At 39.4% G+C, this 115343-nt stretch carries 62 protein-coding genes; 2 read left to right on the top strand and 60 right to left on the bottom strand.

What is annotated here, in order from left to right:
• Positions 1 to 292 precede the first annotated feature (292 nt).
• Positions 293 to 1099 (bottom strand): DNA-binding domain-containing protein, encoded by an 807-nt coding sequence (locus JIV24_RS07245; protein ID WP_200464364.1) that lies wholly within the window; start codon positions 1097 to 1099, stop codon positions 293 to 295.
• 2631 nt (positions 1100 to 3730) lie between these two features.
• Here JIV24_RS07245 and JIV24_RS07240 point away from each other — a divergent pair.
• The gene (locus JIV24_RS07240; protein WP_200464363.1) at positions 3731 to 4048 is read left to right on the top strand and encodes a cupin domain-containing protein; all 318 of its coding nucleotides are present in this window, start codon (positions 3731 to 3733) and stop codon (positions 4046 to 4048) included.
• A 252-nt stretch (positions 4049 to 4300) separates the two neighbouring features.
• Here the strand turns inward: JIV24_RS07240 and JIV24_RS07235 are convergent, their stop codons facing one another.
• The 31 genes from JIV24_RS07235 to galB form a co-directional block, all read right to left on the bottom strand.
• Complete coding sequence (locus JIV24_RS07235; protein ID WP_200464362.1) at positions 4301 to 5584, bottom strand: T9SS type A sorting domain-containing protein; 1284 nt, start codon at positions 5582 to 5584, stop codon at positions 4301 to 4303.
• A gap of 719 nt (positions 5585 to 6303) precedes the next feature.
• On the bottom strand, positions 6304 to 8622 hold the full coding sequence (locus JIV24_RS07230) for a glycoside hydrolase family 3 N-terminal domain-containing protein (RefSeq protein ID WP_200464361.1): 2319 nt from the start codon (positions 8620 to 8622) through the stop codon (positions 6304 to 6306).
• An 82-nt stretch (positions 8623 to 8704) separates the two neighbouring features.
• Positions 8705 to 9364: a fibronectin type III domain-containing protein gene (locus JIV24_RS07225; RefSeq protein WP_200464360.1), complete on the bottom strand. Its 660-nt coding sequence runs from the start codon at positions 9362 to 9364 to the stop codon at positions 8705 to 8707.
• Between the two features lie 21 nt (positions 9365 to 9385).
• A complete protein-coding gene (locus JIV24_RS07220; RefSeq protein WP_200464359.1) occupies positions 9386 to 12598 on the bottom strand; it encodes a cellulase family glycosylhydrolase in 3213 nt (1070 codons plus the stop codon).
• 147 nt (positions 12599 to 12745) lie between these two features.
• The gene (locus JIV24_RS07215; protein ID WP_200464358.1) at positions 12746 to 13921 is read right to left on the bottom strand and encodes a PKD domain-containing protein; all 1176 of its coding nucleotides are present in this window, start codon (positions 13919 to 13921) and stop codon (positions 12746 to 12748) included.
• Positions 13922 to 13947: 26 nt separating this feature from the next.
• Positions 13948 to 14928, bottom strand: a complete 981-nt coding sequence (locus JIV24_RS07210; RefSeq protein ID WP_200464357.1) for a hypothetical protein — start codon at positions 14926 to 14928, stop codon at positions 13948 to 13950.
• Between the two features lie 20 nt (positions 14929 to 14948).
• On the bottom strand, positions 14949 to 16472 hold the full coding sequence (locus JIV24_RS07205; protein ID WP_200464356.1) for a RagB/SusD family nutrient uptake outer membrane protein: 1524 nt from the start codon (positions 16470 to 16472) through the stop codon (positions 14949 to 14951).
• Between the two features lie 51 nt (positions 16473 to 16523).
• Entirely contained in the window at positions 16524 to 19595 is a 3072-nt protein-coding gene (locus tag JIV24_RS07200) for a SusC/RagA family TonB-linked outer membrane protein (RefSeq protein WP_200464355.1), read from the bottom strand.
• Between the two features lie 753 nt (positions 19596 to 20348).
• Complete coding sequence (locus JIV24_RS07195; RefSeq protein WP_200464354.1) at positions 20349 to 23018, bottom strand: two-component regulator propeller domain-containing protein; 2670 nt, start codon at positions 23016 to 23018, stop codon at positions 20349 to 20351.
• A gap of 392 nt (positions 23019 to 23410) precedes the next feature.
• The gene (locus JIV24_RS07190; RefSeq protein WP_200464353.1) at positions 23411 to 24706 is read right to left on the bottom strand and encodes a glycosyltransferase family 4 protein; all 1296 of its coding nucleotides are present in this window, start codon (positions 24704 to 24706) and stop codon (positions 23411 to 23413) included.
• 131 nt (positions 24707 to 24837) lie between these two features.
• Entirely contained in the window at positions 24838 to 24966 is a 129-nt protein-coding gene (locus tag JIV24_RS22630; RefSeq protein ID WP_262896389.1) for a hypothetical protein, read from the bottom strand.
• A gap of 140 nt (positions 24967 to 25106) precedes the next feature.
• The gene (locus JIV24_RS22770; RefSeq protein ID WP_200464352.1) at positions 25107 to 28229 is read right to left on the bottom strand and encodes an ABC transporter permease; all 3123 of its coding nucleotides are present in this window, start codon (positions 28227 to 28229) and stop codon (positions 25107 to 25109) included.
• Positions 28226 to 28897, bottom strand: a complete 672-nt coding sequence (locus JIV24_RS07180; RefSeq protein ID WP_200464351.1) for an ABC transporter ATP-binding protein — start codon at positions 28895 to 28897, stop codon at positions 28226 to 28228. The genes JIV24_RS22770 and JIV24_RS07180 overlap by 4 nt, the downstream gene beginning before the upstream one ends.
• A gap of 10 nt (positions 28898 to 28907) precedes the next feature.
• On the bottom strand, positions 28908 to 30101 hold the full coding sequence (locus JIV24_RS07175; RefSeq protein ID WP_200464350.1) for an outer membrane protein assembly factor BamB family protein: 1194 nt from the start codon (positions 30099 to 30101) through the stop codon (positions 28908 to 28910).
• Between the two features lie 10 nt (positions 30102 to 30111).
• Complete coding sequence (locus tag JIV24_RS07170; protein WP_200464349.1) at positions 30112 to 31080, bottom strand: 2Fe-2S iron-sulfur cluster-binding protein; 969 nt, start codon at positions 31078 to 31080, stop codon at positions 30112 to 30114.
• 35 nt (positions 31081 to 31115) lie between these two features.
• The gene (locus tag JIV24_RS07165; protein WP_200464348.1) at positions 31116 to 33518 is read right to left on the bottom strand and encodes an NAD(P)H-dependent oxidoreductase subunit E; all 2403 of its coding nucleotides are present in this window, start codon (positions 33516 to 33518) and stop codon (positions 31116 to 31118) included.
• A 1-nt stretch (position 33519) separates the two neighbouring features.
• Positions 33520 to 35457, bottom strand: coding sequence for an outer membrane protein assembly factor BamB family protein (locus tag JIV24_RS07160; RefSeq protein WP_200464347.1), 1938 nt, complete (start codon positions 35455 to 35457; stop codon positions 33520 to 33522).
• Positions 35438 to 36742: a 4Fe-4S binding protein gene (locus tag JIV24_RS07155; protein WP_200464346.1), complete on the bottom strand. Its 1305-nt coding sequence runs from the start codon at positions 36740 to 36742 to the stop codon at positions 35438 to 35440. The genes JIV24_RS07160 and JIV24_RS07155 overlap by 20 nt, the downstream gene beginning before the upstream one ends.
• Complete coding sequence (locus JIV24_RS07150) at positions 36743 to 37312, bottom strand: 4Fe-4S binding protein (protein ID WP_200464345.1); 570 nt, start codon at positions 37310 to 37312, stop codon at positions 36743 to 36745.
• Between the two features lie 229 nt (positions 37313 to 37541).
• Positions 37542 to 38465 carry an NHL repeat-containing protein gene (locus JIV24_RS07145; RefSeq protein ID WP_200464344.1) on the bottom strand — a complete coding sequence of 308 codons (924 nt, stop codon included), beginning with the start codon at positions 38463 to 38465 and terminating at the stop codon, positions 37542 to 37544.
• 54 nt (positions 38466 to 38519) lie between these two features.
• A complete protein-coding gene (locus JIV24_RS07140; protein WP_200464343.1) occupies positions 38520 to 39941 on the bottom strand; it encodes an outer membrane protein assembly factor BamB family protein in 1422 nt (473 codons plus the stop codon).
• Positions 39942 to 40079: 138 nt separating this feature from the next.
• Positions 40080 to 41279, bottom strand: coding sequence for an outer membrane protein assembly factor BamB family protein (locus JIV24_RS07135; protein WP_200464342.1), 1200 nt, complete (start codon positions 41277 to 41279; stop codon positions 40080 to 40082).
• A 164-nt stretch (positions 41280 to 41443) separates the two neighbouring features.
• On the bottom strand, positions 41444 to 43165 hold the full coding sequence (locus JIV24_RS07130) for a prenyltransferase/squalene oxidase repeat-containing protein (RefSeq protein ID WP_200464341.1): 1722 nt from the start codon (positions 43163 to 43165) through the stop codon (positions 41444 to 41446).
• A complete protein-coding gene (locus JIV24_RS07125) occupies positions 43152 to 44048 on the bottom strand; it encodes a prenyltransferase/squalene oxidase repeat-containing protein (RefSeq protein ID WP_200464340.1) in 897 nt (298 codons plus the stop codon). Before JIV24_RS07125 ends, JIV24_RS07130 begins: the two co-directional genes overlap by 14 nt.
• A 4-nt stretch (positions 44049 to 44052) precedes the next feature.
• Positions 44053 to 45612 (bottom strand): polyprenyl synthetase family protein, encoded by a 1560-nt coding sequence (locus tag JIV24_RS07120; RefSeq protein ID WP_234445739.1) that lies wholly within the window; start codon positions 45610 to 45612, stop codon positions 44053 to 44055.
• A gap of 13 nt (positions 45613 to 45625) precedes the next feature.
• Entirely contained in the window at positions 45626 to 46843 is a 1218-nt protein-coding gene (locus tag JIV24_RS07115; protein WP_200464338.1) for a radical SAM protein, read from the bottom strand.
• Entirely contained in the window at positions 46843 to 47541 is a 699-nt protein-coding gene (locus JIV24_RS07110) for an ATP-binding protein (protein WP_200464337.1), read from the bottom strand. The genes JIV24_RS07115 and JIV24_RS07110 overlap by 1 nt, the downstream gene beginning before the upstream one ends.
• A gap of 39 nt (positions 47542 to 47580) precedes the next feature.
• Positions 47581 to 48858: a PQQ-binding-like beta-propeller repeat protein gene (locus JIV24_RS07105; protein WP_200464336.1), complete on the bottom strand. Its 1278-nt coding sequence runs from the start codon at positions 48856 to 48858 to the stop codon at positions 47581 to 47583.
• Between the two features lie 939 nt (positions 48859 to 49797).
• Positions 49798 to 51240 carry a sulfatase gene (locus JIV24_RS07100; RefSeq protein WP_200464335.1) on the bottom strand — a complete coding sequence of 481 codons (1443 nt, stop codon included), beginning with the start codon at positions 51238 to 51240 and terminating at the stop codon, positions 49798 to 49800.
• 19 nt (positions 51241 to 51259) lie between these two features.
• The gene (locus JIV24_RS07095) at positions 51260 to 54400 is read right to left on the bottom strand and encodes a glycoside hydrolase family 2 TIM barrel-domain containing protein (protein WP_200464334.1); all 3141 of its coding nucleotides are present in this window, start codon (positions 54398 to 54400) and stop codon (positions 51260 to 51262) included.
• A gap of 48 nt (positions 54401 to 54448) precedes the next feature.
• On the bottom strand, positions 54449 to 56920 hold the full coding sequence (galB, locus tag JIV24_RS07090) for a beta-galactosidase GalB (protein WP_200464333.1): 2472 nt from the start codon (positions 56918 to 56920) through the stop codon (positions 54449 to 54451).
• Positions 56921 to 57449: 529 nt separating this feature from the next.
• On the opposite strand from galB, the gene JIV24_RS07085 reads away from it, so the two are divergent.
• Positions 57450 to 58889: a T9SS type A sorting domain-containing protein gene (locus JIV24_RS07085; RefSeq protein ID WP_200464332.1), complete on the top strand. Its 1440-nt coding sequence runs from the start codon at positions 57450 to 57452 to the stop codon at positions 58887 to 58889.
• A gap of 80 nt (positions 58890 to 58969) precedes the next feature.
• Here JIV24_RS07085 and JIV24_RS07080 read toward each other — a convergent pair whose 3' ends face one another.
• The 28 genes from JIV24_RS07080 to JIV24_RS06945 form a co-directional block, all read right to left on the bottom strand.
• Positions 58970 to 63007, bottom strand: coding sequence for a hybrid sensor histidine kinase/response regulator transcription factor (locus JIV24_RS07080; protein ID WP_200464331.1), 4038 nt, complete (start codon positions 63005 to 63007; stop codon positions 58970 to 58972).
• Between the two features lie 65 nt (positions 63008 to 63072).
• Complete coding sequence (locus tag JIV24_RS07075) at positions 63073 to 65400, bottom strand: T9SS type A sorting domain-containing protein (protein WP_200464330.1); 2328 nt, start codon at positions 65398 to 65400, stop codon at positions 63073 to 63075.
• A 202-nt stretch (positions 65401 to 65602) separates the two neighbouring features.
• On the bottom strand, positions 65603 to 66061 hold the full coding sequence (locus JIV24_RS07070; RefSeq protein WP_200464329.1) for a DUF4625 domain-containing protein: 459 nt from the start codon (positions 66059 to 66061) through the stop codon (positions 65603 to 65605).
• Positions 66062 to 66091: 30 nt separating this feature from the next.
• Entirely contained in the window at positions 66092 to 67486 is a 1395-nt protein-coding gene (locus tag JIV24_RS07065) for a sulfatase-like hydrolase/transferase (protein ID WP_200464328.1), read from the bottom strand.
• A 5-nt stretch (positions 67487 to 67491) separates the two neighbouring features.
• Positions 67492 to 70206 (bottom strand): sulfatase-like hydrolase/transferase, encoded by a 2715-nt coding sequence (locus JIV24_RS07060; protein WP_200464327.1) that lies wholly within the window; start codon positions 70204 to 70206, stop codon positions 67492 to 67494.
• 11 nt (positions 70207 to 70217) lie between these two features.
• Entirely contained in the window at positions 70218 to 72404 is a 2187-nt protein-coding gene (locus tag JIV24_RS07055) for a sulfatase-like hydrolase/transferase (protein WP_234445738.1), read from the bottom strand.
• Between the two features lie 88 nt (positions 72405 to 72492).
• A complete protein-coding gene (locus tag JIV24_RS07050; protein WP_200464325.1) occupies positions 72493 to 75747 on the bottom strand; it encodes a T9SS type A sorting domain-containing protein in 3255 nt (1084 codons plus the stop codon).
• 1 nt (position 75748) lies between these two features.
• Complete coding sequence (locus JIV24_RS07045; protein ID WP_200464324.1) at positions 75749 to 77482, bottom strand: family 43 glycosylhydrolase; 1734 nt, start codon at positions 77480 to 77482, stop codon at positions 75749 to 75751.
• 13 nt (positions 77483 to 77495) lie between these two features.
• The gene (locus JIV24_RS07040; RefSeq protein ID WP_200464323.1) at positions 77496 to 79571 is read right to left on the bottom strand and encodes a hypothetical protein; all 2076 of its coding nucleotides are present in this window, start codon (positions 79569 to 79571) and stop codon (positions 77496 to 77498) included.
• Between the two features lie 18 nt (positions 79572 to 79589).
• Positions 79590 to 81530 carry a T9SS type A sorting domain-containing protein gene (locus tag JIV24_RS07035; protein WP_200464322.1) on the bottom strand — a complete coding sequence of 647 codons (1941 nt, stop codon included), beginning with the start codon at positions 81528 to 81530 and terminating at the stop codon, positions 79590 to 79592.
• A gap of 322 nt (positions 81531 to 81852) precedes the next feature.
• Positions 81853 to 83766, bottom strand: a complete 1914-nt coding sequence (locus tag JIV24_RS07030) for a LamG-like jellyroll fold domain-containing protein (RefSeq protein WP_200464321.1) — start codon at positions 83764 to 83766, stop codon at positions 81853 to 81855.
• Positions 83767 to 83770: 4 nt separating this feature from the next.
• Entirely contained in the window at positions 83771 to 86179 is a 2409-nt protein-coding gene (locus JIV24_RS07025) for a glycoside hydrolase family 2 TIM barrel-domain containing protein (protein ID WP_200464320.1), read from the bottom strand.
• Positions 86180 to 86356: 177 nt separating this feature from the next.
• Positions 86357 to 87682, bottom strand: a complete 1326-nt coding sequence (locus JIV24_RS07020; protein WP_200464319.1) for a PQQ-binding-like beta-propeller repeat protein — start codon at positions 87680 to 87682, stop codon at positions 86357 to 86359.
• A 334-nt stretch (positions 87683 to 88016) separates the two neighbouring features.
• A complete protein-coding gene (locus tag JIV24_RS07015; protein WP_200464318.1) occupies positions 88017 to 89141 on the bottom strand; it encodes an aldose epimerase family protein in 1125 nt (374 codons plus the stop codon).
• A gap of 3 nt (positions 89142 to 89144) precedes the next feature.
• Positions 89145 to 90026 carry a sialate O-acetylesterase gene (locus JIV24_RS07010; protein ID WP_200464317.1) on the bottom strand — a complete coding sequence of 294 codons (882 nt, stop codon included), beginning with the start codon at positions 90024 to 90026 and terminating at the stop codon, positions 89145 to 89147.
• Entirely contained in the window at positions 90023 to 92119 is a 2097-nt protein-coding gene (locus JIV24_RS07005; RefSeq protein WP_200464316.1) for a hypothetical protein, read from the bottom strand. Before JIV24_RS07005 ends, JIV24_RS07010 begins: the two co-directional genes overlap by 4 nt.
• 512 nt (positions 92120 to 92631) lie before the next feature.
• Positions 92632 to 94119, bottom strand: coding sequence for a T9SS type A sorting domain-containing protein (locus JIV24_RS07000; RefSeq protein WP_234445737.1), 1488 nt, complete (start codon positions 94117 to 94119; stop codon positions 92632 to 92634).
• Between the two features lie 73 nt (positions 94120 to 94192).
• A complete protein-coding gene (locus tag JIV24_RS06995) occupies positions 94193 to 95335 on the bottom strand; it encodes a glycoside hydrolase family 43 protein (protein WP_200464314.1) in 1143 nt (380 codons plus the stop codon).
• A 478-nt stretch (positions 95336 to 95813) separates the two neighbouring features.
• On the bottom strand, positions 95814 to 98168 hold the full coding sequence (locus tag JIV24_RS06990) for a glycoside hydrolase family 95 protein (RefSeq protein WP_200464313.1): 2355 nt from the start codon (positions 98166 to 98168) through the stop codon (positions 95814 to 95816).
• 13 nt (positions 98169 to 98181) lie between these two features.
• Complete coding sequence (locus tag JIV24_RS06985; RefSeq protein ID WP_200464312.1) at positions 98182 to 100737, bottom strand: glycoside hydrolase family 2 protein; 2556 nt, start codon at positions 100735 to 100737, stop codon at positions 98182 to 98184.
• 11 nt (positions 100738 to 100748) lie between these two features.
• Positions 100749 to 102251 carry an alpha-L-fucosidase gene (locus tag JIV24_RS06980; RefSeq protein ID WP_200464311.1) on the bottom strand — a complete coding sequence of 501 codons (1503 nt, stop codon included), beginning with the start codon at positions 102249 to 102251 and terminating at the stop codon, positions 100749 to 100751.
• An 8-nt stretch (positions 102252 to 102259) separates the two neighbouring features.
• The gene (locus JIV24_RS06975) at positions 102260 to 102823 is read right to left on the bottom strand and encodes an RbsD/FucU domain-containing protein (RefSeq protein ID WP_200464310.1); all 564 of its coding nucleotides are present in this window, start codon (positions 102821 to 102823) and stop codon (positions 102260 to 102262) included.
• Between the two features lie 5 nt (positions 102824 to 102828).
• The gene (locus tag JIV24_RS06970; RefSeq protein ID WP_200464309.1) at positions 102829 to 104289 is read right to left on the bottom strand and encodes a sulfatase family protein; all 1461 of its coding nucleotides are present in this window, start codon (positions 104287 to 104289) and stop codon (positions 102829 to 102831) included.
• Positions 104290 to 104320: 31 nt separating this feature from the next.
• Complete coding sequence (locus tag JIV24_RS06965) at positions 104321 to 105874, bottom strand: hypothetical protein (protein WP_200464308.1); 1554 nt, start codon at positions 105872 to 105874, stop codon at positions 104321 to 104323.
• Between the two features lie 19 nt (positions 105875 to 105893).
• Positions 105894 to 107849, bottom strand: a complete 1956-nt coding sequence (locus tag JIV24_RS06960) for a sialate O-acetylesterase (protein WP_200464307.1) — start codon at positions 107847 to 107849, stop codon at positions 105894 to 105896.
• Positions 107850 to 107852: 3 nt separating this feature from the next.
• A complete protein-coding gene (locus tag JIV24_RS06955; protein ID WP_200464306.1) occupies positions 107853 to 110525 on the bottom strand; it encodes a GH116 family glycosyl-hydrolase in 2673 nt (890 codons plus the stop codon).
• 41 nt (positions 110526 to 110566) lie between these two features.
• Positions 110567 to 113155, bottom strand: a complete 2589-nt coding sequence (locus tag JIV24_RS06950; RefSeq protein WP_200464305.1) for a GH116 family glycosyl-hydrolase — start codon at positions 113153 to 113155, stop codon at positions 110567 to 110569.
• Between the two features lie 14 nt (positions 113156 to 113169).
• Complete coding sequence (locus tag JIV24_RS06945) at positions 113170 to 114672, bottom strand: GH39 family glycosyl hydrolase (RefSeq protein WP_234445736.1); 1503 nt, start codon at positions 114670 to 114672, stop codon at positions 113170 to 113172.
• Between the last annotated feature and the right edge of the window lie 671 nt (positions 114673 to 115343).

Here is a 115343-nt window from a genome sequence, read left to right as displayed (position 1 = left end):
ATTGTGTTGATGAATGGATAGCATCGTTTAGCAAGCAGATATATGCATCAGTGCGATGGCTTACCCGAAAGCGATGATGACATTTTTTCTACTCAAGCACCTTGTGCAGTACTGCCCAAATTGATTGGGCTATACCCACCAAGTTATTTGGGCTTATGCTTCCAATGTGTTTGGGGTAGTAAGTCCTAGCGGTTTGGGCTTATAAGGACAAGTGGTTTGGGTATCAACATGCATAATTAGGGGAATGACTAAAAAAAAGAGTCTGACTAATAGCCAGACTCTTTAGCATGTTCTATGCTGGAACTAAATCAAAAAGTAATCTTCCTTTTTTTAGTGTTTTTCCTTTGTGGAGAATAACTCTCACTTCCACCTGATAAATGCCACTTGCTAATCCTTCAGGCACAAACAATAGCAATTCCGAAGGTTTGTTTTTAATCACATTGGATACTTTTGTTTCAGTACCGTCATCGGCAATAAAAAAGATGCCTTGTTGTGAATCTTCTGTGTCAAACTTTAATAAGGAGCCTTTGATGGATGCCACTTGACCGGGCGTAAAGTCCTCATTAATGGTATTGCTCTTTAGGTTGATAAACTGTTGCAATACGGGTTGAGGTGAATTGATTTCCACCTTTTTAAGTTCAATTTTTCCAGACGCTTCAATAAGCCTTTTGCCAGGGTTAAGGTTTAACTTAACAGCATGACGGGCGACATCAAAACCATCTTCATCATTCATAAATACCCCCGAAATACTAGGTTGTACCTTAAACAAGCCCGTATTCAGATTATTACCTTTCTGTATTGCATCGGCAATGGCGTATTCATACTCTTCTATAACCGAAAGTGCTTCGGCCCTGGTAACGGTAGAGCCTTTACCAACCATTGATTCAACAATTTGTTCCACATTAATGGTGTCATTGTCGGTTGTGACTGCCATGCAGTCATTAGGATCATCAGTCAGATGATTTGGAACAAGTCCATAGCGTAAAGCCATAATAAATAAATTATAAATCCTATCTTGCAAAGCTCCGCCGGCCACATCGTCCAATCCGCGTCGCCAAACTAAGAGAGGTTGATGACCAGCCGGCGGTTTACTTTGCAAAATTTCAATAATAAAGCTAGCTCTATTTAATATTAGGTTAATATGACATCCGTCACCCAACTAACTGCTTTTGGTTAACAGCTTATTTCACTTGATAAATAACATAAATTACCTGATGAATGATAGTAATTCTTTGAAATCGCATGACTTTGACATAATATTGACGTTATAATGCAATGATTTGCAAGATATAAGTACACAAAGTTTAAAATCACTAAAGACGTACAATCTATAAATAAGGGGTCACTGTATAAGTTGCGGACTAAATGAATCTTTACATCAGCTAGTTCCATTGATGCTTTCACACGCTCTAATTCTTAAGCGCATCACACGCAAAGTAAGTAAACTCCTTTGCTGTTCTACTAGCTTATTCATTATTCACTCCATCACTGGCTCGTCAAATGAACAGGCCAACGCGCCATCCAAAAATCCAAATGAATTTCCAAGGGGACTGACCTCAGCAACATAGATGGGTACCTTTCAAGCGAAGTGAACGAAGAATTAAAAGCTGTTTGAAATCGATGATAATCGGTTGAGTTCTTTTAATTCAGAGAATGAGATTAGAAAGGTCATCGAGTGCTGCCGTCAGCGGACTCTTTGTATACTTTCTCGACTGTAGGAGAAAGTATAAGCCTTCGCGGCTTTAGCGAACGCCTTATCAGGCAGATTTTCTTTTAACATTGCTGTAAAAGAAACAATCCCGCTCATGATTTTTGTGGATTTTAAAACTAAAATCCTACAAAATCGATGTCGGGACTAGCCGGAAAGAATACCTCGCACTCTTTTCTCTTCTCAATAATTCTAATGAAGTAAGATGTTTTTCAAACATTAAGGCAAGCCCCTTCATTGAATTATTACAAGAAGAAATAATCCACTCCATCACTGGCCTTCCCTTTCCGACTGGCCCACGCGCCACCCAAGAACCCGTCGAATTTACAGGGGGCCTGACATCAGCAACGTAGATGGGTACCATTCAATCGAAATGAACGAAGAATTAAAAGCTGTTAGAGACCGATGATAATCGGTTGAGTTCTTTTAATTCAGTGAATAAGATTAGAAAGGTCATCGAGTGCTGCAGTCAGCAGGATTTTTCGTTAGTTTTTTTCCTGAAGAAAAAAGTAACTCGGGTTTGGGCGAAGCGCCAAGGTTAGTGTCTTACCAGACTGGTTGCCTTTTGTCATTGCCACAAAAGGCAGAAAAATTCTAGTCTGGCAAAATGTCCCTCGCGCTCAAACTAATTTCTATATATCTATTAAAAGTAAAGCCTTTTATCAAAGGCAAAAGCAAGCTCCTTTTAAGAAGTATCACGAAATTAGTTTTTCACTCCAGCACTGGCCTCCACTTTCCGGCACGGCCTACACGCCATCCAAAAATCCCAATGAATATCCAAGGGGACTGACATCAGCAACGTAAATGGGTACCTTTCAAGCGAAGTGAACGTAGAATTAAAAACTGTATATAATTACTGCTGTTTTATGAATAATACCTTCAACTCCCTGGTGCCGGGAAGGCATTCCCATTTTTTAGAAAAACGGGAAACAAAAACCTTATTGAAAGAGGTGATTGCTGCGCATCAGAGTTGGATTTATTGCTGCAGGCTTCCCTTCTCCTTTGTCGAAGCCACATTTGTTCATTTGTTTTTGTTTTTATGTATTCACGATTTCCACTTTGTTCCAATTCGCAATATCCACTCTTATCACTTCCTTTCAATGATTCGAAACCTTGTTTCGAGTGGTGAATGAAAAGACGATAATTTCCAAGGGTTCTGACATCGGCAACGTAGATGGGCACCTTTCAATCGAAGTGAGCGTAGAATTAAAAGCTGTTTGAGACCGATGATAATCGGGGGAGTTCTTTTAATTCAGTGAATAAGATTAGAAAGGTCATCGAGTGCTGCCGTCAGTGGGGTTTTTCGTTAGTTTTTCACCTGCTGGAAAAAATAACTCTGGTTTGGGCGAAGCGCCAATTATTACTTCCTTTTGCATTGCCCAAAAGGAACAATCCCGCTCATGATTTTTGTGGATTTTTATGCTAAAATCCTACAAAATCGATGTCGGGACTAGCCGGAAAGAATACCCTCCCGCTCTTTTCTCTTCTCAATAATTCTAATGAAGTAAGATGTTTTGCAAACATAAAGGCAAGCCCCTTCATTGAATTATTACAAGAAGAAATAATTCACTCCATCACTGGCCTTCCCTTTCCGACAGGCCAACGCACCACCCAAGAACCCATTGAGTTTACAGGAGGCCTGACATCAGCAACGCAACTTGGGCCCCACTTATTGAGTGGAAGAACGGAAGATTTGGAGCATGAATTGAGAATCATTAAATCTTCCCTGTAAGGAAATATTAGTGGGTAAGTGAGTGCTGCAGTCAGCGGACTCTTTGCGTCCTTTCTCGACTGCAGGAGAAAGGATGAGCCTGTCCGGCTTGAGGACAAAAATATAAGCAAACTAGGAAATGAAAATTCATCGTTTAAGCGAATGCCTTTTGTCATTGCAATCAATTAAAACCTATTATCGCCCCTGCCCCATTCATTTAATGAATCAACACAAGTTAACTCCCCGATTTGCACATCTAGACAATCAGAAAATATATAAAGTCTTCATGTATATTTACAAAAAAGTTCACTATGCACTACAAGTACTCAAACAAAACCAAGGTACTCGATAGCGAGATAACCACGGGGTATTTACTGGCCTCAACCAATCAAAATGATATTGTTGAATTACATATTGACGCAAGTGGTATTGTACCGGCCCATGCCCTACCTATTGATGTCACCTTTTATGTTAGTTCAGGAAGCGGAACACTTATCCTATCCAACGAAGAAATAATTGCTAATACCGGAGATATTATTCATGTCGACAAAGACCTGGAAAGAAGTTGGGAAAACAAGGGCAACGCATCCTTAAAGTTATTGGTCATAAAGCAAAAGGTATCAGATTGATAAAAGGAGTGAATTATCTGGAGCGAAATATAGAACAAAAAAAGTGTATCCAATAACAGGACTCGTTTACATTTGGACTTACGAATCATTGCAAGCCATTTTAAATCCCCATCCCCACCCCGAACGGTGTGGTACTTCCCCTTACTTTCAATAGCAAAGGGAAGAGCTGATTAACATGATGTTGAAAAATCGCATATAAAAAGGGGATAACTTCGCTTAGAAATTATCCCCTTTAACATCACTTATTGTTAATTATCTCTTAACCAACTTAGTAACTAAATCACCAACTTTTACAAAGTAAATACCATCCTGTAATTCAGCAACTGAGATAAGACCATTGCTTACCATTGCTTGTTTTACCAGCACACCATTGATACCATATACTTCAATAGTGCTTCCTTCTTCTGCACTAGTAATATTAAGTATATCCGTGGCCGGGTTAGGATAAATAGTCAAATTTTCTACATTCGCTTCAGCTATTGCTGTAGCAGATTTTAAATTAGGACCTTTAACATCATCAATAAAGTATGAATTCAAGTCACCATCGCCTCCTGCAGGATAAATAAAAACATGCTTATATTCAGCATCACTCAAGCCTGTAAATACATATGTTAATGTCTCCCAAGTATTTACCTGCGTTACATCTTGCCATATTTCAGCCTTATTAGGTGCATTATCAGAATCAGCATCATCAGCAATTTTTAATAAGAAACCTTTGATTGCAGGTGAATACGCTTTAATACTAAAAGCCGCTTTGCCACCAATAATCTCAATAGACTCATTGAGTTCAAAATGAATTCTATCCCAGTGATTCCAACCACTTGTTGTAGGTTTTACAAATTCAAACACTTGATTAGTTCCTCCTGCAGGATCATCTACAATGTTAAAGGTAGGTGCTGGTGCTCCCATCGTTTCCACAACTGCACAAACACTGGCACCATCAAAATCATTCAACAAATTAACAGGCACTGGGTCAGGTGTTGTTGCTGAACCAATAGGTCCAGTTATATTATCAAAATAAAATACCTCATCTGTTATGCCATTAGAACCGCCGTAGCCCGGAAGAAAAACAACATGAAGATATTCGTCATTTGCACTAGTAGTTGAAAAATCTAGACTAATCGATTCCCATCCGTTACCTAGGGTTGAGAAACCAACTTCAACATCACCACCACCATTTAAGGAAGATTCAAGCTTTAATAAACCACCAGTAGCCACAGTTGTATATACATCTAATGTTACAGTCTTGTTTGCTCCTGTTAAATCAATGTAATTATCTGCTAATATAATTTTCGCATGCTGCCAATCTTTCGGGCCATCTTGGTCCCATGCTACTGTAGGCCCGTTTTCAGTATATTTAAGTACCTGTCCATGACTTCCACCAACAGCAGGGTCACCAACAATTTCACCTTGTCCTCCATCTCCAAATATTAGATTATCACCATAGTCAGATTCAAAATCTAAGGGTAATGATTGTGCTAAAGTCATTCCGATAGATAGCATTAGAACAGTTAATAGAGTAAATAATTTTTTCATGTTGTTCATTTTAATTAGTTAATAAAAGGGTATAGTAATTGCAAATATTTGTCATTGTCATATTTGAACAATGCAATTACATTAACAACTCTTTACGATTTTAAACATTCATTATTTGGAAAACCAATATGTAAGCTCTATTTAATCTGTACAGTTGAATAAGCGTATTGCACAAACAATAGACAAACAACACTATAACGCTGTATACCTAATACTTACACAACTCACAAACACGTTAACTCATCATGTCTTATGAAGTATTATTATCAAGTAAATGAGATACTTTTTCGGCTTTTAAAGGGACAATCTAAAAGACTACGGGTTGATAGCGTCCATAATGGATAAACACATCAAAATCAAATGATAACAGGTGGCATTTCATCGTTCTGCATCCAACAAAGAAGATTATTTATCGTGTGTTTGATATTAATGTCGCAATAAAGTGCAGTTTAAGAAAGCCCAGTACAACGCATTGGGAAAGTTACAATGTTCACAACTTGGACTGTAAGTCTAACTTAAATTGACAATCAGCCAATTAGCTTATTCCTTTACATTGCACTCAGTTTGGCAGGAAGTGCTATTTTGATGGCACAGGCAATGGATAGATAATGATTAAAAATATAGAAACACCAACTCACTAATTTTTGAATATAAAAAAGGCAGGAAATAATGGTGTAAACCATCACTCCCTGCCTTGTGTAACTATTTGTGTATGTGTTCTATCTAAAAGGGTTGGCCCATTGGCCTCCCTGAGTAGCATGAATCATAAGCACTTCGCTTCCTACCTGTACTTTAAAATCACCTTCTTCAAGCACCCACTCTCCATTAAGATTAACAAAAGCCAGATCTGAAGCTTTTAACTCAAATTCAACGGTTTTCGTTTCCTGCACCTGTAGCTCTACCTTTTCAAAACCTCTTAATCGACGATTATCTGGCGTAATAGAGGCATATAAGTCTGAGCTAAAAAGCAATACTGCTTCCTTGCCTGCTCGTTGTCCCGTATTGGTAACATCAATGGAGAAGGTTAACACATCAGTAGCTGTAAAGTTGGTTTTATCAACCCTTAAATTACTATACTCAAATGTGGTGTAACTCAGTCCATGTCCAAAACCAAACTGTAAATCCTGCACCGCACCATAATTGTAGGCTCCTTCCATCTCCGTTCTGTTCTCAGCCGGCTTATAATCGTAATTCATCAGTGAATTAGGATGCTTTGGATAGGTATAAGGTAGCTTACCAGAAGGGTTAGTCACACCAAATAAAATATCAGCTGTTACCTCTCCACCAAATGTACCCGGCAGATAAGTATGCACAATGGCTCCTGCCAGAGGCTCAATATTAGGAATGGTACGCGGACGACCTTCATTTAGCACCAATACAATTGGTTTACCTGTTTTAGCCAATGCTTTTACTAAATCTTGCTGATTTTGCGATAATGAAAGATCATTTAAGTCACCTGGTTTCTCGGTATATGTATTTTCACCCACACAGGCTACAATAACATCTACGCCTTTTGCGGCCTTTACAGCTTCAGCAATATTTGTACTTTCTTCTTTCCAATAGGCGTCTTTCTTATATGATACACCTGCTGCATACACCACATTTTTAGCATGGCTCTTAATGGAGGTCAGGAAGGTATTCTTGTTATCGATAAACTGTTCGACTTTTTCGCCTTGCCACGAGAGTGTCCATCCACCTTGTAAGCTACGTAAGGAGTGTGCATTAGGACCCGTTACAAGGATTTTATGATTAGCAGATAATGGTAAAATATTGTCCTCATTCTTTAATAGAGTGATGGACTCTTCGGCTGTTAGGCGTGCATCAGCCTTAAACTCATCACTCGCAAACTTTTCATATTCCTGATAGTCAAACACCGGCTTTTCAAATAAGCCAAGACGATACTTTAAGCGCAAAATACGACGCACCGCATCATCCAGTCTGGACATAGATACCTCCCCTTCGTTAACCAACTCTACAAAGTGGCAGGTATAAGCAGTATCATAAGGCACCATGGCCATATCAATACCTGCATTAAAGGCAATTTTAATGGCTTCTTTATCACTTTTAGCAATACGATCGCGGGCATAAAGGTTATTAATATCTTGCCAGTCGGTTACTACCACACCATCAAAATTTAAATCCTGCTTAAGCATTTTCGTCACCAGATTATAACTGGCATGTACTGATTCACCATTGACAATACCTGAATTAACCATTACGGTTAAGGCACCAGCCTCAACGGCTCTTACAAATGGTTCGTAGTGCTTTTCGATTAGCTCCTGCAAAGGAATATTAGCAGGCGTTCGGTCCTTACCATTTACCGGTGTTCCGTAGCCTAAATAGTGCTTGAGACAAGCAGCAACATTGTATTGTCCAATTTCCTCTTTATTAGCTCCCTGGTAACCTGTTATCACCTCTTCACCCATTTCTGAAATCAGGTAAACATCTTCACCAAATGTTTCCCAGATACGTGGCCACGCCGCATTACGACCTAAATCCAATACCGGAGAAAAGTTCCAGGGCAGGTTTGATGCACGTGTTTCGTAAGCCGTATTCTGAGCTCCTTTGTGCACGAGCGCTCTGTTAAAAGTAGCTGCCTGACCAATTTGTTGTGGTAAGAATGTAGCTTTCTGTGTATAAGTAGTTCCGTGTATGGCATCGATACCATAGATAACAGGAATACCCGTTGTTTCAATTGCCATTTCCTGAATTCGACTCACAACAGCATGCCATTCTTTTAGACTTAATGGCGTATTGGAGGCTGTATTAAGGATGGAACCCGTTTTGCGATTGACTAATACGTCTTTTAGCATCACTTCGTCTAACTTAAACGGGAAATGACTGGAGTAAACATTCTCACCTTCTCCAATGACATCAAGTGTGAATTGAGCTGTTTGCCCCACTTTCTCTTCAACAGTCATTTGCGCTAATATCTTATCTATTTCCTGCTCATACGGCGAAGTCTGTTCTTCGGGCTGACAAGCTATAAAAGATAGGCATATGGCTATGACCGCAATTATAGTATTTATTCGTTTCATCTGTAAAAAATTAATTCTCAATAGACATGACTCTTGCCGCTGATGCAGCATGATATTTTCAATAATATTTAATTGCCTTTTTCTAATTCAGTGTTATGCTGATAGTGCTGCTTCTGGCTACCTGCCCTCTGCTATCCTTTGCTTCAACATACCAGCTCAGCTTGCCTGCAGTTATATTATGAGTAGAAGCGGTACCCGATATTTCGGCTTCCAGTAATGAAAATTCAGAAGCTTCGCCTTGTTGCACATATAAATCGTAAACAATAGTACCCACCCCATGTGTTGATTCATTCCAGCTAAATGCAATATCGCCTGCCAGGATGTTGGTCTTTGGTGCGATAACGACAGGTCGGGATGGTAACACGCCACTTTCGCCTTCACCGGTTGTTGAAAATGAAACAACCTCACTTTTAGTGCTATTTGCAGCATCATGTGCCTCTATTTGACAGTAATATATTGTGCCGAAAGCTAAATTTTCTGTAGGCGTGTAGCGAGTGTGTTGCAAATTGGCGCTTTCTACACTAAGCTGATTTTCTTCTGTTCCTAACCAAATGGTATATGTCAGCTCATCTTCTTCGGGGTCGCTTGCCTCCCAGGTAAACGAAGGTCTTAAAAGTTCGCAAGTGGTACCTTCGGCGGGATTAAGAATAACAGGTATATTGGGTGCCAGATTAGCATCTTCTGATTTTTCGCAAGCGAACAAAACCACCATTAAACCGAATATCATCAATTGTTTTTGCATAATTCTTTGTTTTAATGATTGTTATGATACAATAAAGCTGATCGTTTCTGAATAATAATCATTGACAACTTTTAAAAGGTAAGCCCCACTCTTGAGCTGACTTACGTTTAAAATCATTTGATTATTTAATGTCTTCTGTTGTTTGGCTATCAAACGTTGTCCATTAATTGAATAAACTTCCAGTGTATACTCCTGTTCATCATCAAAAATGGGACAATTGATATAAATAACACCCTCATTAACCGGGTTAGGATAAATATCAATCGCATCAATTGTGAAAGACAGCTCTGTATCTTGCGAACATTGATTACTGTCCATGATGTTAGCCGTATAGTTTCCGGCAGCCAGATTTTTTAAGCTTAGGCTTGATGACTGGCTCACATAGCTTTGACCATTTACTTCGATGGTATATGGCGCTTCTCCTCCTTCAATCTCAATAGCCACAGTACTACCTTTTAATATGGCTTTACTTTTTAAGGCATCAGCCTCCTTTAGCACCACTTTGTAATAACTATCGTAAAGATTAACAGATGTAGCAACAAGCTGATATTCCCCTGCTGCCAGGTCAGAGATTGTGTAGGGCACATCCTGGCTGATCGGATGCGTACTACCATCGTTTAATTCTATTGTAAGCGGTGCTACTTTACTAAGAATCGTCATATTCCCATCAGCTAATTGATAGCATGATGGGGATACATACGATATCTGAAAATTTGTAGCAGAGAATATTTCGTCAAGATCATCAGAGATAACAGCTCCAACTTGCTTAAATTCAAACCAGTTAAGATTATGCTCTTGTTGTTCGACCTTAAAACGTAAATGGTATTCACCCTTATTAAGTAACAGAGAGGTACCATTCTGTGTTTCCCATGTGCTCCAGCCACCGGTACTTCGCAATGAAATAGTCGCTACAGATTCAAATGTTTCACCATTGTCCTTACTGAGCCACATCGATACTTTTGGCGCATTATTCTCAGAGGCAATACGCATGCTTAAATCATAGTAAGCCGTATTTTGCACAGAGATCAGATAGTCGAGGTAATAGCCTTCGCGGGCATACGAGGAGTTCATACCTCCGCCTTCGTCGGAACAATTCTCAAACGTAAATCCATTATTATGCTTAAAATCTTCGGCTTCGATTTTACCAGGAACAGCATGGCGCATAGGCAAGTTATTAGCCACAGGCATATCACTAAAACTTCCAAGGGCTTGTGTCCCTGATACAACACTTGTACCACTGTAAGTCAGGGATAATTCATCAAAATAGGTAAACCTGGACGCTGTGGTCAAGGCCAATATTTTAGGATTATGAGCACTCACCTGCACATCACTTAGTTGAACGGGCTCATTAGCTCTATCTTTTAAGGTAAACTCACCCAGGCTTAAACTGGCACCTGCATCAACAGCTTTATTAAGTGTCAAATAAACAAGCTGGCCTTCCTTGTCTGATTCAGCCGAAAAAGCTTTGAAATCGACATTACTGATAGCCTGAGGATTTACAAATTCGAAGAAGTTCAAATTGGCTCCTCCCTGCTCAAAGTAAAACACCACTTTCACCTCTCCTGCCGGCAAAATAATGTTGTTAAAAGCCGTTGTGGTCCATGTTTCGTAGTTGGCCGTTGATGGTACTTCAAGTACAGAGGTCACATCAAGACCATTGACCATTAACTTAATTTTTGCAGCATTACCAGCATGACGAATATTAAGTGTGTAGGACTGTTCGGTCGTATTATTAATAGTGTATTGCAACCACTCATTATCAGCGGTCCACCCAACATTATAAGGCGCCTCCACAAAAGAACCATCTTGCTGAGTATCGGTGCAATGTTGAACATCTACACCATCACTACGATAAGCCCAGCCGGTATTCCAATCGGTATAATCAGTCACCTGACTCAGGTTAGCCGTATCAGTATCCCAATAAGCATAACCATTGCGTCCTAAATCGTAATCGGCAAACCACGTTCTATCGCCAATCTTATGCGACTTATATGGCTTCGTATCATAAGTCTGTGGCTGACGTATCATCGCATCAATCACATCATACATGACCGTTACATTTTCAATTTTATGGTTATTGGCCCATTCTTTAACAGCATCGATCGCAGCCTGTCCGGTAACATCATCTGATGTTTCACTAGTGCGCCAGCCATCAATTAGCTTTTTGTAGGACTGCGGCTCTTCAACATACATGATATTGTTAATACCATTCTTTTTCACCGGCCACCACGACCATCCAATATCTTTGCTTTCACAAAGGGAAATCAAGTGCGTATACCACACATTTGAGTTCTCACCACTCTCCCCCAACCATAAAGGCACATTGTACTGCTCACTTTTTTCAATTATCCAATCCAGTGAATTGGCATCTACATTATTCCAATATTTATGAAAACTAATGACCAGGTTATCATCCCATAAAGGATCTGGCAAACCATCGTAGTTATTAGCCCAGTCGTTACCTTCCAAAAAGATAATATGATCATCACCTGTAGCACGAATGGCATCTGTACATTCCTCCAGCAAACTCCACAGCATTTCATTGCCATTATCCTTGAGTTCATTCCAATTCGTTTCATTCAACAGGTCATAGCCACCAATCCAGGGCTCATCTTTATAACGTTCGGCTAATTTACGCCACAGAGCCACCATCTTATGTCGGTTATCCGCATCTTCCCATAAAGATGGTTTACTATCGTCATAATCACTAATATCAGCATTTCGCCCTTGTCCGCCTGGTGCCGCATGCAAATCAAGAATCAGATACATATTATTGGCTTCACACCAGCTTAATACATCGTCGACACGCTCGAAGCCACTTTGAAACCATGTGTAATTTTTAGTACTCAGATTGCTGGCGCTTTCATCTTCAACAGGAGGTGTAAACTGGTTGTAGTGCATGGCCAGACGCAAGCTATTAAAGCCCCATTTAGCCATGGAATCCACATCAGCTTTAGTCATATGATTGTTCCACCACAGTTCAAAAAATTCATCTGTTACGGTTTTGCCAATCGTCTCAGTTAGTTTTGCTCGAAACTCATGCTGTGTTCCGGCAACACCAGCTGTTTTCATCATGTACCCTTCCATTAGCACCCAGTTACCTGTGCCAACACCGCGTAAGATTACTTTTTCTCCCTGATCGGTTTTAATTAGCTTACCATCGGTTTTAAGTGTTTGGGCATTAATCGCACAAAAACTTAAGGCTAAAACAATTAAAGGAAATATATACTTCATCTTGTTTCTTTTATATTCTACCATATTTAAACTACTATAACCTGCACTTATTATAAATCTAAGAATCAAACTACAGCAGTTTAATTCACATTGAGTAAGGCAGCAGGTGAATGAACATTCACCTTTCTGCCTTATTCTCTGTTATAATTATGGCTTTTTAATACCAGGATATTCCTTCTTCAACATGATGTCATCGACATATACGACACCGTGCGTGCCTTTACCATGACTAAACATTACCCATAAATGTCTGATATCATTGGCATCGATATTACCATGAGAGAAATCCTTGTCGGAAAAGTCAAATGACAGGTCAAGCCATCCATCAGTAGAATTGATAGTATGTTCCACTTCAACACGTCCGTCATAATGATCAATTGTTGTAAGACCGACTTTTAATGTGCGCTCATTCTCAGGCATATTAAAATTATAATCTATTCCGCCGATATTAACGGTATTGCCTTCAAGATAAACGCGTAATGCTACCTCGGTGTATTCGCTGGAGAAATTTAGAGAACCCTGAGAGATACCATAATTCGCTTCGGTCCACCAACCACCAGTTTTACCCATCAGTAAAACATTACTTCCGTCAAATACATACGGATTGGTATCGGGATTATAATCATTCAACAGTTTGGTATCACCATTGGCTTCAGCCCATGATCCTGCATAAGTTGCATCATCGTCAAAGTTATTGAATAGCACACTTTCTTTCTGAATATTGCCTTGCTCAATATTTACGGTTGCCTCAGCACTTAAGAATGCCCCTTGAACAGTCGCTTCAAATTTCACTGTATATGTTCCTGCATCAAGGTAGCGCTTCGTTATGTCTGTTTCATCGGTATTCACCCATACGCCATCACCAAAATCCCAGCGACTGTCAGTAAATACAGTTGAAGCATCAGCACTAATTTGTAAGCGTCTTAAATTCTCTTCTCCAGCCACTCCAGGCGTAGAAACATCGCTTACAACAATCAATTCATCTGCCAAAACACTGATTTCATCAAATGTTTCAACGTTAACTCTATTACCGTAAACAGCCGTTACCTTTGGCTGGTAGGTGCCATTAACGGTGTAAATAAACACACCTGACTGCTGACGCACGGTTGTGCCATTACCAAAATCCCACTCAATGTAACTCAAATCTGGTGTATTGTTCTCAAAAGCATAGCTATTGGCAATACCAATTTCATTTGAAACATCGGTAAATGAAACATCCAGATCGATGACATTCTCACTCCAGTCTTTTGGCTTACTTTCATCTTCGCAAGCCACTGTTAATGCCAATACAGCGATTGCAATCGTATATAATATTTTCTTCATTGTATTAATCTTTTAGAATGCATACTTTATTCAAAGCAACCAGGAACTTTTTGAATTAATTCAATATCGTCAACCATAATCACACCTGTACCATCACGACCTGCACCTCTGTCGTTGTCCCATGCATGTGTAAACATTACCCAAATACTTTTTACCTGAGTTGGGTCAATCTGTTCAAATGAACTATCAGTAAAATCAAACTCTACATCTACCCACTGATCTAATTCGCTTACTTTGATTTTACGCTCAATCTCCTGACGACCAGAACCATCATTTAAACCAATTTTTAGGTTTAAGTAAGACTCTGGAATATTAAAGTCGAAATTACCCTGGCTCACTTCAAAGGTGCTTGGAATGTGAAAACGCATGGCTACTTTACGCCACATACCCGCAGGTGAGAAGTCAAAAACATCAGAATCGAAATCATAAGCTACTTCAGTCCACCAGCCACCGGCTTTACCAATTAACAGCACATTGTTACCTTCGGGAAATTGATAAGGATTTTCATCCACATGGTAATCTTTGAAAAGCGCTACATCATTCGGGTGTTTTTGCACCCACGAACCTGAATATCCGGCTTCATCGTCAAAGTTGTCCATTAAAATGGTTTTACCAATATTACAATCTAAGGTCTCGCGTGCTTCAATAGTGGCTACTTCCGTTGACAACTCGCCATCATATGTATAAGCATTAAATTTAAGGATATAGTCTCCCTCATAATTGTAATAGATGGTATCCTTATCCTTCGAACTCGATTCGCCGTTGCCAAAATCCCATGTGATAAACTGTACGGCATTATCGGCTTCTCCTCCTGCTCCACGAACATATTCAACCTCATATATCTGAGTAGCAAGTTCTGTAACATTAATTTGAAGCTGTTCAGCCAGTTCGTTTAAGCTTTCAGGATTTTGTTTCTTATAGTCGTCTACTACCCCAACCTCGGTTGGTTCGCAATTCCAAACACCGACTGCTAAAATGACCAGTAGTAGTTGTGATAAATATTTCATAATAATAGTTTTTTAGTTGCTTAATACCCTTGGTTTTGTTTTAATGGCTTTGCACTAGAGCTCGATAATTGAATTTGCACATCGGCAATTGGCCAAACTCCACGTGTTTCTCTATCAAATGTGACATCAAACGGGCTTTCGTAATTGTTAGTGATGGTAGCATCGGCAACATCAAGACCACGTCTTAATAAATCCCAATAACGTAAACCTTCGCCAAAGAACTCTTTTCTACGCTCTTCATACACTCTATCGAGGCTTACCGGCGGGTGAGTGCTAAATCCGGCACGCACACGTACTTCCTCGTAATAGCTCTGTGCCTCTCTAGAGAAAGAACCACCATTTAATGACAGCTCAGCGGCCATTAACAGAACATCAGCATATCGTACCACAGGGCGACCATCAGGGTGACCACTAAAGGCGGCATCGTCAACAAACTCGCTTAAAGGCGTAAACTTCTTAAAGTAATATCCGGTATGTTGATAGCTGTTAGAATAACCATTTTCACCTACTTCATCATTCGCATCTAAGATAGTAGCATTACGACGTTCATCATTCGCATCAAAAATGGCATATACATTAGGATGAATAGTTCCAAATCCCCACCCTGCAGCGTATGTTGAAGTATTTGACAAGTCTCTTAATCCATAAAACTGAACATCACCACGGCTGGTTCCTTTACCATTATATGAATAAGGAATCTGATAAACATGTTCCTTACTATAATAGGCTTCTACAGAACCTGAAACCAACCATAAGTTGGCAAAGTTATCTACTAAACCATAGTGGTTATCTTCAATCACATTATCAAGCAAAGAGCTTATGCTACTAAGTGTTACTCCTGGCATCTCTGCCTGACCATAAAAACCTGTATAGAACAGATACATACGTGCTAAAAGTGCTTGAGCTGCATATTTAGTAACACGTCCTTCTTCTCCTTCCACTGTTTCTGGTAAACCTTCTATTGCGGCCAGAAAGTCAGTTGCAATTTGCTCGTATACATCATCCGGATTGGCCTGACCAACCGCAGCATCAGCCAAGGTAATTGGTTCGGTGATCAATGGGATGTTTTCGTACATACGCACCAGGTTAGAGTAGATGTAAGCTCGTATAAATTTTAGCTCAGCCAATATTCTGGCTTTTTCATTCTCATCAGCAAAGGTGATTTGAGGAATTTTTTCAAGTGCAACATTGGCACGATAAATCCCTACATATCCTCTCCACCAAAATTGATCGTGCTGCCAATCGGTAGCCAGCATTTTATGCTTTTCAAAACGTCTGATATCTGTACCGTCTGAAGAACTTCCTCCACCAGTGAACATATCATCGGAGCACATATTAAGGAAAAATTCAAATTCATTGGTTCCCCCTTTATCATCAGTTGTGGCATTATATGCCGCATAGAGCGCTGCATAAGCATCCTCCTCAGTTTGATAGAAATTATCTTCTGTGGTTGCCGTGTGATTATCCACTTCCAGAAAATCGTCACACGAAGTAGCTCCTAAAACAAGCAGAGCCATTATTATATGTAAAATATGTCGTTTCATACTATATGCCTATTTGTATCTTTTAAAATTGTGATTCAAGATTCTATTCTATTAAAATCTTAAGTTCATACCTACAGTAAAGGTTCTGGCTTGAGGATAAGTGCCTGTATCAACACCTGAGTTAATCGTACCCGAACCAAATTCAACATCAACACCCGGGTAATTTGTGAATGTGTACAGGTTTTGTGCTGCTACATACAATTTAAGGTGTTCAATCTTCATTTTGGATAATACTTTGCTATTGAAGGTATAACCCAACTGCAAATTCTTAATACGCAGGTAATCACCATCAATCACATATCTATCTGAGAATCGGCTGTAGTTTTTATTTGGATCTTCAATCGTTGCACGAGGCTCACTGTTAGAGGTATTTTCTCCAGTCCAGCGATTAAGCATGGTTTCAGGAAGGTTGGTTAAACCTGCGTCTAATCGGCGAGAAAGATTGGCAATTTGATGCCCGCCTGCACCTTGCATAAACACTGAAACATCAAATCCCTTCCAGTCAGCAAATAAGGTTAAACCATAAAAATAAACAGGATTAGAATTACCAATGTTAATTTTATCATTATCATCCAGAATACCATCGCCATTTTGGTCAATGAACCTTACATCACCGGGCTGTGCATCAGGCAACATTTTTACGATATCACCATTCTCATTCACTGAAACAGGCATGTTATCAATATCTGTTTGATTCTGGAATAATCCATCTGTTTCATAACCCCAGAAATAGCCCAATGGCTCACCTTCTTCGGCTCTGGTTACTAAACCATAAGTCTGAACAGTAGCTCCTGCTAATACCTTTTCATCATTACCAATATACGTCACTTCATTATCGTTAAATGAGATATTGGCATTGGCACCCCATGAGAATTCACCTGCTTTATCGTTGTAACCAAATTCAAATTCATATCCTCTGTTACGCACCTCAGCTGCATTATCTATTGGTGAATTACTACCATAATGTCCTGGAATCTTAACTGCTAAAAGTAAATCTTTGGTTAATTTATTATAGTAGTCAAATGTAAAGGTGAATTTGCTATCCCAAAAATGCGCATCTAAACCAATATCCGTTTGTTCAGAAGTTTCCCAGCGAATATCGGGTGTAGGAATGGTATTAGGCGCTAAGCCTTGCATAGATGTCCCATTTGTTATCGGATTACCCATTACATAGCTACCAGCATCGGATATATTTGACACATACACAAAGTTACCAATGTGGTTGCTACCATTCCGTCCCCAACTGGCACGTAGTTTAATGAAATTGGTGAAGCTTTTTAAGGATGAAGCAAACTCTTCATTGGTTAAGACCCATCCCCCTGAGAAAGAAGGAAAATAGCCGAACTTGTTATCAGGACCGAATCTTGATGAACCATCTGCTCTGAATGTTGCCGAGAAGAAGTATTTTTCATCAAAATCGTATGTAGCACGAGAAAAGAAAGACACTAATCTGTTTGGAATTCCTTTTCCTCCGCTTGCATTGCGTGTTTCTTTATCACTTAGCGTATTATCGATATAGGCATAGTCTTTTCCTTTAGGTGTTTTTGTAATGTCAACACCACTTCCCCAAAGACTATGAGAAGACTCTTCCAGAATGGTACTACCGGCAACCACATTAACGCTATGTTTAGCGATATCTAAATCATAGGTTACAACGTTTTCCCAGTTATAATTGAAGTAACGATTCATGCTCTTTTGCACATCATCCACCAGGTTATAGTCAGACGGACTTAATTTATACACAGGGTTGTAATTCTCCCAGGTTACATAAGCTAAATCGATACCGTAGGAACTTTTAAACTTTAGGTTGTCCAGAATACTATATTCTAAAAACATGTTACCAACAAACTTGTCAGTTCTTGTTTGTGAATGAAGGTATTCCATTTTACCAACCGGGTTGGTAATGCCCTGTGCCACGTATTCAGATACGCCATATTCACCATTCTCATCACGAACTGGCGTTAAAGGATCAAGGTTATAGGCTGAAGCTAAAGGACCTCCGTAGATATTATTTACATCAATACCACTACTTTCAATATTTGAGTAATACAATGAAGTACCTGTTCTTAACTTATCGTTATGGCTCTTTGTCTCGGCATTAACACGGGCAGTAATACGACCGTAGTTAGAGTTATCAGGCGCAACCAATCCTTCTTGACCAAAATAAGATATACCAGTCGCAATCTTTGCTCTTTCAGTTCCACCATTAAGTGCAATACTGTGGTTCATCATTGGTGCATTCTTGTTGTATATTTCATCTTGCCAGTCAGTATTAGCGCGACTGTTAAAGTCAGTTGGTCTAACACCATCGTTTAATTCCGCTTCGTTATAAAACATGGTATACTGATCAGCATCAAGCAAGGCCAATTTTCTTTCCGGATTTTGAAAACTATGGTAGCCATCATACGATACTGTAAAATTACCAGCACTTCCCTTTTTAGTGGTAATTAATACAACACCATTGGCACCACGTGCACCGTAGATTGATGATGAGGCCGCATCTTTTAATATTTCCATGCTTTCAATGTCGCTCGGGTTCAAATAGTCGATACCCCCCACAGGAAGCCCATCCACGATATATAGCGGGTCAGAATTACCATTGGTTCCAGCACCACGAATCCGCACTGACATACCAGCACCTGGCTGAGCAGAACTACTGGTAACAGTAACTCCGGCAGTACGTCCTTGCAGTGCCTGCTCAACTCTAAGGTTTTGTGTTTTTTCAATGTCGGCTTTGCCCACTGATGAGATGGCTGCTGTCAGGGAGCTTTTCTTACGGGTTCCATATCCCACTGCCACAACTTCATCTAAACTAATGTTACCCGATTCTAAGACAATATTTAAAGCACCCAAGTTACTCACATTGCTTACCAGAACCTCCTGGGTTTCCATACCAATAAACGAGAATACCAAAATATCACTAGATGCAATGTTTTCAATTGAATAGTTTCCATCGACATCAGTTATTACGCCGTTGGTCGTTCCCTTCACTGTAATATTAACCCCTGGTATAGCGCTACCAATATCATCTGTTACCTTACCGGCAACAGATAATGTTTGAGCTAATAAACCTGTTACATTGCATAACAGCAATGCAACGAAAAATAGTTTCAACTTCTTCATAGTACTTTTACTTTTTAACTGATTTAGTCTTATTCATGACCTTGTATTATCTATTTTGATTGTGCGATGGTAAAACTATTGATTAAGGATTGCCAGCCACAACAATGCACATAGATTAAAGGTAGACAGGTCAAAAACTCAAGCTAAATCAACTAGACACACACCCGTTAAAATCACACTCACAACACTTTACATAAATCAATAAATTTAATAAAAATGGCATTTATGTGAGTCTATATTTTTATAAAATGGTGTCTCCTACAGTACATTTAGAGCATGCATATTAATAATCTCTTACTTCAAAGAGCATTCCTGCTAGTTACACATTCGAATATGTTTAACCCGTAATATCAATGCCATTTAGTTAAAGATTCCCTCTCAACCCTTTGGTTAGCTCCCCAAGTGGAGCATTTATGTACAGCTTGCATTTGTTGGCATATACACCAAACTGCCAATTAAATATTCACCTTGGGAAAGTGCCTTAGGCGATGTGGGAAAGAAGTTAGACTTTGTGTTTGTAATATTCACTAAATACTATACCATCCAATCTCTATCGTAATAAATGAGATTTGCTCTCTGTGATGACTTAGCTCTAAGCAATTAAATAATGCAGAATAAAGGGACTAGCATAGTTATAAAATAACGCTTAGGTATGTATACTTTATAAGCTCCGATGACTTCAAAAGCTAAATGTCCTTTATATTTATAGAGGCAAAGTATAAGTCAATAATCCTCCAATTACACTCGGCCTTTTTAGAACTCTCTTATAAAAGTATTGAGGTTCTGAACGTGCTCTAAATTTAGTTTTTTCCGAAGTCGATAACGGGCAGTATCAACACTACTGGTAGAGATATTAAGGAACTGAGCTATTTCACTTGTGTTAGCATTAATTCGTATAAATGATAATAACCGAACATCGTGCGAGGTGAGCCCCTCATACTTTGAGGTTATACGTTTAATGAAATCCTGTTGATCTTCTGAAAAAACCTTATGAAATAAAAACTCCTTTTTCTCCTTATTTATCTCATCATCTATTTTATTGACCCATCGAGCAGCGGCACTATTCTTCATTTGGGATAAGGCTCCTCTTACTTCAACTAAAAAAGAATTTTTGTGTCTTATAACTTCTGTAAACTGCAAGAGCTGTTCTTTCTTCGATTGTATTTGTTCTTCAGCCGAAATCTTTTGGTAATATTTATGGCGTAAACTTAGTTTTTTATTTTTTCCATATTGTAAAATGATAAGGCTAAGTGCAAGAAATACAAACACAAGAATACCAATACGCAGGTAATAATAACCAATACCTTCAATTTTAATAGGAAGCATTGTTTCTCTTTCGATAGTGCCATTGTAACGACACTGAAGCTCAAAAGTGTATTGGCGAGGCTTTAAGTCGCCATAAGCTACCTGTTTTTGAGTAAAGGACCATTCTGACCATTCCTTATTATACGGTAATAAGCGATATCGATATTCAATGTTTTGCTTCTTCTTATTGGCAAACGATAAAGTGATCGTTTTAAACTGACGACTGGCAAGTGTTAATTCCTGGTTGGTGTATGGGTAATAAATTAAGTTCGGATTATTATTTTCTGAATCCGTTATTTCTATCTTTGAAATTATCGGATTCTTCAATGTCTGTCTATTATTTCTGAGACTTAACGGCAGCACCTTAACCCCTTGTTCAGTAGCAATATAAAGAAGCTTATCGCGTATTTTTAAACACTCAAACTGTTCGATGATATCATTATTAACCTCACTTAACAACTTACCATGCACAATAGTAGAACCGTCAGCCAGTTCTTCTATCATCTTAACTTCTTCATTTTGAATAAATACTGCAATATTATTTTCGGGCGATACTTCTAAAGCGCTTATACCTTCTCCAACGATGCTCCGCGTTAAGGCCATTCTACTTTCGACAAAGGTCTCATCAATATATTCAAATATCTTATTCCCATCGTAAAAGAATAAGCCATTACCGGTCGAAAATACATTTTGCATGCTCGTCTCATTAACTGCACACGTATCATCATTTATCTTAATGCAATGAACAGCAATATTGCCACTACCTCCATAAGCCCAAACACATTTATTTGATTTATCATAGCTTAATTTTGGATTACCCCAGAGCCACAAATTTTGTCTTTCAATATACTCACCATTAATCTCTTGCACCCATAAAGTGCCCGTGTAGGCCGAGAATAAGTAATTCTTACTATTCCCAAATTGAGCAACATCCATTACCCCTGTTTTATCGAATACCAGTTGTGATGTATTGTTCTTAACCTTGATTAAACCATTATTATGACAGGCAAAAATACCCGATGCTGATTCATTTAATGCCCAAACCTGCCCTTGCGTACCTGTGACCAATGTAAAATCATTTGACAGATAATTGGTATAAAGTCCTTTATTGGTAGCAACATAGGTTGTCGCATCATTTACTTCTATATCATAGGTAGCCCCTTTACTAATAATTGATTTTAAAAGACTTTCTTTGTTAATCTTGGCAATACCATAATCTAAGCCTGCCCATAAATTACCATTATTATCAACTGCTAAAGAAAGAATCGTATTATCTAACAAGCCGTCTTTGTTCTGAATTTTTCGCTGATATTTAAGCTGCTCATCTCGTGTTTTGACAGGAATAATTCCTTCTAATATAGAACCTATAAATAGTGTATTCTCATCATAATGAACAGCCGAGAAGCAGCTTGTTTGCTCTGGTAGGTTTATCTTTTCAAAACGTGAGCCATCATAAGCAAATATCTGACCATCAAACATCACAATGAAAAGTTTATCATTGTGCTCGAAAAGTACACGTACTTCTTGTTCCTGCCCTTGCGGAAAAGGTTGAACGAAATTAAACCCGTCGACATCAAGTGTTCCTATACCATTGTCGCCATTGATGGTCCATATTTTATTGTTCCACTTACCCAGACCTGACAACCTTTTAGGAAAAGTATATTGAACTAAACTTTTAGTAGAGATTCTGTAAACTGTTATTACATTATTTGACTGAAAAAATACGTTATCACCATTTGTTTCAATATTCCATACATTGCCATTGATATCAGAAAGGTGTTCGTACGATAGTTTACCACTTTCATCGATATTAAAGAAACCTATTTCATCACCTCCGCACCATATCTTGTTTTTATAATGACAAACAGCTCTTAGTGATTTGCCAGATGGTAACTCATCAAGAATCCATTGCCCATAAACGTAGCGTAACAACCCCTCATTATTAGCTATATAAATGACATTATCCTTATCGACTTCAATATCCCAATTCTGTCTGCCCGCACTATAATCTTTTTTATCAAATGTAGTAATATCAGGAACATACGTATAATCAGAAGCGTAAACTACACTACTAATGCAAAGACACAATACAACTATTAGGTTTCTGTGATAGCTCATATATAATTTCGAAATACGGACCCTTCTACCAATCTCTTTTACTCACCAGATTTTAATTGGTTTTATCTCTTCCCATGACAAATGTAACTAATAATTTGCTTTTATAAGTTTTTGAGATGGGCGATTGAAGCAACATCGCGATTTATCGAATCCCAATACCAAACACAACTGTACCAATTATCAGTATAACTATAACAGGTAATCAAAAATATCATTGTCATATAATTAAAGCTTCAGATTCTATTTAACCAATCCCACACCTGATCACTGCAGAAAGCTTGATTTATGGAAGACATTTTTATTAAGTTATATTTATTTATAGTTTTGAAGCATCAATAACTAAACATTGAAACAAACCTACCACATAACACAAGAATCTTTTCCATATTTATTTAAAAAGTATTACCAGGCCTTGTGTGTTTTTGCCAGATACATGCATGATACACCTCATTAAGTTTATCAGCCAGGACTGTATCCTTATATTTTTTTTCAGCATGTTGACGCGCTTTAATGCTTGCTCCTTGGTACCTTTCCTTATCGCTTAATAACACCTCCAGAGCTTCTGCTAATTTTTCGGGAGTATTGGGCTGATACAATATACCTGCTCCATCTACAATCTCAGAAAAAGAGCCTGTATCAGGGACTACAGCTGGGATACCAGCAGCGAAAGCTTCGCATAAATATAAACCCACGCCCTCATCAAATGTCAGTGGAACTGAAATAAGCGAAACAGCATCATAAAAAGAAGCATGATCAGATATTGCATAATCATCAACAAACTCAACATCGCTTTGGTAGGGTTCCAACATCTTCTTAAGCTTCTTTATGAACTTAATATCGGCATTGGTATAGCCTCCTCCTATTTTAAGTTTTAGCTGCAGAATATTATTCTTCTCTTTTAATATCAAAAAGGCTTTGGCTAATATATCTAGACCATTTAAATGGTTCATGCGATAGAAGAAGCCTATCACCGGATCCGTTGGTCTATTCACTTGCTTATAATCGGTCTGATCAATGCCAGGATAGATAACCTCGGGTTCTTTACTATTAGGAAGCCTTTGCTGAAGAACATTCTTATAAAAATTACTGGTGGTTATCAGTTTATCAACATATTGAAGATTGACCTCAATACTATACCATGCATCATTGGCGTATTTTTCTTTCATACTATCAAGCCATACCTCTTCATCCTGTACTGAGCATACAACAGGAATTTCCAGTTTTTCCTTTAATACTTTGGCTATACCTATTAACAATGTACTAGATAGATGTATGATATCCGGTTGCTCGTCTTCTTTTAGCCATGACACTAATCGTTCTACTTCCGCCAAAAAGACCTTATCATCACCATTAATCATCGCCAAAGTCATACCTTCCATTCCATCAGCAGATGTAGTACCGGACAAGGATGCTGCCATCTTAAGCATTGAACCGGAGCTGAGCATTCGCTCTAACCAAAGGGGCATCTTTATTCGTTGGAAGAATTTTTGAGCCAAATAGAATGATGTAGCAGGAAAAAAAACAGGACTATTTGTTTTGAATGCCTTATTGTTAACCGGCAGATAAAGCGGAATAACCATCACATCGTGCCCTTGCTTCCGAAGTGCTGAGGCCTGTAAATTATCACGAAAACAGTTGCCGCAATAAAATGAATCACCAGTTCCAGGTACGATAAATACAATTTTCATAGATGAATATTTACAACAATTAGCTCATTATTTAATCCAAAATCTAATCTTTAATCATTGTTGTCCTAATTCTATTTTCAATTGGGCTGTCCGCCCAAACCCGACTTACTTTTTGTTCTTGATGACAAAAACTAAGGAAAAAGCATCAAGGCTGCACCAGCTTCAATCAAAAAACTACAGTTGATGACTGAAATTGTTTTAAACTCGCCTTTTTTCGTACCTCCAAAAGCCTCAAACAGAAAACAATTCTTAAACGTCATTTCAACCTTGTTTTTTGTCTCACCTGCTGATGCCCTTTTGTAACATGATGTTTCGAGGTACGAATAAATACGTTTAGGACGCTATTGTTCATACTTATAAAGATACTAATCACATATCTGGTTAATAGAGCGCACAGCAATTAGGAATAATCCTTATCAACCACAGTTCTTACAACTTTTTTAACAAATACAAGAATACAAAGTACAAACAAAGCCGCTAAAGTAAAAGCTGTTATCCAGGTACTGCTATCCACATGAATGAAATTAGCGCCAATACTAATGCTAGCACTTATCAAACCAGTTATGATAGCATACAAAGGAATCAGCATGTTTTCACGAAAAAGCAATGCTTCTGTTTTCTGCTTGTTAAATCCCAGTTGCGCATTCATCTTTATTTCATATTGACGAACACTCAGATTTTTACGTACAATAATACCAAAACCCATTATTCCTAGCAATATACCAATACCTCCCAAGGTCATGAAAATGGACAGATACGTATCGGTCACACTATTAAACTGAGCCATGCGATTATTGGTCGTCGTGACACGAATACCATATTCATGCAGGGCTTGCGACAACAGTGTTTTTACTTGTTTTGCACTATTAGGTTCTACGTCCAGTAGAAACACTTCGCTTCCGCTCATATCGGGCCATATGTTTGAAAAAAGCTTCTTATCCATTAAAATATTCCCCTGGAAGATGGTGTTAGGCATCGTCCCGACTAAGCGAACAGCCACTTCCTGGCCGTTTGCAGCAGTGTAATAAATAGTATCACCAAGATTTTTGACCAGACTCCACTGCAAAACGGTGGCATCAATCAACGCAGGATAAACACTGTCATTATCACTCTGTAATTGCTCAAGTAGATTGGCTTTATCGGCCGTATAAATATTATTTTGCAAGCCAAGCTCACTATTAAATAAAGCTTGCATATCAACACCCAACACAGTTGGAGCACTAACTTTATTCAGGTTTAAACAGCTGGCTTCATCGGCGCTATAACGCAAGCACTGAAGGATGGAGCCATCAGCATTTAAATCCTGAAGGTTTAGTTTTTCTCGACCATAAGCAGTGTTTAAATTGTGGTAAACAGGTATAGAGCTTTCGCACCATAGAGCGTATCCTCCAGTTGCTTCTGACAGCTTGTCTGTGTCATTAAAATCCTGCCGATTTAGACCAACAGAATATATAATAAACACTCCTGAAGCCAACAATAAATAGGAAAGCATAGCCTGCTTTTTATTAGCATAAAGTGTTCGCCACATCATTCTGTAATCGTTAAAGTAATTGCCAGATTCTCTCCCATGCCTGCTTATTTCAAAATCAAGCCAAAAGGCAAAGGTGAACATTAACAATACTCCAGTTAAGGCGAAAAGTGAGACTGAGGTGATAAATAACAGATTATAAACGGCCACACAAACAGTAATAAGGCTAAGTGATAATGCCAACCATCTCTTTGCATTAATAGTCATGCGCAGCCGATTCCTTTTATTTGGCTCTTTCTTTAGCTTACTGGCAATAACACGATGTAATATAAATAAGGAGAGCAAAATACCTGTTACAAACCCATATACAACCGTTAACCAGCTAGGATAAACCGACAAACTACTTGTATGCGTCGCTCCCTGCCACAAGGAATTAAGAAGCCAGATGATTAAACCGGTATATATAAAACCAGCTACCACACCGACTAAAGAAGCCAATAGAACCACCGGAAGTGACTCCATCCATAAGAGCTTACGTATGCGTTTTGTGGTATACCCAAGTGCTTTCATCAATTCCTGCTCTTGCTGGCGCTGAATAATCATTTCAGATACAGGTATTACCATTAACAGAATGGCAGAAAGAATGATAAAGAAAGCCAAAGCCATAAACAAGCCAGCAAAATCTACTCCGTTTTGAGCAGCATAAAGAGCCGATTCTCTGGGGTGGAAGACTTGCAATCCAAACATGGATGGATTTAGTTTCGTAAGATCGTGATGGCTCCCTTTCAATCGTATAGCGGTTGCACTGCCATAGCTATTTCCCCATTTTTCGACAATGGCCTCGTAAGATAAAATGGCTTTAGGCGTCGAATGGTGCAATTCCCAATACGCTTCATCTTCAGTAGAGATTAAATCCATATCGATGGGCAAATCACTATCCCACTGGGTACAAGATTCAACATTGGACAACCCTGGAAAATTGGCACTTAAGGTACTGTCTGCCTTTAAAACAGACAATGGCACAATTTTCTTGACTCTTAGCTGTACAGAATCGCTTACCAGCGTTTTAAAATCCGAAGATGTATAGAATCGTATTGTTACCTCATCACCAACAGAAGCTTTAAGTCTGCTGGCCGAATAATCAGATAAGATAAGCTCATCGGCTCCAAGGATTTCGCCCTCATAACTATCTATGGCAGTAATAAATGAATAGGGAATGGAATGCTTATCGTTAAAAATAGAATTGGCCAGGTAGGAGTATACGCGATTAGATTGGGGGTTATTCGCCTGTACAGTTGTGATGACTTCATTTTGAAGGAAAATTCTGTCCGAAGTAATTTCAAAGCCCATCGATTTTTCACGAACCACGATACCTGACAGATGTGGGTTCCATGCTTTTTCCAATTCTTCACTTCTTATATGCCTTTCTGAAAGAATAAGGTTCAGCTTATTGGGCACTCCCATTGCTTCGGCCAATTCATCACGATTAACGAAGATATTAAATGGTACACTCTGCTCGTTTTTCAGGCTTACATTACCGCCATTATCAACACCCACCACCTCATTTAACTCAAGACGAAGACTGCTGGTGTAATTCTCAGTGACAAACATGGAACCAGAAGGAACCATACCCTGTGAAGGTAAACGCAGCACAAGGGTCTCACCTTCTTTCAATTGCATATCTTCCTTTAATGCCTTATTGATTTTGGCATCACCTTTGGCAATTTGCATATCATCAACGCCCCAAACGACAACAGGTATCATTGCGCCATTATGAGAAACAAACCCATTAGAAAGAAGAATTCCTCTGGCAGAAGATTCAAATAAAGAATGATTGGTGAACTGTTCTGATAAAAAGGAGTTTTGAGCAAATATAACTGTTTGCGCATCTCCCAATCTTTCATCTACCTGTTTAACCAAACTATTGCGAACAGAGTCGCCTATTACAAGACTACCGGCAATGACAGCTATAGCAATCAAAATAGCGATTGCAATCAGTTTATAAAAGCGGGCAAAGAACACGACGTTCTTTTTTATAAGGTCAATGGTTTTCACTGTAATATCCCGTTTTTAAGTGTGACAATCCGTTTGGCTGCCTTGGCCATGTCATCAGAATGTGTGACCATGATAACTGTTGTGTTTAGCACCTTGTTAACCTCAGATAATAAAGAAACAATGTTTTGTGCGTTCTCCATATCGAGCTGTCCGGTTGGTTCATCGGCTAACAATACCGATGGTTTCATTATCAGTGCTCTGCAAACAGCCACCCGACTCGATTCACCTCCAGATAAACTCTCTGGTAGTTGATTGGCAACATGTTCAATTTGTGTCATCTCCATCAAATAGTGAGCATAATCAATAAACGACTGAGGTACAGACGACTGGTAAGCAAGAACTGGTAATAGAATATTTTCAAGAGCTGAATATTGCGGTAACAAACGATGATCCTGAAAAACAAAACCAATTAATTTATTTCTAATCTTATAGAGGTCGGCATTCGTCGAAGTCAAGTCCTCCCCGTTTAACAAGTACTGGCCTTCATCGGGTGGCAACAAAGTTCCCAGTATGGATAGCAAGGTCGTTTTTCCTGAACCAGAAGGACCTTTCACTGAAATAAAATCACCCTCCTCCACTTCCAGATTGAGGCCTTTCAATACAGCATTTAAACGATTATTGCCGTCCGCATAGCTCTTGTGTATGTTTGATAACTTGAGTATAGACATTTTTCAGATTTTAATTAGCTTGACTGCCAAAGCAAAGAAGCGTTCCTTTGACCGTTAGTATCATAAAATAACCACCGATAACAGCAGGTGAGCTGGTTATCCTTTCGCCCGTATCGTACTCCCAGAGCAATTCACCACTTCGATTATCAAGAATGGATACAATCCCCGTTTCTGTGCACACAATTAGTTTATCCTTGCATACTACAGGAGCACTTTCACCAGCATCGCCCTTTAGCATGAATTTAAAATTAATATTTCCAGTTGAACGTTCAATAGATACAAGGTGGCGGTTACCAGCATAGACGAAAACACTTTGCGCGTTAATGGCAGGTATTGATAGAAAGGATTCATTATCAGAAGCAGGTTGAAGCACCTTTTTATGGTTTTTAATCTTTCCTTTATCTAGTGAAAGATGATAGATATTACCCGCATAATCACCTACATAACAATCATCTTCATATACCGATGGTGAAGCAGGTATATATTCATCAAGCTCTAAAGAATCAGTACTTTCACCTGTTTCACAATTAATAATTCTTAACCAGGCATCACATCCGCCAAATAAAGCATGTTTGTTCCATAATGCTGCGGCTCCATTAATATAGTAACCCGATTCGAAGCGCTTAAGTAAAGAGCCAGTCTGTTTATTAAGGCAATAAAAATAGTTGTCGTAACTGCCAAATACAATCGCTTCCTCCCCTTCATATTGGACAATATTAGGTGATGCTAATATTTGACCTAGGGTTTCATAACTCCAAAGAGTATCTTTCTTTGTCAGTGAAATGGCCGAAAGAAAACCGTCAATTCTTCCAATGTATAAAGCCGAATCATTAATCATTGGAGTGGCCTCTACCGGTGTTTTTAGATCATAGGAAAAAGCAAGCTGACCATGAATATCCACTCCGGTAATTAATCCCTTTCGGCTACACCAATAGCTTGTACCATTATCAATTACTAAAGAAGAAGCTGTGCGTTGCCCCGTTTTATATGCCCACAACAAACCCGGCTTTTCGGGTAAGCTTATATCAACTGAACCATTTAAACCTGCATTGGCCCTAAACAGATGCCAATCCATATCACTATCAGTATCGGAATCTCCCGAGGAAACTCCGCACGATGTGATTATTAACAGCAGGATTAAAATACCCAGCATGCTCTTGATGCTATTGGCTGAATCATGTATTAACGGTGAGCTGTTCTTCATTTTTTTAAAATTAATCTACATTAAGATACAATGCACCTGTAGGGCAAAGTGATTCGATACCCTCGGGAACATTTGACTTATTCTCCTCAGGTAAAATGACTTCCATCCCAAAGCCCCTGTCCTTAAAAGTAAAGCCGTTATTACTATTGTAGACACATAAACCACAGCGAATACATTTAGCCTGTTCAAACCATAACTGACCTTTTATATTCTCCTTAGTCATTACAGGCATGGCTGACCCCATGTTGTAGCGGGGACGTTTAATTTGATAATCGCCTGCATATTGTCGTAATGAACACCCGCTTCTGCCATCGCAGGCACAATGCAAGCAACTTGATTTGCTGGAGACCGTTTCCTTTAAGCGTTGTTTTTCACCATCAGTAAAACGTCCAAGTTTGGATTGAAACATCTTTTTTTCAATAACAGCATTTTCAACTTCCTTCACTTCTGAAGCATCAAACATCTCCGTTATCTCTTTAATTATTTGACGTATACTGACAGCCGTATCCACATTTCTGCGCCTGCAAGCTTTTTCACAAGGGGCTTTACAGGTATCACAAGCCAATACGGGTAATTGAAAAGCATGTTTAATAAGTCCCAACGCATCTTCGAGATTGTCTTTATCATAGCTGTTTAGCATTGCCTCTACATCCAATCCCTCAGGACACACCAAAGAGCATGGCGCTTCACAATCGGCACGATGGTCACTTAACAACAAATCAAGAGACATTTTTCGAACGCCTTTTACCTCATCACTTTCGGTATCTATATGCATACCTTCCGTTGGCAGGGTGGTGCATGATGGTATAATTTGACCATTCGTCAGATTTCGGACGGCACAAACCATACAGGACGATTTATGCACCGCATTTTTTGACCAGCAAAGTGATGGAATATCAAGACCTATGCGGCGACAAGCCTCAATAATTGTTTCGCCGTCTTCTATCTTAACCTGAATATTGTTTATTTCTATTTGCATATAGTTCGAAGCTTACCAACTTTTTATTATTGGTTTTATTCCTTAACTAATTCTTTTACAGCTCGTTTTTCAATCGCATCAAATTCACATACATCCACACACAAACCACATTTAACGCAGTCATTCAATTGAATGCTATGTTTCTCATATGGTTCATATTGTATGGCATCAACAGGACAAGCTTTGGCACATTTGGTACAGCCGATACAAGCATCGTTTACCACATAGTTAATCAAGTCCTTGCACTTGCCTGTTTTGCAAACGCCGTTTACGTGTTCCTCATATTCATGGCGAAAATACTTTAAAGTAGTCAGCACCGGGTTAGGCGCTGTTTTCCCTAATCCACATAAGGACGATATTTTTACATTATTCGCTAATTCCTCCAGGGTATCAATATCTTCCAACTTAGCTTTACCCTGGCAGATATTATCCAGGATATCAAGCATTCGGCGAATGCCAACCCGACAAAATGTGCATTTGCCACATGACTCCTCACAGGTAAAACTTAAGAAGTACCTGGCCACATCCACCATGCAATCACTCTCGCTAAGCACCACTAAGCCACCGGATCCCATCATGGCACCCATCTGATTGAATGAATCAAAATCAACGTGTACATCGCAAAGATGTGCCGGAATGCAGCCCCCAGAAGGACCACCTACCTGAACAGCCTTTAGCTTCTCACCACCTTCTACGCCACCACCTATTTCTTCAACAATCTGATTAAGGCTGATTCCCATCGGCACTTCAATCAGTCCGCCGTTTTTTATCTTTCCGGCTAAGGCAAATACTTTGGTTCCCTTGCTATTCTCTGTTCCAATCTCAGCGTACTTATCTCCCCCATTCCTTATGATGAAAGGAATCTGACTCAGTGTTTCAACATTATTTACAAGAGTGGGCATGGCATTTAAACCTTCAACTGCCGGAAACGGTGGCTTTTGTTTTGGAAAGCCTCTGTCGCCTTCTATCGATGCGATTAAAGCCGTTTCTTCACCACAAACAAAAGCTCCTGCTCCTTCAAAGATGGAAATATCAAATGAATATTCACCTCCAAGAATCCGCTCACCTATTAAATTGCGTTCACGACATAAATCCAAGGCCTTTCTGATACGTTGAACCGCCAGGGGGTATTCAGCTCTTATATAGAACAGACCTTTAGTGGCACCAACAGCATAGGCTTCAATGAGCATACCTTCAATGACACGAAAAGGGTAAGATTCCAATATCATTCTATCCATAAAGGCACCGGGATCACCTTCATCACCGTTGCATATCACATATTTCTCAGATTGATCAGATGAGGCTACAATCTTCATTTTCTCACCGGTAGGAAAACCGCCACCACCGCGCCCCCGAATGCCACTGTCCAGTATATTACTTAATACCTCATCAGCACTATAAGAAGCAATTACTTTTTTAAGCGATTCAAATCCCTTATTGGCAATGTATTCATCTAAATCCAATGGTGCCAGGTAACCATATCCCTCGGTTGAGATATGTTTTTGCTCCGATAAAAAACTATCGATCAGCTCAACGCGTTCATGTTCCGGTTTCCACACCACATTGTCCCAGGTGGTATCAGTATGATAGGTATCGACCCTATTGATGATGCTGTTCTTTATCCGCTTAAGAAGACTACCCGACTTAAAATGATGATGCAAAATTTCTTTTATCTCAGAAGCTTTGACATTAGGATAGCGTTTTACCGAACCATCTTGCAACACTACATCAATTAAAGGTACCTGGTTACAAACCCCTACACAGCCCACTGACTTAATATCAATGCTGATACCCAATTCATCAGATTTCTTCTTCAGTTCCAGGTATATATCTGATGAACCGCTAGCCTGGCAGCATGAGCCCATCCCCAGACGCACTTCTCCGGCAATGGAATAATTACCTGCTTTATTTTCTTTTTCTTTATTTGTTTCCTGCTCATCCAGAAAGGTGGCAATAACCTCATTGACCTTACCCGGCAGCACATGACCATATATCTTTTCGTCAATCTGTACAACCGGAGCTAGTGTGCAGCAACCTAAACAGGCTACTTTTTCAATTGAAAAAAGTTGGTCTTCAGTTGTAATCGAATCGCCCTCAATTTTCAACTCTCTGGTGAAGGCATCGTACACATTATTAGCTCCTTTCACGTGACAGGCAGTCCCCGCACATACCTTTATCAAATGTTGGCCATAAGGAATATGCCTGAACTGTGAGTAGAAAGTGGAAACACTAATCAACTGCGCCCTGTCTATTTCTGTTTTTTCATAAATGCGCTCAATGGCTTCAGATGCGAGGTAACTAAACTCATCCTGAATGGCTTGCAATAAGGGTATTACTACTTCGGGCGATGTTCCAACACGTTCAATAATGCCATCAGTTGTCGCTATTATCTGCTCGTAGCTTAGCTTATCGTTATTTTCACAATTACATCCGCTCATATTAATTAGCCTCTACGCAATAAATACTATTATTCGTCCGCACCACAATTTTACCATCTGTAAAAGCAGGAGTTGCATAGGTCATTTCCCCAGTTTCAAAGGAATCTAACAAAGTAAATTCATCATCGGCTTTGAAAATATGCATCGTACCATCGTTACTGATTAGGTAAATTCTCCCTTCGGCCATTATTGGTGAAGAATAGAACTCAGCATTCGTTTCATGCTCTTTCTTAAGTTCACCAGTTTCGGTATTGAAGGAAGCCACAACGCCATAGCTTGTCGCTATATATAAATTACTTTCAGTGGCTACAGGGCTTGCCACTTCAGGCAAATAGTCTGATGATTCCCACAGAACCTTTCCATCAGTACCATCGATGGCAACCATGGTAGCATATTCACTGGCACCATAGATAATCCCGTTATAAGAGCATGCACTGGCACCAACCTCGCCCATTAAACATTCGACACGCCATAGTTGGTCTCCACTAACAAGGTCATAGGCCGTTATTCCCGGATTTCCCATCAGCACTAATTGAGGCTTATTATTGACCTGAGCTATCATTGGTGAACTCCATGAAATTTTATCTTTTCTTTCCTTCACCCATAGCTCATTACCATTCTCGGTATTTAAAGCATACACCTTATGAGTATTGTTATTGTCGTACTGAATAAAAAGGCTATTACCCTCAATGATTAAGGATGAGGCATATCCATAATGATTGTCGGGCACTCCCAGATTCTTAGCCCATAACTGCTTACCATCCATATCGGTACAAACAAGATCTCCAGTACCAAAAATAGCACACACCTGTTGCCCGTTGGTTGCAACTGATGCGGATGCCAAACCGGTATCATCTGTTGTATCAGGTACCTTGGCAGGTGAACCGGGAATATTTGCCACACTTAATGTCCAAAGGTTTTCTCCGGTATTTAAATCATAACAGAATAGTTCACGTGCTTCTTCGTCACCACCAGTTATAAATACTTTGTGACCATTGATAACTGGTGAGCTTTGTCCTTTGCGTGTAAGCTTTGTCTGCCAGGCAATATTCGTTCCATTGGCTAAATCCCATTTGACAGGTAGATTTTTAGCCTCTGACTTGCCGTTGGAATAATGCCCCCTGAATGCATTACTATTGACTTTGGGCAGAGCTATTTCTTCTTTTACCTCACTTGCAGCAGGAGCTTCCTCACTACTTGCCTCCTCTTTCACCTCTGTGTCATTCTCTACAACCTGTTCCTTAATCACAGGTTCAACTTCTTCTTCTTCGACAGGTTCAGTAGTCTTTGTTTCTACTTCAATCTGTACTGCTTTGGTTTCTATTTCTTCAGTATCTGTTTGAGTTTCATTAGCAGTGGTTTGAGTTTCTCCATTAACTGGTAATGGGGAAGGCTCATGAACATCAACTATTTTCTCTTTTTCAGATATCTCAGCCTTTGCAAGCAATTCCTGCTTGTCTTCAGATGCACTGCTGTCTGTAGGCTGCATCAAAGGAATGCTAAATACAATAAACACTGCAGCCAGAGCAACTAAACTGATACCGGCAAAACCAATATATTTTCTTGCTGAGGACTGAATAGCCCACTCATCAATCGGATCAATTTCCTTATCAGGAATATCTTTGAAACCGGTAAAATACATTCGAATACAAATAAGAAACACGGCCAGCATTCCCAATAAAAGATAGACCCCGTTCTTTAAATGATCCATATTCAAAAAATAAGCTTTACGTGCCATCAAATCCAGTTGTCGAATTTGCTCCTGCAATTCAGGATTATTGGCATTTTGGTCATTTAATTGCTTTAAGGTCTCCACCACTACAGACTGAAGAGGCGATACCTCTTTCACCTGAAAATAGTTGGTGATGAGCATTATCGACAATGTGACGATAAAAATAGCCGAAACGGCTGCTATGTTTCTATATATTGTTTGTTTCATCTGCTTGCAATAGGTTTTCAGGTATTAAAAATGTATTCTTCGGGCAATAGCTAAAGCATTTTCCACATGCGACACAATCATCGTGCTCTATTTCATATACTTTTCTCGAACGTTTCACAGATAGTTTGATTAAGGCAAGACCCAGAACCAATCCAATAAATAATCCTGCAACAAGACTGTAAAACTCAAATTCAGCTTTTACCTGATCTACTTCCTGTTTAAGTTGATGTATTTCTCCTCCCAGACTATAGAATGCTTCCAGTTCAATTGGAATTAAGACTTGCGGATTTGCTTCTTGCTCCATTAACATATTGTAAAGCTTCACATCTTTATGTGCCTCACTAAGTCCAGGACTTGCATAATGCATCACATAGCCCGAAGCTCCAATCATCAAAGGAAGAAATATAAAATACATGATTAGTCGTTTGACTCCCTGTAATCGCTCCTCTTTTGTTTTATTCTCATATGGTGGTTTTATTGCATCAACAGGACAGGCATTGTGACACAATTCGCAATTAATGCAAGCTTGTTTGGTAATTTGTATTTTCCAGATGGAAACTTTTGAAAACAAACTCAATAAAGCACCATAAGGGCATATAAAGCGACAAAATGGGCGACCTGTAAAAACAGAAGCTATAAGTAATACCACACCAAACAGTATTAAACCAAAGTCTCCACCCAAGCGAAATATACCAATGAATGGGTCGTATAAACAGATGATAAAACTGGTGCGCGTTACCGCATATAAGATGGCAAATATCAGATACAGCCAAGGTATGACTTCCAGTACGGCTGTTACAGATTTTGATAACCTGTAGTTGCGGATATTCACTAACTCTTGCAAGGCCCCAAAAGGACAAACACCTGCACAAAAAACACGTCCGAATAAAAAAGCAAAGACGATGGGCAGGATGAAAAACAAAAAGACCGAAAGCGGTATCGCATAAGAAGAATCAACAAATGCTAATGCAACATTTTGAATTGAGCCAATACTACAAACACAACCACTGCGAAAAAACCCAAAGTAAGCCACAGATATAATGGACACCCATATAATGGGCTTACGCGTTTGTTTCTTAATAACTGCCCAGGCTACAAAACTCATTAAGCCTACTAAAAGTATTATGTCGATAACTAGCCAAAGTTGTTCATTGGGTAAAGCGTAATGTGCATCGGGGTATTGATAGCCAGATTCAAAGTCGGGCTTTGGAAACCTGTTAAGGTTTTGTGCACCGGCATTTGCAAATGCTAATATAGATAATAGAAAAGTGCTTAATTGCTTCATTTAATCTTTTAGTTTATAAGCTTGTGCCAGTGGAACCCTCGAAATAGCATCGGAAGGACATACCTTCGCAATCTCACATTCATTGCAATCTGTACACAAATCGCGTTTTATTTGCAGATAGAGTGAGCCATTACCAAAGGCCGTACATCCTTTGACACATTTTGCACAGCCATTGCACAAATCTTCGTCAATGGTATATTCGAAATATGGATCCTCCACATACTTTCGTTGAATAGCGCCTGTTGGGCACATCAGGTTTTCAGCAGCCGTATTCAAGTCCTTTACATTAGATCGGTAATAACCGCCACAAAGGTCGCAATAACCGCATATTTTATTGGCATGAATACATTTCACTGCCGACATTGATAAAACACAATGTGTTTCACATCGTCCGCAATGTGTACATTTTTGTGGGTCTATCTGCCAGTAATGATCAGCTTCACCATCAACAAACTTATTAATCATGAGTCCACTGGTAGCCAGAATTGAACCACCAGCTACTGTCGCACCCAACATCTTAATAAACTTTCGGCGCTCAATCGGACTCTTTATTTTTTTATCTTCTTTCATAGCCATTAAAATGTTACGCCTTTTCGCAAGGGACAGTCAATTTTGCAAGTCTCACACTTTGAGCTAAGCTGCGTAGCCGTACAGTTGTTTGAACTTTTGGACCTGTTTAGCAACAAATAAGCACTTGTTCCTACAATAGCTCCACCTGCAATGAATGAGCCTGCAACTTCCAGAAACTTTTTTCGCGACATTGATTGTATTTTGCTTTTATTCGAATGCATATAGCTATTTATAAGGACTTTATATTATTCTTTATTTGAAATACCTTTATTTCATTCTTCATGGCCACCATCAACTTCATATCAACAACTTTCAATTGATAAGGCAAGTGTCCGCCTCCCAAAAGCTGGTTATTAAGTAATAATTTATTCAGATTGCCACTTAAATTGTAACTGCTAATTCTGGGATTGCCCTTCTCTGAAGTGAAGATATTTCCCTCTTGGTCGAAATCTATGTAGGAAGGGTTACAACATCCTGCAAAATAGCCGATATCACCACCCGGCTTGCCAAATGCCGTAATAAAATCACCATCCAATGTATAGGATTCTATCCGGTGCCTACCAGGATTGCTGCAATAAATTGTATCGTTCTTACTGGTGATATCAAAGAATTGACTGGGTATTATAAAATCTACGGGACTATTTATAAAGCGAACAAAATTACCTTCCCGCGTATACTGACAGATATTTTTATTGCTAACATCTGTAACAAAAACAAAATCCTTTACAATGGTAAGGCCACAATAATCCGACAAATCGCTACAGGCGTCCCACGATAAAAGCAAGTCACCTTCTAAGGAGTATTGTTCTATAGAAGTAGAATATAAAAGGAAGATGCTCTTACGGTTGATTTTAATGTCGCGTACATTGGATTTTGTTTCAAAATCCGATAGTAAATCACCTTGTAGATCATATATTCCTACTTGATTCTCAGATGCCACATAAAAATGTTCATTGAACACATCAAAAGCAATGATACTGTCTTGAGTAGGGATGGTTAACAGATGCTCATAATCACTAGTGAACGAAATTATTGACGGATCTTGTGTTAATACTCTCTCCTCCGTGTTGAAAGATCGAATCACATAGGCTATAAAACCTATCACAATGATGAATATGAAAATATTAACGAATGTCTTTACTGATTTATTCATACGATAAGCAAATTGTCTAAAATTTCATTCTTGTAGTCTCTAAAACGGCTTCTGCTAAATTATCTTCAGGCACTTAACAATATGTGCATCCCTTATTATCAACATTCCATCGGCATAGGCCATAGGTCCCCAGGCATCTCTGCCATCCATGATACGTTGTTTCTTTACGAGTGTCATCCCATCTGATTCAATTTGATAGACGTATAACTCCCCATCATCCTTCAGAGCGAACAAATAGTCGTTAATTACCAAATATGGTCCCAAGCCAAATTTTTCATCGGCAGCAGATGTCCATAAGGGTGTGTGCAAATCCGATGGGGAATAACTAACCAGCTTACCTCTTAAGCGGCCGCCATCTTTAGGCATAACACTGATCAGTTTACCCTGATGAAAGATTGGCGTTTGCTGTTCACTTGATATCCCTGCATTCGGTTTGTATTTATCCAGAACTTCAGTACTCCACTTATTGCCTGAATTATTTAGCTCAATTAAAACACCTCCCGAACCGTATCCGGCCGTCATATAGAATTGATTATCTGAAATCTGAACAGGAGAAGGTGCGACAACTGAGGGTTGCCATTCATTCATATGCCAAAGAAGACTTCCTGTATCTTCCGGCCCTGCTGACACCCCACATATACCCCCGATTCCAACATACACATAGGTTTCATGATTATCAAATGACATTGGAACCACAGAAGAGTGTGACATCTTATAAGCCGGTGAATTTGGTGTTGTCCAAAGTATTTCACCAGTCAAACAATCCAGTCCGGTCATTAAAACTTCTTTTCCGGCGGGCGCCAGAATCAGCACGCCATCATCAACCAAAGGGCACTGACCGGTATACCAAAACGGTACTTCAGTCGTGTATTCTTTTTGCATATCCAATGACCATAGCATATCGCCTGATGATGGATCACAACACATCACATGTCCTTCAGGGCCAATGGTAATAATATAGTTATTGGCAATGAATGGTGTTGTACGCGAGAATCCATGGTTACGTTTAATAGGTACACGATACCAGCGTCGCCAAAGCTCCTTGCCAGTCTCCAATGAGAAACAACGCAAAGCATCAGAGCTTAATTTTTCATCGTAATCGAGGAAATAAACCTTACCATTAAATATCACCGGAGAAGCATGTCCTTCACCAGTTTCAACACTCCATATCTCTGGATATAAACCGGAAGGTATTTGAATATCATCCTCGGTATGAATGATATTGTTATGAAGAGGACCTCTAAATTTCGTCCAATTACCTGATAAGGCAGACGTTTCATTATCGTACCTCATAAAATATTCACCGATTACAACATCATTTGCAGCACGGGTTTTACCAGCCGGACGATTATCAGCTCCTGGTGCCTGTATTGCGAAATCCATATTGGCAGGCATTAATTGCCAAGCTGCAATCAGGCCTGTATATACCAAGACAGTTACGATGGTAATCGTTTGTATAATCCTTTGTTTATTCACCTTGAATTATCTTCTCTTCGGAAAACCACAATTTAAAATACGGCTCGCCCTATCGTTGGAATATTGTGAAGCAAACCGAATACAATTGCGAGCATCAGCCATACAATTGTATTCGATAATTTTACCTCAACTATTGAATTACTTGATATTATAAGCCATTAAGGTATCACCATGTCTGACAAACAATACGCCATTGTAGATAACAGGGTGTGCCCAATGCTGAGCTGTTCCCATTGTAACAGAAAAACGACTAACAATATCTAGTTTATCAGGATTTACCTTAGCTAATATAACTTCTCCGCGGTCGGTATACATGTATAGCATTCCATCATTGGAGATAATATTGCCCATCGCTAAACCTTTTTCCTGGTATTTAATCTCACCGGTTTTCCAATCTACACAAAACCAATAGCGATTTTTATCACCTGAACCATAGGCATAATCACCAATCTTAACCATCGAACCCATACGGTTATCCAATAATTCAGAGAACCATACTTCTTCAACCAACTTGCCTCCACCAGACAACTTAAGCATGGCCGATCCTTTGCCATATCCACTTGTGCAAAGTATCATACCATCACTGTACACCGGTGTATTAGCATGTACAGACCAGCGATTTTTCTGCTCTACCGACCATAGTTTAACACCCGACTTCGCATCAACACCAATAATATGGTTGGCTGTCATGGTCACAATTATGTTGTGTTCTTCAATGTATAATGGCGAACAATAAGCAGACAAGTCGCCTTCACCAGCCGCGCTCCAAACAAGCTTTCCTGTTTTCTTGTTTAAGGCAATTAAATTGTGTTTTTCACCACCAGGAGTGGCAATCACCAAATCTTTAACAATTAAAGGCGCTTCATTAATTCCCCATGTAATATTCTTACCATCGTATTCCTTAAACAGGTCCTTTTTCCAGACCAGCTCAAGTGATTTTTGATTTAAACAATACAAAGTTCCAATTCCGCTTATAATGTAAATTTTACCACTATCAATGGTAACTGTGCCTCGCGGTCCTTCATAATTTTTAGACCATTCGCCACCATATTTAACTTTATCCAATAATTTTCCTGACATATCAAGCACATACAAGTAACCGATGCTATCTGTCATTCCTGTCAGGTATATTTTATCATCATCGATTGCAACGGATGAATGTCCATCACCCAATCCATCATAATGCCATGATAATTCTGGCCCTTCAGCCGGCCATTGTTTCAATAAGCCTTCTTCGTTGTAAATACCTGTTCTGTCGGTTCCGCGCCATTGAATGTTATCCTGAGCATTCATAAAAGCTGCAACCATCAACAAACATAAGATTAGTACATTTTTCATTTTATCTGGGTTTTAGTAACTGTTCAAAATTTATACTTCAACATTTTGGAGTATTAATAATCATTTGTTCATTTATACTAATGCTCCTGAGACTATTTTAAACGGTTACCTAGTTATTAATCATTTTCTTATTTCCAATGTTACAAAATACGGTTTTAACTATTCTAATTTCCGTTGGTAATCTTCTTTTTATATTGAGATAAAGCCGTTAATACAAAAGTGATATTGTACATCTCTTCAGAGTACCAAAGTCGTGAGAAATAAAGTCCTATTGGCTCAGGCTTTAACAACTCATTTTGTTTAATCTTTATAAATATATAATCAAATGCCTTATTAAGTATTGTGTGTTCAATGTTTCCAATACCAGATAACGCACTTAGTACTCTTGCTGTAAAAGTCAATTTTGAAGGAAGACCAATAGCTCCTCCCCATCCACCATCTTCATTTTGAGTACTTATGAGATATGCTACACCTTTTGCAAGCATGTTTTTAGCTATGGGGTGCTCAATATCAGCCAGATACTCTACCGAAATGGCCGTGCCATACACCGGAGCACGTTCATCTTCTGCATCTTGATCTCCAAACCAAAGCGGATACCAACATCCATTATCAGCTTGTTCTATTTGCATCCATTTCAACATTCGAAGCATCCTATCATTACACTTCTTTCGCAGTTCATCAGACAGCTTGTCACGCCATAACTGAAGGGCAAATAATGTATGAGCAGTAATATCAGGACTACTCCTATCAAAAGGTAACTTACCCCAGCCCTTGCAAAACGTCGGTATTCCCCCGTTAGAGTTTTGTAAATGTAATAACCATTCAATACCCTTGATTACTTCGCTGCTCACTACTCCCTTATCTAATTTATGCAAGGCAACTAAAGCGCCTGCTGTATCATCGGCATCAGGTACAGAGCCAGGCAGATTCGTCCACCCCCAGCCACCTTCCCTGGCACCGGTAAAAGGATGCTGAAAGTTAAAAGCATTTGATTTAATCAAATTAGAGATATGTTCTCCATCTTCTAAATTACCATCTAAGGCTTTAACACTAAGCGATGTTACCCAAGACGCCAGGTTGGTGTCGATAGGCCATGAGCCATCCTCACGAACAGTATCGCTGAGAAAGCTGACAGCATTTTTAACAGAAACGTGGTTACTATAGCCTGCGCCACACATACACATGGTCACAAAACCTGTTAGAGGGGCGGCTTCAAGAAAGCCACCATTAGAAGGTTGCAACTTTTGAAGAACTTTAAGTGAGGCAGGGATAAATATTTCCCTCAACTTGTTCCTGCCACCTTTTTTATATCTTAAAATACCGACAGCAATTAATGCGGGTATAGCATAACTGACAACAGGCAATTTAAAGAACCTGAATAGTTTTTGCGGAAAAACAGATACTTCAAAGGGTAATTGGGGGATGTTTTTCCATGAGGTAATTAGCCCCGAAAGTGCACACATAACCAATATTGGAGCAGAAAAAGTTAAATCCTTTCCATAGTATTTTAGTACACCTGTAATTATATGCTGGTCCCTTATTCCATTAAATCTTTGCTTAAGATAGTCTTTTGTTTCTTCAGGTGCCTGACCAATAGCATTTAAAGCCGCATAACTAAGTAATGTTGCCGTCATATTGGATGGACTCTCAATAGTGTCGCCCCATGTACCATCCGACAGCATCGTACCCTTAAGCCACTCACCAGCTTTTTCAATAATCGCTTGATGAGATTTTTTATCAAACATGTAAAATGCAAACAGAGCAACAGAGGTAGATATGGCACTCGACGATAACAAGCCTGTCCATATGTCACCATTCTTCGGGCGTCTTTTCATCAACTCCCTGCTAACATACTCTATTGTTTCATTTACTTTATCGTTTTGCATCTGAATTATTTGATTGGGCCGCACCTAAAGCTAACAAACCATAAAAACAATATTCTACGTCACTTTCATCATCTAAAAGCGTTGCAATAAAACAACCTGATTCTGACCAATGCGCTTCAATAAAATCGTGCGCCTCATAATTAGGAGACTGCTGGTAGCATTGTAACACAAATAAAGCGGTAGCTGTGGACAATAAATCAGGAACTGGTGATGAACCTGTTGCCAGAAAGCCTCCCGAAACATGTTGTTGTTTCTTAACAAACTCCAGGCTTTTGTCGAATTGATAATTAGTTATCTGTCCGAGAACAGATAAGGCGGCAGCACTTGCATTTGTTGTTGCAGCACTACCTCCCTTAACATTCATATACCCTCCTTCGTCAAGTTGATATACCTTAAGGGCATTACTTACATTCTCGCTATCATTGAGCTTGTTACCCGTATCTTCTAACAATGACAACCAGATATACTGCGTATAAGGTGCATTAATATCGTCATGAGGTACATTCCTGAATGACTCAAGCGTTTTGATAGTCTGTTTTCTATGAGTCTTCAACCAGGTGAGTAAGCTTCCCTTAGACATGAGATAATGCAGTAGCTGACAACGTTTGTAAGACGCATAATGAATTAAATCCAATTCATTTTCATTATATACGGATAAGTATTCAGCCATTTTTTTTGTATTCAATTTAATATTGAGCACAAAACACAACATCCAGCCAAAGGCCGTATAGTACATATCTGATTTCCCCGACTTATCTTTGAAAGATTGATCTTCGAGCAATTGCGATTGAATAAATGCAGATAAGTGATTCAAGGCGTCTTCCCCAAGCTGCCTTTTACCATTATTAAGTGTTTCTAATATTTTTGCTGAAATGGAGTGCATTAGTTTATTTTAGAATCCTTCCGGTAACACGGAACAACAACCTTTTTAATTCTATATTACTAATATCATTCAAAACTAGCAGGGCTTCCCTGTGATATTTATCAACCATAGACTCCACCCGTTTAATAGCAGAGTTGAGCTTTTGTTCGTTATTTCCTGATCGTAAAAACTGTTTTAAATCATCGGTATGTAAAAGCTTTTTAATAAATGACTTGTCTGAATTAGCTTCACAAATAGCAGCCAGTATTACAGATGGTCTGAGGCTAAGAAATTCATCGGTGTCAAAATCAGCAATATCATCTTTTAGCTGGTAGGCAATACCCAAGGCATTAGAATAATTGCTTAATATTTGTAGCGTAGCTTCGTCAGCACCGGAGCACATTGCCCCAATCAACAAAGAGACTTCAAAAGCAGGTACTGTTTTATGTCGAAATATGTCCAACACCTCATCCATATTTAATGATTGAGGGCTATTGCACCATTCAAATTCCAAGCCTTGCCCCTTACACAAAGCAATGTGGGCATCTGATGCAACCCTAACCAGGTTAGACTGCTCGCACATAGCCAATAATCGGTACCCCTCACCCAAATACATATCACCAACATTGATAGCTATTGGTACTCCATATGTTGCATTAACCGTTTCTTTATCGTAGCGAAGGAGATCTCCATCCTGTATATCATCGTGAACCAGTGAAGCCTTGTGAAAACATTCTATGGCAACAGCCGCCTGATGCACTTTTTCAGGTAATTCATTTTTACCAGCCACAGCCATATAAGTAGCGGCTAACAAGTATGGGCGCCAACGTTTTCCATCTCCTCCCATCCAATGCCTGACAATATTTGAGGTCAGGTCAGTATGTGATGAAAGGATACTATTGAGTTGTTCTTTTTCAAACCAGGTTTTGATCTTGGTTTTTAGGAAGTCATAATCCAGAAAGTTAGCGTCTGACTCCGACTTCATTTCCAACATCTGATAGACATATGATTCATCAACAGACGTATTTTTACAACCATCTCCATTGAGCGGAATCGCTAATCCGGGCACAGCATTATTGATTAACAAAGGAAAGGCCTTTTCTAAAGAATCAAGACAGCTCACCCCAATGACGGCATCAACAACGCCGCTTTCAACAAGTCCAACAACAGAGGTGAAGCCTTCAGCAACCAAACTCATCATACCCAATTGTTCGGCGCGTGTTTGCAAGTCAGGTATATTACATTGACTACACATATTACAGAGCAAGCCCAAATCATCAACCTCAGCCTGACAACTTTTGGTATTGCTCAAGCATTTTGGGAGTAAGAGAATCCGTTTATTGAAAGGCACAGAAGCAACGGTATCTTTCCAAACACAATTGTTTATTTCTACCATTAGCCATCCCTTAATTCCACTTTTCAGCTGAAGCTTTTGAATCAATTGACTGGTTAAATCAGATAACAAATCCATTGAAACAGGTGGAACCAACTTGTGCTCACTCACATATTCACGAATGCTTTCCCTTAGTGCTAAGCGTTCTTGTAGCGTTGCAGGTACCTCAAACTTAATTTGAGTAATGTCCATATCGTTTGAATCTTTAACCATAAGCTCCAAATCCAAAAAAGTACTTCTTTTTCATTGCTTTATAAAGCGGGTTCACCTCCGGAACTTCTTTCCCTTTTTGGTCATGACCGGCCACTGGGCTCATATCTTTAAATTCCTGTAAGACTGTTTGACGTGTTGAAGAATCTATCGCCTGATGTTTCTCCACAAAACTGACCAATTGTTGAGGATTTTCGAGCAAAATACACCCTCGGCTGGTTTCGGCCGTCATCGCCCTTAAATCAGCCATGAATTGTGAGTTCTCAAAAACGTCCGTTAAGTTAGAACCATCTTCATTGATAAAATCACGCGCCATTTGCAAAGGCGGACAAAACTCCACAGCTCCTCCAGGAGATATATGATGACTCATGCCTGTAGCAGCCGGACAAAGAGCATTCCCCTCGTCGTCCCAATAAGTATCAATAACCATAAGTGGTGCCGATTTACGTTGCTCCACAATGAACTTCCGTAAATCTAATATTTCATCTTCATCAAGGGCATTGGCAGGATTAGGATTTGCACCAACAGGCCGGTATATGTAATACCAGAGATAGTGAACACCTTCTTTTGCCAATCGCTCAATATATTCTCTATTAACTAAATCATTATAGTTGCCCTTGCAAATACTTGCTGCTGCCCCAAAAAACAGTTTTGCTTTTTTACAAGCCTTAAGCCCTTCAATGGTCTTATGAAACACATCATCTTTCCCCCTACGTTCTTCACTCTCCTGTTCCAAGCCTTCAATACTAATCAGCGGTGTGATGTTACCCAGCTTTTTCATGCGCATGGCTACATCTTCTGTTATTAGCATACCATTGGTAAAAAGTTGGAAATAGCAATCTGCGTGTTTTTCAATAATATCGAATAAACCTTTGTACAATAAAGGCTCACCACCAAGTATCCCAAAGAAATAGGAACCTTTCTTTTTACTCTCAGTGATAATGCCATCGAGTTGTTGTAAGCTTAATGATTTTGTTCCCCTGGCTGTTACCCAGCAACCACTGCAACTTAAATTGCATTTTTCGGTCACTGATATCATTATAAAAGCAGGAAAAAAAGGTTTCCCTTGCGCCTGACGCTTCTCAAATTGTCTGATATTAATAAAGTTTCTCCATGCGAAATTGTACATCAATTTCCATATCAGGCGAGGTGAGCACTCCAATGGTACCCTTAATGCTGTTCTTATATTAGTAATGTATTCCTTGATAGTCATTACTTATCTTTTTTTAGCATTGAAAAACGACTGCGATTTTGTTGCAAACGATACTGTAGGCGTTTTTGATACATCTCCTCCATGTCGTCTTCTGTAAAAACTTCCTCAATCTCTGTACCACCATTTATAGGCGATTTATCATACTTAGGGAAGACAATGGCTTTTCCCGGACACATCCTGGCACAAGCCGGACAATTGTTTTTACAATTATTTGGTTGAGTAACTTTTACCTTTTTATTCTCGACTGTATAAACGCCAAAGAGGCAAAAATCGAAGCACTTGGCACATTCGGTACATTTGCTTTTATCAATAACAGGATACCAGGCATCCTTACTATCGTATACTGGCAGTGCTTCTATCTCTTTCAAAATATCTTCTGGTCGATGTTCAGTTGAATTGTCTGATATATTAAAAGATGCTAATACTTCCTTTGTATCTTTTTTACGTGCCTCGATGATAGTGCCAGGTTTTATCCCCAGCAAATCCATGTGTGATTGCACCACTCGTTGATGACAGGCAATGATGGTACCTTGCGCAAGTTGTTTTACTTCTTCAGGTTCATCAGCAACCAATCGACATAAATCATCGACAATAGCAACATTATGCCCATCGTTTCGCAGTGCAGCAACTATATCAGCAGTATCTGAGGCTACCATAAAAGAGCGTGATCGACATGCACAAATTGTTATATTCTCCATTTTCATTTCTTTGTTAACCAATGAACATTCAACTCTTCTCTACTCGGCAGATGCAAGACCCGAATCGATTTTTACCTTATAAACCATCAAAACTTCTCCATGACGGATATACATTTTACCATCGCGTATAACAGGATGCGACCAATGAGGACCGGTTCCTTTGTCTACTTTAAATTCACTGATAACATCCAGTTTTTCAGCACTTGGTTTTACTAATCCAATGTTGCCAGCCTTCTCTTCATAGAAATACAACATGTTATCAGCCGAAATAATCGAACCTTTATTGTGCCACTCTTCTATCCATTGAGTCTCACCTGAATTCCAATCCACACATACCCAGTCGCCATTGGCATTATTTTCATAATTGGAACTGAACAGATGGTCTCCTAAAAGCACCACTCCGCCATGATGCGGATCAATATCTTTGTTATTCCATACCACTTCAGTCTGTGAAGCATCTTCGTTCAACTTTAACATCACTGAGGTGTGGTTGTAACCACTGCAAACAAAGATTTGTCCATTACGATAGATAGGTGTGTTGGCATGGTTCTTTCTCATTCGTTTGCCGGTATTTTCATTCATACCTGCGTAATTGACCTTCCATAGCAGCTGGCCTTTTTCAGCATCCACACCGATAATGTGATTTTCAGTAAGCGTTACAATTAATTCCCGGCCACCGTGCTTCACCAATACAGGATTCACATAATGCGTTGCCTCATTCACCGGTTCAGCTTTCCATATCAGCTTACCAGATTTCAGGTCATAAGCTACCAAAGAAGCCACATCGCCTCCCGGACTCACAACAACTTTATCATCGACAATTAATGGCGATTCAGAAACTCCAAAACGAGGGAATACGCCTTCAAATCTTTCATAATGATTATCAGACCAAAGTATTTTCCCCTTTTTATTGACACAAACAATCTCACCACTTCCACTCACGAGATATATTTTTCCATTGTAATAAGTTGGCGTGCTGCGTGCATCGGTATATGAACGGAACCATGATTTTCCAAAAGGTGTTTCCCAGAGTTTTTCTCCTTCAAGATTTAAGGCCGTTATGACATCAATGGTATCTTTTCTTCCGGTAATATAGATAGCGTCATCGGTAACAGTTGCCGATGAGTATCCCATGCCTAAGCCTTCGGAAAACCATAATAATTCAGGTCCACTCTCTGCCCATTGTTTTAACAATCCTGTTTCATTGTATACGCCCGTGCGCTCTGCTCCACGCCAATCATGAAGTTGAGCTACAACAATACCATTAACAACGACGATAAGGAAAAATGAGAATAGTGATCTTTTTAGATTGTTCATAAATCTGTCTTTTGGGGGTTATTATTCTATGTGCATTTGATATACTAACTAACACACATGAGCTAATGCTCGTAAAAATAACATAGAAAATTTAATATGCACCAGAGGATGCTCCTTTTAACAAAAATTTCACAAGTTTGAGTAGCCGAAATTAAAGAGACCTTTTTTTGTAACACGGTATTTTATGGAATTTCCATTTACGAGCGTAAAAATCATCGGTTTCGAAGAATTAGCTAGAACTTTTCTATTCAAGCAGAAATAGAATCGATAGTTTTTCTTCCTTCACTTTAGTATAGCAAACAAATAAATTGCAAGAACAATTAGCTTCCAAGTCGCGATTTCTTTTAAAGCATATCATAATCTGTTTGTTATAAGTCACATATGAAGTGTAAATTGATTTGATGATTAGTTCGGACAAATACCCAACACTCATCACTAATACCATGCAATGCTCTTCGGTTCCTAAGGTATTTTCCAGCCAATATCCATCGCAATACTCATCAGGCTATTTTGAGATTATTCGGAACACACCTATATTTTCTTTGAGTCTTCTTCGTATCACCTTTGGGTCTTCTTCGCACCTCCTTCGGCTTAACTACGCTCTCAGCGAGGTTAATCCGTTACAGGCACGAAGCAGGTACGGTGTTGGCAGCTCAAATACAGCGCACTGATAATGTTATAAATGAAGTCTTCACAGGTAGATTAAGAGTAAATATAAAACACTGTGTCGGCTATCCATTCGAATCATGCAGTTATTTGTACTCATAAAGGTACTTGTCACTACGATATTGCTTTAATGAAGAATCAGAATGGTCAGGTTTCATCCATCTACCAATAGCTTGAATAGCATTTATAATGAATCGATAGAAACTAAACAGTACGTCAAACCACATGTTTAATGTGCAAAACGAAGAGCGTCAACCCTAACCCTAGTAGTCTTTAGTTCTTTTTTCTGCGTTCCTTTTTTTTGTTGTACTGGGGATTTTCTGATGGAAATTGAGCATCAATGCACTCTCGCCAAGCATCCAGTTTTTCTTTTAATTCGATTGTTTTATCAGGATGTGACTTAGACAGATCATAACTTTCACCAATATCATTACTCAAGTTATAAAGCTGTAATTTATTCGTTTCGAAATTATCTATCAGTTTCCAGTCTCCCATACGTATAGCACTGTAGGGCACAGCCCCTTGCTGATGATAATGCGGATAATGCCAATAAATGGCTTCCCGTTTTAATTCACCGCTTCCGTTTAATAAAGGCATCCAGCTACTTCCATCCATTGTTGCGCTTTGCTTTTCCGGAATTGATACTCCTGCTAATTGTGCCAATGTCGGGTAATAATCATTCGATATAACCGGTTCATCAACTTCTTGCTTTTTTGATCCAATATTGGGAGCATAAAGGATGGTAGGAATGCGAACGCCGCCTTCATGCATGCCGCCTTTTCCATGTCGAAATGGGTAATTACTTGTCACACGATTTCGTTTACGTCCGATTAGACCACCATTATCTGATGAAAACAAAATAATGGTATTCTCATACAGACCCTTTTCTTTTAACTTAGCAATCACTTTCCCCACTGCCTCATCGGTATGCTCAACCATTGCTGCATAAATTGGGTTTTGATGATGCTTGGTAGAATCTACCAAGGCTTTGTATTTATCAATCTTATCTTGACATGCTTGTAAAGGAGTATGGACATTATACAGCCAGAAGTTGATAAAGAATGGCGCATCCCCTTGCTCTTCAATTAAAGTACACACCTCATTTGTCAAACGTTCTGTTAGGTATTCATCATTTGGTCCATCTTCAAGGCGAGGGTTGCCATATGGTGAAAAATAGCCCTGATAGCCCTTTTGTTTATTTCGATGTGGTGCGCCTTTTGCCCAGCCAGCAATATTCACATCAAAACCATGGTTTTCAGGCCAATCTTTCTCATTCTCGCCCAGATGCCATTTACCCACATGAGCAGTAAAATATCCTGCGCTTTTAAATGTCTCGGCCATGGTATGCTCTGCACTATCCAGATACATTGTCCAATCGGGAACACTTAATTTAGCCCATGGGTATTTATGTCCCTCAATCCAGTCTGTCAGGTGCTGACGCGCCGGATATTTCCCAGTCATGATTGAGGCTCTGGTTGGAGAACAAACCGTGCATGAACTATAAGAATTAGTAAAGCGTATCCCTTCATTTGCCAAGTGATCAATATGAGGCGTTTGATAAAAATCACTGCCGTAACACCCTAAGTCGGTTACACCCAGGTCATCAACCAGAATCACAATAACATTGAGTTTTCTCTCATTATTTTTACACCCATTCAGTGTGCCCAATAATGATAATGCAAGAAATAGGCAGAAGCTAAATTGTTGGCATTTCATCAGTTACTCTTTTAACTATTTATTCATTATTTAAATCCAACCTTAAACGATAATTCTTATCGTCGATCGTGGTAAAATACTTAAGCATTGGCATTGGTCCACAACTGCCATTACCGACTGCTCCGTGTTCAAAATCAATATTTAAAATATTAAATGGATTACTTTTTAGCTGATATGGATGCGTCGCATCGTTTAACTGTTGTGTAGTATACTTGCGTAATGAAAAGTTAAGAGCTTTACTGGCGTATAATGTCAAGGCGTTACGCTCGTTATTATAAACTTTAAACCATCTAACTTCTGATTTATTTCCATTTTCTTGTGGACTGGCATAATTAATGAAGTGCTCATCAATATTGGCTTTATATATTCCCAACTGCATCCCTGTATTTCTGTCCTTATACGAGCTTCCCGGACCTTTACCGTACCATTCACTATTTGAAATAGCGGAATTCAACATGACTTCATACCCCACACGAGGTATCGTAAAAGGAAGTTTTTCACCAATATAATTCACCTTCAAGTCCATATCAATGATACCATTCGAATATATCGTTATCTTCTCTTCTGTATCAAATCCTTTTTCATTCGATGGTGATTGATGATTTTTACGTACGGCAATAAGTACGTTGTCTTTCTCTTTAAGAACCTCAAGTTCAACCACCTTCGTTAGCAGATTATGAAAATCAATGGCATCCCATTGCGAACGCATTTTTTTGATTTTATCATTATCGATGTAAGCCCTTGCAAAAGAGAGTGAAAAACCTCCATCAACAAGCACTTCATCATTCTTGATTAACTGTATAATTTCGCCACGTTCTTTATCGAAAACCAGTTTACCTCCTTCAAAGAAAATATTTAATAGGTGACTGTCTCCCTTCTTAAGTTTAACCTTCTGATTTGTATCAGGAACTGACAACTCCATCTTCATTGAACGAATAAGAAATTCTTCCCAGGCAACAAGATGCCCTTCTTTTGCCCATGGAGTAGAGCTTTTGGTGTATGCTCTTACCTGAAGAACATACTCAGCATCATTATCTTCAATCGCTTGCCAGTTGAGAATTTTAAATACATTGCTTTTCAAACCTTCTAAATGCACATCCAGGTGACCATTTTTGAAACGCTGTCCGTTCTTTAATAATTGCCAATCAAATGAAAAAGCTGAAAGATTTGCCTGATGATACTTATTAATGATTTTTACAAGGCCTTTGTCACTGTCTGATAATTGAAAGGCAATGTCTTGATATGCTTTTTTCACTTCCACCGTTTTGGGTGTTGGCGTTAAGTCAGCCATCATAATGCCATTCATACAGAAGTTACCATCATTCGGTGTATCACCAAAATCGCCGCCATACGCCCAGTAGTAATCACTTTCAGGTCGCAGGCAAGCCTCATGCGCTTTTGAAACATCCTTGATTTGATCTCCATAAGCACCATCCACATGTTTTGTAATGCCCTGGTCAGACCAATCCCAAATGCAACCTCCGATTAAATGAGGGTACTGTTCAAACACATCGACATATTCCTGCAGATTACCAACGCTATTCCCCATAGCATGGGCATATTCATTCAGTAAGAAGGGTTTATCCAACTCCATCTCGCCTATATGAATCATGTCCTCAACCGATTGATATCGTCCAAATTTATGCTTTTTACCACCTTTCCAGATACCACCACCGTATGTATCATACGATACTGGCTCTTCACTAGAGTGGTAATGCGTAGGCCGCGTTGTGTCAATTTCCTTAGTGCGCTTCTGCATAGCCACCATATTCACACCATTTCCTGCTTCATTACCGAAGGACCACATGATTACACAAGGATGGTTTTTATCGCGCTGAACCATTGCCTCCATGCGTTCGACATGCGCTTTTTCCCAATTGGGGTGTTTGGCTGGTGAAGCCGCACCGTATCTCATACCGTGTGATTCAACGTTGGCTTCATCAATGACTAATATGCCATATTCATCGCATAACTTATAAAAGTATGGTGAGGCAGGATAATGCGAGGTACGAACGGTATTAATGTTGTTTTGCTTCAACAACTTAACCGTACGTTCCATTCGTGATTTAGGCACATACTTTCCGTAAATAGGATCATGCTCAATCACATTCACACCTTTAATTAAAATCGGATTGCCATTGAGTAAAAGTTCCTTTTTATCTGAGATAGATATCTCACGAAATCCAACTTTAGTTGAAAGTTCATCTAAAACCACTTTGTTTTTTTTCAGTACAATCCTTAAGTCATATAAATTAGGAGTTTCATGCGACCACAAGTCGACATCATTAAGCACTTTCTTGATTTGTACATTCCACTTCTCATCAGAACCAACAACCATAAGGCCTTGATTTGCTTCGATAATCTTCTGGCTCTGTGCATCTTTCAACACATAAGTGATAGCATATTTATCAAGGTCAACATTCTTCGCATTTGCGACTGCTACTTTCAGATTTAGTCCCATTTTCCCATCCATAAGAACAGGTGTAGTCACGAAATAATCGTTCAGGTGAACTTTTGGTTTGCTTATCAGGTACACATCTCTGAAGATTCCAGACATACGCCATCCATCCTGATCCTCTAAATAACTACCATCACACCAGCGAAAAACCTGCATGCGCACGGTATTGTTTCCTTCCTGAAGGTAGGTAGTAATATCGAACTCAGCAGGAGACCAGCTATCCTGACTATATCCAACCTTTTGATCGTTTACCCATAAATAAAAGGCAGAAGATACACTCTCAAAACGTATGGTATAAACCTTGTTTTTATCAAATTTATTCACGGTAATTTCACGCTGATAAATCCCAACAGGATTACCATTATCGCCTTTAATAAATGGCGGATTCGCATCAAAAGGATACACAATATTGGTATAAATAGGTTTTCCATAGCCCTGCATCTGCCAGGCGCCGGGCACCTCTATCTTATTCCATTTATCTGGCATCTCACCCTCAGGCACTTCAGTCACATCAGCATACCAGGTAAAATCCCATTGCCCATTTAATAACTCCACATCATCACTTGCATCATCATAGAACAATGTTGCTCTGGGAGCTAATTTATTTATTTGAGTTACTTGTTCATTCTCCCAATCATTTTGCCCACAAACAGATGTGACAGTAAAACTGAGGACTACTATTAACTGAATTACTTTGTTCATAGCTGATATTAATCTCTATACAAGCCCTAAAGCTAATACTATTATTCGTTATTTTATAGCGACAGAAACCTGTGCCGACTTTAATTTTTCAGAAGTGGCTGTAATCGTTACCTCACCGACTTCTCCAGGCTTGCTTTTAATAATGAGCATGCATAAGCCATTAAATGCTTTTCGGTAATTGGCCTGAAATGATTCTGTACTTGTTGCATCACCATTACCTACCGCCACTATTGAGGCAGGACCAACGATGTCAAAGTTCACTAAGTTATCTGCTAATGGGCAGAAATTACCATCTTTATCTTCAATTTTTACAGTAATAAATGACAAATCACTTCCATCTGCATTGATGGTTTTTCTATCGGCTAGTAACTTAATTTTATGTGGTTTTGACGCTGTTACAATTGTTTTTTGTGCAATTGTCTTTCCATCTTTATAGGCAAGCACTTTCAATTCACCTGGCTCATAATTCACATTCCAATTCAAACGATAAGGCGAATCCCATGTTACTTCAGGCTTTTTCCACCACAAGAAATCCGCAGGAATGGTCGTCTTATCCACGCCCATCACTTTTTTACCAAGTGAGCGACCATTTAAAAACAGTTCTGCTTCGTCACAATTTGTATAGCAATAAACTGGAATATTTTTGCCTTCACTACCAGCCCAATTCCAATGTGGCAGAATGTGTACCATCGGCTCATCGGTCCAGATACTTTGATAATAATAGTATCTGTCTTTTGGGAAACCACACAAATCGACTATTCCAAAATACGAACTACGTGATGGCCAATCACCACCCCATTTACCATGTGTCATGTTATCCTTGCCATTATAAGGAGTTGGTTCGCCCAAATAATCAAAACCAGTCCATACAAATTCACCCAAGGAATGAGGCATCGTTTCTTGTGCATACGTTTCAAAATCGGGTGGGTAAGCCCATGGCGGACTTATTATATCATAACTACTTACTTGTAAAGATTCATGTTTTTCGTAATTTTTGACTGGTAGATGGTACACTCCTCTTGAACTAACAACCGAGGACGTTTCTGAGCCATACACAATAAATTCAGGATTGTACTTTAGCGCATTATTATACTGAGTTGGTTTGTAATTCAATCCTACTAAGTCAACTGCATCTGCCAATCCATTTTTTACACATTGGGGATATTGGCTAAGTCCAACTGTAACAGGTCTTGTTGAATCTTCATCGTGGCAAATATCCACAAGCTTTTGAGCAAATTCACCTCCATACTTCTTCCTCTGCTCCTTTATCTCATTTCCAATACTCCACATAACCACAGATGGATGATTACGATCACGTTTAATCATATCACGTAAGTCGGTTTCGTGCCATTCATCCCAATATTTATTATACCCATTCTCAACCTTTGGTAATTCCCACTCATCAAAAGCCTCAACTTGCACTAAAATTCCCATTTTATCGCATAATTCAAGTTGTTCAGGTGATGGTGGGTTATGCGAGGTACGAATAGCATTAACACCTATCTCTTTCATTATTTCCAACTGGCGTTCTGTTGCTCTGTAATTAACAGCTGTACCCAATGGTCCAAGATCGTGATGCAAACAAACACCATTGAAACGAACTTGATTTCCATTAAGCAGAAATCCTTTATCCTTTGAGTATTGAATGGTCCTAATTCCAAAAGTAGTATGATACTCATCAATATAAGAATTGTCTTTTTTCAGTTTCGATTCGACACGATAAAGATATGGATTATCTAAATCCCACAGCTGAGGATTTTTCACCGTTAATTCCTGATTCACAACAGCTTCTTTTGAATCTGAAAAATTAATCTCACTTTTAGTGTATGCTACTTTATTTCCTAAAGTATCAATAATAAAAGATTCTAAGGCAAAATCTCCTTCACTCAGTTGCGGATTAATGATAGTCGTTTCAACATTAATTACCCCTGTATTTGCTTGCACGTGTTTGGTTGTAACAAATGTTCCCCAATGTTTGATGTGAACCGGATGTTTGTATTCTAACCAAACGTTACGATAAATACCAGCTCCCGGGTACCAGCGTGCCGATAATTCTTCAGGATTAACCCTAACTGCCAGCACATTCTCTTCTCCAAACTGGATGTGAGAAGTTAAATCAACTTCAAATCCCATATAACCAAACGGACGTTGACCAACCCTTTGTCCATTCAAATATACTTCGGCATTATTCATAACACCATCAAACTCAACTGTCACGCAGTTACCTGTCTGCTCGTTATCAACAAAAAAATGTTTCCGATACCAAGCTGTTCCATATACCGGCAAACCTCCCGTTCGCGTATCGTGCTCTTTATCAAAAGGGCCCTCTATTGCCCAATCGTGCGGAACATTTAGCTGTCGCCAGCTATTATCATCAAAATCGGATAGGTACTCCTCTCCCGTTTCGCCTTTGCAAAATAACCATCCTTCATTAAAAGAAGTTCTGACACGTTCTTGTGGTTGAGAGCAACTGCTCAATACTAGAAACAGTCCAATTATAAATACAGTTATTTGATGCATAAAACTTATCTTTTTACAACAATTCTTGTTAGTGAATTCACAGGCAAATAGACCAAAAGGTGAGATTATTTCCTTCATCACATACAATCAAAATAGCAGAGTATATTAATGGCAATAATGATTATCATATTTCATTCTATTATCTGCTCTGCCCTTTTAATTGGCTTTAAAAATAAACTTCAAATAAACTCATTAATAGGATTAGCATTCCTCCAATTAATAAGATTACAATTATAGTTTCTACTAAATATTCTTTGATGATCGTCCTTCTCATATTATCTACTTCATAGCAACAAACTTAAGAAGCATGGCGCATTTGAAGCCCCTGATAAACGTCAAATTCTAACACATACACATCTTGTATTATTTCTGTTAACAACAGTCCATTATGTGTTATACAATCGAACTACACACTAATATTTAACGACTTACAGCACCTAATTCATGCAGGTACTTTTTAATTTTAATTATATAAAAATGGTTGTTATTCCATTAATCTGTAAACAGTTATTAACTTAAAGAAAATCTTATGAAATTAATTCAACTCTCAATTTTTACATTCTTCTTATTGTTTTCTGGATCACTTGTTGCTCAAACAACCTGGTATGTAGATGTCAGCTCTGGTGATAACAACATCAATGATGGTCAGAGTGAATCTTCTCCATTTGCCACCATCTTTAAAGCAGTAGGTGAAGCTGCAGATAATGATATTATAAAAGTTGCTGCGGGCACCTATACTCACTCCAACATATGGATTGATAAGAATCTTAGCATTGAAGGCCAAGATGGAGATGCCAATGCTGTGATAATACAAGCTCAAGCTAATGAACCAGACTACTCTGGAACAGGCACATCTGCAAACAATCGAATTTTCACTCTAGCTGGCACTGCAAATCTTTCCTTAAAAAATTTAACCATCAGGTATGGTAATAATGCTGATGCTGGTGGAGCAATAATCGTCTATGCCGGCCAGTCTATAAGTATTGATAGATGTAATATTTTAAATTGCTATTCTGAGAATAACGGTGGCGCAATTGCCAGTTGGGGTAGTATAAACATCACAAATAGCTGCATTGCTAACAACATAGCTGGTGGCACTCGTGGTGGAGCAATTATGGGCTACTCAAAACAAGCTAATCAGCTCAATGAAATAACTATTAACAACTCAGTTATCTATAATAATGCAACTACAGCATCAGACAATAATGGAGGTGGTTGCGCTATTTTTTCGGACAATAGTAATGCGGACTACGGAACCGTTGAGATTAACAATTCAACACTCGCATACAACCATATTTTAAGCCCCAGCACAGGTACTAAGACAGTTGGAATTCGCTTTAGTAAAGGTAAATATCTTCATTTAACCAATTCAATCCTTTTTAATTCAACTAATAATCTTAGTTCCTCAGGACTTGAAATAAGCTCGACTGTTAGTGATATCATTGACATAACTAAAAGAGGTACAAATCATCATAATATCATTTCATTTGCATGGAACCTCGGAATTGGGACAGATTGCATTTCAAAAGAAAATGCAACTGCTAACCATATAAAGTTCGGCACGTTCATAAAAGGTACTAATGGAGTTTACACACTACCTATCCTTTCAGGCAGTGTTGCTATTGATGCAGCAGATGCTTCTACCACAATTGCTACAGACATGATTGGTACAAGCAGGGGAAGCGCTCCTGACATTGGTGCATTTGAATTCACTACCCCTACAACAATTCGTGAGTCAAGTGTTGAAATGTCAATTGCTCCCAATCCTAATTATGGCTCATTTACAGTAATGACAGAAGCTGGCAATGGGTGTCTAGAGGTATTTTCAATGACCGGACAGAAATTATACTCATCACCTATAAAGGCAGGCAGTAACCTGATTGAATTACCTGCAGTTATTAAAGGTTTAACAATCGTTAAAATCAATTGCAATGGTCAAATAGCAACCCGTAAGATAATTATTAAATAAAGCTGAACATCTTTTAAAATAATAAAGTCCGGACTTTTAATTTAGTCCGGACTTTATTTTTAGTTCAAATACTTTTAAAACTATTTATACTCTTTAGGAGAAACTCCATACATGGCTTTAAAGCTTTGCGTAAAATATGAACGATGTGAAAATCCTACCATGTACATAACTTCACTCACATTAAGCTGACCACTTTTTAACAATTGGGCTGCTCTTTTTAATCGTATCGTTCGAATAAACTCTGTTGCGGTTTGTCCGGTCAACGCTTTCACTTTTCGATAAAGATTGGTATGGCTCATTCCCATTTTTTCACTCAAACTTTTCACATTAAGTTCCGGATTATCCATATCTTTTTCGAGTAATTCCATCAAGTCAGCTAAGAACTTTTCATCAAGCGATGTCACTGTTACCTCTGAAGGCTCCAGGCTTGTTTGTTTCTGATAAACTGCTTTAAGGCGTTCTCGCTGTTGCCATAGATTTTTAATCCTTACCTTTAAGTAGGCCATGCTAAAAGGCTTCTGAATGTAATCATCGGCACCTGTTTCAATGCCTTCTGTCTTACTTTCCAGGCCACCTTTGGCAGTTAATAATATTAATGGAATATGACATGTCCTTAAGTCGCCTTTAATCTTTTGGCATAGCTCAATGCCATTCATCTGGGGCATCATCCAATCGGAAATAATAATATCAGGAACCTCTTTTAATGCGATTTGATGACCTTTAACGCCGTTTTCTGCTGATAATACTTTGTATTGCTCCTTAAGCCCGGATACAATATAATCACGCATATCGCTATCATCTTCTACTACCAACACCACCATTCGTCCACTTTCAGGCTCCGGAGTTGGTTCTTCAATTTCAATAACCTCCTCCGTTTTTGTTTCCTCATTATCAGATTCTGCCTCCTCTTGTTCTTTGAATTTCACGAACTTATTTCTATCCAATGGAATTGTAAAAATAAAGCAACTGCCATCGTCAGGTTCACTTTCTACTTTTACCTCACCACCATGCATGGTAACATATTCTTTGACCAAGGATAAACCAATTCCTGTACCTTGCTGATTGCTATAGTTAGGTGAAGCCTGCGTATTAAAACGGTCAAAAACATCTGTTTGTGCGTGTTTACTAATACCACAGCCATCGTCAGAAATAGCTACAACAATTTTGTTTTGTTTCCCAGGTAATTTTCTGGCATCTTTTACTTCCACTCTAATACGTCCACCATCAGGAGTAAACTTAAAGGCGTTTGAAAGAAGGTTAACTAATACCTTTTCCATTTTCTCCATATCGAACCACATCAATAGCGATGACTCTTCGGTGTTGTATTGCAATAGCATACTCCTACGTTCCGCTTCATCTTTAAATTGGCCAATAATACGGTCGCAAAAACGAATGATATCATACTCTTGAATCAATAACTTCTCTCCTCCTTTTTCAATTTTTCGGATATCTAAGATTTGATTCACCAATTTCTTTAAACGGTCAGTATTTCGTTTTACTAATAATAAAGAAGACTTTATTGGCTCTTCAGGTTCTTTTGAAAGTAAATCATCAATTGGACTACTAATTAAGGTTAGTGGCGTTTTTAACTCGTGAGAAATATTAGTAAAAAAGCGCGTTTTTATTTCAATTAGCTCTTCACTTTTTTGTCGTTGAAGTGTCTGAAATCGAATATCATTGTTGGCTTTTTCTCTTGCAATTAACAACTTTCTTGAGAGTATGAACAAGCCCATCAACACAACAATGTACATTATGATAGCCCAAACCGAAAGATATAATGGTGGTTTAATTCGAATGGCTATTTCTCGCCAGTTATCATTATACAATCCGTATTTATTTGAGGCCTGAACTTTAAGTGTGTACCTACCTGGTCGGACCTGAGTATATGACACATATGCCTGGTTAGGCATCGTCGTTCGCCATTCTTCATCATAACCATCCAGCATGTATTTGTAACTACAATCATTGACATGGCTATATTGGAGAGACGAAAAATCAATACGAAAAGTATTCTCGCCATATTTTAATTCAATATTTTCTGTTTTATTGATGTGTTGGTTTATCACATAGCGGCTATCCCGCATCTTAAATGGCTTGATTATTTCACTTAGAATTGAAAAGTTGGTCCACCTGACCTCCGGAACATTACTATCAATCTCTACATCGTCCAATTTAAAAGTTACAAACCCTTCTTTACCATATAAAACCAGTTTATCATTACCTAATAATTCAACATGCAATATGGATTTTACACCCAAATCAGCATTGGGAATTCGTAGTAACTTTTTATTCTTAAGATCATAATTGTAAAAACCATTATCTGATACAAAATACACCATTGAACCTTTCACTGCCACAGATTGAATGTCCATTTGTATTTCATCAATTCGCTTGAAATCTATCTTATCTGTATTAGTATAAAGCAAGCCGTGATAGGCAGCCATCCAAAGCGTATTAGTACTATCAACAAACAAATCAGCAACATACTGATTTTCTGAATTATTAATATTATTGAATCGTTTTATTACCCCTCTTAGTTCATCTATTTTATTTAGTCCTTTATTAGTGGCTACCCATACATTATCACGCTGGTCTGCAATAACATCTGTAATTCTGTTAGAATTAATTGAATTTGGCTTACCTTCATTGTAACGGAAGTTGTAGAAGCTTAGTTCTCCTTGTTCATCACTTACTACTTTATGCAAACCTGCACCATAAGAACCAAACCATGTAGCACTCTTACTCCTTGCGATAGCATGAATATAATTAGATTTTAAAGCCTTGTTATCGGAAGCATCAGCTACATAACTTTTAAACTGCTTATTTTTTCCATCATATGTATTAAGGCCGCCTGCTGTCGTAATCCAAACCATTCCATTTTTATCGCACAAGACGTCACTTACTTTATTATGGAGTAAAGCTGGGGGTAAATGGTAGTGATATGCATCATCGTTTTTGTTATACTGCACTAAGCCTTCTCTTGTCGACAGCCACACATCACCATTATTATCAACAGACAGTCCCGTAATATTCAATTCACCATCCAAAACCTTTGAGGTCTCATAAAACTTACTAATCAACACCTTTCCACTTCGCAGATACATTTTATCAATGCCATTATCAGTTGCCAGCCAAAGGTTATTTTGGCTATCTACATAAACCTGATGGATAACATTGTTAGCTATTGAAAAAGTATTTTTATAGTCATGAAAAAAATTATAAAACGTTTGTTCATCTGCTTTGAAAAGGTTTAATCCAAAATCAGTGCCCATCCACACATCATTTCCATTGACGCAAATAGATTTAATTACATTGTTGCTAAGAGAGTTTTTATGCTTACTGTGTTTATACTGCTTGAATTCCCCATTATTACTGTTGAAAATACACAAACCGGTTTCTGTACCAATTAATAGAATACTGTCTGAATCAAGGTAACGTGGTTGAATACTTAAAATCAGGTTATTCTTCTTTTGCGATTCTTTGTTTATGAATTGGTGCTTTGTTACTTTCTTTTCTTTTCTGTTCAAACAGTTCAAACCATCAAACGTACCTATCCAGATCCGCTCTTGCTTATCTTCGTAAAAGCAACGTATCATATTGTGACTCAAGCCACCACCTAATTCCTGTTGATACAGATAGTGCTCTATATATTGTCCGTCTTGATCGTAGATGTAAAATCCGTCAGCGGTACCAATAAAAACATCACCCGTAACACTTAAGTAGAGCGTCCGACATTGAATGCCTTTTAGATAATCATCGTCTATACGAACGGATATTTCAGTATTTTTATCATAAATAAAAATACCAGTTTCGGTTCCAATCCAGATATGCTGTTTTCGATCTTCAACCAAAGCATTGATAGCTCCAAAAGAGCCGTAGGCATTCTCAGATACCATTTCAACCTGCCTTAATTGGTATGCATCGTATACAGCCAAGCCATTAGAGGTCCCAAACCACAAAAAACCATCTGCATCTTCTAAAATACTTTTTACAGTGGAGTTAATACCTGAAGGTAAATCCAGGTGTTCGAAGCGTAAATTCGTATTTGCTTTAGAAAACAGCACTATCAACAATAACCCAAGGCTCAATGCACAAATCCTGATATCTTTTTTACTCATACCTCAAAAATACCAATTTTTAGAAGAAAACAGAATACAGACTTTCTTTAGAGAAACATGAATTACTAACGGTATATTACGATTCTTTTACTCACATACTGACCATTTTCTTCGATACTTAACAAGTATATGCCATTACGAATATCAGAACGAACAATCACCTGAATAGAGTTTTGCCCAATATTCAAATGATAATTCTGCTTTTGAATAACAGCTCCAGTTAAATCTGAGATGAGAAGATTTATCTCTCCGGCTTTCTTTCCTGTTATGGTCACTATCGCTTTGTCCTTAACTGGATTTGGAAAAACCTCAAATGAGTTTCCTTCAACCAATTCTAAATCATGTATCCCGACATACGAATTGTTATAATTATTATCAGCTCCGATATTCGGAATCGAATCACTTACACCTACCGGATTACCAAACATGTCAACTCTGGGCGTAATTGTGATATTCTTAAAAATACCTTTTCCTGCCATCGGGAATATTGGTTCAGGAAATTGTATTCCAGCATTAATAGCCGGACTGTCTTCTTGAATTTGATAATCATCACCTGTTAATCCGCCGGCATTCACATATTGCGGGTTACCATTTACAGGCTTGCTATCATGACTCTTAAATGTACTTGTCACATTACCAAAGTAGAGGTTGTTTGACATCGCTAACGCGCTTCCTGCCTCAATATCAACCGTTACATCCTGGCCTATTGTAGCTGCTCCCGAAGCATAAAAAATATTGTTATAAACGAAAATATTTTTCCCAACCATTGAAATATCAGGTGTAATCGCAGCATCAACATATACTGAGTTATTATAAATAAAGCTACTGTCGGATAAAATATCGCGGTCTTTTCCGGCATAAGGCGATACCCATAGGGTATTTCCTTTAAAATCGCGGAATCCGTCATTGACACTAACGTTAAAGCGATAGGTCGAATTAACATTATCGCCTAAAATTTCAACAAAGCCGCCTTCGCTGTCTTCACTGTAATTGTATTGCATGATGATGTTACGATTGCCGAAATCAATATGCTGACTATACGAATCGGCATAACCTCTAACGCTATAACATTTGTTGTATTGTGAAATGCCATTTCTGCTACTGAAAAACCACACGCTACTACCCCTGTTAGCCATTCGTGGATCGGCATCAGAACCCGGTTCATCAAAAATATTGTGTTCAATCAGGCAGTTATATGTTTTAGTTGGAAGAATACACGTGCCACCAGTTTGATAAAAGTGGTTGTTGCGAAATACAAAATTCATATTTCGGTTGATTGAATCATTTCCTACGCCATCATCACCTCCTGCATGTCCTGTTTTTATCCCCAGCCGTGTGGTGCGGGCAATATAACAGTTTTCAACCAATACATCCTGAATGTTTCGTTCCTTGCCAACTTCGGTGTTTTTTGAAGTAAAGAAATTGATTGCCGATACTTTTATAGCATTAAAGTCCTGATTTTCGGTTGTTGGAGCATAAATATCTCTGACGGTTAAATCGTGAAAATGATAATTGCGCAAGGTATCGGGTCCTGTATTCTGTACATCAATACCATAGGCCAAATTATCGGAAACACCAGAACGAGAAGTCAGTCGCTCATTGGTTATCTCCAAATATGCTAATTCAATATTATCATGATTAGAGATGGCAATTGTGGTTAAATGGGCTCCATCTTCAGCTTTGGCTCCATCTAAAATTGGTAAATCTCCATCGCCATACTTTCCGAAATACAGCGGCTTTTCTTTAGTCCCTGAGCGAATAATATTCAATTGGCCAATAAAGGTATCACCACACTTAAACAACACCGAATCACCCGGATTTAAAAGTTGCTCACTTGCACGAGCAAGGCTTTTCCAGGCACTCTCTGGCGAGGTACCAATATTAGCATCATCCCCGTCAGAGTCGCTAACATAGTATTTTTGAGGAAGATATTCACCTGCCTCGTCTATAATAACCAGCCTGTCGACCAATGGTGATCCCACCCCTTCTTCAGGTCTTAATTTAATAGTATTCACGCCCTGATTAAGATCAATATCGAAAATAGTTTCAACAGCGTTTCCCTGATAACACCACACAGCTGTAGGGAACGTTTTGCTACCCAATGATTGTCCATTTACCTCAATGACCAGACTTACTGAATTTGCATTAAAATGATATACTGATAGTTTATAGCTACCAGCATTGCTAATATCAATATTATTAAAGCTAAGTGTATTATTTGCAGAATTTGCAAACTTAACAAATAAACCACCGGAAGCATTTGAGCAGCTTGGGTCATTTACGGTGGCTGCACCTCCTAATATTCCATCTTCAGCCTGAGCTTGCCATACTACCGTTTGCGCACTTATATGCATACAAACAGCCATCAATATTCCCGTAAATATTCCTTTCATATCAGCTAATTTTTGGTTACGAATATATTGATACCACGCAATTAAAAATAACACATAATCGTCAAGCCTTAACAATATTCAGAGCTAACGCAAGCTGAAGGTTGGTAACTTCATGGTATGAACGACTACGCATGAAAGTATTGATAACAAAAAAAGGCAATCAGGTTACCCCAATTGCCTTATTATAGTTTTACTAAAGAAACTATCCTCCAACCACTACATTTATTGTTTGACTCGTCATTTTACCAGACTTGTCCTTTAAGTCGAGCGTTAACACATAACTACCAACTTTACAATCCGCCGGAATACTTTCTCCAAACAATGTGTGATTGGTCAGTTGGTCTTCTGTACCTGACAAAACAATTGTTTCGGGGCTACCAGCAGGTTCCCAGGGATCATCAATACCAGTGAAAGCTTTAGTATCATTAAAGCTTAAAGTAACAGTCAGACTTTCCAATTCCATGTCGTCTGTAAAAGTGCCTGATAACGTTAAATCACTGCCACGTAATACCGTTGCTCCTTCTGCAGGTGCTGATATTGTCATTTCAGGATTTTTACTATCAACAGGATCAGGTGTTGGTTCCTCACTATCACTGCCACCGCATCCATACATAAAAGTCACCAGCAATAATAGTACTATGTATCCAAGGTTCTTTTTCATAATTATCTAGTTTATAATTTTATACTCATTCTATTTTACCCACCAATCATCGCCACCAAGAGTTGGGAACACACGATCTTTCAGTTGCAAATTCCATCCTTCCCATTCTTTCATCAATGATTCACTGGTAGCTTCATCACTCGAACGAAGATTATTTTGTTCTCCTAAATCTGAATTCAAATTGAATAACTCTGGCGTATTTTCATTCTGATCACTATTGGCTACTAACTTGGTATTTTGATGCAATATTGCCATCGCATTTTGCTCCCATTTGCGCCAAAATAAATAATCATGGGGCTCTTCTTCAGTTTCTCCTGTCAAATAAGGAATTAAATCCACACCATCCAATGGTCTTTCTGCATTGATAGAAATATTATTTTGTGACACAATGGTGGCCATTACATCCATTGAAGAAATGGCTTTTTCATAAGTCTGACCAGCAGGAATAACACCTGGCCATCTCATTGCAAAAGGCACTCTGATACCTCCTTCGAATAAATCTCCTTTTAACCCGCGCAAAGGACCATTATCTGATGCATTATTGTGTGCGCCTCCATTATCGGATAAGAATACAACAATCGTATTTTCATCGACACCACCTTCCTGTAAGGCGTTTAGAACACGACCAACGCCATCATCTACTGCACTAACCATGGCTGCGTATGTTTTTCGCTTTTTATCTTCGATATTAGGGAAACGTGACAAGTACTTTTCAGTGGCTTGCATTGGTGTATGCGGTGCATTATATGCCAGGTAGAGCATAAAATGCTGGTCTTTCTCAACCTTTTCATTAATAAATTCAACAGCCGCATCGCTTAGTTCATCTGTCAGATAATCATCTGTCTCTACTTTGGTACGGTTCTCTATTATTTTGGTGCGATACCACTCCCACCTTTTTGTCACTTCGGATAAATCATTTAAATACAACTGATCATGTAAGTAGTTGTGTCCTCCTGATAAGAAGCCATAAAAATAATCAAACCCTCTTTCCAGGGGATGAAAATTAGGATGAGTTCCCATATGCCATTTCCCAACAATCGCGCTCTTGTAATTCGCCTTACGCAATACCTGCGCCATGGTTTCCTCTTCAACGGGTAATCCTGAAATTGGATTATTTGGGTCAATGGAAGGATTGGTGGTGAAACCAAATCGGTCTTGATATCGCCCTGTTAAGAATCCAGCCCGGCTTGGCCCACACACCGGAAAAGTAACATAGCCCTGAGTGAAACGAACACCCTGATCAGCTATTTTATCAATCTGTGGAGTAGGAATATCAGTACATCCGTTAAAACCAACATCAGCATACCCCATATCGTCAGTCATTATGACAACAAGGTTAGGTTGTTTACTTGTCTTTTGTTCTGAGACTTTAGCACATGATAAAGCTAAAATTGGCAGCATCAAAAACATGAGTCTATTCAACATGGTATTTATTTTAAAATTATCTTTTCAATATTATTTTTATCAATTACTAAATAATAAACGCCTTTAGCATGTCCTTTTAAGTTTAGCACTGAGCCGGATGATTCTTTAATCATTCTTCCCATCGAATCATATACCTTATAACCTGGTTCAATGCCATCTCCATCGATGTAAAAGAGGCCAGTAGATGGATTGGGGTACACTTTAAAATAGGATGCCTTTAAGTCTTCAACAGCTGTGTCCTCTTTTATATCCAATTCAACAGTGGCAAAAACATCCTGATGTTTATATAATCTGGCTGTAACGGTAATGGTTCCATAGTCAATGGGTAATAACAAACCGGTTGTTTGGTTGATAATAGCCTTGCTGCCATCGTCGATACTCCAAAGAACCGGGATATCAATTTCAGGATTAAGACTGGCAGATAATTGATAAGCAACATCAACCAGTAACTCCTTCTCAATTTCTGTAATTGTGAGAGCAGGATTAACCGATTCTTCCCAGATAAATACTTCTGTTGTGCAATTCACTGATGGGTAATTATCCATAGCTGCCACCACTTTTACATGTCCTTCTGAAATGGCAGTTAGTTGGCCATTATTGTTAATGCTTGCTGAACCTGTTCCATCGACAACAGACCAGGAGTAAGATTCTCTTACAGGAGTAGCCATGGCTTCAAACTCATAATCATTACCAGCGATCAGTTCATTTTCATTAAATCCATTTGTTGATATTTTCAATTCGGCTGCATAGAAAGCAAAACTATCCACTGTTAAGGGTTTATTCTGTGCCGAACTGATAAAAAGATTCATAGCCACTCCATTCGCCCAGGAATCTTTATTAGGTTTTAAAGGCACTGAGAATGTTTGCCATTCGGCGCATTGGTGGCCAGTGATGGTATTAGGTGTATTCGCTTCCCACGAACCAGCTGTTACACTCGTTTCTGTGCGTGTTGATGCCTCAAAAAAGTATAATTTATCAGGTGTCAGATTTTTAACATTTCTGCGCATACTTATGGCGCTTCCGTTGACCGACACATTGAAGGCATATTGATTGTCTCCTTCCACTGATAAAGTAGTCGTTGTTGCTTCATCGTTTTTTTGCTTGTAGCCTTTACTCAGCAGGTCATCTCCTTCATTATAGCTTTCAAAATCATCGTAAAAAAGATAGGGAATGGTGCTGTTTTTTTCAAAATTGATTTGAGGTACCAAAGCTTGTAGTTGCTCGCGTAATTCTTGCACTATCGTAGCATAACTTTCATCAAAAATTACATTAGTCCACTCATTCTTATCAACAGACAAATCATATAGCTCTTCATCTCCTGAAGGGTAAAGAATATAACGATAATCTTTTGAGCGTACGGCGTAGTTTTGCCTGCCAATTTCCAGCGTGGCTGGATTCACAACCGATTCCAGCACGACTTCAGGTCCATCCCAAGTTGTACTGTTTGGATCTTCCAAGAACGCACGAAGACTATGGCCGTCTAAATCGGCTCCCAGGGCATTCTTTTTTGTGTCACCTGTCCATCCACATATATCTTTAAAGGTTGGATAGATATCAATTAAGCCAACCGGATGAGCTACGGTAGCTCCTTCTGAAGCACTAAAACCAGATGCTTTTACAATGAAGGGAATACGCGTACTTTCTTCCCACAATGTATTTTTGGCCAGTCGGAATTTCTCCCCCATATGAAAACCATTATCGCCACACAGCATGATAACTGTGTTATTGGCAAAAGAGCTGTTTTTTATGGCCTTATGAACCTCTCCAACCAAACTATCGGCAAAGGTGATACAGGCCAGTTTGCTTTGCACATATCGACGTAAGCCCTCTTCGGCAGTGGCGTATGATACCAATAAAGAATCGTAGTCGTTAAAGCCGGATGCACTAAAATGATGCCCATAGGTATCTTTTAAATCATCCTTCAGAATTTCGGGTATCATCACCTTATCAAGCGGATACATATCAAAAAAGCGCTGAGGTACAATATGCGGTGTATGCGGTTTCATGCCGCCATAGGCAATAAAGAAAGGCTTATCATTGCCTTGTGTCTTCATATTTTCATGCTGCTGTATCCAATCTGACACAAAATCGGCACTTATCTCATCGCACATTTTATCCCGGTCGTTGGCCGACACATAACGAAAAGGCGTACTTCCATTGTAATCGTTGCGCCAGCCACCAGGTGGTACATCAGACAAAGGCGCCAATGAGCCGTTTAAAAGGCCGACATTACGAAATGGTTCAGGTACTGACGGATGAGGAATGGGCTTAGTACCATCCCAGGCATAGGGCCCTTGATCTTGTTTCTCACCCATGGTCTCGGATGGGTCATCAACACTTCTATGAAATATTTTGCCGGTACTATAAGTCTCATAGCCGTTCTCAGCAGCATATGCCATGATAAACTTTGAGTTGCTCAACACCTCATTATTATCAATGTGATCAAAACCAAAATTTCCGGTTGTTGAAGGATACAGACCTGACAAAAAGCTGGCTCTCGACGGTGCACAAATAGGCGCATTTGAGTGAGCATTTGAAAAGAACACCCCTTCATTGGCCAATTGATCTATATTTGGCGTTATTGCCTGTGGATGACCGCCCATGACACCAATGTAATCATTCATATCGTCCAGGATAATGAGTACGGCATTCATCTTATCCTGAGCATGAAGATTCAGGCTTATCATACCCCATATAAATATAATTAGTCCTCTAAACATCCTTCATTACTTTAATTCCTTATCACTATTTTCTGTGTTTGTATTTCTTTATCTGTTCGTAAGGTGATAAAATACAAACCATTGGTAAAGCCAGATAATTTCAATTCGTGCTGATATACTCCTTCTAACACCTCTGATTGCAGCATCTGTCCATTTGCATTATAAACCTGCAAATTGGCACGTGGTACATCCATTTTAAAAGAGATGATAGCAGTTTGATTTTCAATTGGATTAGGATATACAGTAAAGAAATCGGCCTGCTCCAGTTTTTCATCAAATAGTCCGGTATCTTCGCTGTAGTCCTCTACATTTACTTCACACTCAGCTGATAGGTTTGAACTCGCTACCACTTTAGCGGTAATAATGGCCTGACCTTGACTATGCGTTAATACATTACCATGCTCATTTACTGTAGCTACAGCTTCATTATTACTACTCCATTCAACAGCATAACTACTATTGCTGCCTGAACTTACATCAGCAGTTAAGACAGCTGGTTTACCTGTGGTTAGTGTCAAAACATTATCAGACAGCTTTATATTGCTTGCTTCAGCAGGCTGCCCTACTTTCACAATGCATTGTTTATATACTTGTCGACGATCGACTACACGAGCGGTAATAACAGCAAAGCCGTCTTTGTGAGCAGATACATTTCCATTTTCATCAACTGATGCCACAGAACTATTATTACTGTTCCACTCGATTACATCGTTAAAGGCATCAAGGGGTAAAATAGAAGCAATCAACTGATGCGTATCATCAATGCTTAATTCTAAATTAGCACTTGACAAAGTGACTTCAGTTGCCCATACTAACTCATCGTGTACCAGACCTAAAAAGCGTGGATGCAGTAAATCTTCTTCCCATTTGGCTTGTATGGCCAGTAATTCGTCGCGTTGCGCACGAAAATCAGCATTCCAATATAAATTCTTTCCATCTGCATCACTTTCGCTGATATTGGTATTTAGGTCATATAATTTCGGGTTTGGGCTATCGGCTTTAAACCGTATGTACTTCATATCACCATAGCGCACAGCATGACGATCCTGATCAAACTTGCGAATATGAATCAATTCATGTGGTCTACCAGAATTTTCTCCGGTGAGATAAGGAATAAGGTTGACACCATCCAATGGTTTATCCTGATTGGTGGGTGAGTCGGAAATAGTTGATAAGGTTGCAAATATATCAAGTGATGAAACCGGGTAATCATAAGTACCACCACCATCAATTTCACCCGTCCATTGCATAGCAAAAGGCACACGGTAACCACCTTCAAACACATCGCTTTTACCGCCTCGCAAAACGCCATTGTCGGATGCATTTTTGTTAATAGGCCCACCATTATCTGACAAGAAGAAAATAATGGTATTCTCCTCGATATCTAAGTCCTGTAATTTATCCAAAACACGTCCAACACCCCTATCAACAGCATGTACCATGGCGGCATACGTTTTCCGTTTATGACCTGTTTCATCAAGCAGATTGGGAAACAAGGCTAAATCTTCCGTTTTTGCCTCCATGGGTGTGTGTGGTGCATTGTAGGATAGAAACAGAAAGAAAGGACTATCCTTATGGCGCTTGACGAACTCGACCGCTTCATTAGAAAATTCATCGGTGATGTATTCATCCGTTTTTTCGGGTGTGTGATTTCTCAACAACCAGGTTTTATAACTCTGCTCCTCATTTTTAGCATCGTAGCTATCTTCAATGGTCAGTGATTCCGGAAAATACTTGTGACCGCCACCAAGATGACCATAAAACTCATCAAATCCGCGGTTAAGGGGGTGGTTGGAAATATGTGCACCCAAATGCCATTTACCTATAATACCTGAAGTATAACCCACCTGTGAAATAGATTCTGCAATGGTCATTTCATCAAGTGGCAAGCCCATATATGGGTCATCAATACGGTAAAGCGGGTTACGCTCAAATCCAAAACGCTGCTGATAACGACCGGTGATAAAGCCAGCACGACTAGGGCCGCAGACAGAGTAAGTCGTATAAGCACTTGTAAAATTAATACCATTATCCGCGATTCGATCGATGTTAGGTGTAGGAATCTCTATTGAGCCATTAAAACCCACATCGGCATAGCCCAAATCGTCAGCCATTATCACAATTACATTAGGCTTATCCTGAGCAATCGACATCGAACATACAAACGATAACACAATCAATACAAAGCACTTACTCATATAACTTATATACATTCCACAACTCATTAATAAAGTGATTAAATGAAGCCAAAGACTCTTTATCTCACAATAAAATTATTACCTACTATCAGTCACTTATTACCAATTTTACCACCTGAAATTTATTGCCTTGCATAATGTACATTACATACACACCCGGCAACCAATTGCTAACCGAAAGCTGTTGATGCGCATCACTTAGCTGATGATTTTCAATTATCAAGCCTGCACTATTATAAATGGCAATTTCTGTTTTATGCTGAAATACATCTTTCAATTCTATATTGACGATATCATTGGACGGATTTGGATACACCTTGATTAATTCAGATTCTACTTTTTTTATCCCCACATCCTCTTTCGGCAATTCACTTAATTGAATCATTAAGAAACGTGCTGTACCAGCAGGGATAGACACGCTCAGTTCATCCGTTGTCGTAGACAATGCTCCCAAGGCTTCTGAACCACCCAGTTGATCAAACACCTGACAATCACCATTAATAGAGTTGCCTGCTTTCAATTTCACGGTTCGTTCAATGGGTGACAGTTCATTGTTTCCCATTAGAAATGCAAAGTAAGTATAGGGATCATCCTTTTGTTGTGTAACCTGCCAGAAACAATCTCCATCCACATAAAAATCAAGCTTTTGCCGTTGCGACAATACTTCATCAGAAATGGTTTCTTTCGCCCCGCTTAGTGATAGGTTTTCCCAGGTATCACCATTGGTTTGATAAGCAACATTACACCAGGTCTGTGACTCAATTTCTGAAGCCTGGGTGGATGGTATAATCGTAACAAATCCTCCCGGAGTGGATGGAAACATGTTTTCCCAACGACGCTTTGTACCATAAAGATAGGAAGTGGCATCTGTTTCGGGAATATCGGTATAGGCATTCCAACAAGCTAATCGATTAAACACGTAATTATCCGTTTCGGGCTGATATTTATAATGATCGTGATTAATGCTTTGTTCTGTAAGACGAGTGCTTCGATTGTAAATACCAACCGAAACGGGTGATATACCTTTTATTTGCTCCGTATCTGGTGCATTTGGGTAAATGCCCTTATCAACCAATTTAAGAAAATTCAATATGCCTTTTTGAAATACCTGAGTCCATTCCTGGTCCTCCCCGGTAACATCTCCACGTTCGTATAGCGGATTATTAAGTGCCGTAATAGACGTTGTTCTGAATACTTTTGCCCCCAAACTGTATTGCGATAACATCTGACGCAAAACAACATGGGCATTTCGCATTCCACCCCATTCGGCTACCCGATTAGCCGACAGGTTATCACCAATCACGTTACAACCCCAATTCTCCACATCGCCATTCATCCACAAACCAACGCGTTCTGCCAAACTCAGGTCCAGTTCGGTCACATTGGAATTCTCTACTCCAGGCACCAGTATATCTTTGTATTTAGGAAAATAGCTATCCGCTTGATTTTGTGTTAAAGCTGTAAAAGTAGCACCCTTGGCACAGAGCATTACCATTGGAGGGGCTGAACCAATCTGTTCGGCACGAGCCAGCAAGGCATCAAGATGTGGAATATAGGATTCAAAATCAGCATGTTCATTTAACTCTCTGGAGCGCGCCATCATGTAACATTCGCCATCAACCACAGACGCTTCGTAACAATCAGCCAGATCTTCCGGTGTTATAAAAGTGTGCGGCCCATGCCCAATTTTCAAGCAAAAATAAGCCCCTTTTTGAGCCAGTGCAGCACAAAAATTCTTTACTCCTTCAGCCGTTACTCTTTCATTTTCACATTCATTGCTCATTCCATAAATACACGAATTGACGCTTGCTGCCAAACGTATTTTTGATGAATGATAATTGGCCTGTCCTCCAATCTTGTCGTACCATTCTTGCTGTGCATCATACACTTTCTGTGCTTGTATGGCACTATTCTCCGGTGTCATTTCCCACCATAAACCACTGGCAAAATAATCGAGATACCATATGGGTTGCTCGCCTACTGCCAGGGTACCGGCAAATTGGTCGATGTTATCCGTTAGTATATCTAAGTTTTGCTCAAACTCCTCAAAACGTCCCTTACAACAAATATTGCGTGCCTCAGTTTTCCAATCCAATTGTTTGAAATCAATCACATAAAAATGGTCATCACCATTTATTGGGCCGGAAAGTACCATTTTATCGGCACCACCATTTCTATCCTCTAAACAAGCACCATCGCTAAAGTGATACATAGAATGAGCCCAGGTGTAATCTGAGATAGACAATATTTTAGTACCAGGTTCGTATTGCGAAAGAAATAGATCATCGCCATAAATGGTAAACAATTCGGCTTTTCCGTCACCATCAAAATCACCAGGTACACCATGCTGCATCAGGTATTTACCCGTAGATGTTAAATCTTCTTTATCTGATTTCTGAAAGCCATGATTTTGGATCAAGTCATATTTTGCAAAAGATTTATATTGACTTAATGGTAATTTTTCAGAATCAGATAGCATCGTAGAAAACACTTTGGTACGCGGACCATCCTCTGGATGAAAAACACCCCAATGAGCTGCCAATTCAGACTTCCCATCATTATCCATATCATAAACCCGCACCAATTGCTTATCGGTAAAACCGAGACCAGCCACTACATTATCACTTATTTCATCTGCATCACCATTCCAGTAAGCAGGGCGATCATAAGTAGCTAAATCAATGATATCAATGAAGTTATTCCCTTCAAAACTTTTGCGATTCACAAAAGCAAGCACTTCATCGGTTCCATTACCATCAAAATCACCAGCCGCCACATGGCGTACCAAGCCCGATACTCCACCCGCTTTCCCTGTTTCAGGACGAAAGCTTTTAAGGAAAATACCCGCATTATTAAGAATATAAACCATTCCATCAACACCTGAGGTGACAATCACTTTTTGTCCTCCAACTCCTATAGCAACTGTTGCTGAATACAAGGCACCGGTACTTACTTCTTTGTCCAATAACAGCTCACCGCCAGAAGAGAGTACTCTTATATGACCATCCGTACCAGGTAGAAGTATTTCCTCTCCCGGACTGTCTTCATTTATATCGCCTGCAATTATCCTTAATCCCATAGATGGCAAAGCGGTATATTCCCATAAACGATTATCGGCAGATGGATCTGTTATCTGGTCAATGCGATTGAAAGCAATTACCTTTCCTTCAACCGTCATGGCCACCACATAATCTTTGGCTCCAAGCTCATCAAAGTCGGCTGTTGTAATATGTATCAAATTATCACCTTGTGTATTATAAGGTTGAAATGAGCTTTGTGCATTCACAAAAACACTATTCAGAGCAATAGCTGTTAAAACCAATAAAATTTTTAATCGCTTCATCTTACAATTTTAATTTATTGATTTTTCCATTCTCACCAAAAGTGAGCTCATCAAAACAGATGGAACGTCGGTAGTTATTATTTGATAAATCCATGTTGTGATAGAAGACATACCACTTACCCTTAAACTCCACTATGGAACCATGCGAGGTCCAGGAACTCACGACATCCATTACTTCACCTTGAAAGGTAAAGGGTCCCATGGGTTTCTTACTAGTAGCATACACCAGGGTACTTGTTTTACCCCAGCCGTTAGAGTACAACAGATAGAAGGTATCTCTACGCTTAAACACCCATGGCGCTTCGCCATAAAAACCGCCAAAATGTTCCTTATCATTTTCTATACCTTTAATTTTCAGGTCTTGCACATCACCCTTTAAAGTCATCATGTTCTTTTTCAGCTTCACCACCTTGGGTTCGCGACAACCAAAGTACATGTAGGCTTGTCCTTTTTCGATTAAGACAGATGGGTCGATAGGCTCTATACCAATATGCTCAAGCTGTCCGGTATTGTCAATCAAAGGTTTACCAAGTTGATCAACAAAAGGACCTGTTGGCGAATTGCTGATTGCCACACCAATCTTAGTTCGTTCGACAGGGTAATAGAAGTAATATTTCCCATCGCGTTCGACACAATCGGGTGCCCAGGCCCACTTATCAGCCCATGCAATATCATCTAAACTCATAACTGCACCATGATCGGTCCAGTCCTTCATATTTTCTGATGAGAACACGTGCCAGTCGAGCATATTAAAGTAAGTCGCTGTATCTTCATCGTGAGAGGTATAAACATACAACCTGTCATTAAACACATGCGCTGAAGGATCCGCTGTGTAGAGATGTTTAACAAATGGATTTTCCTCTTTCTGAAACTCTACTTCTGTGAATGATTGCAATGTAGCAGGCTCCCCTGCTAAAAAGCCCAAAGAAATCAGGAATTTATCAGCATCTATCATTGTTTGATAATGCATCTCTTCATTCTTGTCTTTATTGAAAAAGGCATGTTCCTGACCATCGTATAGAATCAGGTCGCAGCGTTGGCCCAATTCTTCCATTCGGGCTTGGTAAGCTTTAGCAAGCTCAGGATTAAAGAGTTTATCTTTTGTTCCCAACATAATTAAAGTTGGAGGTGCAGTCTCACTCAGGTTATGATATGGCGAAAACTCTTTATAATAAGGTTTTACCCTATCATATCCATAGCCACCAGGTCCGTTATTGGCCACAGGATTAAATAACACCAAAGCCTTTGGTTGGCAAGAAACGCTTGTGTCTTCACCAGCTTCGTTAAACCCTTTCACTGTTGCGGTAGCAGCTGCTACATGTCCGCCAGCAGAACCACCGCCAGCAACTATTCTATCTTTATCAATACCATAAGCAGATGCATTGGTATATATCCACCGCATGGCCGATTTGCCATCTTTCACACACTCAGCAGGTGTGGTTCCATTGCTCTTCTTCGTTCGATATTGTGCTGAGGCAGTTACCAAACCTCTTGAACTTAAATACTCACATTGGCCATAAAAATGTTCGGGTCCACCTCCATTCCAACCACCACCATGAAAGAGGACAATCACTGGTTTAGCATCATTCATCTGATGATTCTCAGGAAAGAAAAAGTGCATGCTTAGCTCAACATCCCCTACTGTTTTATAAACGACGATTGTATCCGGTTTCGTTTGGGCGATAGCATTTCCTGTAAAAAGGATTAATAGACTTATAATGACAATATTCTTCATCTGAGTTTCGATATTATTGACCAATACGATAATTGTACATTTGGTAGGTTGTTTCGCGGATATATGAAATTAATTCATAATAGATCTGGTCGGTCATCGATACCAAGCCGCAATTGGCATTTTCACCATTACCACGCCCCGCTGTGGTAGAGTTAGCCCACATAAACCAGTGCGCCCCAACGCATCTTGGATTTCGTAAAGCTCCATTTATAAAATTATTGTATTTCTCACCCCTGTTGCGTTGGCTAGAGGCATATCCCAGACCAGTGAAGAATTTACCGGCGTCCAATGCACCAAAATTAAACTCTGATATAATAAATGGTTTATCTATTTCCTTTGCCGGATAAGGATAAAACTCAACCTCATTTTCATAAGCATTAAAAGTGAGGATATCGAGGTACTTCGCCGAAACAGTGGTATTTATCTTATTCTTGTGATTACCATGCCAGCGACAACCGATGTACATTTTATTCGGAGCATGCTTGTCAATAAGCTCTTTAGTGGTTTTAAAATACAGCTCGCACATATTGGTATAGTGCTTCACATTATACTCCTTAAGCTTAGCAACCTTAAGCCTTCCCGGCGACACTTTAGTATTTAGTAAATCATTCCAGCTTTCAAATGATGCACCCGTCAATTCATTGAATTGTTTGATTAATAACTCATTCTTTAATAAATTGAGGTAGGCAATTTTCCCTGCACAGTCATTTCCTTTTTCCAACGAATGTATGACCAAACTATTGGGATTACCCCAATGAATCTCGTTATTAATAAAAAAGCCAAAAAAGTAGGGATCATCTTTTACAAAGGCAGCTTTATCTTTGATTTTAAGCTCTACTTCAGCTTTCCATCGGGCATCAAATACATCTGGAAACTTCTCATTGATACCTGGAGATACAGCATTGATATAAACCGTATACGGCAACTTGATTGCTTCAGGGTGTTCTCCTACTGTTTCGGTCGACCAGCCGCCTAAGGTATTCAGTCCCCAGCTTTTCATGCGCCTTAGAGAAGTAGCAACATATTCTTTATCACTATTCTCTCCATATTTGCGATGAAGATTGGCCAAGCCATGCTTATATTGATCTTTTGCAAACAAGTGAGTATTCTCCTTCAATTTTTCAGGAATACCTTCAAAGAAGTGTTCACGACCATTTGTTGGTGTTGGAATCTCCAGTCGACCTGCACTATTCACTCCGGTAGACCAAAATAAGCAACCTTCCGGATCGATTATCCACCAAAGTCCGTTAACCTTTTGTGTTCTAAAATGACCTGTTGCGTCAAACTTCGGACCATTCACAAAACCGCCAAAGCGATTCCATTCTTCTGAACCAGGATGTTCTTTGAGGTCTTGTTGCTCCTTTTTCATAGCAGCTGTAAACTGACTGTCATCAGTAATTTTGCCAGGCCAATTGGCATGTTTGTATTGTCCGTATTTGTTGATGAATGGAAAAAAAGCACTCTTATTATTTTTATATAACTCCGGCAAAGCAGGTCTGTTTTTATACAAACGCTTAATGGTCACTTCTCTGTCAAAGTCCTGAATAGGGAAAGTGAGCTTAAGGCCTTTAATATGCCTGGCATCTATCCCTGCATAGTTAAGAATGACCCCATCGGGCATTCCTTTCATCTGAGGAAAATCGGAACTTTGTGGATAATCCGGAGTATTAATTTTATCACGAATCATCACACAGTTGTAATCTAAAATCTCATTTGGCTTCAAAAAGCCGATATGTTTGTTATTAACCGGCCAAAACTTATCTCCTCTGCGCGGATTATCATACAAAATAACCGGTTCGAAACGTAGCGACTGATCCGTCAGGTTTTCCAGCTTAAGACTTAGGAACACCCATTGGGTTAAATCCCAGTATTGCTCTTCAGGGTGAAAAACAATACTTCCTTTCTCATTGGCCTTAATCGAACACTTTATTCCATCAACAGAATTATGCGCATCCAGGTTTGTAACCTTAAATGCTTTGTTCGTTATGGTTTTAACATTGATAAGTTCTTCGCTTTGCGCTTGAGCATTAATAGCCATTACACCCAAAAGAAACATAAATGCTAAGCCAAACCGTTTAATAGACTTCATATCTTGATTCTTTAACAATTATCGGTATATCACAAATCGTTCTACCTGGTAGTAATCTCCCTGAGCTATTCGAATAAAATAAATACCATTTTTAGCATTAGATGGTAAATCAATCCTTAATTCATTGATTCCTGCTGGTTCATTTACCGACTGAATCAACTGACCTTGAATAGAATATATACTGTAGCTAACACCTTTGTTTTGGTCACTTAATTGTATGTTAAGAATATTTCGCACAGGGTTGGGGTAGATTCTAAACAGATCACTGACTTTTATGAGATCTTCAATACCAACCTGACTATTCGAACTATGAGCATTGCTGGCCCCAATATTTGGCACCAAATTCTCAATGTCCATGGCATTTCCAAAAATATCTTCTGCTGGAATAAGGGTCATATTTTCAAAGATTCCCTGCCCTGCCATTGGAAATTCAGGTTCTGGAAATGTCATACCTTCGTCGATAGATGCGCTGGTCGCTTGAATATTAAAGTTATCAGGATTTCCATCAGCTGAAACCGGATTCGTAAAATGTGGGTCTCCATTGACCTTTGCAGCATCTAAATTTGAGAAAGCAGCGGCTATATTTCCATAAAACAGGTTATTAGACACATTCAACTCGCCTCCATTTTGCATTTCAATCTCTACACCGCCAGAGCCAATCTGGGCTCCATTCATGGTATAAAAAATATTGTTGTAGATGTAGGTATCCTCTGCAAAAATTGAGATATCCGGCTTGCACTGTGGATTATCCAGATAAACAGTGTTGTTATAAATGTAATTTTCGTCTGATGGAACAGGTGTTTGGTCCTTGCCCACATAACCGGATAACCAGATGGTATATCGATGATGGCCATTCGCACGGTGTCCATCGTTCACACTTACATTGTAGCGGAACACACTATTTTCACAATCACCCAATATCTCAACAAACCCTCCTTCAGTATCTTCACTGTAGTTGTATTGAAAAATGGAATTCTTACAAAAGAAATCAATGTGACCCGCAGCACCATAGGTATCGCCAAATCCTCGGGCCCGGTATTGATTATTATACTGCACAATGATGTTATGTGAGTCCCAAATCCAACAGCCTTCACCTCGGCCATAATAGCGGTCGCTTGATGAAGTGTGGTCACCCCAACCTAAATCAATAAATTCATTGTTTTCAACCAAACCATTACACACAGAAGCAAACACAACGCCATCGCCCCCCAATTGCTCAAAGGTATTGTTTCGAATAACAAAATTCTGATTACGCCCTTCTTCGCTTACCGGATTGTTGGACGGATTCAGGTTCCTGGCACTAATTGCTGTACTACCCAGATTATAGAAGTAACAATCTTCGATTAACACATCGTGTATTCCAACTTCAACGCCATCCTCATCGGCATTTGAATCAAAGAAAATCCCTTTGGCGTTATAATAATCAAGGGTAAATTTACCCTCCCAGTCAATCATATCAACGCCAAAAACATCTGTGATTTTAAGGTTTCGAAAGGTTAAGCCCTGAGATATACCTCCCCATTTATTAGCTTTGACTAAAATTCCGTAGGAGCTGTTACCAGAGCCTTGCCAACCAAGCCCTACCTGACGGTCGTTTGTGATCCAAAGCTCAGTCAGCAATAAGTGGTTTGCATTGGTAATTTTGACCACCTCAATGGCATCTCCATCATTATTATTGCCGAGATTGGCACCTACACCAGTTAATATGGGTAATTCTCCCTCACCATAACTACTAATTTCAATAGGATTTCCTTCCGTTCCTGAGCACCAAAGTATTAATTGGCCCACAAAGGTATCTCCTTTTCTGAATAGAATCTTGTCACCAGGTTCAAGGTATCCATCTTTATTAGCTCTTTCGGCGGCCTCATTTACTTTGGCAAGCGTCAACCAAGGTGTAGCTTCCGACAATCCATCATTAGAATCATTGCCATTATTACTGACGTAATAATTTTTTGCCATAAGTCCTGCAGATAAGTTCAGGAGCAATAAGAGAAATATAAAACGTGATTGCATAGTAAACTTCTAATTTATAAACGCTGTAAAAATAAAAGTCAACTTACAATTAAACAGGCGTAAATTGGACAATGCTTAACGCAAAATTGTTAATTCAAATGATAAGCTCGATATACAGCCGTTTTCATTCTGAATAAAGTAAAGCATGAAAAGCAATGACTAAAAGACTTATACACAAAAAAACGTCTGCTCATTTATAGAAATAGATTTTCCGAGCAGACGTAAATTCATTTTTTTGTATCCCAATCTTATTTTAAAATCTAAAGGTTTAACGCTTCTCAATATCCAATGCACTTATTCCTTTTAGTCCTTCGGTATAAAGTTGTAGAACTTCATCATTACTGAGTGCCCTGGTCCATATATTGAAATCATCCAACAATCCTACATAATCCTGCATATTCATTGTCTTGGCCAAATCGGTCTTATAAGTCTCTACTTGTGTTGCAATGGCCATCCAGCTAGCTTGAGAAGTATTCACCTTAATATCTGGATTGTTACATTGCTTATCATTTACTAGCTGACCATCGATATACAATTTCAATTCACCCAGTACGGCATCATCATGTGGCATAACAACAGTTAAGCAATGCCATTCACCATTGTTAATCTGCTGATTTATTGTGGATGCAACTATTTCCGGGCGCAAGGCTACTTCCAGGTTTCCTTCATTGATGGATAAGTTAAAAAACTGACCTTGCCCCCAATACGATCCACTATTTAAAATTAGTCGTCTACCATGAGCAGTGGTTTTTACCCAGCATGACAGCGTACGTTTATAGCCTTCACCCATTGGTCCCATGGGCAAAACAAATAAGCTGGATGACTCTTCTATTTGAGCAGCTTGCCCCAACACCCCTTTAGCTTGTTTAACATCGGCACAAATAAGTGAATAATCGGTATTAAAACCTCCATCATTTATGTAAACACCTGGGTGTTTAATTGTTGCCAACAAAGGATTGTGCTTTCCCTTTTGCGGGAAAGTACCCTCCACACTGCTTTTGTAATTACTCTTATCCAATTGCTCATCAAAACTCCAATGTATTTGTAAGCCATTCGGCGTGATGGGTGTTAAAAGGCCTGTTCCTTCAATTACTTTATTATCAGAACTTTTGTCAATGGTCAAACGTCCAAGTTTTTCTCCATTCTCATGATAAGTATTGAGTAGAAGTTTGTCCTGCACCACATCCACTGCTGTATGGTTTGATAGATTATTACCCCTGCCTACTAATTGAATCAAATCTGATTTTGCATCTCTGGTCACCGTATTCATATGAACTTCTCCGGCCAAATACAAATCAACCTTATACTTACGGAGCACATTTAAGATTTTCTCACTTTCCTTTTTGTCTACCAACATGCCGCTACTGGCGTATTTTCGTACTGGGTAGATAATGGGCAGATGAGACTGCACAACAATGTGTTTTATCGATGAGATATGCTGTGCCTCGGATAAGACGGACTCGAACCACTGCATATGCTCACCATCTATATCACCATTTATTACGCCCTGACTTCCCAGATTTTTATCCTTATCGTCAAAACGGAACATATCGAGCGTGACGAATAATACGTTCTTATATTGAACAGCATTGGAAGTATGCTCATATACGGTGCCAATTGGTCGTGGCATTGCATTACCAATGTTTTCATTAAATCGGGATTGTCCATTTTCATCAAGCGTGAAGGTATTGGCAAATCCCTGACGAAAAGTAGAGATATGCTTACTTACTTCACTGCCTTTCTTCCATGGGTTATCACCTAACTCATGGTCGCCTACTGCCATCAGAAAGTGTTCGTAACCACCATCATGCACAATATCCCATAAACCACCATAGCACAAACGTGAGGATTCCAAAATAACTTGTTTTGTAGAGAAATCTTTGTATTCAGGGTTTGACTTGAACGGCTTCAGGTATTTTTGACGATACCAATGCCCTCCATTACAATCACCGGGCATAATTATTAGCTCGCCACCATGGCGCTCCTTCATTTGTTTGAATTGCTCTGTTTGATCAGCAATACGTTTTGCTCGTTCGGGACTATTTTTTGAAAATCCTTCGGCATTATGGTAATCGGGAATATTGATAAAACGCCAGGTTTCGTATTCTTGGGCTGTACTATTAAACATGGATAGAAGCCCTACTAATGCAAAAAGTATCATTGCTGCATAAATATTCTTCATCTATTTATTTTTTTTCAATTAATACCAATTGTTGAGTGTTAATACCCGTACATTTTACTGATAGTTTCACTTCCTCATTCTTATTATCACCAACTTTAACTATACACAGGCACCTGCCTTTATGAGTCATTTTTGTTTTTTTATTAGAAAAAGGAGTTAAGTCCGAACTATTGCCATTTTCTAAGGCTATTATTTGCGCATTACCTTCCAGCTTAAAATGCAGTTCCCCATCAGCATTTGTTATACCTCTACCTTTTTTGTCGTGCAATGACAGTTCTACATGAATAATGTCGCCAGATTTAACTTGTGATTTATCAGCATTCATTTCCAGATGATGTAGCTTCCCTACAGTGGCAATTTCACATTCACAAACAGCCTTACCGTTAATTTTGCCAACAGCCTTTAGAATACCAGGTTGGTAGTTAACATTTTGCCAATTCATTATCCAGTTGGGGAAATCGGATAAATTCTGAGAACCTATTTTTTTGTTATTGAGGTATAAATCAACCGTTTCACAATTGGTGTAAGTGACTAGATTTACTATAGTATCTTTGGGTAAATTCCAGTTTTGATGCATCTCTGGTATTCCCCACTGGCTCATCTTTTCGGTCTTTTTACCATATACTTCAAGATGAACGGTAGGCTCTTCGGACCAAAAAGCTTTGTATAAATAAGCATCTGGATTGGGAAAGCCAGCAAAATCAAATACTCCATCGCTACCAATCCTGCCCCAGTTACGTGATTCACCCAAATAGGCAATCCCGGGCCATAGGAACAATCCCATGTTGTTCTCATTGTCAATAACATCAAGCCAAGGTGAACGTTCTACATTAGCATATCTTTTTAAGGGTGTAGAATTGTAATAGCGATAACTTTCGGTACTAACAAAAGCCTTACCCGGTTTCTTATCCGCAAGTGCACTACACCACTGTTCACCATAGTTCATTCCAATAAGATCCATGTATTTGCAGGACTCAATAATATCGTCCACCTTTTTATCCACATTTTTTACATCCTTTCCTCTTTCCATTCCGGAGATAACAGGCCGGCTTGGATCTAGGCTACGAACAAATGAAGCATATCTTCGTAAGCCATCGTTTTGTCCTATGGAACCTGCTGGATGGTTCTCGTTGCCAACACTCCATATAATCACGGAAGGGTGATTGCGATCTCGGCGAATGGTTTGCTCATAGTTTTGCTGCCACTCCACAGTGAAGTTAGGATCTGCCATTTGCACATTATAAAAGGGATCTTTGGGAGCGTTTTTTCTGTAAGGCTTATTCCACTTATCTACAAATTCATTCATGACCAGGAAACCCATGGTATCGCACATGGTCATAAATTCAGGCGACGCCGGATTATGGGCTGTGCGTATGGCATTGCAGCCAATGGCTTTCAGCTTTCGCAAACGGCGAATCCATACTTCATCAGGAACAGCGCCACCAAGGGAACCCGCATCATGATGCAAGCAAACACCTTTCATTTTTATGTTTTCCCCATTTAAGAAGAAACCTTTTTCTGCATCAAATTCAATGGTACGAATACCAAATGTACTTTCGTATTCATCCAAGATTTCATTTCCTGATTTAATGTAAGTGATGACTCTGTATATTTCAGGAGTTGCAACAGACCACAATTCAGGAGCCTTAACGCTTAAGAATAGAGAAATGTCAGTCGATTGGTAATTTCCAATTTTTATGGCAGAAGTTTCAATTGCAACTTGTTTCCCATTGGGGGCATAGATTAGCGTTTCAATATTCACCTCTTTTGCCTCGTCCATGTTCTTCAGGGTAGAAACAATTTTCACTTTCGCTTCTTCTTCTGAAACCTCAGGTGTGGTGATGAATGTTCCCCAGGTTTCGATATGCGTTGGTGAAGTAACATTCAACCAAACATTTCGGTAAATACCCGAGCCCGAATACCACCTACAGTTGGGTTGATTGGAATTATCGACACGCACAGCAATTGTATTTTCTTGTTCGAAACTAAGTAATTCTGTGATGTCGTAACGAAAGCTGGTGTAACCATCATGCTGAATGCCAATTGGATGTTGATTTACCCATAGCGTTGCATTTTTATAAACACCATCAAACTGAATTTCTATACTTTTGCCCTTGTAATTATTGGGCAATACAAAACTTTTGCGATACCAGGCAATACCGCCCGGCAACCAGGCATTACGTCCGGAGTTTTCTTTGCTAAAGTTAGCTCCCACACTCCAGTCATGTGGCAAGGTAAGTACTCGCCACTGACTATCATCATAAGCTATTTCACAAAAAGAAGCTTTGTCCTCTAGCTTGAATTTCCAGTTATTATTAAAATCTTTTGTAACTCGAACAGAATGGCTTTTCTGTGCTACAGCAGTTGCAGTAGCTATAATCACAATAAGAAATATTGCCCAAATTTTTTTCATATAACTAACTAATTATTATTCTCAATGACAAGTCATTCACCCCTCGATGAATCGTGAGGCAATGTCAGGTAATTTAAAAATTCTCATGTGTGCAACTTATAATGCGAAGTTGATTTTCACCATTTCACTTTATCCAATAAATGCTCGCTTCATGAGTCTGTTGAAATAGCTTATATTTTAGTGTTTCACCAACTCTGCCCCACCTACTAAATCAACGCATACCATCTTCTCCATGTCACGAACAAATAATTTACCATCACTAAATGCCATAGGTGACCAGGCTTGTGACTTGTCTGATTCAAACAACGAAACTTTCCCTAATTCCTTATACGCTTCCGGAGAGGGTTCAATTAAATACACATCAGCATTTTTACCATTCTGATTAATAATTAGGCCATCGACTAAAATTATTGATCCCATTTCGAACCCGGGTGCAGATTGCTTGTCCCAAACCCTTTCTCCTTTCAAATTCAAACAAACTAATTCGTTTGGTCGTCCATTATTATTAATATAGAAATGATCGTTAACAAAAACAGGCGGGTGCATTTTACAGCCAACTTCTTCGTTTCTAAAAACTTCCTCAAACGCAAAGTTTTCACCATCGGATGAGATTTCTAACAGTATTGAAACCGGATTGTATTTATCTTTATAAGCACATGAGGTTAAAAACAAACGATTCTCATCCAATACCAATGGTGGAGCAATACATGCAAAGGAATTAAATCCTTCGTAGCGCCATAGTTCTTTTCCTGTGTTGACCTCAAAAGCAACCACTTCATCGCTTGTAAATCCATCTCCTTTTACACACGAACTGGTCATAATGATTTGTGTTATACCTCCGTATTCGCCTATGGTTGGTGATACATGAAAGCGTTGACCAGTTAAGCGGCGACTCTCCCAAACGACATCGCCTGTTAATTTGTTATAAGCAACGACACCAGCCTTCTCACCTTGCGGAGAAACAATTACCAAATCGTCAACAACAATAGGAGACACCGAAAATCCCCAACGTTGCAATTTACCACCGTATTCATCCAATAAATTATGCGACCAAACAGATTGATGTGTTTTTTTATCAATACACTTTAAATGTCCATGGGGACCCACACACCAAACATAATTTTCATCGACCGTAGGCACAGCTCTCGATCCGGGATAAGGCAACTCACCTTTTGCTTCATATTTATAGTTCCATTTTTCTTCACCTGTACTTGAATCAATACAACGAAGCACATCTGCTTCTCCTATAATTCTGTCCAGCACAAATACTTCTCCATTAAAAACACTTGCACCGCCATAGCCTTGACCCAGTTTGAATTCCCAAACTTTATCAGGTCCCTTTTCTGTCCAGTTGTGTGCTATTGCTACGCCATCCACAGCTGCATTTCTATCAGAGCCTAGATACTGATTCCAGTCAGTAGTCTTATGCTCTTGGGCTGAAACTTGTTGAATCATAATCAACAGAATGATACCACTTAGTTGTAATAATTTTGTTATGCTCATTGTATATTTTTTAAAAGTGTACTGAAATCTTAACCAAGTTTAGTTATTTTAATCGACTCCCCGCATTTCAACTTGAATCAAAATTAATACTAAATCTACCTCACATTTTTTTCTTTGTGGCACGCTCTCCCAAAGTCTTAATAAAGTACATACCAGTTGACCAGTCACTTACTCCAATACTATTTCTATTGTTTTGAAGCGTTAATTGTTTGATTTTCCGTCCCATGCTATGTAAATAATTATGGGAAGATCTGATTTTTGACCATTTCCCAATTCAATATTTAACATTTGCTGAGCCGGGTTTGGATATACTTTAGATACCTCATTCGCAACATTATTTATCAAAAACTCCAAAATCATAAATGACTACTTCTTCATATTTTTCTCCTGGCAACAATAAAGTTGATGGGAAATTAGGATGATTGGGACTATCTGGAAAATGTTGCGTTTCCAGGCAAAACCCCATATGTGGCTTATATTGAATCCCATTTTTCCCAACTATTTTGGAACTTATATAATTACCAGTATATAATTGCACACCAGGTTGAGTTGTACTTACTTTAAGGGTTCGGCCTTTTTTTGGCTCAAGCACTTCTAAAACCTTCGTTAATTCATCCTCCTTTTTATTTAGCACATAGCAATGATCATATCCTTTTGGGGCTAATTGATGAATATTATCGCCTATACGAGTCATGCTGCTTAGATCCCAACTTTTACCTTTGACAGATGAAATATTACCTGTAGGTATCATCTGCTCATCCACTTCAACATAATAGTTAGCATCTATTTTTATCCGATGATCATAAATCAACTCAGTACCTCCCGTCAAATTAAAATAGCTGTGCTGGGTCATATTCGCATGCGTTGCCTTATCCGTTTCTGCTTCACATCGTATATGAATGGCATTATCTGCAGTAAGTGTATAAGTCAGAACCACATTTAAATTACCAGGAAAACCATTAATGCCGTCCTTTGATAGATAAAGAAGTCGAATTCCCTTGCCCAATTCATTTTCCACAATTTCGCTATCCCAAACAATGGAATTAAATTCATCGGCACCATGAAGGCAGTGTTCTCCTTTGTTTTTAGACAGCTGATAAACAGAGTCCTTAATACTAAATTGACCATTGCTGATTCTATTGGCAAACCGACCTATTACAGCCCCAAAATAGGGATTGGGAGCAATGTATTGTTGAAGGTTATCGAATCCTAAAACAACATCTTCCATTATGCCATTTTTATCAGGAACTAAAACGGATGTTATTATCCCTCCATAATTGGTAACTTTCATCACCATCCCATTTGAATTGGTTATTGTGAAGAGATAAACCTGCTTATCTTTCACTTCACCCCAAACTTCCTGCAGGACCTCTGTTCTGTTGGTCGCACATCCGCTCAAAATGAATAGTATTACTATCCAAAGGAACTGATACAACTGTAAAGTATTAATCAATTTCATTTCTTATTTCTTGACAAATTCAATGTAGGCTGCAGCATAATACTTGCCTAACTTCAATTGACCATTCGTATTGTAATGCACATTTTTAGGATGCTTCTCCAGATTAGGTGTTACAACCACTTTTACATTTGGCATTTCTTCTTCGGCTTTAAACCTGGCTCTTATAACATCTTCAACGCCGGGTCTAGCTCTCTTTAGCTTTTCCATTTGCTCCTCATCTACATTATTCAGCATTTGTTTAGTCACCGAACAAGCAATAAATGCAGGTAAGTCAGGCAGGTCTAAATCTCGTCTTAACCCTGTAATCAAAGCGTTCAGATTATTGTAATACTCTTTAGCCGTTGAAAGATTTGTCATGTCTTTCCCACCTTGTTGCCATAAAAATCCGACGATTTCAATATCCGCCGCTTTTTGTGCCGCTTTTACTTTATCGATTAAAACTTTATACAAATCGCCTTTTCTACCATCATTGGTACGGTCAGCCTGTTCCTTGGTCCAAGTCGGCGACCAAGCCAATATACCTGTACCCCCTGTTGCACTCTTGATGATGCCAATGGTTTCATTGGGATAGGCATTTGACATCTCCGTTGCCAAAGAAATTTCAGGCCCAAAGGAGTATTCTTTCATGTCAAAACGTTCCCTTTGTTTTTCATTTGCCAGCTGATGGGGTTTTAGTTTCTGCCATTTACCATTTTCAAACATCAGTTTATTATTCATGCCATACCTTAATGAATCAGGCAATTCTTCGCTATCACCCCAACCAACCATATTTGACTGACCGGAAAGAATGAACACTTTCATTTTTTTATTTGATTCTGGTCCTTTTTGTGCGTTCACTACTGAAACACATAGTATAAATAATAGTATTGAACTGTATATTTTCATTGATCTTGATTATTTAGTTTCATTTTTAATTTTTTAGTGTTTATTGATTCATGGTATAACCTAAGCTCATACATCTGTTCACCAACTTTTCGACTGGCATCAATGGTCTCCTGATAAGGCGTATCACACACATCCAAAAAGCCAATCTGGTAATTTTCGCCATCACCACGCCCTGTAACAGCCTGCTCTCCATACTGAAACCAATGCGCTCCAACGATGTAAGGATTTTCCAAAGCGCCCTTTATGTATTCGTAGTACACGCGTCCTCGTTGCTCCTGATTTTGTACTGAGCGTAGGCCTGTGTGCAACATTCCGCGGTCTAAAGCTCCAAAATGAAATTCGCCTATGATAATGGGTTTATCAATACTTTTATCATGAAATACCATATTGTTTGGCACAAAACGGTAGCGATTAAAACTGACGATGTCACAATATTTGGCAGCAATAGGTACAATCCAGCGTTGATGGCCAAGGTCATCTGGATAATAATGGTTGTGCAGGCGACTACCCATATAGAGTTTATTGGGTGCTTTCGCTTTAATAACATCCCTGCAAGTTTTGTAATAAAGCTCAACCATTATCTTTTCAAAGGCCAATAAATCACTGCCTGCTGTTTTACCTGTGGCAGCTTTAGTCGAATTTAAGAATGCTTTCCAGGATACATATTCACTCTCCCAAGCTGCATTGAGTTTCTCTATGGATGCATATTTCTTACTCAGGAAACTAAGCAGTTCAACTTTCGCGTTATCAGTAGCTGATGAAGTTTGCACAGCTCTTCCTATCTTCCCCCAGCCATGTAGCTCGTTATCCACGAAGTAACCTATACAAAAATCATCTTCCCATGTTGCCTTATGTTTTTCAAATGTTTTTTCCAGATTCGCTTTATAACTCGGGTCAAATACATTGGGAAATTTGAGTTTGCACCCTATGCGTTTCCATCTGAAGTTGACACTGACCGTATAGGGTGTTTTACGCTGAAGATAAGTGGTTTCATCCGACCAGTTGCCGAAAGTATTCATGCCCCAACTGCGGAGTCTTGTATGTGCCATCTCACTCTTAATGCGTTCCCAATCAGAGCCGTATTTTCGGTATAAATTTGCTCCGGTGAAATTATAGGTCAGTATCTTCGCCTTATTCGGCTTAGCGAATTGAAATAGGGATGCCTCCTTATCTGGTAATGATGAGAAATACTTTTCCCGTCCCACTACCTTCGTGGTAGCCGCTGCCTTTGCCACACCTGTTATACCATGCGACCAGAATAAGTATCCTTCAGGATCGATCATCCACCAACGCCCATTGATTTTTTCCACACGAAAATGGCCTGTCGATTTGTACTTCTTCCCTAAAGTCCAGCCACCATATTTGTTTCTGTCTTTTGGGGAAGGATTAGAAATTAAATCAAGTTTCTCTTTATCAACAGCTTTTTTCAGTTCGACATCAGAATGGACCTTTCCTTGCCACTCTTTATGCATGTATTGACCATATGTATCTACAAAAGGGAAAACTGTTTTTTGAATCTCTTCGTAACTCTTCTCTACCAAGTTGCCTTCTGCTACAATATTCTTTATGGCAATGTTCGCTGGGTATCTCGGATTAATCAGTGATAGTTTTATTTTATCAATGTGCTGAACATCCGTCGGCACCCAGTGCCAGTAATAACCACCAGGATAACCAAACATACCTTCGTACGATCGGGCGAGAGGATGCTTTTCCGGTAATCGGTAGCCTTTGATGAGGATGCGCATTGTACTGGTTTCGCCTGAGTTTAGAGCCAATACACCTTCGTTCCATTGATAATCGCTTATATGAGCATTTAACAGGATGGGTTCATCCCCTAAATTGGTCACTTCAAATGCAACAGACGAATACGAGCGTAAATCCCAGCTCTTCGATGGAGAATGTAACTCAAGTAAAGGTTTATTGGCTTGCATACTAATGTATAAAGCATCATCCTGAAAGTTGATTGTGGCATTATTTGTCTTGACATAGTCTGAAACATATTTTTCGCTTAAATCAATTAATGATGTTTGGGCCGAAATGGCAACTGACAGGCACAGTTGCAGAATTATTAATGTGGTTTTATAGCTTTTCATTGATGGCAATTTTGATATGAGATTTTCATTGTACTAAAGTAATTGAGAAGAAAGGATTGCTTGAGCGCAAATTTGACAATGCTTAGCTCAAATATTCCATTTGTTATTTTATACCAATTGTTATTCAGATTGAGCCTTAAGCGAAATTTGGATTTACAATAGCTTGTTCCGCCTATCTGCGAGAGTAAATTCCGTTGAATCAATAAAGAGCATTATTGAAACGCATTTTATTGACCAAACGCTATTTATTAAGCCTGTGGATGCCTATATATTACCTCGGTAAGGCGATTTTTAGCCAATTGCTCACTCTACCAAGCCTCTGGAACTACTTTTCAAGTCGATTGAATGGAAAAAGCCAGCCAATGGAACGGTTTCACAGGCCACTTGAAGGCATTTTCAAGCCTGTTGGAATATAAATTCAGGCTATTGGATACATAAAAGCCCCGATTGACCGGTGTACCCACCTCGGGACTAGCGAAATAAAGGCTTACAGTATTTTTGGATGGTTCTGTTCAATAAATGCTGTTAACAACTACTTTCTTTACCACATGATATTGCTCAATCTTCATTCTTACTAAATAAACACCTGGCTCACTACTTTTTACGTCGAACTCCATTTTATTAGTATCCGGAAATTGCAGATTATCTATCAATTTCCCAGACATATTATAGAGCTCAATACTTTCAATTTGCAGAGAGTGATTATTATTGACCACTAAGCGTTTACCATTCATATAAACCTGAATCGCTTCCTCCAAACGATTAAAATCTTCAATACCTGTTTGTTGTTGTATTTGTATGATGCTAATTTTATCAATGTGCGGTCCGGCAACACCTGTACTTCGTAACTGAATTGTATTTGCACTGACATTCATGTCAACAGGAATATCAATTGTGGCCGGATGGCCACCATCATAACACCAGGCTCCTGAAGAGCTAAAGTCTACAGTCTCAACTATTGCTCCATTCACAAACAATTCTGCCTGACGGTTATTTCCTGAAATATAGGATACTCGTAGATTATAAGAACCAGCCATTTCTAGAGCAATATCTTCAAAACTAACCATACCGTTGGTTCTCAGGTTAAGTACTTCCTGATTGGAAGCATTGTTACAACTTTCTGTATAGGCATCGCCGGAGACAAGCGCATCTTCAGCTTCTAAATCCATAATTGTTATAGAAGGTTCATCTTCTGTCTGTCGCCATACTCTAACATAATCCACATAAGCATGTGTTAGGGTACCTATTGGCCGATTAATAAAATACTCATCACCTTCTAATCCAAAGCTGGCACCATCTGAGAGCCATATAAATTCGGGAGTATGTACCAACCATTTCGGGTCATCATAGGTGACTTTAAGCACACCATCATAATAAATTTTCAGAAAGTCTTTGGTCCACCACAATCCCCAGGTGTGATAACCAGAATGAATACCTGGCGTCTCATATCTTTTGGTATTTGCCTGGTGATCATTTCCATAACCGTCGATATGAATAACCGATTTTGTATATTCATCTGTCCATGCCGATTCAAACACATCAATTTCAGCACCATCATTGGCGGTATCATCCACTTGAGACATATTGTCTCCCTGAAACCAAAAAGCCGTGTGCGTACCTTTATCGGCTTCGGCTACTTTTATGCGTGTTTCGTAATACCCATATTGCCTTTCATATTTATCATTGGTATTAACGGAACCACAATGCATAGTATTGGCATCGTGCTTTGATACTTTAAGGACCAGCATACCATTTTCCAACCAAACATGATCTTCTTTCCACCACCAGTCATCAATTCCAATTGTAGGTCGTGCGGCACGGGATTTTGAGCTAAGTTGTTTACTCCACTTATCTGTATTTAGTGTATTATCGTTGAATTCATCACTGAATTCAAGCACATAATCCGCCCCTATACTAATTAATGGAGAGCTATTAGTTGTGTTTTGATCAACAAAATTCTGTGCACCTACATCGATTTGTGCAAAAATGAAGATTATCAACGCGAAATATTTTATCATCGTCGTGTGGAAATTTTAATGATATGATTGGTATTGTATATTAGATTCATCTCCATTAATTGAAGGTGTTTAAGCTCCATTCATCATGCCATCGTATCACAGGTTTGTCTTCCGAAAATTCAATTGGCAGCCAGATGTATCGACCATCAATGGCATTTTCCGGAGTCCATCTATCACCCAAATAAATGAACGAGTCCTTTGCACCTTGCACAGGTAATACATAGGTACTTTGTGATTGAAAGGTGGTTTGCATTTCTTTCTCTGTTCCACGACATGGGTTACCTAACTCAGTCCAAGGACCAAATGGATGATTGGCCACAGCTGAACGTGCCGCATTGGGTTTCCAACCGGTACAACCTGAGCTGATCATATAGTATTTGTCGCCTCTTTTGAAGATAGCCGGGGCTTCATTTGATTTCCCCTCCAACACACGAGCATACCGACCTGAAAAGTCTGTGTAATCTTCATTCAATTCTGCAACATGCAGTGTTTGGTTTTCTTCCGATGAATGAATATGGTAGGCTGTACCATCTTCATCAACAAATAAGGTCATGTCACGTGCCATTTGACCACGTTTATAATCGCGTTGTAAAAAAACACCTTGCTTTGAGGCTTCCTGCCATTGTGGCGACCACCGTTTTACTTGCTCAAAATTGTAATCCTTCGTTTTCAGACTATCTGCATAATCAATTGGCCAGCACATTGGGTTTGGATTAACACTTCGAAGATAAGTATATGGCCCGGTTACTCTATCGCTCACCGCCACACCCGTCATAGCTGCTTTATAAGCCATTCCTTTTAGCTCGTGATGAAACCACATGACAAACTGCTTATTTTTTGCGTTATATATCACTTTGGGGCGTTCAACAATACATCCCTTCACAATCATACTGGTGGTATCCTCAACAACAGATAAGGCAATTCCTTCATCTTTCCAAGTGCATAAATCATCTGACGAATAACAATGTACACCAACATAGGCCTTGTTACCTGCCTTTCCCTCAATCTTATGCTCTCCAAACCAGAAATAAGTTCCTTGGTGATATAGAATGCCACCCCCATGTGCATTGATGTGAACGCCATTGTTATCCAGCCAAATCTCACCAGGTTTGATTGTTTTAGCTGGCTGTTTACATGCCGATAGGATTATGAAGCCAATAAATACAATTGTGCCGATGTGTTTAAATATCTTTTGCATATCATTATTCAATAATTGATTCTTAGTACTTTCTCCTCATTCATTTTAATTGCTCTAAAAATACTTCTTCATCAAAAAGTAAGAGAGCATAAACCTGACAATGCTTAGCGTAAAATGACCAATTGACCGTTTAACCCGCCATATAAATGTCTTTTAGTTTAGGGTAAAATTCCCCCACAACCCTACGGGTAGCTCCCCAAGTGGAGCATTTATGTACAGCTTGTCTTTTATATATTTATACCAAACTGCTAATCAAATCTTCCCTTTGGGGAAGCCTGCCTGCTGCAGGCAGGTGCCGGAGGCGAAGGGGGAAAGTTGGACAGTGTACTATTCACTCAAGATTGTATAATTTCTTAACTAAACGACATTGCCCACCATATGCATTAGCAACTCTGCCAACAGGATATAAAAAAGTCCCGACACATAGGATACAACCTGCATCAGGACTCGTGAAATAATGGGTTTAAGAAAACTTTGCTTATAACTTAATTTTCCAAAGCTCACCACTTTTCAAGGCTTTCGTATGTGTTGTACCCTTATATCGGATGGTACAATTGCCTTCTGTCGATGCCGTGATTTCTGCTTTCAATAATTTGCCTTCTTTCCATTCCAAATCGACTTCATAAGCACCACGAGCTTTCAAACCTTTAACCTGCCCATTTGCCCATGCTGAAGGTAATGCAGGAAGTAATTCAATGATATCTGCATGAGATTGCAATAAGATTTCAGCCATACCGGCTGTTCCACCCATGTTACCGTCTAATTGAAATGGGGGATGTGCACAGAATAGGTTGGCGTAGGTACCACTTCCCTGTCCCATTAACTTTTCTGATTTTATAGTTGCCGGATATAATAAGCGTCGGTACAATTTGTAGGCACGATCGCCATCTTTAAATCGAGCCCAGAAATTCACTTTCCAGGCCAGAGACCAACCGGTACCATTATCACCTCTTGCATTTAAGCTCACTTTAGCCGCTTCAGCCAAGTCCGGTGTTTTTTCCATTGAAATTTGTTTCCCTGGATGAAAAGCATATAAATGTGATACATGTCGATGTTTGCTTTCCGGATCGTCTACATCTTCTTTCCACTCTTGGAGCTGTCCCCAGTTACCAATGGTAGGTGGCGAAATACGGTCGCGAATGCGCTGTGCTTCCAATTTAAATTCCTCATCTATACTTAATACCTCACACGCTGCCATGCAGTTATTCAATAAGTCCCAGGCCATTTGATGGTCCATGGACGCACCTCTTGAAATACCACCGTGCTCAGGTGAATACGAAGGAGACGATACCAAATGTCCGTTTTCATCTTCTATCAGGTAATCTATCCAGAATAATGCGGCTTCTTTCATTAGAGGATAAGCCGTTTTTTCCAGAAAAACTTTATCTTGCGTAAACTCGTAATGCTCCCACAGGTGCTGACACAACCAGGCAGCACCACCCGGAAAAGCCCCCCAGGGAAAACTCCAGCCTGGTGATGTGTAACCAAAGGGATTATTCATAGTATTCACTACCCAACCTCTTGTATTGTAAAACTCCTTGGCTGATATTCTACCCGGCTCCACTAAAGCCTCCATATAATCGAATAGCGGCTTGTGACACTCACTCAAGTTGGTCACCTCAGCCGGCCAATACAACATCTGCTGGTTGATATTCATGTGGTAATCGCAAGCCCACGCCGGATTAGTACTGTTGTTCCATTTTCCCTGCAAATTCATTGGCATGCTACCCGGACGCGTTGATGAAATCATCATATAACGACCAAATTGAAAATACAATTCCTCAAAACCTAAATCAGTGATTCCTTTAGCATATTCTTCCAGACGAACATCCGTTGGGATACTGTCTCTTGCATTGTCGCCCAACTCCAGTTCTACTCTGTTGTATAGCGTTTTATAATCCTTCTGATGCTCTGCAAGTAATGCCTCGTACGTTTTATTAGCTATGTTTTGAAGGACCTTTTTATTGTCTGCAATAAAGTCATTGCCTTTATAGTCGGGATATTGATTGACGTAATCGGTAGCGGCTACATGGTATATTTTCAAATATCCTGCTCCTGCAACCTCAATTTTGCCGTCTTTATAGCTGAGCGTCCCATCCGTTTCAAGCTTCATGCAGGTTTCAAATCGCATACCGTTATCGGCCACTTCTCCCTGAAAAGAATATACAGAGTTATCAAATGATTCCTTATTCTTCACATGTGGCGTTTCAAAATGAACGGTATAGTCAGTGGCTTTATCTGCTTCAAAGTGATACACTAATGCTTTGGCTGGATAAGACGCAAAATATCGACGCTTGTAATTTGTTTCGCCAAGCTGATAACTGACACGACCTTCTGCATTTTCGATGTCCAATTCACGTTTATAGTTTATTGCTTCTCCTTTATGCTGCACCTCAACATAAACATCACCCATGGTTTGCTGCGCTCCGTAATTACCAAAAAGTGATTCTGAACCGTCTGCCTTATGCATGGCACCAGTTAATTCTCTGTTGGCCAACCGATGCGCGTCATCCATTTTACCGGCATCCAACAACCTTCGTACTTCGGCGAGATGCTTCCAGGCCTCGTTTTTGATGCCGTAGTTATATTCTTCACCACTACCCGGACCACCACTCCATAAAGTGCCTTCAGTAAACTGGATTTGCTCTTTTTCGACACCACCAAAAAACATGGCGCCGGTGTGTGCATTACCAATGGGTAAGGCTTCCGATTGCCAGTCGGTAGCTGGTTGATTGTACCACAATGATAGATTTGTTTCTTTTTTAACTCCTGTACAACAGGCTGTTGTAGTAATAATTAGTACAAGAAGTAATAGTTTGAAAGTGTGTTGCATATTTAGTGTTTTTTCATCTATTAACATTACCAAAAACTTCAATTTCACCAATAACCAAAGTCTGATTGGTAAAGAAACTAACTCTCAAGAAACGTACATCTGTTTTATCGTTAATATTGAAGACCATTTCTGTCTGACCATTATTCATATATCTTCCTTTTGCTACCTCCATCCAATCTTCCTGATTAAATGAGGTTTCAAGTATTAACTCAGCTCCTTCAGCCTTAACAAATGTAAATTCAACCCTGTCGACCTGATAGAAATTCTCCATATCCAGTTCCCACCAAACACGTCCATTTTCTGGTTCAGGTTGCCACTTGGTCCATTTATGCCCATCGTTGGCCAATGAAGGTAAACTTTTTCCAGCTGAATTGGTACGTGAAGGACGCGCATCCGAAACTTTCACGGGTTCACCGGCTGCTATTGCTTTCGTTAGACGATAATCGATATATGGTCTTTCTTTTACAAGCGGCGTTATACCTTCCTGATACATTGGCTCTCCCATCGTCGTGATATTGATTCGAGCCGACTCCAAACCTTCCGATGTGGCCTCTATTATGGTTGCACCTCCTTCGTAAGAGCGAAACTCGATGGCTGCATGGCCATCTAATATTTGAATATCATTATAGGTCGTTTCTTTAAAAGTGATGCTTCGTCCCGTTGGAAATTCGCCAGGACCAGAAATAATGGTTAAGGTCACATCCGGACTATTAGAAATATGTAAGCCACTATCGCCAATCACCTTCACATTAATATGTACATCATCGGTGGCATTCGTTCCCTGAATGGTTGTTTTGTCAGCAAAAAGTTGGAGACTCTTTGGTGTTCCCGGTTCAGGCCATACAGGTGGTTCAATATCTCTGAAATAATGACGATACCAATACCACGAACGCTTTGGGATACGGGCAAAATCAACGATGCCCATTTCGCCCATATTACCGGCAATACTACCATGGTCGAAACCACACCAGATAGCATGACCGCTGCGCCATTCAGGCTTCTCACCATCCGTCACATGCCCCCAGCATGGTGTATAATTTCCCGGACGATCGCTTACACAGGAACCATATTCACTCACCATATTCGGGATTCCCGGATTTCGGTATAGTGTGGCACCATCACCATTGTAACCGGCGATATCACCTAATACATCAACACCTCTGCGTTGTGCACCGCCAATCATGGCCAATCGTGTTGGGTCAAGAATATGCGAAAGTTCCACCAAATCAGACAAGAGCTGTTTCATTTCAGCATCAACAGACATGGCCGAAAAGAAAGGTTCATTACTCATGCTCCATGCTATCACGGATGGGCTATTTCTATTGATTCGAATCAATTCCTGAAGAGTATTAGCCGCACTTTCATTATAAGCCGCCATATCTTCTTCATGCACAGGATAGGTACTTGAATTCCAATAGCCATCTTCTTCAAAACCACCTATTCCCCATACGCAGTTTTCAGGAATGAATAGCAATCCTAATTGATCACATACCTCAGTAAAATATGGGTGATGCGGATAGTGAGACCCACGAATCAGGTTAAAACCAGCATCTTTCATCAGTTTTAAATCGCGATACACACCAGCTTTGGTAACGGCATCGCCCCAGCCAGCATGGTCCTGATGTACATTTACTCCTTCGAGATACAAATGTTCTCCATTGAGGAAAAATCCCTCATCGTCTGTCCACTCCGTCCATCGGAATCCGAAACTAGATTCATATGAATCTAACAATGTATCATTTTCATAGATGAACGTTAAGGCTTTGTATAATGCTGGATTACTCGGCGACCATAAATCAGGATTTTTAATCACATCACTCGTCTGCTCACAAACCATTGTGTCGCCCGTCTTTATGGTTTCATCACTTGATAATTCAGCAATTTCATTGCCATTGGTATCTACAATAAGCGTCTTTAAGGTGATGTTTTTTAGAGATTCGCTTTGGTTGGCTATTTCTGTCTTCAAATTCACTTTCGCCTCATTCTTGAGAACGCCAGGCGTTGATACAAATGTGCCATTCCATGTGACATGTAATGGGTTGGTCACGGTTAAATACACATCGCGATAGATGCCACCACTAAACACATGCTCTCCTGCGCGTGGTGCCAATTGGGCATCCCACAAGTTATTGACACGAATAGCCAGCTGGTTTTCACCGAGCTTAACTGCATCGGTAATATCAACTTCAAAGCCTGTATAACCACCTCGGTGAGAACCTACTTTAACACCATTCAGGTGTATCTCCGCCACTTGAAAAACGCCATCAAATTCCAGATAGATTCGTTTGTTCAACCATTCCTTTTCAATAGTTAATGCTTTTTGATACCATCCATAGCCTTCATAAAAACTCTCTGAACGAAAATATGGTAAACTAAAGGTATGAGGAAGTCCTACCCTTTCCCAGTGGCCATCTGTGTTTTTATCTGAAAAATCTTCTGTTTCGGAGCTAAAGGTAAACTGCCAATCGCGATTGATGTTCTTTTTTAGTCGTACCTTTTGTACATGTTTTGAGTTTGAACACGATACAACAAGCACGGATATCACTAAAAGGAATAGAATATTTTTCATTTAATTACGATTTAATCTTTCGTCAGCTTTACTCCCCACACGTAATTGCCAAACTGATTTTCAGGCAATTCAACAATCAGGTTTTCACCATCTTTTACAAACTTAAGTCTTTCATTGCCGCCAAGAGGAATAATAGATTCAGGGTTAAAATTGCCAGCATGCGGTAATGTCAGGTTCTTAGCAGATGGCCAGGAAACAAACCAGGCATAGAGCACACCGTCTTTTTGAGTATAACGAACCGCATCGGTATCGTATTCGTTTACATTTGACCCTCCACGCAGCGAATTAAGCTCGCCGGTACCATGAATCTCCCAGGGTGTTGATTCTTTTATTCCTTCACCATTTACTTCCATCCACTGACCTAATTCCAGCAATAAGTTTTCCTGAGCCTTATCCAATGTTCCATCTGGTCGTGGTGCAATATTGAGTAGAAGATTACCATTACGACTGACCAGATCAATAAAACAGCGAAGTACCGACTCGATTGGATAAGCGCCTTTTTCACCTGTATAAGCCCAGCTTCCGTTAGCAGTAAAATGAGCTTGCCACGGACGCTTTGATATACCATCGGCCTCGTTCTTCTCGGTATCATATACGGCTTGCCCTTTTTGCATGGCGTCCCGTTTCCAGGAAAGTACTACCCGCTTATCCCATGTAACACTCTTATTATAATAATTTGCAACAACCCGATACATGGCATCCCTGAAATAGGGCTTTTTGTATTCCGTATAAGCATCACAAATGCCTCCATCTACAAAGATGTAATCGGGTTGATAATTATCCACTAACTCGTTCATCACACTTTCCCACTTGAAGGCATCTTCAGGGTTTGGAGGATCTGTATCTCTACGACGCTTCCCATACAATCCTTTATATTCTGGATTCCAGGTATCAAACTCAGGTCGAAAAGTATAATATTTCCAATGGCGACCATAATGGGTGGATACACCGGTCTTAATTCCCTGCTTACGCATGGCCGTTGTTAATTCGCCAACCACATCTCGCTTTGGTCCCATCTTAACAGCATTCCAATTGATTACTTCGGAATCCCACATAGCAAAACCATCATGATGAACTGCCGGGGCTGCGAAATAACTTGCTCCTGCTTTCTTAACTAATTCAGCATAATAGATGGCATTAAAATTTTCCAGTTTAAACATGGGAATAAAGTCCTTGTAACCGAATTCCTTTAGCGAACCATAAGTAGCCTCATGGTGATCTCGAAATGTCTTAGCCCAATCAGGATGAATGACATTAGGATTGTTATCGGCATAATACATAAGCGTAGGATACCACTCATTTTTGTATGCCGGCACCGAGAAAGCACTCAAGTGCATAAATATCCCGAGCTTGCCCTCGCTATACCATGCCGGCACATCATATGAAGCGATTGATTCATGTTTTGTGTTGTATTGTTTCCTGATTTCAGTATTGGAACGCTTGCCGTTTTTACCATCACAACTAAAGAGTGACAGCATCAATAGAGCAGCGACATAAGTAAGAAGTCGTTTCATATATCTACTTATTTAATTGTATTTCTAAGTTCTTTTTCTGCTTCCCCGTTCCAATAGCCACATTCCAACTGAAAAAAGACGGAGGTATAAGGGATTGCCAGGTCTGTTTTAATGATTAAGACATTGAATAATTTTGCCGATGCATCTAACTCACGTATAATATCTTCGTGCAACAATGTTTTTACATTTTCGCCTTCAAGTATTTGGTGTAAAGCCTTGCGGTATGATTCTATTCCGCTTGCATTTTCCTCCGGAACAAAAGCCATTTCTTTATCTACAAAAATGTTAGCATCGACATGCCTTGCCTCATCGATTAACTGATTTACAAACTCAACAGCTTCTAGTTGATTCGCATCAATGGTAATGGTTTGAATGGCTGGATTACTTTGCTGAGGGTAGGCCGCATCGGCAATCACTATCCAGTTACGGTGACCAAAGACTTTTAGTGTTTCTGATATGTCTGTTTTCCAACTTCTTACTTCAGTTTTATCGTTATTACATACATGATGCTTCTCTGTAGAACATGACGCTATAAGAGCTAACACAAGAAAACCTAAGATTAATTCTTTCATACCAACTATTTAAATGATTCATTAACTTGTTTATTACCAGCTTGCCATTCTTTGTATATATCAATTCTATCGGTCTTTGATGCCTCATCAAAGAAACGGGCACCTTGACCGATTTGATTGTTATCACCTAATTCAATGCGACCAGCTTCAATCATTTCCAGCAGTTCTTGCACTTTATCGGGATGTTGTTCTGCTACATTGTGATGTTCTTCCTTATCTGTTATCAAATTATACAGTTGAATTTCATCTACCTGGTCAATCTTCCTGCCCCTCCACTTCATATATCCCGGTTTCTTTGGACGAGGCAATACTAATTTCCAACCTCGGTCTCTTACTGCCTGCAAATGAGTATAGGCATAGTAATAGAATCGATCGTGTTTGCTTTTTTCGGCGTTTAAAATAACATCACTAAAACTTTTTCCATCTACCGATAAGTTAAAAGGCAACTCAGCTTGAGCGAGTTCTGAAAATGTTGGCAAGAAATCCATGCATGTAAGTAGCTCATCATTTGTAATTCCTTCGTTTATATGCCCTTTCCATTTCATAATGCAAGGCACACGAACGCCCCCTTCCCAGGTTTGTGCTTTAGCACCTCTGAGTGGGTAAGCACTTCCGGCATGATCACCTATCTTTTCTTCAATCCAGGGACCGTTATCCGAAACAAACACGACCAATGTATTTTCTTCCAAGCCTTCTTCTTTCAAGACATTGAGTACCTCACCCATACTCCAGTCCAGTTCTTCAATCACATCACCATAAAAACCACCGTCTGATTTTCCTCTGAAGCTTTCAGAAGCTCCTAATGGTACATGTGGCATATTATGAGACAGGTATAAAAAGAAAGGATTGTCCTTATTTTGCCTGATAAAATCAGAGGCCTCATGGGTGTACATTTTAGTGAGCTGCCCCATTTCCTCCACCGAGTTGATGACCTTTAATGTATCATGATTTCTTAAAATACGGCATCGATGCTTAGATTGCTCTATCAGTTTTGAATTACCATTATACTGTGGCGTACCATAATAATAATCGAATCCCTGGCTTAGAGGCATTTGTTCCGGCTTCTCACCCACATGCCACTTTCCTATGCATGCGGTCTGGTACCCGACAGTTTTTAATACCTCAGCAATGGTTAGTTCTTTGGGGTGAAGTTTTGTGTGAAAATTTTTAACATTACCTGGTTCAGCAATTCGAATAGGATAACAACCAGTTAACAAAGCAGCACGCGAAGGACCACATAAAGGTTGAGCATAAAAGTTCGTAAACCTTATACCTTGCTTTGCCATTTCGTCCAGATGCGGTGTTTTTATATTTGGTGAACCATAACAGCCCAAGTCATTATACCCTTGATCATCTGTTAGGAAAACGATGAAATTAGGAAGCTGAGCATTACGACTTCTCACGCAAGATTGAAAAACAATAGGCAAAAATAAGATCAATAGAATGTATTTGTGTTTATCGTTCATTTCCCTTTTCTCTGATTTAGCGTCAATCCCTTTAATAGTCAAACAACAAGTAAGCAAAAGAAGTACCTTCTATGCTTATGTACACCTTATTTTCTTTGAATTCAGGCGACAAAGTTTTTATCTCTACATTATGCACACCTTCACCCTCTGTAAAGTGTTTTCCCTCAATAACACGTCTTACAGAATCAGGCAGTTCAAGCTCTATGGTTTTATCCTTAGACGACTTATTTAAAACAAGTACAGCATACCCTTTATTAGCTTCCCTTTTAACGGCCAGAACCCTTAATCCCGAATTTGGATCATTATCATTTTCCAGAATTTCACCATTTTGCACATGTGAATACGCTTGAAAAATAGTTGCAGAAGGAGAAAGCCAAGAGCTATCGTCTTTATCCAGAAGATTTCTGTTGTATTTACTTAAATCCGTATCCTTGCTCTCCGTTTCCCACATCAAAGGCCAGGCTGTCGCCATATGTATGTCATTGTTTGCAAAAAACATCAGCTGATCGGCCTGAATAAGTCCCATCATGGCATAACTTAAGCTTGAAGGATTACTGTCCGCTGTTAGGTTTGGAGGAGGTGCATTCCATTCCATGTAACTAAACTCAAGATGCTCCATACCATACTGCTGCTTCCAACTATTAAAGTCAGCAATCTTTTTAACCTGCTGTTCACTCTCAACCTCTGCCCTCCACTCATTAAGGTTAAAATAGGCCCACTTGCCTCCACTACCATAATACCAATGATTGTCGTACACATCCCAATATTGTCCGGTTTCTCTTATCATTCGTTCCACCACATTCCATCGCATAATATTTGGAATGAGCTTCGCCTCGGGATGAATAGCTTTAATAGCCTGACTATAGGCGGGTATAAGTTGTATATATTCCTCAATGGGTACATGATTATTCTGCTCTGGTTGATGACCTGCTTCATTGTCCAGGAAAAAATAAGTGACCTTTGGGTTTTGTTTCAGGCAATATTCAACCAGCCTCACTGCCTTTTGAATGGACTCTTCGTTACGATCAAATTTCCACCCCTGAAACATATTGATACCCATAACCGGTTCGATATTACCATCCCGACATATTTCGAAATAGTTATCTATCAGCATCCGGTTCTTATTTTTCTCCTTTAGCTCATCGCGTTTTGCCTGAGTTAGTGTACTCTCGTAATTGGGATTCCAGATATCCTGATATGGCTCATGATACGGAAATTCCCAGTCCCAAAAACTCACTTGATGGCCCTCGGGATAACGCAGTGCACTTATGCCGGTATTTGTGAGGTGATTTAATTTGTTACCGTCATCCCAGGTTCTCATATCTTCATGAGAATACACCGTATTGATACCTGTAAGGTAAGGTGTAATCTTTTTTCCTGTGGGATCACCTACCTTAATAGTCCTATCAAATTCAGATGATTCTGTATCAACAGGCCTATCATCTTCTTTCTCCGGCAATCCAGAAACATCGTTCTTACAAGATAATACGAACAATATTAAAACAAGTAAAAGCGCTCTACCCCTAAATGCTTTACTTTCTAATTTCCAATTCATTGGAAAGGTCATAAACTGAATTTTTCTCATAAATTAAAACTTAGTTAATCTAATTATCAAATGATAAACCATCCGTCATACTTTCCCAATCATCTGTTCTAAATGGAGATGCCGGCAGGCCTTCTTGGTTGTACAGGTTAAATTCAGCTGGATTAATGGACCATCCGAAGCGAACAGCGATAGGTTTTTCCACTTGATCAGACCAAACGATAATTTTATCGCCATCTAGTTTTGCCTTGGCCCAATGGAATAACTTATCATCACCAGCTATTTCAAATTCATTAATGTAGCCATGCTTGTTCTTTACAATCAGGCCAGAACCAATATGGTCAAAACTGATGATGACTTTATTTTCATCTATTTGCATTGATTTATAAATAGGTCCGGAATGAACGATATCTTTACCATAAGCAACTTTTAGAGCAGATAGCATCAGTCTATTCCCAACCTCTTGTTTGTTTTTAGGGTGGATATCGTTTGCTTCACCGATATCAATAGCTACTGCCATTCCTGTATTATCCAGATGTAGTGTTTTAGCCTGGCTTTCGCGTAATTCAGCCCAGGCATCGTCTTTAGGCTTCTTTACAGGCTGTTGATAGTTGGCCAATTGTACAAATAGGAAGGGAAAATCACCTTGCTGCCAATCCTCCCGCCAATTATTAATCATATTTGGAAAAGTGAGTTCGTATTCTTTCGAACGTGGTGTGTTAGATTCTCCCTGATACCAGATAACACCTTTAATACCATATGGAATAAGTGGATGAATCATGGCATTGTACAACAAGCTTGGTACATCATTTGGAAAGGGTTTAAAATCTGGAATGACGGTATCCACCTTAAATTGCCATTCGCCACTTAAAGGAAGCTTCTTCTCCCCAAGCTGAAGGAATAGTTTGTCAGCCTTACTGGCAAAACCGCCTTTATAATACTTGTCTTCGACACGCACTGAGATGTTGTTTTTACCAACTTTTAATAATTGAGCAGGCACAGGATAAACACGCTCTACTTCGTTGGCCCAATTCAACCCGCCAACTCTTTGGCCATTTACCCAGCTTATGTCGGAGTCGTGTATTTTACCCAGATGCAATTGGGCAGTTGTATCAAGTTGTTCTGCACTTAAGTTAATATCATAGCTAAACCATACACGGCCATTCAGGCGTTTATAACCAGCATTCTCCCATAAGGTTGGTAGAGTCATACTCAACCAGTCGCTTCTATCTGTGTTGGGCAGCATCCACTTTTCTTTCATGCCTACTTCTTTTTCAGGGAAACCACCTAAAGCTTCCTTTAGATCATCCTCAAACTTTTGAGCCATGGTTAACACATCGTAATTATCAATTCGTGCGCCAAAATCTTCATATTTAGGAAGCTTTGTAATGGATACCTTCGACGTCCATGTTTCTACACAGGTTCCACCCCAGGAGGTGTGAATTAATCCAATCGGTACATCAATTTCTTTCTGTAAATCCCTGCCAAAGTAATAGCCAACTGCTGAAAAGTTCTTAACCGTTTCAGGACTACACTCCTTCCATTTGGCAAAGGGAATATTATCAACAGGAACATTGCTGACACTTCGTGGCACTTCAAATAAACGAATATTTGGATAATTCGCTTCTTTGATCTCCTGTTCTGCATTATTAGATTTTGAAACCGGCCATTGCATATTAGATTGTCCGGAGCATATCCATACATCGCCGATAAGAATGTTCTTAAGTACCACTTCATTTTTTCCACTAATGGTCATTTCATATGGCCCGCCAGCTTGCATGGGCTTCAGTAGCACAGACCACCTCCCCTTATTATCCGTTTTGGTTTTTAGCTTTTGTCCCTTAAAACTCAGTAATACTTTTTCACCGGGATCAGCACTCCCCCACACTTTTACAGCGAGATTACGCTGCAATACCATATTGTCGGAAAATATATCAGCAACATTTATATCAGCTTTACTTATTTGGGTACTGATAGCTATTGCTACAAGTGTTAATATTATTTTTAAGTTTATCATTGTCTATAATTTATACTTAAACATTAGGCTCTCACCTTCTTCAACTGAATTCGTTTTTTTGAAAGCATGAGCTTTATGCTCTCCCAATTGAAATGTGTTCAGAGCCACTTTGCCATGTAGCACTTCCAAATGAACCCTATAATCATCTCCACCTTTCGATACTTCACACATGCCCCAGGCATAACCATTAGACCAAAAGTACTTACCTGCTTTATCCGTAAACTTCATTGTCTTGGTAACAGCCGAATATTCAAAACCTGTCCAGGCAATTACGCCACCCCAAGCTGCCATTGCACGTGCATAGCGGTGACCGTATTCGCCTTCGTTAAAGGGATTTCGCTTTTTACCATCGAAACGATTTCGGATAGCCTCAAATACTTTTTCTCCATTATCGGTTTGTCCTTCATAAATCATATGAACAGCGGTACTGTATTCAAAGCCGGTCATTATTTCGGTGTAGTACGGGAATGGAAAGTCCAGTAATTCCCCTTTGGGATAGGATGCCATTATCAATCCAGCTTCATCGCCTAATCCAAAACTGCGGAAAGTGTTTGTGTGGTTGTTAAAATCGTCTACCCAATTGTATTTCATAATACTTTCAAGGGTCTTTGATACATGGGCTTTGTCTAAAACATAGCCTAAACCTGTTGTATGTGCGAGGTATTGACCAACCAACTGATCGACCAAACAGCCTTTCCCTAACTGAGCAACCTTATTATGATTTTCAGGCATGATTTGTTCGTAATATTCGCCGTTAAACAGATTGGCATCTACCCAAGAGCTTCCTTTTTTATATAAAACTTCGCACTCCTTTTTAAAAGCTTTGTCTCCCATGTAATCTGCCATCTCAATAGATGCTTTTAAGGCGCCAAGATACCAGGCTGCCATTTGGGGATTTGGTCCGTGGTAATCGATATCCATGGTATTGTGCTGCGAACCTTCCATGACGCCATCCTTGTTGGTGTCCCAAATGCCTTTCCAGGCAAAGCTCATAGCTTTTTTAATGTAGGGCCACATTTCTTGCAGCTTTTCATCATTGCCCGAAAGTTGCCAGTCGCGATATACTTTTATCAATGTTCCCATCTGACCATCGGCTGCCCAATGTTTAAAACTTTTGGCCTTCTCGTTAAGCGGTAAACCCACTCTGTGGCTCATCGCACCATTATCGTGAGTCGCATGCAGAAACTCAACTTCACGAAATTTCATGGACAAATCACCGAAAAGAAAAGGTATTGTTGATTCGTAGTTCCAAACATGAGTACAAGTACCCAATCCCCAACCAGCGTTTTTAGAAGCACCCAATTTAGTTCCTTGCACACTTCCTGTTCCTTCCCAACCAAAGGGATATCCTTCGGCAGTTTGAAAGACCGTTTGACTACGTAAATTGCAGCTATTGAAAAGTGCTGCTTCTTTAATGGATTCAGGGATATCGCTTTCGCAAAATGCACTAACAAAGTCTACTGTCTTTTTTTCGAGGGTAATTATATTATTGTTTACTTTTTGTGCTACATCCCATGCATCTTTGTATTTAGTGGAATAGTAGTTTCCGACTATTTCTTTTGTACCAAAATTACCATACCAGCTTTTTCCAAGATCCCAGCCACGGCGATTTGGGAAATTCCACGTGATGTAGAAAGTCACTTCTTTTTCCTCACCTGGTGCAATCGTTTCTTTTACCGAAAGGGTTGCAGGGGGCGTAGGTATGCTATATTTCTCTTTGTTTTTCATTTCTTCACCTAGCATATCGCCAGTGTTGAAATCTCTAGCGTCTGCATTGAAGCCTAAATTTACCAGTTCACCATCAGTAGTGAAATCATCGATAAATTCGCGAAAAGTCCAGTTCCATCCTAGTTTAGCCCAAGATGTACGATACGTTACTTTTCCGCTTGAATTGGTTGAAAGTGCCATTGTACCCCAGTTCACATCTGTTGAATCGACACCATTTGAAAACATATAAAGCCCCTTCAATGAGCTTTCATCTTTAAATTCGTTCTCATTCTGGTTTGTTTTGCCACCCCAGCCATCAATTCCGATATAGTTGGGAATCATACCACATACGGCAAATTCCATTACTTTATCTGAGTTGTTTTTTACAAAATAAGTGAGAATGGCCACAGGAATACTGCTGTTGTCTTCATCGCCTGGAATCATTGGATTGAAGGCTTTTAGATTTACATCAAGCGGTACGTTTTTGTGTTTGAAACTCAATTGCGCCAAAGGATATGCCGCTTTAAATTCGACTTCTTCAAATCGAGGGAAGCCTGCGTTATACGCATCACATCCCCAATCGCCATAATATTTTGATTCAGAAATAGGTCCTTCTAATAGTCGAAGCTGTCCTTTTGCAGTTCCTTTTTCCTTAAAATAAAGTGCAAAAAAAGGTGCATTGGCAATGGTAGGCTCTACCAATTTGACCCCTGGCGTCCAGCCAAGCGCTCCTCTGTTACCCAATTCCCAGTCGCGCAGGTCACCACGACCGCCAATGGAAACTGTTCCGGTGCCAATACCGCCAAGAGGCATGGCCACTTCTGAAAGGTATTCACCGGTGTATGTCTTTAGCAAGGGCCATTCTGATGAAGGCGACTCACTATTCTGTGAGTTCTGTAAATCTCCCTGAGCGATAATAAACACAGGTAAGCTTAATACTACAATTAATGCAATTAAATTTCTGATCATTTTATTTAAGCTTGGTTTTCTTATTACTTGCTTGGTTTTTCTTAAAAACTAAACTCTAACTTTCCTTTTCCAGTAATAAGCTTAGCGCTTTTAAACGATTTATGCATATTTTCTCCAATTTGAAGTTTCTCTAACTCCATCTCACCATATAGCACTTCCAAAGTAAGCTTATATTCTTTGCCATCTTTCGATATCTCACACATCCCCCATGTCGAACCGTTCGACCAAAAATACTTGCCTGCTTTATCAGTGAACTTGATGGTTTTATCCACTGCTGAATACTGAAAACCACTTTCAGCGATAATACCCGCCCAGGAAGCCATGGCACGTGCATAATGATGCCCGCATTCAGCCTCATCAAAAGGGTTTCTTTTTTGACCATCGTAGCGATCACGGATGTTTTTGATGCATTCTAAGCCTTCCTGCTCCATGCCTTCGTATAACATGCCAATGGCGGCTGTATATTCAAAACCGGTCATGACTTCAGACCAATATGGGAACGGACTTTTCGGACGACCACCCTTTGGCCAGCTTGCCATCAGTAATGCTTTTTCATCACCCATGGCGTAGGAACGCATGTTATTGAAATGCTCGTACATATCTTCACGCTGGTTGTATTTCAGAATACTTGACAGTGCCGTCTTCACATTTTCCTCTTTTACCAAGTAGCCTAAACCCAATACATGCGCCATGTATTGTCCAACCAGCTGATCAACCAAACAACCTGTTTCCAATTGAAATTCAGGATTGTCAATTGACTTGCTACCCATGTTTGACATCAGCCCTTTGGCAATATCATCTTTACTCTGTGGTGTTTGAATAAGATGAACGTAGTACTCACCATTAAATAAGTTCTCATCCGTCCAGACTGAACCATTCTTGTATAGCTTCTTACATTTCTTAGCAAAGGTTTTGTCATTGAGGTGAAGCGCCATTTTTTCTGCCGCTTTCAATGCTCCCAGATACCAGATTTGCATCTGTGGATTAGGGCCAAAATATTCCACATCCATGGTGTTGTGCTGCACACCTTCCATCACACCATCCACATCGCCATCCCAGCCATTTTCGACCCAGGCAAATGCCAAAGCCTTTTTAATTTTTGGCCAATATTCCTTTAAGAACGTATCATCACCTGACAATTGCCATTCACGGTAAAACTTCATGATGGTGCCCATTTGACCGTCAGCCGCTGCCACATCAATACCAGAAGCACCTTCTTTCAAAGGCAGTTTTGTTCTGAAGCCCATATGGCCTTCGCTGTTCATGGCATACTTAAATTCAACCTCACGCATGCCTTTGGCCAAGTCGTTAAACAGAAAAGCTGTGGCTTGCTCGTAATTCCACACATGGGTACATGAACCAAAACAAGAACCAAAACGGTCCATCACACCTTCCCATCCAAACATATAACCATCGGAAGTGCGGAAAACTGTTTGCGAACGCAAGGTGCTCAAATTAAATAAGGCTGCCTCTTTAATCACCTCAGGATAAGAACTCTCTTGTAAGGCTTTAACGAAAGTCAATGTTTGCTCTGTTAACTCAGGTAAGCGCTCAATCTCTTTTACAATCACATCCCATGCATTTTCATATTGTTTAGAGTAATAATTCGTTAGTTTTTCAGGCGACCATGCAAAACGATTAGGGAAGTTCCAGGTAATGTAAAAAGTAAAGGTTTTTGTTTCTCCTGCTTTTAGAGTATTGTAGACTGCTATTGATGCCATTGGGTCTTGGTCAATCGACGTGTCTTTTTCTGTCAACAAACCATCGGCACTAAAATCATCCCAGAAATCAAGCACGCTGTTTCCCCAACGGTTATGCCCTGAACTTGTTCGATAGGAGATTTCTCCATCATTGTTTTTGGGTGTTGACAGGGCCAATGTACCCCATGCCGCATCGTCTTTGTCTACGCCTTCGGAATACATGTAAATACCCTGAAGCTTATTAGTCGCTTTATATTCATTCTTATTGTCTTTTGCTCCTGTAGGGATAAAATCACCCTTCCAGTCAGAGGTATGCTTGCGTCCATCCTTTCCAATAAAATTGCGGATATTACCTGAAACTGACACTTCAATAGTTTCATTTGTAGTATTGGTCACCTCATAATTTAAAATGGCCATTGGAATACCTGATGCATCTGCATCAGCAGGGATCAGAGGATTGTAGCCAACAATCTTTACATCAACCGGCATGGTTTCATCTGCCAGATTAACGATTCCAAATGGATAAGTGGTTTCAAACGAGGCTTCACGGAACCGAGGAAAACCATGGTGATCGACCGAGCGTCCTTCGTAATGTTGATAATCGGCATAATGAATAGGACCTAACAGAGCTTTAGTATTGGATGCTTCGCCACTCTTCTTAGTGTAAATAGCAAAGAAAGGTGCATCGTTACCAGTCGTTACAGTGCTATATCCCTTTGCTGGAACATTCATCACCTCCCAATCTTGCAATGCACCTGAACCACCTAAGGAAACCGTACCTGTGCCAATACCTCCCATCGGCAAAGCTATGCGGTAAAGGTGGTCTTGGTCGTATTTTTTTAGTGCAGTAATCCTTTCACTTAATAATGATGTTTGTGCAACTGTCCCTAAGGAAGTCAGCATCAAGGCACTTATAATTAAGCTCTTCATATACATTGTATGTTTTATTTCAATTTCAATGTTATCACATTAAAAGATACGGGCGCTAACTCAACATTCATTACCCCATCAGTAATATCAATATTTGTTGCATCACTTAATACAGGAGCTTCATCAAGAGGGCCATTGCCTGTATAAGATATCATGGTGTAATTCGATGGCAAATCTGCAAACCTTGTACTGATGTTGACCGTTTCTTCTTCATCATTTTTATTCATAAGAATAAGGCGTAGGTTTTCATTACTTTCATCCACAGATGCATAAGCTCTTAAATAGCCCTTTACTCTGGGTACTTCGACAAAATGTTCGAGCAAGTTTTCATTAATTAGCTTTATGATATCACCTCTTGGTTCTCGGTTATTATCCAGATCAAGCACATTATATGGTGTATTTTCATTCTCACCTCCCCAGGGACCATGTGTATTCCAAACGTAAGTCGCTTTTACATCCTCAAAGGTGGTAGCGTTTAGTAACATTTCACCATAAGCCAGTGCACGGAACAAATCATCGTTATCCGATTTATCACTCCAAGGCCTTGAGTTCATTTCGGTCACATGGATTTCAATATCAGGTATCGACGAATTATTAACTGCATTTTGTGCAGTTTCAACATGATTCACCATAATATCGGAGGCCTGTTTCCAGCCTGCATAGTCTTGATTACGCCAATCGTATTTATATAAATAATTATGAGCACAGATAAAATCAATATTATCCGGATCGTGACTTACAAGTGCTGCGTGCCAGTTTCCCAATAAGCCGGGACCGACCATTATTTCAGCATCCACTTCTTTCATCGCACTTGCAAAGTCGGAATACAAAGCCATGTATTCTTCTTTTGAAAGCAAATCTGAATGATGGTCAACTTCATTTCCCAGAGCCCAGCGTTTAACACCATACCCTTTTGTGATATTGGCATAACGCACCCATTCCACAGCCGATTCTTTTAACTGCTCATAACTTGGACCATTTTTGTATTTATACGAGAGGATATTAACCACAACCATTGGTTCAGCGCCCACATTATTACAAATGCTGATGTACTCATCAAAGTCCATGTCTTTGATAAATTCACCGCTTGTTTGATCAACCGCCCATTCCCATTTTGCTGGTGCCTGTGCAAATGTTGCTACTTTAGGCGTGAGTGTATTTCCCCAATCACCATCGGCATCCCATAAATAATTATCGGCTAAATGCCCATACGGAAAGCGAATGTATTTGACTCCCATATCCTTCATGGCATCCGAAAAAGACGTTTGTCTGGGGCGTTCAATGTCTGAATCCATTAACCAGCAAGAAACAACCCCACCAGGTTTTTGAGGAACGGCATGTAATCTTTTGGAAACATCAATTACAATCTTTTGCTGAGCCGGAACAGGTCCCTCAGGTTCCTCTATTTCTTCTTCAATAACCATATCTTCCGAATTAGTCTTTGAACAATTGATAGAGAAAAACATTACAAAAAACAGAACACCGAAAAACGTTAACTTCTTTACAGTAAAATACATTGCTTCGCTTTAAAACTTGATTAATCCTTCAAATAATCACATGAACATGTCTGATGGACAGTTATACTTTTTCTTTATTCACACGATATGATAAAAGTAAATCACAACACTTAGGTTTATGTGCGTAAAGCTGACAATGCTTAACTCAAAATCAATCTTGTGTCAATTAATTTGGCGCTTCGCCCAAACCCGACTTACTTTTTTAGCTTGAACTAAAAAACTAAGGAAAAAAGTTCAAGGCTACTTTTATTATTGTCCTCTTATTTGCTTCAAGCCTAAGTGCAACCGTGTGATTTTCGAGCAAGCTCTCAACTTCACGGTTTTACTAAGTCTTGATATAAAAAGAGCACAACAATAAAAAGAGGCCATAAAAACAGATAGCTTGAAGCATATCTATTGAATCCGATTGGAAGTACATGCAACAATAGTATTAACATTCATTTTTTCGTTTTAATTTTTTAGGACGCTATTAATTTGAAATTGAATGTAAACAGATACTATTTCTGATTTGGCGAAAAGTAAATTTGGTAATTAGGGGAATTTCTATGCATAAAGAAAGCTTACAAGTTAGATATATGAGGTACTAAATAAATAACTGATGTTTCCCACGTAAGTTAAAACGCTGAATGTCAAGCAAAAAGAAGCATGATTCGCTTTGTTAATTCATTAAT

This window comes from Carboxylicivirga marina (genome assembly GCF_016612505.1).
In the GTDB taxonomy this organism is placed as follows: Bacteria; Bacteroidota; Bacteroidia; order Bacteroidales; family Marinilabiliaceae; genus Carboxylicivirga; species Carboxylicivirga marina.
This window is presented reverse-complemented; position numbering and strand designations above follow the sequence as displayed.

Excerpts from the sequence above, each read along its gene's own strand:
- JIV24_RS07125 (WP_200464340.1), bottom strand. The coding sequence starts at position 44,048 with ATGCACTCCATTTCAGCAAAAATATTAGAAACACTTAATAATGGTAAA.
- JIV24_RS07015 (WP_200464318.1), bottom strand. The coding sequence starts at position 89,141 with ATGAAATTGATTAATACTTTACAGTTGTATCAGTTCCTTTGGATAGTA.
- JIV24_RS07065 (WP_200464328.1), bottom strand. The coding sequence starts at position 67,486 with ATGTTGAATAGACTCATGTTTTTGATGCTGCCAATTTTAGCTTTATCA.
- JIV24_RS07240 (WP_200464363.1), top strand. The coding sequence starts at position 3,731 with ATGCACTACAAGTACTCAAACAAAACCAAGGTACTCGATAGCGAGATA.
- JIV24_RS07220 (WP_200464359.1), bottom strand. The coding sequence starts at position 12,598 with ATGAAGTATATATTTCCTTTAATTGTTTTAGCCTTAAGTTTTTGTGCG.
- JIV24_RS07095 (WP_200464334.1), bottom strand. The coding sequence starts at position 54,400 with ATGAACAAAGTAATTCAGTTAATAGTAGTCCTCAGTTTTACTGTCACA.
- JIV24_RS07050 (WP_200464325.1), bottom strand. The coding sequence starts at position 75,747 with ATGAAGCGATTAAAAATTTTATTGGTTTTAACAGCTATTGCTCTGAAT.
- JIV24_RS06965 (WP_200464308.1), bottom strand. The coding sequence starts at position 105,874 with ATGAGAAAAATTCAGTTTATGACCTTTCCAATGAATTGGAAATTAGAA.
- JIV24_RS06960 (WP_200464307.1), bottom strand. The coding sequence starts at position 107,849 with ATGATAAACTTAAAAATAATATTAACACTTGTAGCAATAGCTATCAGT.
- JIV24_RS07160 (WP_200464347.1), bottom strand. The coding sequence starts at position 35,457 with ATGAAACAAACAATATATAGAAACATAGCAGCCGTTTCGGCTATTTTT.
- JIV24_RS07070 (WP_200464329.1), bottom strand. The coding sequence starts at position 66,061 with ATGAAAAAGAACCTTGGATACATAGTACTATTATTGCTGGTGACTTTT.
- JIV24_RS07130 (WP_200464341.1), bottom strand. The coding sequence starts at position 43,165 with ATGCAAAACGATAAAGTAAATGAAACAATAGAGTATGTTAGCAGGGAG.
- JIV24_RS06950 (WP_200464305.1), bottom strand. The coding sequence starts at position 113,155 with ATGAAGAGCTTAATTATAAGTGCCTTGATGCTGACTTCCTTAGGGACA.
- JIV24_RS07135 (WP_200464342.1), bottom strand. The coding sequence starts at position 41,279 with ATGAAAAATGTACTAATCTTATGTTTGTTGATGGTTGCAGCTTTTATG.
- JIV24_RS06955 (WP_200464306.1), bottom strand. The coding sequence starts at position 110,525 with ATGATCAGAAATTTAATTGCATTAATTGTAGTATTAAGCTTACCTGTG.
- JIV24_RS07085 (WP_200464332.1), top strand. The coding sequence starts at position 57,450 with ATGAAATTAATTCAACTCTCAATTTTTACATTCTTCTTATTGTTTTCT.
- JIV24_RS06990 (WP_200464313.1), bottom strand. The coding sequence starts at position 98,168 with ATGCAACACACTTTCAAACTATTACTTCTTGTACTAATTATTACTACA.
- JIV24_RS07195 (WP_200464354.1), bottom strand. The coding sequence starts at position 23,018 with ATGAGCTATCACAGAAACCTAATAGTTGTATTGTGTCTTTGCATTAGT.
- JIV24_RS07235 (WP_200464362.1), bottom strand. The coding sequence starts at position 5,584 with ATGAAAAAATTATTTACTCTATTAACTGTTCTAATGCTATCTATCGGA.
- JIV24_RS07115 (WP_200464338.1), bottom strand. The coding sequence starts at position 46,843 with ATGACTATCAAGGAATACATTACTAATATAAGAACAGCATTAAGGGTA.
- JIV24_RS07005 (WP_200464316.1), bottom strand. The coding sequence starts at position 92,119 with ATGAAAAGCTATAAAACCACATTAATAATTCTGCAACTGTGCCTGTCA.
- JIV24_RS07145 (WP_200464344.1), bottom strand. The coding sequence starts at position 38,465 with ATGAATAAATCAGTAAAGACATTCGTTAATATTTTCATATTCATCATT.
- JIV24_RS06985 (WP_200464312.1), bottom strand. The coding sequence starts at position 100,737 with ATGAAAAATATTCTATTCCTTTTAGTGATATCCGTGCTTGTTGTATCG.
- JIV24_RS07150 (WP_200464345.1), bottom strand. The coding sequence starts at position 37,312 with ATGAAAGAAGATAAAAAAATAAAGAGTCCGATTGAGCGCCGAAAGTTT.
- JIV24_RS06975 (WP_200464310.1), bottom strand. The coding sequence starts at position 102,823 with ATGAAAGAATTAATCTTAGGTTTTCTTGTGTTAGCTCTTATAGCGTCA.
- JIV24_RS07215 (WP_200464358.1), bottom strand. The coding sequence starts at position 13,921 with ATGAAGAAAATATTATATACGATTGCAATCGCTGTATTGGCATTAACA.
- JIV24_RS07075 (WP_200464330.1), bottom strand. The coding sequence starts at position 65,400 with ATGAAAGGAATATTTACGGGAATATTGATGGCTGTTTGTATGCATATA.
- JIV24_RS07010 (WP_200464317.1), bottom strand. The coding sequence starts at position 90,026 with ATGAAAATATACAGTTCAATACTATTATTTATACTATGTGTTTCAGTA.
- JIV24_RS06980 (WP_200464311.1), bottom strand. The coding sequence starts at position 102,251 with ATGAAACGACTTCTTACTTATGTCGCTGCTCTATTGATGCTGTCACTC.
- JIV24_RS07180 (WP_200464351.1), bottom strand. The coding sequence starts at position 28,897 with ATGTCTATACTCAAGTTATCAAACATACACAAGAGCTATGCGGACGGC.
- galB (WP_200464333.1), bottom strand. The coding sequence starts at position 56,920 with ATGCATCAAATAACTGTATTTATAATTGGACTGTTTCTAGTATTGAGC.
- JIV24_RS07045 (WP_200464324.1), bottom strand. The coding sequence starts at position 77,482 with ATGAAGAATATTGTCATTATAAGTCTATTAATCCTTTTTACAGGAAAT.
- JIV24_RS07110 (WP_200464337.1), bottom strand. The coding sequence starts at position 47,541 with ATGGAGAATATAACAATTTGTGCATGTCGATCACGCTCTTTTATGGTA.
- JIV24_RS07210 (WP_200464357.1), bottom strand. The coding sequence starts at position 14,928 with ATGAAATATTTATCACAACTACTACTGGTCATTTTAGCAGTCGGTGTT.
- JIV24_RS07230 (WP_200464361.1), bottom strand. The coding sequence starts at position 8,622 with ATGAAACGAATAAATACTATAATTGCGGTCATAGCCATATGCCTATCT.
- JIV24_RS07040 (WP_200464323.1), bottom strand. The coding sequence starts at position 79,571 with ATGAAGTCTATTAAACGGTTTGGCTTAGCATTTATGTTTCTTTTGGGT.
- JIV24_RS06970 (WP_200464309.1), bottom strand. The coding sequence starts at position 104,289 with ATGAACGATAAACACAAATACATTCTATTGATCTTATTTTTGCCTATT.
- JIV24_RS07190 (WP_200464353.1), bottom strand. The coding sequence starts at position 24,706 with ATGAAAATTGTATTTATCGTACCTGGAACTGGTGATTCATTTTATTGC.
- JIV24_RS07060 (WP_200464327.1), bottom strand. The coding sequence starts at position 70,206 with ATGTTTAGAGGACTAATTATATTTATATGGGGTATGATAAGCCTGAAT.
- JIV24_RS07025 (WP_200464320.1), bottom strand. The coding sequence starts at position 86,179 with ATGAAAAAAATTTGGGCAATATTTCTTATTGTGATTATAGCTACTGCA.
- JIV24_RS06945 (WP_234445736.1), bottom strand. The coding sequence starts at position 114,672 with ATGTATTTTACTGTAAAGAAGTTAACGTTTTTCGGTGTTCTGTTTTTT.
- JIV24_RS07170 (WP_200464349.1), bottom strand. The coding sequence starts at position 31,080 with ATGCAAATAGAAATAAACAATATTCAGGTTAAGATAGAAGACGGCGAA.
- JIV24_RS07020 (WP_200464319.1), bottom strand. The coding sequence starts at position 87,682 with ATGAGCATAACAAAATTATTACAACTAAGTGGTATCATTCTGTTGATT.
- JIV24_RS07055 (WP_234445738.1), bottom strand. The coding sequence starts at position 72,404 with ATGAGTAAGTGCTTTGTATTGATTGTGTTATCGTTTGTATGTTCGATG.
- JIV24_RS07080 (WP_200464331.1), bottom strand. The coding sequence starts at position 63,007 with ATGAGTAAAAAAGATATCAGGATTTGTGCATTGAGCCTTGGGTTATTG.
- JIV24_RS07120 (WP_234445739.1), bottom strand. The coding sequence starts at position 45,612 with ATGGACATTACTCAAATTAAGTTTGAGGTACCTGCAACGCTACAAGAA.
- JIV24_RS07200 (WP_200464355.1), bottom strand. The coding sequence starts at position 19,595 with ATGAAGAAGTTGAAACTATTTTTCGTTGCATTGCTGTTATGCAATGTA.
- JIV24_RS22630 (WP_262896389.1), bottom strand. The coding sequence starts at position 24,966 with ATGACGTTTAAGAATTGTTTTCTGTTTGAGGCTTTTGGAGGTACGAAA.
- JIV24_RS07155 (WP_200464346.1), bottom strand. The coding sequence starts at position 36,742 with ATGAAGCAATTAAGCACTTTTCTATTATCTATATTAGCATTTGCAAAT.
- JIV24_RS06995 (WP_200464314.1), bottom strand. The coding sequence starts at position 95,335 with ATGCAAAAGATATTTAAACACATCGGCACAATTGTATTTATTGGCTTC.
- JIV24_RS07175 (WP_200464350.1), bottom strand. The coding sequence starts at position 30,101 with ATGAAGAACAGCTCACCGTTAATACATGATTCAGCCAATAGCATCAAG.
- JIV24_RS07035 (WP_200464322.1), bottom strand. The coding sequence starts at position 81,530 with ATGGCAAAAAATTATTACGTCAGTAATAATGGCAATGATTCTAATGAT.
- JIV24_RS07030 (WP_200464321.1), bottom strand. The coding sequence starts at position 83,766 with ATGAAGAATATTTATGCAGCAATGATACTTTTTGCATTAGTAGGGCTT.
- JIV24_RS07100 (WP_200464335.1), bottom strand. The coding sequence starts at position 51,240 with ATGAAATGCCAACAATTTAGCTTCTGCCTATTTCTTGCATTATCATTA.
- JIV24_RS07105 (WP_200464336.1), bottom strand. The coding sequence starts at position 48,858 with ATGAACAATCTAAAAAGATCACTATTCTCATTTTTCCTTATCGTCGTT.
- JIV24_RS07165 (WP_200464348.1), bottom strand. The coding sequence starts at position 33,518 with ATGAGCGGATGTAATTGTGAAAATAACGATAAGCTAAGCTACGAGCAG.
- JIV24_RS07225 (WP_200464360.1), bottom strand. The coding sequence starts at position 9,364 with ATGCAAAAACAATTGATGATATTCGGTTTAATGGTGGTTTTGTTCGCT.
- JIV24_RS07205 (WP_200464356.1), bottom strand. The coding sequence starts at position 16,472 with ATGAAACGACATATTTTACATATAATAATGGCTCTGCTTGTTTTAGGA.